Below are 115,343 nucleotides of genomic sequence, written 5' to 3' on the forward strand. Positions count from 1 at the left end.
AACTCTCCAGCGTAGCCTGCGACAAAAAATCAAACGGGCTGCGATGAACAATGACTATATGATGCAAATTCTCAAGTGCTTTTGTCAAGCATGATTGAGATGCTCTTACCCTGGTTCGCCAACTAGCTATCTAAATGCTGGCGGTCTTAATTTATACAAAGGAGAAAATGTTTCAAATAATAATCTCAAGAACAACGATCCAGTAACATGGCTTCAACTAGATCAACAAAACCCATTGGTATGGGAAAAATTAACTAAAATTTTCCAATTGGGAGTTGGAATGGTAAGTCCCGGAATCAGCGAACACGAATTTAACGTATACCTGGATAAACACAAAGATGTTGTCGATGATTATTTGAAAAATGTTTTCTATGAACTCCATCCTAAAGGATTCTATTTTCCTAAAGGTGAAGTCTCCACAAGTTCTACAGGTGATGATGACTGGATTCAAAAAGATGGCGATATTCAAGGGGGAGAACGCAACGATGTTCTACAAGGTGGAAATAACAATGATACATTAAGCGGTGACTCTGGCTTCGACTTTTTAGATGGTGGTGGAGGAACTGACACTGCTAGTTACTCCAGCAGCCCAATTGGAATTAAAGTTTGGGCAGATAAAGTTGCTGACAAATTTGATGTTTACACAGTTGAAGATGGCTTTGTTGTCAAAGGCGAAAAAACTGTAGACACTCTTGGCAACATCGAAATCATCAGCGGCTCAAATTTTGATGATGAAATGACTGGCGGTGACTACAGCGATATCTTCTACGGTCAAGGCGGAAACGACCTTTTTTGGGGACAAAAAGGAGACGATACATTCTACGGTGGCACTGGTAATGACACAGCTTACGGCCGCGATGACAATGATGACCTTCGAGGTGATGAAGGCAGCGACGATTTAAGAGGAGAAAACGGCAACGACTCTCTCTACGGCGGTCAAGATAACGACTTCCTCTACGGTGGCGATGGTGAAGACGAACTTCGCGGCGAACAAGGTGCCGATGACCTCCGAGGAGAAAATGGCAACGACTCTCTCTACGGCGGAACTGAAAATGATTCCTTGTACGGGGGCCAAGGTGAAGACAAACTCTACGGCGAAGAAGGAGACGATGACTTAAAAGGAGAAGAAAACAACGATTCTCTTTACGGCGGAACTGGCAAAGATACCCTCAATGGCGGCAGTGGAAATGACGACTTGCGAGGCGAAGAAGGCGATGATTTGTTACAAGGAGAAGCCGGAAACGACACTTTATATGGTGGCGACGACCAAGACCAACTTTATGGTGGATTAAATGCCGACTTACTCTACGGCGAAGCTGGCAACGACCAACTTTTTGGTGAAGATGGCGACGACATCCTAGACGGTGGTAGCGACAACGATATCCTCATCGGAGGCATCGGCGATGACAAACTCTACGGCCAAACTGGCAACGACATCATCCAAGGAAACATCGGCGAAGACTACGCCGAAGGTGGCAGCGGCCGCGACTTCATCCAAGGCAACGAAGGCAACGACATCCTCTACGGACAAGACGGCAGCGACACGGTAGAAGGCAACGCCGACGACGATTTCATCGATGGCGGCAACGGCCAAGACTTGCTTTTCGGCAATACCGGAGATGACGCAATTTACGGACAAGCCGGCAACGATGTCATCCAAGGCAACGAAAACAATGACTGGCTAGAAGGCGGCGACGGCCAAGACATCATTGATGGCGGGGCCGACGACGATGATATTTACGGACAAGCAGGGGAAGACAACCTTTTCGGCAGCCAAGGCCAAGACTACATTGATGGTGGTGACGGCAAAGATACCCTGTTTGGCGGCTTCGATGACGACGTACTTCTAGGCCAAGCCGGCGATGACACTCTCAACGGCAACGCTGGCAACGACGAATTATTTGGCGGTACTGGCAATGACTCGTTAATCGGAGAAATCGGCGATGATTTAATTGATGGGGGAGAAGGAGTCGATCTCGTTAATTACATCAATTCTCCCAGTGGCGTTATCGTTAATATTGACGAAAATAGCGACTACGACAACAACACCAACCAACGTTTCAAAGAATTCGTCACCGCAGTTAATCCCAGCGAATATTACACCGAACTCGAACGGGACTTTGAAATTGCGGCTGGTACTGGTAAAGACGGTTTTGGCACTACCGATGCTTTGAGAAACTTAGAAGACATCATCGGTACTCGCTTTGAAGATATCTTAATTGCCAACGAAAAAAATAACCGAATTTGGGCATTAGAAGGCAACGATTTATTAATTGGCAATGCCGGCAATGACTCATTTTACGGCGGAGAAGGCATCGACATTCTCAGCTACCGCCGCGACCCGAACGGCGTTACTGTGAATTTACAAACAGGCGATGCTATCGATGGTTGGGGAAATCAAGACAAAATTGCCGACATTGAAAACGTCGCCGGTTCTCGGCATGACGATAATATTACTGGCGACGATACCGTTAACGTTATCACTGGCGATGCTGGGAACGATCGCATTTACGGACTCGGTGGCCACGACCAACTCTACGGCGAATTCGGCAACGACCTAATCTACGGCGGCGAAGGCGGCGACAGCATCTACGGCAACCAAGACCGAGACACCCTATACGGTGAAGCCGGTCAAGACTACATCCGAGGTGGCGATGCCGACGACTTAATCTACGCCGGTAGCGATGACGACACCGTTGCCGGAGACGCCGGCTACGGCAACGACACAATTTTTGGCGAAACAGGCAAAGACTTACTCTACGGTGGCGCTGGCGACGACTTTGTGTACGGCGGCGAAGACCAAGACACCATGTACGGCGAAGGGGAAAACGACAAACTCTACGGACAAGGAGACACCGACCTAATCTACGGTGGCACAGGCGACGACGAACTCTCCGGCGGCGACGAGGCCGACACCCTAATCGGCGAAGCCGGCAACGACACTCTCGCAGGCGATGCAGGCGACGACACCCTAGACGCCGGAACAGGCAACGACTATCTCTACGGCGGTACCGGCAAAGACACCCTAAATGCCGGCCTCGGCAACGACCAACTTTACGGTGGCGACGATGCCGACATCCTCCTCGGCAAAGAAGGCGACGACAACCTGTTTGGCGAAGCGGGCGACGACACCCTCGATGCAGCAGAAGGCAACGATTCCCTCTACGGCGGCGATGGCAAAGATATTCTCGATGCCGGAATTGGCAATGACTATCTCTGGGGTGGTCAAGACGACGATACTTTATCAGCCCAAGCTGGCGATGACTACTTGTTTGGGGAAAACGGCGATGACATCCTTGATGCTGGCGAAGGCAACGATTCCCTCTACGGCGGCGACGGCAAAGATACCCTGTTCGGCGAAGCTGGCAACGATTTATTAGAAGGCGGTTTCGGCGACGACTCACTCTTAGCAGGCGAAGGCAACGATACCCTTCTCGGTCAAGCTGACAGCGACACTCTCTACGGCTTCGGTGGCGATGACATCCTGGAAGGCAACTCAGGAAAAGACCGACTTTTTGGGGAACTCGGCAACGATACTCTCAATGGCGGTACTGAAAACGATACCCTCGAAGGCGGCGACGGCAACGACATTCTCGACGGTGGCGAAAATAACGACAGTCTGTTCGGACAAGTCGGTGATGATACGGTTATCGGCAACCGTGGCGATGACATTGTTGACGGCGGTTCCGGCAATGATTTGCTTCAGGGTAATCAAGGGCGCGATCGAATTTTCGGTCAATCCGGCCTCGACACCCTCCTCGGTGGCGACGATAGCGACACTCTGTGGGGAGGCGATGACAGCGACAACTTGCTGGGAGAATCCGGCAGCGATAACCTGTTCGGCGGTTTCGGCAACGACCAACTCGACGGCGGCGAAGATAATGACAGTCTCTACGGGGAAGGTGGCGATGATACCCTAGCTGGCGGAACAGGCGACGATTTCGTAGATGGCGGCACCGAAAACGATACTCTCTCCGGCAACGACGGCCGTGACAAATTATACGGCCGCCAAGGCAACGACTTTTTAGAAGGCAATGCCGATAACGACCAACTGTGGGGTGGCGATAACGACGATACCCTGTTAGGACAAACTGGAGACGACCAACTGTGGGGTGAATCGGGCAATGACAGCCTTGATGGTGGCGAAGGGGTCGATCGACTTTTCGGTCAAATCGGCAAAGATACCCTCTCCGGTAACAATGGCGACGACTACCTAGAAGGTGGCGGAGACGATGATAGCTTGACAGGAGGTGAAGGAGTCGATCGCATTTACGGAAATGACGGCAACGACATCGCTGACGGCAACAGCGGCGACGACTACATCGACGGCGGCGCTAACAACGATACTTTAGCAGGGGGAGAAGGGCGCGATCGAATTTTAGGTCAATCTGGCAACGACAGCCTCGAAGGCAACGACGAGAACGACTTCATCGATGCAGGTACCGGAAATGACACCCTGTGGGGCAACGACGGCGACGACGAACTCTACGGCCGAGAAGACCAAGATTTCATTGATGGCGGCCGCGGCCGCGACCAAATCTACGGCGGAGATGCAGCCGACACCCTCCTCGGACAAACCGGAGAGGATAACATCGACGGTGGTTCCGGCGCCGACTCGATTCTCGGCGGCGACGGCAACGACAACATTTGGGCTCAAGCCGGCAACGACTTCATCAACGCCAACGCCGGCAACGACAACATTTGGGGCGACGAAGACGACGACCTGATTTTTGGAGAAGCAGGCGAAGACAAAATCGACGGCGGTTCCGGCTACGACACCATCGACGGCGGCGCAGGCAACGACGAACTGTTCGGCGGTACCGGCAACGACCAATTATTAGGAGGTGCCGGCAACGACAAAATTGACGGCAGCATCGACGACGACAAACTGTTCGGAGGTGCCGGCAACGACTTGATGTTTGGCAGTCAGGGGCAAGACACGATGTTAGGCGAAGTAGGGGAAGACACCCTCTACGGTGGCGACGAAACCGACATGATGGACGGCGGCGCCAGTAACGACATGGTTTTCGGGGACTCCGGCGATGACACCCTCACAGGCGATTCCGGCGACGACACCCTCACAGGTGGTGGTGGCAACGACTGGATGGGCGGAGGTAACGGCGACGACTTAATGTTCGGCGAATGCGAGGACGACACCATGCTGGGAGGTGCCGGTAAGGACACCCTTGACGGCGGTTGCGGCAACGACTTGCTAACCGGGGAAGCTGGCAGCGACTACCTGTTGGGCAACGAAGGCGATGACAGTCTCGACGGCGGCAGCAGCAATGACACCCTTGATGGCGGTAATGGCAACGACTTCTTAAATGGTGGCAGCGGCAACGACAGCCTTAACGGTAACGATGGCGATGACAGTCTCTACGGCGGCGAAGGTAACAACGTGCTCAAGGGCGGGAACGGCCAAGATTCGCTGATTGGAGGCAGTAGTTCCGACATATTTGTGCTAGCACCAAGTTCAGGACTTGATAACATTTTCTACTTCCAGGCCGATCGCGATTACTTCGGACTCTCACAAAACCTCACTTTTGACCAATTGCAAATCGTTCAAGGCGGCGAAAATTATACTAACGATGCTTTGATTAGCATCGCAGGCACCGGCGAACATTTAGCTTGGGTGAAAGATACTCAATTTAGTGCGATCGACAGTTCTCGGTTTATTTCCATTACCCCTGGAGCCCCGCTGCCTGGAGTTTTCAATACTCCCTCGGATATCGATCTTTTAACCGGCGAACCTGTTGATAGTGACGATGTTCTCAGTGCGATCGATAGCAGTTCTAACACTAGCTTATCCAGCACGACTACTGCATCAATTAGCCAGTCAAACAGCACGACTACCGCAGCAATTAGTCAGCCAAATACCACGACTACTGCACCAGCAAATATCACCTTGCAACCATTACCAACAGCGACTAATCCAGATAATTTGACAGTAACTTCTGCCAATACTATCCCCGACGATATCTTGTTGAATGGCGGTGCAATTCCCACCATGATTACCTTTAGTGAAACTGATGATGACATCCTCATCTACGACACTAACAGCTTGTTGGGTTCTCTAACCAGCGCTCAAACTCAGCCAATTATTCCTTTGAACGGCACGACTGTTAATAGTGCGATTTCCCCAATTGCTAATACTTCTGCCAATGACAACAGCCTCTTAATTACTCCGGCTGCAAGTCCCAGCAATCCACTAGCAAATAGCGATTTGACTGGCATTTCGACCTTGTAGTAATTGTAGGTTTGGTTGAGGGCGATCGAATACATTAAAAACCCGGTTTCTTGAAGAAACCGGGTTTTTATGGCTCTCCCGTAGTTATGGTGAGATGAAGTCTCCCTTTGCTTGTGGATGGTCGTAGCCTAAATTATGGAGTATTTCATGCACTAGGATTGTTAGACCACCGACTACGCGCTTATTACACACCTACATACGGTAGAGGTACTTGGTTATGCAATGAGCTGCACCAAGATTCGCCGCAAAGGGATGGAAATTTGGAAGCATTTCAACGCTGTATCCCAACGATTCCCAAATTTCTTTGTTTTTCTGGTCTGTTAGAGAAAGCTTTGACCATTGATCGTGTCCATAGGTTGGTAGCCAAACTTTTTTTGGTGTGTCTTGAATAATTACATTATTTCCAGTTGCAAAATACCAATAACGCACCTTATCAATATCATCATCGTCATATGCCATTGGCATTGGGTTCCGAATTACCTCAAACTCGATTTCGGACAAACTTGAGGCAATATCATCAAAAACATCTTGCATTGCACCCTCTGGCAGCGGTTCGCCAAGAATACTAGCAGCCATAGCCGGATCAGCAACTAAAACACGATATTTACCACTATCACTACGCCCTGCAAGACTAATAAACATATCAATGTGAAACAAAGGTTGGACAGTACCTTTGTTGTTACCAAAGTAAAGAATTTCTTGCCAAGACTCCCCATTTATTGTAATTGGTCTTACTCTTTGTGAAGGAACAGGAAGTCTAGAGCCAACAACAATCAGCTTTCTACTTTTATCAAGATAATTGCCGTATACACGAGCAATAGCCTTCGCGTCAGATTCTCCAGGTGCTGGAATGACAAATCCAAGATCAAGGGAGTTTTCAGGATAATCTGCACCGATGAACCAAAAATCATCACCGATTAGGATATTTCCCCCTTGAAAGTAAAGCTGAACTTGTGTGCTTTCAAGGTTGGTTTTTGTAGCAACACGATCGGCTATATAAGCATCGTCAGCACGGTTAAAGCTTGCAGGTTCGACAAAATATTTTTCATTATCCAGCTTGTCATCACAAACGCAGTAAGCATCCTGTGCCCAGACGGTGAACCTTGTAGTGTTGTCAGTTGTGACAATTTCAGTTCTCTCAGTAATCCCAAATTCCTCTGTCCATTGAGTCAGCCGATCTTGAGATATTTCGTTGATGAGAATTAAAAATTTCGTATTCGTAGGTAAAGTCTGAAGGATGCGACGAAATGCGTCAGCATATTTTTGTATGAGTGAGGTTTCGTCAGGAGAATTCTCTGGAAAGAAGACCCACGATGGAATTGTCAGTAAAATCTGCTCAATCTGACCATGAAGGCTCGATATGAGTCGAGGTTGGTCAAGCCGCTTCAATCGCTCTTCGGCTTCCAGCAAAGAAAAGAAACGTGCTCTAGATCGAAAAGCTTGAGTTACCGCAAAGTCATCCTTTTTGAAACGGGGTGGAACGAGCTTTGTTTTAGCGTAGCCATTGACAAGTAATGGAGGAACGGATGCCTTATTCATATTTGTATTTTCCCTCTCTGTCAACTGTAGTTGATTGCTGATCAATTAAATTCTCTAAAGCTATGGGTCTATCCGGAGAAATATGCACATTTGCTTGCGTCCTAACAAAGGATAAAGGTGGTCTAACTTATAATTGTCCCGCAATTACAGTACAATACTCTTTCCGATCGACTGATCCGGAGCATCTGCGGTTTAACTCTGAACAGTCTGAACTCCTTTTGCTCAGCCTTGACTCAAAAAATAAACCACCCCGATCGCCCTGCTGATGAGAAAAAGTGACATGATTTTGTAAACTTACGTAAATTACCTCTATCGATTTAAGCTTTGAGATTTGAGATTTTGGAATTAACCTCACCGATCGCCAAATCCTTACATAATTTCATCAAAAATTACCTCCTCTGAAAAATCTTATTGCTCGAATGGCTCTACCAGAATTGCCTCTAAAATATAACGTGTAAGGATGGTATATCTAGGGCTGTCGCTCGAAAATAATTTCCTCATATAATTGCTCGATCGGCAAACTTAGATTGATACTTTGAAACTCAACCCGTTCGCCCTCCCGATAGCTCAAAATCACCCATTCACCAGCATCATTTTTATGATAAATATCGATAGCCACCTCATCAGAACTTGCTAATACATAATCGATAAGATTGGGGTTGCGGCGATACTTTTCAAACTTCTTCCCTCGATCGTAAGCTTCGGTGCTATCCGATAAAACCTCCACAATTAAGCAGGGATAAGTAATATAGATAGCATTTTCTCGATCTCGATTATCGCAAGTAACACTCACATCTGGATACGTATAGTTAGGAGTATTAAGAATGTTAACCTTTAAGTCTGAGTTAAAAACATTACAATTACTTCCCCGCAGATGAGATCTAATCGATAACAAGAAATTTATAGCGATCGCACTATGATTTTGAGTGCCACCACTCATTGCATAAACCCGACCATCGATCAGTTCGTGTTTTTCTAGCTGCTTTTCTTCCCAACTAAAATACTCTTCCGGTGTAAAGTGCCGATCGTTATCTCGTGCTGCTATCATCACAATACTCCCTTAATCAAAAGTTAATAATACCAACTCACAACTCGATAAAAAGTGACACTATCTGGTAAACTTACGTAAGTTACCTCGATCGATTTGAGCTTGGAGATGTGAGATTTACGATCCTCTTTTATTTTCCTAGCAATTGTCGAACTTGTGCCAAGCCAACATCGCCTGGAATGGATTGGACTGTGCTACTATCTATCTCGGCAATGCGGTCTTGAGCTTTCTGTACGCCCTCGTTCAAAACATCTCGATCGATCTGTTATGTCATGCTTTCTAGGATCTTGTCGAGGAGGATAGCCTTGGCGGTATCAGGTAGGGCAGTTTCTTCGGAAATAAGCTGGTCTAGGGTTAGCATTGGATGATTTTGCTCCCAGGAAACGATCTGAATTATAACAATTTTTACGGGAAGATTTACCAGCAAATCGCTGTCAATCTCGTAATCACAAGTTTCAATGTCGATCGAAATAATTTTGCCAATATTTTCCTGAGTTTCTATTTTGGGACGAATTTGATTCTCGTAAATTGCTTTTCCGCGTTGGACAATTTCTCGATCGTCTAGATTAGCATGAGACATAAAGCACCATCCATCACCGACGTGTTTTAGAACAAACGGACTTTTATTTTACACCAATCCATCACGGCACCAAGAGAAGCTGCTACGTTGTAACCAATGCGAATTCCAAATAATCGAGCATTTGGATGTCTTTCATTGACACTATTTGATGCGTGCAAGCCATTTTTGTCAATTTCGTAATCACCAGTCTCAATATCGATGATTACCATCTTACCAATATTTTCTCATGAGTGCCCAGAAACCGAGTTTTTTGCGAATAGTGGTAGGGTGCGTCAGTTGCGAAATTATGAATCATCACCAAAAATATAATTCTGACGCACCTTGAGTTTTGTGTGGTGCGTCAGCTATTAGATTTTTAGTTTAAACCGAAAATAATCATAGCTGACACACCCTACTAATAACTTTTGTGGAACGGGCATCTTGCCCGTTTCTGAAAAATGTAAAATGTTGTTACAAGTAACTTGACACCAGTGACTAAATCCATTTCCCACTGACTATAATTGGAAAAAAATCATTTGTTAGGGGAAATTCCATGCAGAAACTAACTAGAATTTTATTCACTACAGCCTTAACCCTAAGTATCCTGTGTTCCCCCACAGCAGCTTTCGCTAAAGCCAAAATTCAGATAGCCATCCTGTTAGATTCTAGTAATAGCATGGATGGATTGATTGACCAGACTCGTACTCAACTTTGGCAAATTGTTAATTTTTTAACTAAAGTAACCAAAGATGGCGAAGTGCCAGAGTTAGAGGTTGCCCTTTACCATTATGGTAATGACACTTTACCTTCTTCGGAAGGTTTTGTCAGATTATTAACTGGGTTTACTTCTGAATTAGATTTAGTTTCCGAAAAACTATTTAGTATCAAAACCAACGGCGGTCAAGAATATGCTGGCTGGGTAATTCGTTCAGCAATGCAAGAATTAAACTGGAGTAAAAATCAGGAAGACTTTCGCGTGATTTTTATTGCGGGTAATGAACCATTCGATCAAGGCCCAATAGTTTGGAATCAATCGGTCAATCTCGCTGTCAAAGGAGATACTCTCGTTAATACAATTTACTGTGGTTCAGCCGAAAGTCAGGAGCGAAGACTTTGGGCATCAGGATCAGAGTTAGCAAAAGGCAGTAGCTTCAATATTAATCAAAACCAACAAATTGTGGTAATTAAGTCCCCTTACGACGACGAAATTTCTACTTGGAATACTAAACTCAATCAAACCTACATTCCCTACGGTAGAGAAGGAAGAATAGGACAACAACGTCAGGCTGTTGAAGATAGTAATTCTGGCACCAATTTTGCTTCGCGTAGTGCGTCCAAAGCTTCTGAATACTATGATAATGCTTCTTGGGACTTACTCGATGCTCTCGAAAACGGAACAGTTAAACTAGAGGCCATATCAGATGATAGTTTACCAGAAATCATGCGAGGGATGACGCTAACCGAAAAAAGAGCATATGTAGCTGGAAAGAAAACCGAAAGAGAGGCGATTAAAAAGACGATCCGCGACTTATCTCAAAAGCGTACAGCATATATTGAACAACAGCGCCAATCTAGTACCAATAGTGGTGAAAATACTCTCGATCGCGTGATGATTCAGAGTCTCCGCCAGCAATTAGCCGCTAAAGGATTTAAGCTTAATTAAAAGAACGCAGACGAAATTTCATCTGCGTTCATCTGTGTTTATCTGCTAATATCGGCGGTCAAAAAAACGCCCAATTAAACTACTTCGCAGCAGGTAAAGACAACTGAGGCGAAGTTTTAGGGTAGCTTCCATTCTCAGGAATTGCTGCCGGTTCCTGCGAAAGCAAAAACTCGCGAATTACCCTAGCAACTGCTCTTTGAGCTAAACCGCCGACTACTTTCTGCCCCATATTCTGCACTTCCGGTTTTACCAACAACTGCGGAAGTAGTTGCAATACTTTCATCGTGTCAAAACCGGGAGTTGATTGCAAAATATCCCAAATCCGCTTGATGTGTTCTAAGTTTTTTTGTTCAGTTGGTGAAACCACAGGTTGATTTGCCTTGACTCCAAACCATTCGCCGACGACTGCTTTGGCGTTAGCAAAAGCATTGCTGGAAAGTGTGTCAAGACTTTTGACTAATTCGAGGACAATACGATCGCGAATGAAATCTCCTCTTTCAGAAAATAAATATTCTAATGCTTGGTTCAAGAGTTTGCTGACATCGTAGTCCTCACTCTCGCGGGCATTGTTGAGCAAGTTTTCTAAGCGGTTCCAGCGGAATTCGCCTTGCTTGAACAGCAAATCTTGCAGAGATGCTCTCAATTCCGGTGCGGGGTCGCTCAACAGCCGTTTTGCTACGTAAGGATAAGCTTTGCTCAGCACTTTGAATTCGGGGTCAACGTTAATGGCAATCCCTTCTAACGTAACGAGCGATCGAATAATCAAAGCATAGTAAGCTGGAACTCGGAAAGGATATTCGTACATCACTGCCGAAAGTTCGTCAGTAATGCTTTTGAAATTTAGTTCGGCAACGCTAGCGCCCAAAGCATTGTTAAATACGCTGGCCAAAGCTGGAATAATTGGCGTCAAATCGGTGTCTGGTGTTAAAAATTCCAACTTGACATAATCTTTTGCTAAACCTTCAAAGTCGCGGTTCACCAAATGCACGACAGCTTCCAACAAGCCGTATCGCTGATAAGGTTTAACTTCGCTCATCATCCCGAAATCGAGATAAGCCAATTGACCGTCAGGAGTTGCCAAAAGGTTGCCGGGATGCGGGTCAGCGTGAAAGAAACCGTGTTCTAGGAGTTGTCTGAGAGAACACTGCACACCCACTTCAATTAAGTAAGGAGCATCGATTCCTTGAGCTTTAACGGCTTCTAAATTCGTAAGTTTGATGCCGGTGATCCACTCCATTGTTAAGACGCGGCGGCGGGTATATTCCCAGTAGATGCTGGGAACATAAATGTCTTTGATGTGGCCGTAGAGTTGGGCAAACCGTTCGGCATTTTGACCTTCCTGGGTGTAGTCCATTTCTTCGTAAATGCGCTCGCCCAACTCGTCCATAATGCTTGCGAGGTCACTGCGAATTATTTTGAAGTTGTTTTGTGCCCAAACTGCAAGACGCCGCAGGATGTAGATATCTAAGCCGATGTTTTCGGCTAAACCGGGTCGCTGGACTTTGATTGCGACTGTTTCTCCGGTTTTGAGTTTGCCTTTGTAGACTTGTCCGAGAGATGCTGCGGCGATCGGATCGGGGCTGATTTCTGCGTAGATGTCTTTGGGGTGGGCGCCCAATTCTTCTTGGATGAATTGATATGCTACTTCGTTTGGAAATGCTGGCAATTGGTCTTGCAGCGTTGTTAGTTCTTCTAAATATACTGGCGGTACTAAGTCGGGCCGTGTTGAGAGTGCTTGTCCGATTTTGATGAAAGCTGGGCCGAGTTGGGCCAGAATTTCTCGCAATCGGACGGCGCGACGCTTTTGGTTGGTGGCGGTACGACCTGTTTTGCCGTCGAACCACACACTGAAGGCAAAGCTAAAAAATGTCCAAACAACGCTCGACAGCCTTCCCCAGACTTGTAGAGGTCGATTTCGGTACAGCGCTGCGATCGCCACTGGATCGTACCGAACAGCATCTCCGGCCAACTCGAAAGCTATGTCTCTGGCTGATTTGAGCCGATCGCCCGTTACGACCTCGGTCTCTAGTGATACTGGTACTGCTTGCAGGGGAATTGTATTTGCATCTTGGAAATTGCCGAGTACAGCCTGAGTCCCTGAATTTACATAAGTTTGCGGGGAGGCTGGCGATACTGTCTTGACATTCATAAATCAGACCTAGTGTGAAGCATTGTAAATATATTGTAACAATTTAAGGAAGAAGACCCTTCTTCCTTCTTATATACTTACTCGCCGCTGCTGGATCTTTTGAGTCGATCGCGAATGCCTGATAGTTGCGCTTGGCTGCTGACGGGCGATCGAGGTTGGGGCATTTCGGTATCGGGCCAGTTCGGTAAGTCGTTACAGGGACAGAACTCCGGGGGCATTCCGGTTTGTTTGAACACTACGGGCATAGCGCAGCGGGCGCAGGCACTGATTTCCCAAGCTGGTGTCAGCAGTTGGGCAATTGTTTCGTTTGTGCCTTCGAGGTAACAGTCTCCGCTTTCGCGGGAGATGATTTTTTGCCAGCAGTCTTCAAATTCCTGGCTGTAGCGATCGCCCGCGTTTACCGATTTGGGCAGCAGCGCTTCGGAACCGTTGCGAATTAATACTTTTTTGCCTAACTGAAACCAGTAAGCAATATATTTTCTTACTTCACTATCTGATGCCATAACTTTTAGTCTACCCTTCAACTAATTGATTATTTTAGACTTTTAATTTGAAATTAGCGCTCTTTCTTAAGAGACATTTTAGCTTTTACATAATTTCAAAATTTGGCTATTCCTCATGTCAAATTGTTGGGCTGTTCCCCCTAGGAAGTAGGTTTTTTGACTAATTTATGTGACTCTTGACTTTTCAATCTTAGTTAAAATTATACCTGAGTTTCAGTTAAAATTGTCCATCGGGAAACCGAGATGTTTTCTCTCTTGTCGATCGCTACTCCGGCTGTTAATTTTTCGCTACAGGCGGCAGCGGGGTACCCAGAGCCCTTAGATCCAAGGCGTAACCTCCGGTGGCGAGATAAACATTATCGGCGATCGCCCCGATGTGGCGGACGAGATTGCCGAGGCGATCGCGAAACAGCCGCCCCGCCGGATAAGCAGGCACAACACCCCATCCGGTTTCTTCCCCTACCAAAATTACATCAGCCGCCGCCGACTTCAAACTAGCTAGCAAATCTTGCTGCGTAGTCGCCCAAACAGCAGCTTCTTGTTCCAAAAGATTTGCCGTCCAAGTTCCCAGGGAATCAATCAACAAGCAATCTGAGGGCTTGCTAGCCCGCACAACGGCCGATAATTCGATCGGCACTTCTAGAGTTGCCCAATCAACTGGACGGCGACTTCGGTGCTGATCGAGGCGACGAAGCCACTCCAAATCGGCTTCATCAACCTGGCCGGTAGCCACATATATTACTTGTTTTTCCGAACCCGCAGCCAGAGTTTCGGCCCATTCACTTTTGCCACTTCGGGCCGGTCCAGTTACTAAGATTAATTGTCTAGATGTGGTGGGTTCTGAGTTAGTCATTAGTTATTAGTCAGCAGTCATTAGTCAGATACAAAGGATTAAACACAATTACCAATAACCAATTACCCATTACCCATTACCCATTATGATTTAAACGGCCAACTACCAAATGCTTTTTAAGCGATAATAGCATTGATGAGACAATATCAGAGTAAGTCGATCGAGAACCCCCGTATTTCCCAAGCTGTTATTTATGCCAGATCATCCTCAGATATCAGCAATTATTTGCACCCACAATCGCGCCGCCTATTTAGGTGGGGCGATCGACAGCTTGCTGGTACAGGATTTTCCCGACAACTTTGAAGTAGTAGTAGTGGATAACGCTTCTAGCGATTATGCAAGCCCCGAAAGTTCGATTTCGCGCACCCGCGAGGTGGTAGAAGCAAGACAGGGCGACCGGCGCCTCAAGTACGTCTGGGAACCCGAAATCGGTCTGTCAGTAGCCCGGAACACCGGCGCTAAGCAAGCTCGCAGTGAAATATTAGCTTATCTCGACGACGACGCTATTGCTGAGCCGAATTGGCTCAGGGTGCTGCACAGCGCTTATCAAAGCAATCAAAAACTCGCCGTAGCTGGAGGCAAAGTCAATTTGCTGTGGCCTTCTGGAGTCAGCCCGCCCGAATGGCTGTCGCCGGGATTAGCCCAGAACTTGGGATCATACGATTTAGGCGACACTTGCCTGTACGTGACTGCTGCCGGTTTGACTCCCAGGGGAGTAAACTACTCAATCCGGCGCGCTTTTCTCGAACAAATTGGCGGCTTCGATGTCAAACTCGGTAGAGTCGGCAAAAAGTTGCTGTCAAATGAAGAGTTGCGGGCCACAGAATTAGCTTTAGAGTTAGGTTGGCAAGTAGTTTATCTACCGGAGGCCCTGGTGCTTCACAATGTCGCTGCAGAAAGGCTCAACAAAGCTTGGTTTCTACAGCGCGGGTGGTGGCAAGGCATCAGCGAGTGTTATCGCGAACAATTGTCCGATCGAGCCGGTATTGCTCAGCTTGGGCGGGGGGGTGAAAGAATATTGAGGGGTGTCTGGAAGTCTTTTAAATATATTAGAGATCCAGGGCTGCGCTTTGAAAATTTCGTTTTTGCCTGGGGTCAAATCGGTTATTTGAGCGCAGCCATCCGCGGCCTAATTTTTGCACCGAAATCGACCAGCAGGCATTAGGCTATAGGCAATATCCCTCGCTGCTCAAGTCGTCGGCGCGGCTGTGCCGATCGCACTTCATCCACCAAAACTCGACCGCATTTAGGTTCAAGCACTCGATTATGACATCTAGTTCATCCAAGATTCCGGTTTCAGTTCTCATTCCGGCAAAAGACGAAGAACTTAATCTACCTGCGTGTCTGGCCAGCATTGCCAGGGCGGATGAAGTTTTCATGGTTGATTCCCAAAGCAGCGATCGCACGGTAGAAATTGCTATCAGCACCGGCGCAAAAGTAGTGCAGTTTTACTTCGACAACCGCTGGCCGAAAAAGAAAAATTGGTCTTTGGACAATCTACCCTTTCGCAACGAATGGGTATTAATTGTCGATTGCGACGAGCGCATTCCGCCGGAACTTTGGGACGAAATCGCACAGGCGATCGAAGACCCCAATTTTGACGGCTACTACCTCAACCGCAAAGTCTTCTTTTTAGGTCAGTGGCTGCGTTACGGCGGCCGATATCCCGACTGGAATTTGCGTTTGTTCAAGCATCAAAAAGGACGTTACGAAAATCTCGGCACTGAATCCGTCCCCAATACTGGCGACAACGAAGTTCACGAACACGTCATTTTAGCTGGTCAAGTCGGCTACTTAAAAAATGACATGATCCACGAGGATTATCGCGATTTATTTCACTGGATAGAACGGCACAACCGCTATTCTAATTGGGAAGCTCGCGTTTATTACAATATTATTGAAGGGCGCGACGACAGCGGTACTATTGGCGCTCACTTATTTGGAGATGCAGTGCAGCGAAAACGCTTTCTCAAAAAAGTTTGGGTGCGGCTGCCTTTTAAACCAATGCTCAGATTTATGTTATTTTACTTTATTCAGCTCGGCTTTTTGGATGGAAAAGCTGGCTATATTTATGCAAGGTTATTGAGTCAATATGAGTATCAAATTAATGCCAAACTTTACGAGTTGCGTTGTTGTGGGGGTCAGTTGAATGTGGCAGAACCTGAGCCTACTCTGTCGCAGCCAGTAGTTATCACTCAGGAGACAGAAGTGAAATTGCCGTGAGAATATCTGTTAGTCCGCGCACCATCCGGATGAAAGTGTGTGCAGAAACGGTTTCAACCGGCGAGTCTCTCTTAGTCTGTTACTGAGGGACTTCGTTTGACAAGACGCGATTTTAACCGCCGGGTTTCTTGAGCTAATTAATACTTGAGTGAAGGCCACTTGCTAAGATACCTAAAATCTTACCTAAATCGTTGATAAAATATTCGACTAAATCAATTTCGATCGTCTGTTTTGTTAATTTCATAAATTTCCAGTTAGTGCCGGTGGTAACGGTACCGTAAATCACTGGAATTTCGTTGCCTTCCTTTTCATTAAAAATTTGCGCTGCCAACATTTCCGCTACGCATTGTCCCAAGCCAGCCAAAATATTTTCTTTTTTAGCTTCTACGACGGTAATAACGGGCGCAGTAACAAATAAAAGTTCAGGTGATTGACTGATGATAAAATCACAACTGCCGTTTAATCCTTTACTGGCATCCACACTAAAGTCAATGCCAGAAAACCAGCTAATTTGATAATTTAATTGTTTTCTGAGTTCGACGAGAATTGGAGCAATAATTAATTCCGATCGCGCTTTTTCTGTATTGCTACTAAGGGCTAAAGCTAGATTATCGCGCAGGGTTTCTTGGAGAAAATCGCTTGGTGTTAATTCGGGAATTTCTGTGAAAATATTAGAGCGCTCGGAAATCGTTAAATTAAAGTCTTTAGTTACTCGATTTAAAGTAAAATCACTGTAGGACATTAGTTATCTATTTCTATGGTTAAGGGAGATAAACAGATGTTATTTGATGAGTTCTTCTAGGGAGGGAAAAAGCAATTTTTCGGCGCTCACTTTTTCGCAATCACAAGGTTGTTGACTGGCTGATATTTCTGATACTTTTCCCAGCAGCAATTGGATGCTTTCGATTAGCAATGGTAGAGTTAATAAAATAATTGATGCTGATACCAGCAAGCTAATCAAGCCATCAGCCCAATTCCAGTGCAGCCACGCTACGGCGATCGCAGCTAAAATTACTCCAACCGACGAAAAAATGTCGGCGACTGCGTGCAGAAAGGCGCTTTTGAGATTTAAGTCGCCGTGACAGCAGGAATGCAAGCAACAAGCATTAATCGAGTTGATGCTTAAACCGACTACGGCGGTAATTAACATCGGCAGCCCTTCTACTTCGGGAGTTGGGGCCTGCAAACGCGCGATCGACTCAGCAGCAATCCAAAGGGCGATCGCCACTAAACTGATACTATTAATTAAAGCAGCAATGATTTCTCCTCGTTCAGGGATTGACGATTGTGCGATCGTACAATCTATGGATTTACTTTTGCGTTTGACTGAGGAGTACCAAGTCGCTGTCAAAGTTATTGCTAAAGCTGCTACATCTGAAAAAACGTGACCCGCATCTGCTAATAGGGACAAACTATGAGAATTAAGTGCAGCGATTAACTCTGCTACAAAAAAGCTGCTAAGCAATACCAATGCTGTTTGTAAAAGTCGCACTTTGCCAATTCTGGGATTTATATTCTCGCATTGTGCGGTATCCTTGGCGTTTTCAGAGTCAAAATTTTCCTTAACTAGAAATGTCATGCAGCAGCCCTTAAGGTTAAACTCGATTTTAAATTAAACATTAAATTAACTATCAATGACCGATTATATACCAAATCCGAACCAAGATCCGGAAAATTTTATCGCAAAGTCCCCAAATTCGGGAATAAACGATCGTGCAATTAGCTACAATCACGCAAATACTTTGACAGGCGAATCTTTAGTTGATTTGCGCCGCTACGATCAATCAAAGTTCGATCGAGGAAAGCCTACTTGGCTCATTTTGCTTTGGTGGTTCGTCCAGGCGATCGCATTTCCTCTCACTCCACACCCTTTTAATCGCATCAGAAGGGGGTTGCTGCGGTTATTTGGAGCGAAAATAGGTCGCGGTGTGATTATCCGCCCCACGGCTCGTTTTACCTATCCTTGGAAAATTGCCATCGGAGACTACAGTTGGATCGGAGATGATGTTGTATTGTACAGTCTCGATCGAATTGCGATCGGCAAACACTGCGTCATTTCTCAAAAAAGCTACCTCTGCACCGGCACTCATGACCCTCAAGACCCAGCCTTTCGCTTAATCACAGCACCTGTGATCATTAATAACGGCGTTTGGATTGCCGCCGACTGCTTCATTGGCCCTGGTGTAGAAATCGGTGCAAATGCTTTAATCGGAGCTCGCAGCAGCGTCTTTAAAAATATGCCTGCAGGCTTTATTTGCACAGGAACACCTTGTCGTCCCCGCTGTCAGCGAGAAATTAACCAAAGTTCGTAAGAGACATTGCACCGGGAAACTAAGCAGCTTTACAAGCTTGCTGCCGAATAGGAATTTCAATGACGAATTCTATTCCCTTTCCTAATCCAGGCTGGCAGTATAATCGTCCCCCATGCTTTTCCACGATAATTTGGTAACTGATAGATAACCCCAGCCCAGTTCCTTTACCGATAGGTTTGGTGGTAAAAAAAGGGTCAAATAGTTTCGGTTGTAAAGTTTCGCTAACTCCCCGACCGTTGTCACTAATATGAATAGCAACCCAATTCTCGTCAATTACTTTTGTACAGATTTGAATGCGGTTCGGGTGTTGTTTGATTTCTGCGAAGGAACGCTGCTGATTCGATTCATCTAAAGCATCAATGGCATTGGAAAGAATATTCATAAACACTTGATTTAATTGTCCGGCATGGCATTCTACTGGTGGAAGATGACCGTACTTTTTTATTAGTTCAATCTCAGGATGCTCTGGTTTGGCTTTTAAACGATGATGCAGAATGGTGAGTGTACTATCAATTCCTTCATGAATATTTACAGCTTTCACCTCTGCCTCATCTAGGCGAGAAAAGATTCGCATAGACTTGACAATCTCCTGGATGCGCTGCGTTCCTAAGTTGATTGAGTTAAGAACTTTGATAAAATCTTCCTCCACAAATTCCAGTTCTATTTCATCCATTGCTGCTTGAATCCGAGGGGTGGGATTTACATAATCTTCTTGATAGAGGTGTATAATTTTTAGTAAGTTATGAGCGTACTCTTTGGCATAACCCAGATTGCCAGATATGAAATTTATAGGGTTATTTATTTCATGAGCAATCCCAGCGGCCATTTGCCCTAAGCCGGACATTTTCTCGCTTTGGATTAACTTAAGTTGCATTTGTTTTAAATCATCATAGGCTTGGCTGACTTCTAAAACTTTTTGCTCCAATAAGGTATTTTTTTCTTCTAATTTATCAGCTAGAACATGAAGCTTTAAATGCAGCTTGACGCGAGCTAATACTTCCTCCTGTTGGAAGGGTTTGGTAATATAATCTACAGCCCCAAGCTTAAACCCCTCAACTTTATTAGCCGTATCCGAGAGAGCAGTCATAAATATAATGGGAATCTGTTTAGTTTCTGGATTAGCCTGTAATCGACGACAGGTTTCAAATCCATCAATTTCTGGCATCATGACATCTAGCAAGATTAGATCGGGGAGAGCATATTTGACTCGCTCTAGTGCCATTTTGCCAGATTTCGCAACCCGAACTTCAAATCCTTCTTGGCTTAAGGCATCAGATAAGACACCCAAGTTAGCTGAATTGTCATCAACTATAAGAATCGTACCATTTGCTTGAATTTCTGAATTCATAAACCTTACTTGTAGGACTGAATAAACGTTAAAAGCTCTTCGTCTTGAAAGTCCTTTGCCATTTGATGCAATCTTTTAGCAAAGGGAATGTATTGGGGATCTATTTCTTCCAGTAATACCGCCTGCTTAACTATTTCTAGGAAATTTCCTTTCATAGCTAGCTCATATAGCATTTCCATTTCTGTAGCAGGCGGGGCAATTAGCTCATCGGTGTCTGAGCCGATCACCAGTGGATCTTCATTAACTTCATAAAGCCATTCTAAATCAAGATACTGTTGTAATTTTTGTAGGAGTTCAGTTGCCTGAATAGGTTTTGGAATAAAGGCGTTGCCTCCTGCCTCTAAACTTCTGTATTGATCGGTTTCAAATACGCTGGCAGAAGAGACAATAATAACGGTGTCTTTGAAATTTTCCGATTCTCGAACCCGCTTAATCACCTCGAAGCCATCTAGCTCTGGCATTAATAGGTCGGTAACAATTAAATCTGGCTGCACCTCTATAATTTTTTCCCAGCCTTCAAGCCCATCGTTCGCTTCAAACACCTCAAAGCCGATCGGACTGAGCAAGTTGTTAATTACCGAACGGTTAGCCCATTTGTCATCAATAACCACAATCTTAGGTTGGCGGTCTTTGATGCCGATAATCTGCCCGTGATGGTCGATTTGAGACGTTTTCACCCATTCATCGGCTTGAGGCAGACTAACATCAAACCAGAAAATACTGCCAACATTCATCTCACTTTGAACCTGAATGGTACTGCCCATTAGTTCTACAATCCTTTGGCTAATTGCCAATCCCAGCCCGGTGCCCTCCGTCTGCCGTTTGCGATCTCCAACCTGCTCGAAGGGCTGAAAGATAGCTTGGAGTTGCTCTTGGGCAATGCCGGTACCTGTATCGCGTACTTCAAAGCGAATTTTTCCTTCTGTTGCAAAACTGACTATAAAAGTAACACTGCCCTCATCCGTAAATTTAATAGCGTTGCTCAAAAGATTAAATAACACTTGTCGCAAGCGTTTTTCATCCGCACGAATACCGATCGGGAGTTCGGGGCTGGATGGAAAATGAAAGTGAATTCCCTTAATTTCAGCTCGGATGCGACACATTTCTGCTACACCTTGCAGGAACGCCGGGAAATGAAAATCCGTGGGCATTAGTTCGACTTTCTGTGCTTCAATCTTCGACAAATCGAGAATATCATTGATTAACGTTAGTAAATGCGAACCGCACTGATAAATAACATCAATGCGCGATCGCTCTTCTTCATTCAAGACTTTGGAACGCTGAAGAATCTGCGCGTATCCCATGATGCCATTAAGGGGAGTTCGCAACTCGTGGCTCATGTTGGCAAGGAATTCACTTTTGGCCCGACTAGCTGCTTCTGCAGCTTCCCTGGCTTTTGCCTGTACGATTTCTGTTTGTTTGCGATCGTGGATATCGGTGCAAGTGCCAACCCACTCCCGGAGGCTGCCATCTTCATTCAGAATTGGCACCCCTTTAGCTTGAAAATAACGATAGTTTCCATCCGCTCCGCGGAGTCGATATTCTATGTCATACACGCTGTTCGTTTGCGCTGCTTCCATCCACACCTGATTCGCTCGTTCGAGATCGTCCGGGTGAATTGCCTCTAACCAGCCAGAACCAACCACCTCAGCTTCCGTTTGCCCGGTGTAAGCTCTCAGACTCGGTAGGTCTGGGCATCTTCCTTCAGCATCCGCTGTCCAGACAATTTGGGACGTAGCAGCGATTAGCGATCGATAGCGTTCTTCGCTTTGTTTGATCGCATCTTCGGCTTGTTTGCGATCGTGGATATCGCTACAAGTGCCAACCCACTCCCGGATGTTGCCATCTTCATCGAGAATTGGTACTCCCCTACCTTGAAAATAACGATAGTTTCCATCCGCTCCCCGGATTCGATATTCTATGTCGTACAGGGTTCTCGTTGTCACTGCTTCCATCCAGACCTGATTCGTTCGTTCGCGATCGTCCGGGTGAATTGCATCTAACCAGCCAAAACCAATTATCTCAGCTTCGGTTTGTCCGGTGTAAGCTCTCCAACTCGGTAGATCCGGGCATCTTCCTTCCACATCGGCTGTCCAGGCAATTTGGGATGTGGCAACTATTAGCGATCGATAGCGTTCTTCGCTTTGTTTTAGAGCATCTTCGGCTTGTTTGCGATCGTGGATATCGGTACAAGTGCCAATCCACTCCTGGATGCTGCCATCTTCATCCAGAATTGGTACCCCTCTAAGTTGAAAATAACGATAGTTTCCATCCGCTCCCCGGATTCGATATTGTATGTCATACAGAGTTTTCGTTTGCACTGCTTCCATCCACACCTGAGCCGTTCGTTCGCGATCGTCCGGGTGAATTGCATCTAACCAGCCAAAACCATCAGCCATCTCAGCTTCGGTTTGTCCGGTGTAAGCTCTCCAACTCGGTTGATCCACGCATCTTCCTTCAGCATCCGCTGTCCAGACAAGTTGGGACGTAGCAGCGATTAGCGAACGATAGCGTCCTTCGCTTTGTTTGATAGCATCTTCGGCTTGTTTGCGATCGCTAATGTCATTATTAATTTCCAGTTGGGCACAAGGCTTCCCTTCGCCGTCGCGCTGTAATGTCCAGCGACTTGCGACAATAATATGCCGACGATCGCGGGTGGTGTGCTGCAATTCTCCTTCCCAACTTCCGTGCTGGAAAAACTCTGCCCTTACGGTTTCTAACGGTGTAGGGAAGACGGTTTCCAAGAATGTGTGAATGTACTCCCCTACTACTTCCGCTTTTGTCCAACCATAGAGCTTTTCTGCACCTTGGTTCCAGTAGATGATGCGGTCATCCATATCCCGAATAATGATACTATCGCTGGCTAAGTCCAGTATTTCTAAGGTTTGACGGAGTGTTTGCTCGGCTTGTTTGCGCTCGGTAATATCTCGTGTTGTGGCGATGATGCCGAGGATATTACCATTAGCATCCCGCCAAGGAGCTTTTGTAGTGAAAAAGGTCACCGTGGTTTCACCCTGAGAGACATCTTCCTCGTAACTCTCAGTGATTCCTGCTGCCATGAGTTGGCGATCTTTCGCCATAATTGCACGGGCACTGTCAGGCGGCAGTAATTCCAAATCATCTTTGCCGATGATTTCCTCAATTGGCTTGCCTATGAAGTTTGCCAAATTGGAGTTAAGGGCAACATGACGCCCTTCCCGATCTTTAACAACAATGAAGTCTGGTGTACTTTCCAAAATCGAGTTTAGCAGTGCATTACGATCGCGCATCTGGGCTTCAGCTTGTTTGCGATCGTTAATGTTTCGTGCTATGGCGATAATACCGAGAATATTGCCTTGACCGTCCCGCCAAGGGGCTTTGGTGGTTAAAAAATAATTGCTGGTCTCACCATTAAAAATTTCTTCTTCGTAGGTTTCAGTAGTGCCTGCTGCCATAATCTCGCGGTCTTTTGCCATTATTGGAACGGCGGCCTCCGGGGGCATCAGTTCCGTATCATCTTTACCCACAATCTCCTCTATGGGTTTACCGTTAAAGAAGGAGTTTGCCACAAAGGAATTAAGGGCAACATATCGACCTTCCCGGTCTTTAACAACTATTATGTCTGGCGTACTTTCCAAAATAGAACTCAGCAAGACGTTGCGATCGCGCAACACAGCTTGCTGTTCGCGTAGAGCTTCTTCAGCTTGTTTGCGATCGGTAATATCTGTAATAGCCCCAACCCATTCCCCAATTGAACCATCCCCCTTCAGAATTGGTACACCACGACAACTCATGTAGCGATATTCCCCGTCATAGCGACGCATACGGAATTCAGATTCATAGAACGATCGATTGGCAACAGCAGTTAACCAGGCAGTGGCAATAGACGAGCGATCGTCTGGATGGATAGCGTTGCTCCCACCCCTTCCCTTGTAATCATCAAAGGTCTGTCCTGTAAATGCACTCCAAGTAGGTTGCTCGATCGCCATTTCGCCGTCCGCATTGCAGATCCAAATAATTTGAGCAGTGGCTTCGGTTAAAGAACGAAATCTTTCTTCACTTTGTTTCAGGACATCTTCTGCGGTTTTGCGATCGCGAATATCCCGCGTAATAGTGGCAATCCCTACGGGTTCATTAGTCTCTGGATGTTTAATCAGAAATAGGGTGTAATCTACCGCGATGGGTTGACCTGTCACGAAATTTCTGAAGCGGAAATCACTCCGCCAACTTCCCTCTTGCATCAGCGCAGGCAGGATATACTGCTGTACGAATTCCATATCTTCTGGCATGAAGAAATCGTTCATGTGTTTGGTTCTGGCTTCCTCCAAACTACTGAGTCCCACCAAATCCAGACCAGCCTGATTCACGAGTATAGGGCGACCATCCATTGAGGCAACGCCTATAAAGTCACGGCTATTCTCGATCGTGGTAGCAAGCAATTGCCGTTCTTCCTCTGCTTTTTTGCGATCGCGCAGTGCAGCTTGTTGTTCGCGAATATCCCGCACAATAGTGGAAATAAACTCGACTTCACCCGCTGCGGTTTTGTGGACGATCAAAACCTGGGAGACTGGAATTTCTTCCCCATCGCGTGACAAAAATAGGATTTCACCAGCCCACCTACCATCTCGCAAGGCGGTTGGAATTATTTCGTTGTGGAATTTTGCCTTTGCCGAGGGAGCTAATACAGAATCTATAGTAAACGGCGATCGTGCTTCTTCTGGGGAAATCCCCAGCATTTCCTGTCCGGCTTGGTTGAGATAGACGTTATGTCCACTGGCATCCGCAACTCCTACTAAGTCGGAAGTTGCTTCCAAAATTGCCGTCAGTCTTGCCTGCTTTTGTTCTGCCCGCTTGCGATCGCTAATTTCAATTACAATCCCACCAATACCAAAAATGATGCCATTTTCATCCCGCAAAGGATAGTAAGATGCTTCCCAGTAGCGGATGATGCCTGGTTCTTTCGCCGTTTCACCCACTACTTCACACTCAAGTATCGGCTGGCCCGTATCCAGAATGCCTTGCAGCATCGGTTCCAGAGTCGGAGCCAATTCTGGCAGCATTTCAGGCAGCGACCGACCAATATAGTCTGCCACACAAATGCCATCGATCTCTGCCAGAACTTCGTTTATTTGGACATACCGAAGTTGGCGGTCAAAAATCACCATTCCGGCGTTGGCACCCGCAAAAAAAGCGTCGAAGTGAGCCTGTCGCAATACCTGTGCTGTTGTGCTCTCTTGCCGTGGCGGTTGGGTTTTCTCTGGTGGGAATTTGCTCATGTTGGCTCGTGCATTTCAGCTATAATTCTAGAACTTCTTTCCAATTACGCGATCGCAAGGTTTTCCTTGGCTCCAATTTGGGTACTGAAGAAAACGTTCAGTAGGGCGACCATTAGGTTTTCAATCGGCTATATATGTATCCCTTGCGACACTATTTCCCTTAATTCTTCGGATGGATCGCCAAGTATTTCTATTTCTCATCAATTCTATTGCTAATCAATCCTGTCGGTAGAACATTGCTCACAACTTAACCTAGGGAAGCCTTTGTCAAGCAGCAATTATGCTCAGCATTTACTCAGGTTTTGGGTGGAGAACTTAGATTTGCGCGATCGAGCAATCATGCCTCGCACCATATTTATGCCCACTCACCCCCAACTCGCCAATTTTCTACTCCTAAACAAGCAGTATTTTAAGTAAAATTACGGATTGACAAATGCGATTAAGTTATAGTTAGTCCCCCATGTCGGTAGAATGCCAAGTATTCTTGGAACGTTATCAATTTTAGCTAAATCCCTTAAATTTTCACTTAGATATACACAAGACTGACGCAACTGGCAGAGTAATAGCAATATCTCTCCCACCAGTTAAAGTCATTGTAATACTTGGATATTTGACTTGTCCACTTAAATAGTCATTGAATAATCCCTGCTTCAGTTGATAACGGGACTTAAAAAAAATTAGTGGAGAGTATGATAAACTCGAATCGAGTTAATGTTGACTAAAGTTAGTAGAGTGAGCACTTTAATAATAGATGAGTCGGCTCTCGTATCGCGAAAAAGTGGCACACTAACCGCAGGCCTGCGAAGACCAGGTATCCTAAAAATTGGTAATAGGGAGAACTGCGTAGTATGAGGAACCACATCTCTATGTAACGACTTCACTTTTTTTACACTAAAAATAGGTTAAAATTTATGATAACGAGTTCGGTATTTTATTTTTACATTTGGTACTGAAGACTTTATTTTTTACTACTCCTTTAAAAAATGACAACACAAAAAACCTTATCACCTGAATTTAAATTGAATACAATACCAGAAGAAGTATTGACACAGATCTCGCAAATATTTACAGCTACCCTATTTACAATAGGTGAAAATCCTGTATCCCTGCAGTCACTGGTGGAACTACTCGTCTTGTTTATGGCTATCCTTGTGATAGCACGATTTTTTACCAATTTTCTTAAGGAAAGCTTGCTTGTCAGACTGGGAATTGACGAGGGAAATCGGGAAGCTATCGCAGTTATTGTTGGGTATTTAATAGTAGCTTTGGGGGTGATAGTCGCCATCCAAAGCATCGGCTTCAACCTCGCTTCTTTTGCAGTAGTAGCGGGGGGATTGGGAGTCGGCATTGGCTTCGGAATCCAAGATTTAACAACTAATTTCGTCAGCGGCTTAACGCTGCTTTTAGACAGACCTGTGAAAGTCGGAGACTTTGTGGAATTAGAAGGATTAATGGGAATCGTCAAAAAAATCTCGATTCGATCGACCATCATCGAAACAACTGAGGACTCCAGTGTCATAGTTCCCAACAGCAAAATGATTAGCAACAAAATTGTTAACTGGAGTTACGAAAACTCGCTACTCTGTCTGCGAGTTCCCGTAGAAGTAGCCGAGAATAGTAACCCGCTGTTAGTGACAGAAACTCTGTTAAATATTGCTTACGCGGAAGCGGGAGTTTTGTACGAACCGCATCCGAAAGTATTGTTTGTCGAGTTTGGTGATGATAGTTTTAAGTTTGAACTTTTAGTTTGGACAGACAGGCCGACTGAAAGAGAAGTAATTAAAAGTTCTTTGAATTTTGCGATTGAATACAATTTCAGACAGCAAAAAATCGAATTTCCGTTCAATGACAGAGAAATTTATTTGCAAAACCCCGAAGTTCTGTTGTCAATCTTCAACAAAAAAGAAACTGCAATTGAAATCCCCAACAGTTATTCTGAAAATGACCAAAAACAGCCAATTTGTGTAGATAAACTGAAAAAGCCATCGTCCCTTAGCTGTTTGCTACGAGAGGTGGAATACTTTGAAAACCTGACCGATCTTGAATTGCGGCAATTGATTGAAGTTGGATACCGCAAACGGCTGCGATCGCAAGAATATTTGTTTCACGAAAACGACCCCGGAGATGCTTTTTACATGATTCTTTCAGGTTCAGTAGAAGTTTTTGTGGAAGCTATTAACAAACATCTGAATAACCTCGGCACTGGTCAGTTTTTCGGGGAACTTTCTTTGATGTTGGGAATCCCCAGAACTGCTTCGGTGAGAGCTTTGGAAGAAACAATTTTGTTTGCGATTAATAAAGAAGGTTTCCAAAAAGTTTTAACTGAACAACCTGATTTATCTGAACTGATTATCAAAGAAATTGTCAAACATAAAGAAGAACTCAGCGAGAGACAGCAATTATTGCGTGAAATGGAATTGGTAGATGCAGCAGAAGAGGATGAAAATCCTGTAGAATGGGTGAGAAAACGGCTAAGAAATCTATTTAGTGTTTGAAATAATTTCTATGACGCGATTTATTCACGATCTTTTTGCCAAAGAATACCTGGAGGAATTGCTGCCGCCGATGGGAACGGTGAATATCGGTCGCGATGTGACTTCCGAAGTCCGAGAAATCGATGTTTACTTCACTCCCAGCACCGCAATTTCCGAATACTCAGAAACCCTGGGATTGTTGGGAAAAATGGCAAGCACAACTGCTATTTTTGAACCGTTTCGCAATCCGGCAAACGTCAGCGAAATTTGTAGCTGTCTGGGCAAGTTATTGAACGTGCGAGGTGAATTGGAGCGAAAACTTAGGAGAGAAAATACTCGCTATGATGATGCTCAGTTACTCAAACTGTGGATTTTGATGCCGACAGCATCGAAAGCATTGGTAGATAGCTTTAATGCGATACCAGACACAGAGAACTGGATGCAGGGAATTTATTTTTTGGGTGAATCTTTGCGAACTGCAATTGTGGCGATTCACCAGTTGCCAGAAACTCCAGAAACTATGTGGTTGAGGATTTTGGGCAAAGGGGGAGTGCAGCAAAGGGCTATTTCCCAATTAAGCGCTTTAGCTACAGACGATCCGTTGCGGATTATCGCGCTAGAATTGCTGTATCGGTTACAGTCAAATTTAGTAACCGATGTGCCACAAGAATTAGAGCCAGAAGAGCGGGAGTTAATTATGGCCATTGCACCACTTTTTCAACAACAAATACAAGCAGCACAGCAACAAGCTAGAGAAGAAGGACTAGAAGAAGGACTAGAACAAGGGCTAGAACAAGGGCTAGAACGAGGCAGACAAGAACAACAGCGCTTAATCTTAGAAAACTTTCTGCGAGTTAGATTTGGAGAATTAAGTCCAAAAATGACAGTATTTCTATCTCCAATATCCAAGTTGGCGGCGGCGGAATTTACAGTTTTGTTGCTGGCAATCTCGATGCTGACAGTCGATGAATCTGGGCGGGAAGCAGCGGTTAAATTGTTAGCTGAAAGTGCGTTGCAAATGCGATCGCCTGAATTGGGCGATCTTCTGCCTACAGCCGTTACTAATTTATTGGCATTGCCTGTGGCAGAATTGACCTTGTTTGTAGAACAACTGCCACAGTTATCGGCTGATGAATTGAGGGACAGGTTAGGAAAAACACCTGACTAAAACCTGCGATCGCAGCCATAAAGGGATCTCGCTCTTTATGGCTGTGATCGTTCTCAAATAAAATTCCTAAATTCTGTCGATCGCACTTAGGAATTGGACTGCGGGCCTAAAATCAAGTGCAGCAGACCGTCGATCAATCGATCGCGCTCCATTGGGATAATATCTTTGCCGTGCATCATATGCTGCGTTAACTGGAAATATACCAGCGATCCAATAAAAATCCGCGCCGTTGCCTCCGGATCTGGCAATTTTAACTCTGGATGCGATGCGAAATATTGAGTAAGCCGCTCAATTCCCGGTTTAGCTAAGTTTTTCACAAAAGTCTGCGCTAGCTGGGGAAAACGCCCCGACTCCGCAATCACTAACCTCACAAAATTGAGGAATTCAGGTTCCTGCGTCACCTGCTCTAATAGAGTTGTGGCAACGAATCGCAGCGCTACGGCCGGTTCTTCATCCAGAACTGTAAAATGGACTTTTTCTCGCGCCAGCCGCTGTACCAAGGCCACGAATAATCCTTCTTTATCTGCAAAATAGCTGTAAACCGTGGCTTTGGAAACTCCTCCCGTCTTCGCTACCTTGTCCATACTGGTGCCCGCGTAGCCGTGGGTTAAAAATTCTTGCATCGCACCTTGCAGGATTTGCTCGGTTTTGTCACCTCCTGCTGCGTCTGGTTCGATCGATTTTGTCCTGGCCATACCTTGCTTCTGTAATTTTTATTTAGGATCTTGACATTATTATACTGAACGGTTTAGTATTAAAACATATCAGAACTAAACGGTTTAGTTTTATTTATCAAAAAGAGGTATGTCATGGTACACCAACCAACAGCAGACAGCTTATCCTCCACTCCATCCCTAGTTAAACAACTCCTAGTTGTGGCAGCACTAGCAACCCTGGCGGCAGGGGGAACAACAGGCTACACGATCTGGCGATCGCGCATACCCGATCCCAACGCAGTAGCAGCAGCAGCAGCCGTCGCAGCATCCCAATTAACAACAGTTACAGCCTTGGGGCGACTCGAACCCAGAGGAGAAGTAATTAAAGTCTCCGCCTCCGGTGCGACGGAAGGAAACCGGATCGATCGACTTTTGGTAAAAGAGGGAGACAGGGTGAAAACAGGCCAGGCGATCGCAATTTTGGACAGTCGCGATCGCCTGCAAGCCGCCCTCGACCAAGCTCAACAACAAGTGCGCGTCGCCGAGGCAAATCTAGCAAAAGTGAAAGCTGGAGCCAAAAACGGCGAAATCCAAGCCCAAAAAGCAACTATTAGCCGTTTATCAGCCGATCGCAGCAACGAGATCGCAGCGCAACAGGCGATCGTTGCCCGTCTAGAAATCGATCGCAGCACCGAAATTGCAGCACAACAAGCCACAATTGCCCGCATCAGGGCCGAACAACAAGGAGAAATTCAAACCCAACAAGCCACAATTGCCCGTCTACAAGCCGAACTCCGCAACGCCATAAGCGAGGATCGGCGCTACTCCCAACTGTATGAACAGGGAGCAATGTCCGCTTCAACTAGCGAAAGCAAAAGCCTCGCCGCCGAAACAGCCCAACAGCAACTCAACCAAGGAAAGGCAAAACTGAATCAAATTCGCCAATCCCGCCAACAACAAATTAACGAAGCGCAAGCCAAACTAAATCAAATTCAACAATCCCGCCAACAGCAAATTAACGAAGCCCAAGCCAAACTCAGCCAAATTCAGGAATCTCGACAACAGCAGATTAATGAAGCCGTGGCAAATCTCGATCGCATCGCCGAAGTGCGTCCCGTTGACATAGCAGCAGCCGCCGCCGAAGTCGGTTCCGCCGCTTCTGCAGCCAAACAAGCCAAAGCCAATCTAGATCTAGCTTACATCCGTGCTCCCAGAGACGCCCAAGTCCTGAAAATTCATACGCATCCGGGGGAAAAAGTGGGAAACGACGGCATTGTCGAACTCGGACAAACTCGCGAGATGCTAGCTGTTGCGGAAATCTACGAAAGCGACGTGGACAAAGTACGCCTCGGACAAACCGCCAAAATTACTAGCGATGCTTTGACAGGCAAATTGCGGGGAACTGTCGAACATATTGGTTTGCAAGTGCAGCGGCAAAACATTGTTAACACCGATCCTTCTGCAAATATAGATGGTCGAATTGTCGAAGTAAAAGTACGTTTGGATGCAGCTTCCAGCCAGAAAGTAGCGGGATTAACCAATTTGCAAGTCAAAGTGGCGATCGGCGAAATTAAAGATTAACTAAAAAATGTTACTTTCTTCCCGGTAAAAAACTCTCTACTTCTTCCTCTCTCTTCCTTCGTGTTCTTCGCGTCTTCGCGGTTCAATAATCACATATTCTTTCAGTACGAAAAGAGTAAACTATCACTCCTATCTCTTCAATCCAAAATCCCAAATCTAAAATCCTATGATTGGACTAATAAAACCCTTACAACAATTAAGACGCAGAACTTCCCTCGGATGGCTGCAACTGAGTCACGACAAAGGGCGAATGCTCGTTGCAGTAGCAGGAATTGCCTTTGCTGACGTTTTGATGTTCATGCAGTTAGGCTTTCAAAATGCGCTTTACACCAGCAATACGCGCCTGCATCAAAGCTTGGAAACAGACTTAGTTTTGATTCACCCCCAAGCGCGAAATTTGATTAATTTGTCTTCCTTCCCCAGGCGCAGATTGTATCAAGCAATGAACGTACCGGGCGTGAAATCAGCCGAGCCACTTTACGTGAAAATTGCTAACTGGAAAAATCCCGAAACTCGGCGCGAAACGTCGCTGATGGTGGTCGGTTTCAATCCGAATCACCCCGCGTTTGCGCTTCCAGAAGTTAACCAAAATTTGAGCGCAATTAAATTGCCGGATACTGTGTTGTTCGATCGAGCTTCTAGGGGAGACTACCAAGGGACGATCGCACAAATCGATCGAGGCAAAACTGTTAAAGCTGAGGTCGAGCGACGCACGATTAACGTCAGCGGTTTATTCACAGTTGGGGCATCTTTTGCCGCCGACGGTATTTTGATGACTAGCGATCAAAATTACCTGCGCCTGTTTCCCAGACAAAACGCCGCGAGTGTTAATGCCGGATTAATTCAACTGCAACCGGGTGCTGACCCCGTGGAAGTTCAACAAGTTTTGAAACCATACTTGCCGCCGGATGTCAAGGTACTAACCAAACAAGAATTTATCGATTTTGAGAAAAACTATTGGGCTAAGAATACTGCGATCGGCTTTGTGTTTAATTTAGGCGTCGCGATGGGTTTTGTAGTAGGAGTAATTATCGTTTACCAAGTTCTCTCAACCGATGTCAGCGACCACATGGGAGAATACGCTACTTTTAAAGCGATGGGCTATCGCAATGTTTATTTACTCGGCATCGTTTTTGAAGAAGCTCTAATTCTTTCCGTCCTCGGTTTTTTGCCAGGAGTAGGAGTCTCTCTCGGACTCTACTCTTTAACTCGCCAAGCTACCAATTTACCCCTTTATATGACGCTGCTTAGAGCAGTTATAGTATTACTTTTGAACGTGATTATGTGCACAATTTCGGGAGCAATTGCCACTCGTAAACTGCAAGCAGCCGATCCGGCAGATATGTTTTAAGGGAAAATGAATCAGTTTATAAGATTCCGCTGTTGAAACCGCTACTACACAAACGAAGTCCCTCTCTAAGAGACTAAAGAATAAAGGGAATATTAAAGGCAGATTTTGTATAAACTCCTGACTACACACATATTTTTTGTAATCCTTCTCTGGTTTTTCATCTGCATTGTCGGCGACGAAAGCGATTGATTGTTTAATCTAAAACCTCAAGCCAAAAAGTTATGAACTCTACTACTCTCTACCCAAAAACCAACCCATTACAGATTGCTGCACCGATAATTTCCGCGCACCAACTAGACCACTACTTCGGTCAAGGTCAACTGCGAAAACAGGTACTTTTTGACATTAATCTCGACATTAATGCAGGTGAAATCGTGCTGATGACGGGACCTTCGGGTTCTGGAAAAACCACGCTTTTAACTTTGATTGGCGGATTGAGATCCGGTCAATCGGGAAGTCTCAAAATTCTAGGTCAAGAGATGTGCAAAGCGAGTTCAGACCAATTGGTAAAGGCGCGGCGCAAAATTGGCTATATTTTTCAGGCGCATAATTTACACCGCAGTTTGACGGCGCTGCAAAACGTGCAAATGGGTTTGGAAGTTCACGGGAATTTGTCGCGTTCCCAAATGCGCGATCGCTCTGCAAAAATGCTAGAGTTAGTAGGACTGGAACAGCGGATTAACTATTATCCAGATGATTTGTCAGGAGGACAGAAACAAAGAGTTGCGATCGCACGCGCTTTGGTCAGCCAACCGCAAATTGTTTTAGCTGACGAACCAACAGCCGCCCTGGACAGCAAATCCGGTCGCGAAGTGGTGAATTTGATGCAGCAACTTGCCAAAGAACAGGGTTGTACTATTTTGTTAGTAACCCACGATAACCGAATTTTGGATATTGCCGATCGCATCCTTCACATGGAAGATGGAAAATTAGCCTAATTTTTAAATTTCCAAAGAATCGATATCACCCCTAACTCCCTCATTTTCAATTTTGGAGGTCAAAATTTAATCCAAAATTGCCAAACCCGAATCTAAACTCCTCCTGGGACGGTTGACTAATTTCTAACAACCAATCCTTGCTGGTAAATCCCCAAATTTTGCAGGTACATTGCTTCGAGTTTGGGCATCGACGATTCTACAGAACCGCCATAACGCCGAAAAGAAGGCCAGATGTAAGCGAGTTTTCTGACTGCTGACTCCAATCGCCCCGCTTCTATATCTTCTAATGCACCTTTTTCTCGGATTAACTCTATAGCCATCAAATCTTGATTTTGGGGGCTGAAATCGCGGACGCCAAATTTTTTAGCAAATCTGTCCCAAGTTGTGCTGAGAAACTGATATCGCCCCGCTGCGTCGGAACAGAGTTTTTTGCCATAGCGGCGGCCGCACCTCATTTCCCTGGGATGATCTTGAAAGCTGACAAATTTGGTGCCGGTGTACTGGGTGCGGTAGCCGTCGGCGCTAGCGGTTCCTTCGGCGGCGGCAATTGTGTCGAGAAAGGCTTTCACTCGACGTTCGGGCCCGATGCTATCGAGTCTGCTATTCTGTCTGGGAGCTGGTGAATTCAGGGTTGCAGTTTCGGGTGATCGATCGCGCTCGATGTTATTCTCTCCTTTGTCTGGTGAATCGAGGGCCGCAACTTCCGGCTGGCGTTTCGGGGTGGGCGAGCTTCCTGCCGAGACCGATTGTCCCCACAGCAGTCTCGGCGTCATTCGACCTAAGAAAAAGCACAAACAGATTAAGAAACCCCAAGAGAGTTGAAAACGAAGGCGTTTGGAGCGGTTCCGGCGCAGAACCGGCCACCGGTGAAGGGGGAGTGTTGCAGGCAAAATTTTGGTTTGCTGGCCGAAGGCGAACAGCGATTTTAGCACTACCAAGGTTTGCTTGTAAAAACGCGGTGGAAGTTTCTGAGCTCTCATCGCTGCGGCGAAAGTCTCCACATCTGTCAGAGTAACTTGTGCCAGCGGTTTTGCGACAAACACTCGAAAATGGTTAGCCGCCTGCCAGCTAAAGCGCCGGTTGCGGGGAGATTTGCGGTTTACCCACAGGCGAATTAGCTCCATGTCTGACATAGGGAGCAGGTGGCGTCCCAGATGTTTTGATGCGTACAAAAGTACCTCCTGATATCACTTCTAGTTGAAGGTTCCCAGTGAGAACGGATGAGTGAAACAGGGATCAATGGAAACTGGCTTCAACCATACTAAGTGATACTACTAAGCGCTCACCGGGTCAAGCTCAAGGGCCGATTGTTCGAGCAGTTGAGTGTAAAGTTGACCCAGTTGGGAGGCGATACCATCCCAACTGAAATGGGTTTCGACGCGCTGGCGGCCTGTGTGTCCGAGTTGCTGACGCCATACTGAGTCCATTAACAAGCGATCGATCGCATCGGCAAAGGCTGCTTCATTTTTCGGCGGCGCAAGCAAACCTGTTTCTTCGGGCACTACAGTATATTTGAGCCCTCCCACGTCGGAGGCGATTACGGGGGTGCCGCAGGCCATCGCTTCAATGGCGACTAAACCAAAGGGTTCGTAGTGGCTGGGAACGACGCACACATCGGCGGCGGCGTAGTACCCAGGGAGAATGTCTCGGCTCAAGGCGCCGGGAAAACTGGTAATGTCGCTCAGGCCGAGTTCTTCAACGATGCTGCCGATACGATCGCGCTCTTTGCCATCACTTTCCCCGTCACGCCACCCGCCGCCAATTATGAGTTTTAAATCGGCTTTGGGCACCGCCGACAGACTGACGGCGCGGACTAAGGTTTCTATGCCCTTGCGGGGGTCGAAACGGCCGACGTACAACACGACTTTGGTTTCGGGGGCTATGCCCAAGTGGCGGCGGGCGGTCGATCGGGCGATCGAGCCGAACCGTTCAGTGTCGGTACCGCAGGGAATGATGTCAATATTGCCTTTTGAGGAAACCAGAGACCTCATGTGTTCTTTTTCTTGGGGACTGGTAGCCACTACGCGATCGGCTGTTTCCAAAAGTGTTTTTTCGACTTGCAGCCTGGTTTTGGCAATCATCGGAATGGTCGAAACCGACTTATATTTAATTGCTGCCAAAGAATGGTAAGTGTGAACTTGCAGCAGAGGTTGCGATTTTTTCAACTCCATTCCCACCCAAGAAGACAGCCAGTAATTAGTGTGAACTAAGGGATATTGAAAGCCTGACTCTAACTGAAACTTCTGAAATTCTTGAACAAAGATTGGTAAATATCCGTAGAGTTCGTCGCGGGGAATAAATTCTTGTGGCCCTGCTACTAGCCTAATTGTCCGGCAATTCGGACTGTGCTGTACAATTCTTGCTTGTTGGGGCTCGGATGAGCGGGTGAACATATCAACTTGCCACCCCTGTTTAGCCAAAGCTTCCCCTACTTGACGCACATAAACATTTTGCCCGCCCGCTTCTTCTTTGCCAATTTCCACAGCGGGATCGCCGTGTACCGAGATGAGGGCGATGCGTTTTTTAGTTAATGAAATCATGATTGTTCACTTCAAAAATTAAAAATATTTCAGGAGAAGATGGAAAGTGCAATTTTGGCTGCTGCGCCCGGACTTGCAATCTTCTAGCTAATTCGTATTAAAGTCAAAATGCGGGATCGAGAAATCATCCTGAAGGGATAAGTTGGAAGGAAAAATTTAAAGAGGAGTTCCTTCTGCTGACAGAGACGTGCAGCAGCTCAAACTCTAGATAATCTAAATAGAAATGAATGAGGGTGAAGGTAATTTCCTGGATTCTGGTCGGTGTAAAACTCGAACCTGCTTTCAGCTTGGTGTTCGAGAGGCAAGGTCAGTCGAAGGTATAATTTTTACTTCTCTGGATAAATAGGTAGGGATTTGGAGAAAGCAGAAGTAGGTCGCCCCGAAGACAGAATGTTAGAGGGTCAGAGAAAAAAAAGCCCAATTATTGCATGGAAAATTTTTCTTTCTTTCCGCCTTCCACCTTCTGCCTTTTTCCCTCTTCCTTCTGCGTTCTGCTTCTTGCTTCTTATCTCAAACTAGGGATTCTGGTTTAACATCAAATTTTCCGTTTGTCTAATGTTAAGAGTTCTTCCGAGGTTTGCGTGGGGAGGATTCACCGTTTTCGCTGTTGAGGATATTGTTTCGCGAACCTTGCATTCGGGAACCATATCTGTTAGCCCAAACTTGGGTAAACTCGGCACCTAAGAAGAGAATTTGAGCGGAATAATTAATCCACAGCAGGATAATCACGAACGATCCTGCAGCACCGTAGGTAGAGGCAATACCGCTACCTCCGAGGTAAACTCCAATTAGGGATTTGCCGATCGTAAACAGCACTGAGGTGATGGCGGCGCCGATCCAAACATCATTCCAGGCAAGATGGACATCGGGCAAAAGTTTGTAAATTAAGGCAAAAAGCAGCGTAACTACGCCAAAGGAGAGAGCAAAGTCCACAATCTGCCAAATGCCGACTGGTAATTGCAGCCTGTCGTTCAACCAATAGCTGACTGCGGCTAAAATGCCACTAATTACTAAAGATACTAGCAGTAGAAAGCCTATGCCTAAAATCATCGCAAAAGACAATACGCGGTCTTGCAGGAATCCCCAGATGCCCCGACCCGGAGGCGGTGAAACATTCCAAATAGTATTGAGGGCTTCTTTGAGATTAGTAAACACGTTGGAAGCGCCCCACAAAAGTGTAGCGATACCGACTATAGTAGCAATCATTCCCGACTTGGGTTCGGAGGCTTTGAGGATGAGTTCTTGGACTGTTTGGGCGCCATCTTTGCCGATTAAACTTTGGAGTTGGGCGACGATTTGACCTTGAGCTGCGTCTGCACCAAAGACTACACCGACGATCGCAATTACGATAATTAGTAACGGCGCGAGGGAGAAGACTGTGTAATAGGCTAGGGCGGCGGCTAAGGTTGGCGCTTTATCTTCTTGCCATTCAGTAAAAGTTTGTTTGAGCAGCGATATGACTGTTTTTAAGTTCACGGTCTTTGGTTTCCTTATACTTATCGTCCAAGGGATTGTAGTAGGTTAAGAGTTTTTTAGCCTCAGCCACAAGATAGATTTATCGATTAGCAAATTCGGAAGATTACTTTTATGTCAGATTCCCACACAACTGTTAACAACACCGATGTAAAATCGTCCAAAAAAACAATTTCTTGGGCAAAAATGAGTGCATTAGTAGCGGTGGTCAATTTCTTGCTGGTGCTTTTCCATTTCAGTTGCCTTCAGTTGCGGCCTGTTTATCAAAGCTATTTTCCGGGTTTAGTTAAAATTTATGACCCGATTAAAGGCATTGATTCGAGTTTAGCTAATCCCGAATATTTGAAAAGCGCGGATCAGTTTTGGCGAATTGATACGTTTTTTATTGTTTTTTTTGGGGCGGAATTTTTGATTAAAAGTCTGTTCCACACCCGCCGTAAACCGGGGGTAACTTGGTTTGATTTTGTGCTGAGGCGCTGGTACGAGGTGTTTCTGGTGATACCCATTTGGCAGGGATGGCGGATTCTGCCGGTATTGGTGCGGCTGCACAAGTCGGGTTTGGTGAATCTCGATCGCGTAGTTACTCAAGTTACCTACGAACCGGTGGCTTATTTAGCCAATACGATGTCGGAATACATGATGGTACGGTTTATCAATCAAGCTAAAAGTTCGATCAAACAGGGCGCCGCGGCACAGATGTTGCTGGCGCAGCAGCCGTACGTTCACGTCAATCAGGAAAATACGATCGAACAAATTACCAAGCGGATTTTGGATCTGACAATTTACAAAGTTTTGCCGCAGGTGCAACCGGATTTGGAAGAATTGCTGCACCACAATTTGGAGGCGACAATCAAACAGTCGGATTTTTATCAAATCCTGCAAAATTTCTCTCCGATTAACATTTTGCCGACGGAGATGACGGAACAGCTAGCGAATTATTTGGCTAAAACTGCTGTTGAGGTGGTAGCTACTACTTATCAAGATGATAAAAGCAGAAAAATTCTCGATAATTTCAGCCAAGAATTTAATCAAAGTTTGCGGCGGGAATTGCAAGATGAGAAAACTCTCGCGGAATTGCAGTCGCTGCTGTCGGATTTGTTAGAAGAAGTGAAGTTGAATTACATTCAAGGCGGGTTGAAGTCCGATCCGGTGCAGACTTTTACGGAAATTAACTCGCTCCGGGGAGTAAGGGAGAGTTGATACAGCAATGAGTTCGGGCTTTGTAAATTAGATTCTTTTTTTTTGCTCACATCTTGTACCATTGTCAAGAACAGGCTTTTCGGCCTGTTCCACAAGAGATGAATTTTATTGTGGAACAGGCCGAAAAGCCTGTTCCTAAACAAGTAATTGAGAATGGCGCAATATCTCAGTTAAAACGAACCACGAAGATGCCAAGGGCGCGTTCGGCGAAGCCGTTCCCGAAGGGTAGGAAGAGAAGAGAAAGAGTTCACAAGTTCTACGGGTAAGGTGCGCCGAGGCGCACCTACGAATAAGGGTAGTGGGGATATCCGAAATGTCGGGGGATAAACCTATCTGAATCGCCAGCTAAAATAAAAGAATTAACCTAAAACATCTATCATATTAGATATCTATCTTGAACAACCTTACTTGCCTAGAAATACAAGTAGCCCAAACAATGCTGAGAGTAGCAATGTTGCTGGGCTTAACACTTTTAATCGCCTTTTTTGTGGCGTCAGAACTAGCCTTAGTATCAGCCGATCGCCATCAAATCCGCCAACTCGCCCACTCGGACGATCGCCCAACCGCTAAAACTGCCAAACTCGTCCACCAAGCTCAAAACAACATACCGCATTACCTGTCTGTGACTCAAACTGGCACAACAGCAGGGAGTTTGCTGTTGGGTTGGTTGGGTGAGGGAGCGACTGTACACTGGATCGAACCGTGGATCGACAAATTGCCGATCGGTCATTTGCCGGCCGTGCTGACTGCTCATTCGATCGCAGTTCCCGCAGCTTTTATCTTAGTAACTTACGTAGAAATAGTCTTAGGAGAACTCATTCCCAAAGTATTAGCAACCCACGCCCCAGAACGCACCGCTTTGCTGCTGATGCCGGCCCTCGAACTCTGCTCAAAATTACTGTGGCCGCTGCTAGCAATTCTCAACGGTACCGTGCGGCTGCTGACAGGTTGGATTACCAGTAAAGAGTCTCAACCCCTGCTGTCACCTTCCGAGGCAACTCTCCTTCAAAAAGATGCTCATTCGGCACTAATTTCTGGCCTATGGGAAGTGACAGCAGTTAACGAAAAACTGGGATTAAACTTGCCAACTAACCAAGCTTACCAAACAATCGCCGGATTCGTAATCCACAATTTAGGTAAAATGCCAAATCAAGGCGATCGGCTATTGTGGGGCGAGTTGGAAATAGAAGCAGAAAATGTAGTAGAAGGCAGTTTAGAAACAGTGCTGCTGCGTCAGGTAACTCGCCCTTTGTTTGAGACTCAGCAGCTAGAATGTGTGTTGAATTGAATTAACCTTTTTTAACTTCCAGGCAGAGCCTGGAAGAAGCTACAGGAATCATTTAGGGTGGCTAGAGCGCACCTGCCAATTTCATCATATTTAATAACTCAGCAATATTGACTAAAATATCTTCAAATACGTAGTGAATTTGTTCCCCTTCCTCCTGCTGGCTGTGAGAGTCAATATCGAGAACCCTTTCGCCGATAAATTCCCAGTATTCGAGACCAACTTGACTGCTAAGTTTGCGGTAACAAGGGTTTACATAATCAGGTGCAAATATTTCTATAACTTTAGTACCTGGACTGCAAAACACTGTGTTAGTCAGAGCCGCACCGTGAACTCCGATTACAACTTCAGCAGCAGCAAACAGCGATACTTGTTCGGCAACAGAAAGTGATTCGGGCGCGATACTCTTAAAGCCAAACTTAGTTAAAACTGCGACTAATTCATCTTCATTAATCACTCTGCGTCTTTCTTTGCGAGAGATAAAAATTCGCTGTTTTTTCTGCAAGCCAATGATGGAATCATTCAAGAATTCTCTTCTAAGAAAATTGCAGGCCCATTTTGTACTTTCTCTGATGACACTGCTCACCAGTAATTGACGAGCTTGAATGTAATTATTATTATAGGTTTCTACCATTTTTTCTAACGGAATACCCAACAAGCTGACTGTTTCTCTCTGAAACGGGAAGCAACACTGATTGACGGCAAATTTATCGATACTACCTATATCTATACCCGATCGGCGGAGCAATTCAATCTGCGGCAAAAACTCAAACATCCAGTGATAATAATTGTAACAGTAGTTTTTCGCTAAAAAAGCTACTGTTCCTTCAATGGCAACCGGGGGAGGCAACCGATCTGAAGAGATAATCAAACTCGGACTACCTGTAGATATATCCTCTAACAGCCGATCGTCTGAAGTAATGACGGCCCGAGTAAATTTATCTCCCCAAGCACGTCCGTTAGGGATAACAGCTACAAATGGTTGTGCGTTTTCACCCTCACTGTCTAGGGAATTAGAGTCAAGGTTTTCGCTGGGTAGAAATTGCGGGGAGAGAACAGATATTTTCGCCTTTGATGTAGAGGTAACTAACTGACTATGGAGGCTTGAAGGACAAAATTCACGAATCAGGTGCAGAGGAATTGCGCTGTAGTAACAAGCCATCGCCTCATCTTTTCTACCTAAATTTGTGAATAATTTGAATAAATAGTAGTAAGCTTCATCCACAGACGGAAAAATTTGAAGAAGTTGAATGCAAGTAGCGATCGCTTCTGGGATTTTTCCTTGGTTCTTGAGGACAACTCCTAAGTTTAAATAACTAAACTTACAGTCGGGTTTCTGAGAAATCGACTGGCGGTAACAAGCGCTCGCCAGATCTAACTTACCTTGAGTAAAATGAAAATTACCTAACTCTAAGAATGACTGGGCACTAACGCTTGTCGGAGCGATTTGAGCAACCTTAAGCCAACAATCTAAAGCTTCCTCCCAGCGGTTTTGCTGGCTCAATACCTTACCCATTCTCAAATAAATATCCGCCCAATCCGGGTTTAACTGAAGGGCTTTTTGGTAAGTAGTTATTGCTTCATCCAGTCGCCCCTCTGCCACCAAACAATAGCCTAATTTGGCAAGGATTTGTGCTGAGTTAGGATTGATTGCTAGGGCTTGAGAAAACGAGCGAATAGCCGGAGCTGCTTTTTTCTGTGACATCAGAGCAGCACCCAGAATGTCGTAGGCTAAAGCGCAATCCGGTTTGATGATGATGACTTGATGGCAAAGTGCGATCGCTTCTGCAAACTTCCCCTGAGTAAAATATACAGCAGCTTGGCGGTTGAGCGCTGAAATATCCTTGGGGGCGATCGCTCCTGCATCCGAATTGCTGTTGGAATTGGAGGATTGATCGCTGGTGCTGTTCATCTGTAGAAAATGGAAATTTCGGTAGTAATTTTAGATATTATACCAGTGAATACTACCGATGTAAACTGCAGCGCGATCCTCTTCGAGGGCTTCGCTAACGCACTTTTTCACCCAACAGCCACCTTAACCGCACCCCCAACAAACTGCTCGTAATCCGCCAACAACCACTCCGGCAAACAAGTATTCGCATCCTGAACCCGCAACTGTCCAGGCCGACAATAGAGCATCGCCGCCAACAAATTATTCACAGCTTTAGGTGTTCCAAACCCTTTACTCAACTCACCAACCAACGAGTTAAAAAACTCGCGATCGCTCTCATTCAGCGGCTCGTTAATAAACCCGCTGCCCAGCATTGCTTTGTAACCCTTGCCAAAATCGCTCCGGTACAAAACTTCCAGTTTTTCGCCGGAAACGCTCAGCCACAAATCAGCAATTTGCTTGCGAATATGCCGCAAATCTGCTATTACCAATTCAGCCGTCGGGTCGATTTCATAAAGATTGACGGCAGCAGTTAATTGATTGAAAAACTGCGGCATATAATCTTGTTTGACAACTGTTTGTTCTGTTGTCGCAAATGCGCTTTCAAACACCTTTTCGTAATCTTCTACTAACCACTGCGGCAAGCGGGTGCGAGCATCGGGAACCCGCATTTTACCTGGTACAAAATACAGCATCGCCCCCAGCAGAGCATTGATAGCTTGAGGCTGCACCAACCCTTTACTAATGTCGGTCAATTTCTGCAAAAACTGCTGTTCGGCTTCAGTCATCGATTCTGCTTGCAAGCCACATCCGAGTATTGCTTGATATCCCTTGCGAACCTCTCCTCGGTAAAAAGTTTCTAGTTTCTCTGAAGGAACAGTCAGCCAAAAATCAGCCATTTGTTTTCTGATTTGGCGGAGTTCCAAAACTACCGATTCGTCAGACGGATCAATGCGGTAAAGATTGACGCATCCTAATAGTTGATTCGCAAATTGTGGCGATTGAATGTATTGAGCTAGCAAGTCAGAAGTAGAATCAGACTTGACAGCGGCTTCCGTCTCAAAAACTTGTTCGTAATCCCCAATTAACCAGTGCGGCAAACGATTGCGAGCGTCGGGAATTCGCATGGTTCCCGGCGGGAAATACAGCATCGCGGCAAGCAAGGCGTTGACTGCTTTGGGATGCACTAATCCTTTGCTAATCTGGGTTAATTGCTGCAAAAATATTTGTTCGCTTTCGATCATCGGTTGACGTTGGAAATCGCTCTTTAGCAGGATTTGATAGCTGTTACCTGAAGCGCTTTTGTAGGCGGTTTCGAGGTTTTCGGTGGGAACGTTCAGCCAAAAATCAGCGATTTGTTTGCGGATTTGACGGAGTTCGGATATTGCTGAGATGTTTGATGAGTTTCTGTGATAAAGGTTGACGGTGTTCGCGAGAATCTCGCCCAAATCTGCTTGCTGGGGAATGCTATCCTGTAAGCTGCGCGATGCTTCCAGGTGGCTGGTTTGCCATTGGCCAAAGAGTTCTTGGAATAATTTGCCGATCGCCCCAGAGTATGCCACACTGTCAAAACAGCGCGGATTGCCTTGCATTTTTTGCTGAATTTCCTGCCGTTTTTGCTGCCGCAATTGCGGGTTAGTGCCGAGGGTAACGGCTAGCTGAATGTAAGATGCTTCGTCATACGCAATTAAATCAGACATTTGCAGTTCCCGCAGCATCGCCGAACCTTGGCGGAACCGCAAAGCATTTCCTTCCACAACCACCGCCGGCAATCCTACTTGCAAAGGATCAATTAACGATGTTGCGCCAGCATAAGGATAGGAATCGAGATAAACATCTGCTAGCTGCAAAAATTCTTTCACATCCGCGCGACTAGGCAGTTGTTTTACGAACCGTAAGCGGTTGTTATTGACGCCGTATTTAGCGCAGACAGCGTTCAGATTGTTGACAAAAGGTGTGGCAGGATAGGTGCGAGTCCAAGCCGGCCCGAAGGGATATAAAATCAAGATTGAATCGGGTACAGCAGCTAGAATCTTTACCCAACTCTCCCTCAATTCAGGCAGAATTTTGTAGAAGTTGGCGCCGGAGATAAAAACGGTTGTATTGTCTGAAATTCCGAGACTTTGGCGCGTGGGTTTGACTGTAGCTACTTCCGACTCTGTTGCGTATTTGAAACAAAAACCGCTGCCTTGGAGAACAGCCAACTGTTCGCGATATTGTTCTTGATAACTAGCATCGGGCGCGGTAAATTGGCCTGCGATGTAGTAATCCATGTGGCGGATTCCGGTGGTAGTCGGGGAACAGAAAGATGTAGTTTGTACCCTCGCCAAACGGTGGATTGCTAGTGAAGTCAGCGGTTTGTTAATAGCTGTTAAATTCGTACCGAAAAACAGGATATCTAAGTCGTCGGCGCGGATTGTTTGGACTTGCGATGCAAAGTCTTTCGGGAGTGCAACCAGTTTGTCGGCGCGACTTTGGCAGTATTGTTCTAATTGGTGGCCGCTGGTGTTGAGCGCGTACAGGTATATCTCGAACTCGTTGCGGTTTAAATGCTCGAAAACCGGGATGGTGGCGAAGGTTTCGGTTTGCGGCGCGAAATGGTCGTTGATGATGCCGAGGCGGATTTTTGTCCGATTTGGCGATCGCGCCGGGAAGATACAATCAATTGAACTGCCGCGATTTTTGAGCGAAAACTCAATAATTTCCGCCCGTTTGGTGTAAATATCGCGTAGGTTAGCCGTGGTAAAGTACAGCGGGATAAAGTTCGCAACTTGCGCGAACAACAAAGCAATATTCTGCCACAGTGGCGAATCGGCATTTTTGAACAAATTAGTATGTAAGTAATCAATCCAGCCTTGGATGAATTGATAGTAAGTGTCTGCTTCTCCTCTGGTTTGAAATACGTTCGGACAAGTAAACATGAATTTGAGATATTCGTTGGCGAACCAATTAGGCACTGTAGCGCGATCGTACTTGATCTGCAATTGGTCTGCCCGTCGGTACAGCATGGCTGCGAGCAGGTAATTGATGGCTTTTGGCTCGTCAAATCCTTTCGCCACATTGGCGACTAATTCGCTCACCAAACTCTCTTCTGTATCCGTTAGCGGTTCATCTTTAATGCCGGTGTTTAGCAGTGCTTGATGCGCTTTTCCTATCTCGCCAGAATAAGCACTTGCAAGTTGATCGGCTAGTAAATTAAGCCATATGTCAGAAATTTGTTTTCTCGCTTGGCGCACATTTGCTAATGCTGATGAGTCTGACTGATTACTTTGATATTGTCCCACAATGCTGATTAGGGAAGTCATAGACGCGGGTGCAGCAACAGATTTTTTAGCCGAAAGCTGAGTAGCTGCTATCAAAGCTGAGCTAACTTTTGTAGCCATTTCAGACCAAGAGAACTTTTTAACTTGTGCCAGACCAGCAGCAATTAATGATTGACGGCTGTCAAAATTTTGAATTTCAATAAATGCCTTTGTCAGTTCATCAACATCCTCGCCGTTCACATATAAAGCTGCTTGACCCAATACTTCAGGAATGGAGCTATTTGGAGAGGTAATTACTGGGCAACCGCAGGCTATGGCTTCCAGCAATGGCAACCCGAAACCTTCATATTTTGAGGTCTGAACTAATGCTAAAGCGCCCGAGTAAGCGCTTCGCAATTCATCGTCGCTCAGTTTTAGCAGGTGAACTGTGATGTCGGAAGTGTATGCTTGCAACTCTGTTTCTAATGCCGAGTTCCCGCCGACGCAGACAATCTCAAATAGATGTTTACTGCCAAATTGAGAGAAGGCTTTGAAGAAGAAAACTGCATTTTTATAGCCGTTAAATCCGACGCGATCGCCAACCCAAAGAAAGTAAGGCTTTGAAATACCATATTTCGTCTTTAATTGGTTAACTTCTACCAATGTCGATGGTGAGAATTTCCTATCAATTCCGCAATGAGCAACTGTTACCGACTCCTGAGAAATATCTGGAAAGCATTTTACTAAATCGCGGGCTGTATGTTCTGAAATTGCAACGTATGCAGAAGCATGGCGGATACCCTGATGTTTCTCTTTCCACATCGGGTTAGCTAGATTCGCTCCCATGACTTCTGGAATCATGTCATAAGCCATGAATACAGAGGGTGTCGCTCGCGGTGTAGTGTAGTAAGTAGAAATAAACAAATCGGCTTGTTCTTCATCGCAGATTTGCTGCAACATTTCGCGATCGCTTTCAGTATTACTATAGTCATAAGCTGCGACTTGCCGATAATTTATTCCGGCAATTTTGGGAGCAGTTCCATTGCGATCGAGCACTAGGATGTGCTGGCTGAAACTCTGACTTGCCCATTCTGTAATTAATGAATGCCAGACGCGGGTAATTCCAGAGTTGTGTAGCTGAAACATTACGCCGTCTATGATAATTTTGGGCGATTGCTTTTGCGTTTCTGAAGTTGGCTGTTGTTCAGATTGGCTTGAGAGGAAAACAGCGGGCAGCCAACTAATTACTTTTGACGAATTGCTACATTTCAATCCTTCTCTAATCTGTGCGATCGCCGAATTTACATCCCCTCTAGCAATCATTGAATGCGCCATTTTTAGAGCTTCGATCGCATAGTGTTCTTTCGCCTGATTAGATAATTGCTCAGCGATATTTTTGGGAAGGTAAGATTGGGAAATTTTAATAGCCTTGTGAGCGTCGGCAATGTTCCCCCCAGACTGCATTAAGCGAGAAGTTTCTGAGGCTGAGTGCAGGCGGAAACACGCTAAAATCTGAGGTTCGTACCAAACTTTACAATGACATGCAATTCTTTTCCACATCTCCCAGTCAGCAGCAGAAGCAGCTTGCGCCGAAAACCCACCCAATGTTTGGTAAACGCTGCGCTTGACAACAATAGAAGCAAATTGAATCCTTTGCCGGACTGCAATTCGCTCTAAGAAGTTTTCTATAATCCCCGCTGTTTCCCGTTCAAGTTCCGATAAAAATTGCTGATTTCCACCTGCATCTATATAGTAGTGGCGGCAGAAAGCAGCTCCTACATTTTGAGCTTTTTCTAATGCTGTTTGCAGACTCTTGTAAAATCCTGGCAAGACAAGATCATCTTGATGCAGGATGTGAACCCAATTACCGCGAGCACGCTGGATGCAATCATTCCAGTTAGCAATTTGGCCCAGGTTTTGAGATTGCTTGTAGAAAGAAATTCTACCGTTGCCGACTTTCTTGACAATTTCCTCTACATCAGAATTTACGGAGCCATCATCGACTACCTCTATCTGCATTTCGCTGGAGTTTGGAGCTTGTTCCAGGACGCTTTTGAGGGTTTGTTCAAGATAGTGATTTTTTGGGTTGTAAGTCGGTATTATTACTGACCAAAAAGGTCTGTGAGTGCTTGCCGATTCAGGAGCGAGTGCGGAAACTGTAACTTTTTTACCCTCTTCCCAGTCCCCAACAAACTCTTGCAAAAACTTAGAATAATTTTCCGGGGTAATTTGCAAAGTTCTATTTACATCTATCTTAGGGATTAACTCCTTTTGTACAAAAGTTTTTAGCTGTGGATGCCAACCGTATCGCTCTGTAGTGTGCAAAACCGATCGCGCCGCTTTAAGAAACTGCCAGTTTTGCAGGAGAGCTTGACGAACCAGATTAAAATAGAAGTTAAAATTTAAGGGAATTTGCTGGTGAAATCGGCGTCGCGCTTCGGGAAATCCTTGCACAAGAGCAGTATAAGCACATTCAACGGCGTGTTCTACCGAGCAATCCGTCATTTCTAAAACTTGCTCTGATGACTGTTGCCAATATTCAAGATCGTGCGCGATCGAAGCATAGACTGATGTAGATGCCAGCAGCAACTGAATCATCGGTAACGGTTTAGCCCAATCTGTTAGTACTGTCTGCGTTACGCCGCTAGAACAGCCAATTAAAAGACTGCAATATTTTGTTAACTCCGCATTTTCTCGCAGAGTCAACACGCTACCATCAATAATTCGTGCATCTGCTACTGGAATTTTCAGGTTAGACGAAAGAATAATGCTGCAATCCGGTAAGCGAGACAGCAGCGATTGAGCAACAGACAAAGCATATTCTGGCTTAACAAAAGATTGACTGCTACTGCCCGTACATTCAAATAAAATAACATGACTGCGTTTCAGCAAGTTGTGCTGCTCAGCAAAATGGCGGACTCTTTCAATCTCATCTGTTCGCAGGCGCAGAATATTCTGGATGGGAACAGTAATCGGTTTTGGATAGCCGCGAAAAAGAGATGCTTTAGTAGTTCCATCATAATTTTGATAGTTATTTGGACTCACCTGCGTCAAAAATACTTCATCCAATTCACCGCGATTAAGACGCTGCTGTACTTGTTTTTCCAACTCATACCAAGCTGCTACTATTTGCTGCCAATTATTGGCGGAAAATTCCCAAATTTCATCGACAAATGGATTTTCTTCAATTACACTCCGGCACATAGATGAAATTGCCCAAGTTAAATGGCAATTTGGATAATCATGCTTAATTTGCCGAGCCAAAGTTGTTGCATGAAGGCAATCACCATTTAAGCCAAGTTGTCCTAGCAAGATTCGCTTGCCCGAAGACTGTTCAGAAGTAAAAAATCGTGACCAATAACGTTCTGACTGCAAGCGTGGTATCTCACTTTCTAGAGACTTCGCGCTTCCCTCCAGAACAATAAGTTGGTCAATGTAGGGATTGTTTTGCAGCGCCCTCTCACTTTCAGAAGTAGTGAACCATGTAATTATGCAGTTTGGTTCGCTGTTTTTTAGCTCTTGGGCTGTTTCCAGATATGGCGATATTTCCTGGGGCCCAAAAACCGCAAAACCGTAATGTTTGTGCATAGGTGTATAGGGGTAAGAAGCGGGCTGAGATAATTGTTTCATCATTCAAATACCTAAAGTTAGAGTGTAATTTTATGGGTCTCGATCATCATAACTGCGAGTTGTCGCAGGTCTATGTTTGGTTGCCAGTGCAGGCTGTGCATTAGCGCGGGATTGGATACTAATCGCTTATATTCAGTCTGAAAATTCTCAGCCGGCTCTACATAGCGCGTCCAATCTAAACCGAGGTGCGAAAAGCAGACTTCTATCCAATCTTTTATGGAATGAGTTTTGCCGGAACCGATGGCTGCTTCAAAAATATTATCCTGCTCAATCAATGTCATTATAGCCTGTGCTACATCACCCGCAAATGTCCATTCTTTCTCTACAGAGATATCACCTATTTGCAGTTTTTCATCAGCACCCCGTAGAATCTGCTTAGCGGCGAGTACAATCTTTTGGCTGACATGATTGGGTTTTCTGAGAGGGCTTTCGTGATGGAATAAATATCCTACATAGGCTTTGATACCGAGACTTCTGTAATATCTAGCTGCATAAACTGATTGAATGCGAGCAACTGCATAAGCACTGCTTGCTTCAAAAGCAGTATCCTCAGAAATAGGATTGCCATCATTATAGAATTGAACACCACTACCTGTAATAAAAACTTTGGAGGTAGGGCTGTGTTTGTACACAGCCTCTAAAATATTTAGTGTACCCGTCGAAATTGCTGCATGATTTTCAAACAGCGCGTCGTGTCGGGTTGTTGATTTTGCAGCTAAGTGAAATATATAGGTTGGTTTGTATTCTTTTACAAACTCCTCAACCTGCTCGCAGTCAGATACATCGCCACGAATCCAATCTCCAGAGCGCGATAAGCCTGTAGGTTTGATTCCTTTGGACTTGCACAACTCACTGAGATAATATCCGTCTTGTCCGTTAGCACCAAAAATAAGAGCGTTCACAGTTTATTTTTCTGAAAAACAAAGGTGGCAAATGTATAACGACATCCTTCATAGATAAAATCTGGATTCGGACAATCCCACTGCGGAACGTCAGGGAATACACAATTTTTCAATAAAGGAAGAAGTCGTTGTCGGAAGTCTTTCTGAGTGTAAAGGCGGAAGTCTACTGCCGGAATGCGATCGCCCGGTTTATACTGGTCATTGTAATCGCAGGTTAAAATTCCAGTACCTCCGGGTGCCAGAAGTTCAGCGATTTGCACCATAAACAGTTCATCATTTTGGACATGCTCGATCACAGATGTTGAAAAAATAATATCATAACTGCCCTTGATAGTAGACGGTTTCTGAAAATAGGTGTTGAGATCGCAATTGATCGCCGGATCGATTTCTTCCATAGGGTAGCCGAGCTTCTTCAATGCACCAGCAGCACTATCTTCATAGCTGCCAATACATAAAATTTTAGGAGCAGCAAACTTGGACGCAATTTTTTGCACAGTATCCAAAATAAAAGCTTGCTGAATATTAGCTTCCGGTATTTTACGAACCATCATCTCAGGAACCAGCGCAAATAACTGATTAATAATAGGTTGGTACTGCGATCGCGCAGCATCATCCAATATCCTATTCAATGATGTTACATTTGGAATACCAACATCTAAATACCTGTTGCTGTGCCACTTCTGTTGCTTCCCTAATACTTGAGCAAGCATACGTTCATAATCCAAAACGAAACTAGCTTCGCTCCACTCATTGTAAAACGGCACAAGCGGTGCAATACCGTTATCAACAATTTGTTTCAAACTTGAATCTTCAATACAAATTGAAGGCTTTGCCGAAATAATATGTCTGAACATATTGCTTTTTGTGATGGCAATAGGTCTCTTTACAGCCAGCGCGTGATCGATCGTGCTCGATATACCACGATTCTCATGTTTTTCATAGAAAAATGCGTTAACCGTATTTTGTGCAAGAAAATCAAGTAATTTTTCTTGACTGAGAAAGTCGTGAGTCAAACTGAGTTTAATACCGGGCTTAACGATCGACTGCTGACATCTTTGTGCTATAGCAATTGCTTGACTGCCGTCAGCATCGCCAAAAGTTGCAAAGGGAATATGCAGCCTAATCAGTGCCTCATCATACTCTTGCTGTACAGTGGCAATGACCTTCTCAAATCCTTTACCTTGCATTCCAAATCCAAAACTCCCAATAGTAGGGATCTCTGGTAATCTGTAATTATTCGTGTAGGGCTGTACAATTCTTCCCGTTTTAAAAACAATTGGATTCTTCAGTTGCAATGTAGGATCTGGGCCTATATGGTACTGAAAAAGTGTATTATTTGCTGCATCTGCTACTCGCTGGGTAACTTCGTGAATAATGCCAATATGTGGCACATTGATGGATTGAAGTATTTTCTTATTAACCCAAGGTAATGTGGAGGAATAATAGTTGTAAATAATTGCTGATGGTTTTACCTTGTTGACATTATCCAAAAACTCTTCATAACTGGAACATTCCGCATATATAAAAGAGTATTGAGTTGATTTTTTGAGCGCTTCAGCAATATTAACACCGTACTCATGCACGCCGCATTGTTTTTCCTTGTGGGAGACAATCAAAATTTTATCTAGCAAGTTATCGTTGTCTTTGCTTGCTAGTGGTTTGTGCACTTTTGACTCGCTCGGAGAAATAATATTTGCTGTCTTGGCTTCGCCTGTAGGTAAGCTCATATCTTCCGCAAGCTTCTCAAGCCATTTTTTGACTTCTTCATAATTTTTGGCATAAACCACCGGATTTTCCAAGTTATTCCAAAGCTTCGCTGGTAAATCCCAGCCAACAATACAGCGAGGTTTATATCGATTAATCTCCGTTTGGGATGCGGCATTTATAGCACTTCCTTTCATCAACAAACCAATACATTTGTCTCCAATTTTCGATAACTCTTTAAGGTTCATGTCGCTGCAATCAACAATATTCGCCGCAGCAAATTTAGGGGGAGCTGAACAGTAAAAATTGATGATAGGAAAATCCGATGCAATCTGCTTCAGATGTTCGTTTAAATAAAAATAGCTTTGATTCGAGAAAACTTCCCCGTTTTCTACCAAAATGCTGTTTTTTCTCACTTCTATTACCTTTTCGGGCTGCCCAAAGAAGGTAATCATGGGGCTGTGAATCGGGATAGGCAGCAGATATTTATGATTTATCTGCTGCTGATACATCTGACGATTAAAGGTATGAACGTTATTTTGGTAAGTCATACCGTAGAGTTTCAAAATATCATCAAAAACCCCAAACCACATATTGACAAATATGGCATCATGGGGGCAGTTGGGTGTTGGTTCTGTGCCTTTGTATTCGCTGCCTTGATATAGCGCAATCGGCAAATCTAAATCCTGCCAAAGATAAGTAGAGACTTCAGCGCACTCCAGGGTAATTTTCGCGCCAGGAAAACTAATTCTAACCGCCTGAATTACGGCTCTTGTCAAAATCACATCGCCGCTGTGAAAACTGTTATGAATGAAGAAATGTGTCATAGCTTGATCCTGTGGTTCGCTGTCTTGTTTCTTGACTTAGTATTTGATAATTTCCACGTTAGGCAAAGGGAAGATTAGACCAACACCCCTTTTCAGTATTTCTTCCTCGCGCTTGAGAAATTCTTCCTTAAAATGCCACGGCAAGACTAAATAATAATCCGGATTCATTGCCCTTGAATCCGCTTCGCTGACAATCGGAATGTCAGTACCGAGCGTATAAGCGCCGTATTTATCTGGGTTTCTCTCCGCCGCTACATCTATAATGCGATTGTCAATTCCGCACCACTGCAAAATTGTATTGCCTTTAGTCGATGCACCGTAAATGTGAATGCTCTTACCTTCTTTTTTCAACATTTTTAGCAGCGAAACTAACTGCTCTTTATGTACGTTGATCCTGTCTTGAAAATTTTTGTATGGTTTGTCGGTATCCAGCTCCATGTCAAATTCTGCCTGACGTAATAGCTTGATGCGCGTCACAGCTTCTTGTTTCTTGAAGGCAAAGTTGTCAAGATGCGTTGCATAACAGCGAATGCTACCGCCGTTGATGTCGTTAAGTACGGCATCTACTATTTTCAAGTCAGCTTGTTTCAGTATATATTCCAGCACTGCTAAACTGTAATATTCCAAATGCTCGTGACAAATTGTGTCGTAAGAATTCATCTTGAGCATGGATGGCATATAAGACATCTCAAAGACCCACAAACCACCAGGAGCAAGCGCTTTTTTGATTTCTTTGCAGAAGCTTACCGGATCTTCCAGGTCATAAAACATGGCGATTGACGTAATAATGTCAAATTTTTCGCCTTGTAAAACCTTGGTGAGTTCTTCTGAAGGAAAAATGTCTTGAATTGCAGTAATGTCTCCGGTTATTTCTTGAGCTACGTCTGACGGATCGACACCAAATTTGATGAAGTTTTGCGGATAGCACTTTAGTAAAGTGCCGTCATTACAGCCAATATCTAAAACACGAGCATTGCTTTTGCCAATCAGGGATGCTGCTTCTTCAGTAATTCCCTGCAAGTGATTTCGCATGGTTTGGTTCGTGCCGGAACGATACCAGTAGGCAGAATATAAAACTTCCGGCGGAACCGTATGTTCCATCTGTAATAAACCGCAGGCTTTCTCATCTTTTGTGGGATCGCAACGCACTAGAGAAAGGGAAATTTTTCTCAGGGGTGGTTCTTCTTTCCCTGGCTTGACAAAGGAACCTTGCAAATACTGTTCGCCTAAATTAATGACTGGGGTGAGGGCTGAAGAACCGCATACCCGACAAGTTTTACGATGACCTAAGTGCATTGTTTTACCTCTAAAATTAGTTAGTTATTTTTTTGAGAGCCTAGCTTTTCTACCAGTGCTTTGAAATTTCCATCTATTCCATCTATACACTTATTCCGTTCTAAGTTCAATATCGCTAGCTGTTTGACAACTTGATCTTTTTCTGATGCTGCCACTTTTTCAAACTCATAGACTTTTTCTTGTTCGTGCCACAAGTTGCAGTTAACGTGGGCGAGCTGCGAGAAGATTTCGCCTATGCTGCCAAGGACATCAGGCACATAATTGCCTTCTTGTTTATAAACTTTATTTGAGGCAAAAGTCAGGCGAGCGATCGGAATTTGACCCGATATAGCAGCGCTAATAAATTCGTTCATTTCCTGCTGAAGCTGTTTTTCTTGAACAGCAAGGCTCTTGAGTCTGATTTCGTCTTCGGAATGCCACTGTTTCAATTTAACAATTGTCAATTTGTCGCAGAGAGAGCCAAGTGTTTCTGCCATAGGTCAACTGTGATTGGTTTGAAAGAATCTAACTGAGGATGTTTGGCGATATCTTGCTCTGTCTAAAGGAAGTTCCCGCACCTCACCCTGTAACCCCCGCCGCTGCATTGCGGATCAGTCTTACACTCGATATTTTATCCAAATTGAGCGAACCAAGAGACTAAAGAGAGCGCTCCTTATCAGACGAACCTCGATTGCGGCTGTTCCCAGAATAGTATATAAGTAGGTAGGTGGAAATAAACTTTGCCCGCTCGTCACAGAATGAAAAGCTATCATAACCGCCAGCGCTTGCTTTCATAATATCTCGCTATCTTACGAGCGTTTCATTCGTAATGAGATACTTATGTATTTTATCGCTCATCTATTTACTATTTTATACAACGTCTCTACAGGCACACACGATGATCTTACATACAGCAGAGTGCAAGTTTATGAAGTACACCGATCGATCGCTCCCCGTAGGGACACGGCGGGAGTGCGGTATCCCTACAAGAGCTATGTACCTTACAAACAAGCACAAAAGAGCTGTATAAAGCAGGTACTGTAGCTAATTCTGATCGCTGTTTACTTCTGGGTTTCTACTAGATTAACTGAAAATTGCCCGCCGATCGCCGAAAACCTTGTGGGCAGGGGGGCGCCAAGTCTTGACAAAAATCCTTTAATATTGTATCGATAACAGCAAATTCACAGACCGATGAGAAGTCCCGTTCCCGCGACCTCAGACCGCCGCAGCATGGCCGGGATTCCTCACCCCACAAAAACAAGTTACAATTACGTTAAGATTGATGAACATAAATAAAAAATCCCAAATCACAGGGACTAAAAATTAGGAGGATCGACCTCGGTGAATAAACGCTGGAGAAACGCTGGCCTGTACGCACTGCTGGCTATTGTAGTCATTGCCTTAGCAACGGCATTTTTTGACAAACAGCCCCCAAGTAGGGAAGTTTGGAAGTACAGTCAATTCATTCAGGAAGTCGAAGGCAAGAGAGTAGACAAAATAAATATCAGTTCCGATCGCAGCAAAGCCCTGGTCACAGCCCAGGACGGCAACAAGGTACTCGTTAACCTGCCGAACGACCCCGAACTGATCAACATCCTGACCAAAAATAACGTAGATATTTCAGTTCTGCCCCAAAGCGACGAAGGCTTCTGGGTAAAAGCCCTCAGCAGCCTGTTCTTCCCGATTCTGCTTTTGGTGGGACTGTTTTTCCTGGTGCGGCGCGCCCAAAACGGGCCCGGCAACCAAGCCATGAACTTCGGCAAATCCAAAGCTAGAGTCCAAATGGAGCCGCAAACTCAGGTGACTTTTGGCGACGTGGCCGGCATCGAACAAGCCAAGCTAGAGCTCGCAGAAGTCGTGGACTTCCTGAAAAATGCAGACCGCTTCACCGCAGTCGGAGCAAAAATTCCCAAAGGCGTGCTGCTGGTCGGCCCTCCCGGAACTGGTAAAACCCTGCTGGCAAAAGCAGTGGCTGGAGAAGCAGGCGTTCCCTTCTTCTCGATTTCTGGTTCAGAATTTGTGGAAATGTTCGTGGGTGTCGGTGCTTCCCGCGTCCGCGACTTGTTTGAACAAGCTAAATCTAACGCTCCTTGTATCGTATTTATCGATGAAATTGACGCGGTAGGCCGCCAGCGGGGCGCTGGTTTGGGCGGTGGTAACGACGAACGGGAACAAACACTGAACCAGTTGCTGACCGAAATGGACGGCTTTGAGGGCAATACTGGCATCATTTTGATTGCGGCCACAAACCGCCCCGATGTACTCGATGCGGCGCTGCTGCGTCCGGGTCGCTTCGATCGCCAAGTTGTAGTCGATCGCCCCGACTTCGGAGGCCGCCTAGAAATTCTCAACGTTCACGCCCGCGGCAAAACTTTGTCAAAAGACGTGGACTTGGAAAAAATCGCCCGCCGGACACCCGGTTTCACCGGTGCGGATTTGTCCAACCTACTCAACGAAGCAGCAATTTTAGCCGCCCGTCGCAACTTGACCGAAGTCTCGATGGATGAAGTCAACGATGCGATCGACCGCGTGCTCGCCGGCCCGGAAAAGAAAGACCGCGTGATGAGCGAAAAGCGCAAAACTTTGGTAGCTTACCACGAAGCCGGTCACGCTTTAGTCGGCGCGCTGATGCCCGATTATGACCCCGTGCAGAAAATTAGCATTATCCCCCGCGGCCGTGCTGGCGGTTTGACTTGGTTCACACCCAGCGAAGATCGGATGGATTCTGGCTTATATTCTCGGTCTTACTTGCAAAATCAAATGGCGGTAGCTTTGGGCGGCCGCATTGCTGAAGAAATTGTCTTCGGCGAGGAAGAAGTAACGACAGGGGCGTCGAACGACTTGCAGCAAGTGGCAAGAGTAGCGCGGCAAATGGTGACTCGCTTCGGAATGAGCGATCGGCTAGGCCCTGTAGCTCTCGGTCGCCAACAAGGCAATATGTTCATGGGTCGCGATATCATGGCCGAACGCGATTTCTCCGAAGAAACCGCAGCGACGATCGATGATGAAGTGCGTTTGTTGGTAGAGCAAGCTTACCGCCGCGCTAAAGATGTACTCGTTGGCAACCGCCACGTCCTTAATGCTTTGGCAGATATGCTAGTTGAAAAGGAAACTGTGGATGCGGATGAATTGCAAAATTTGTTAGCTAATAGCGATGTGAAAATGGCGACGATCGCCTAATCAATTTTGGATTTGGGATTTCTGATTTTGGATGGAATCTAAAGTTTGAAATCAATAATTGGGGTGATTCTGGGATTGTCTGGAATCTCCCCGATTTTTTTATGAGTGCGATCGATCGATTTTAGATTTTAAATTTTGGATTTTAGATTAAATCTAAAGAATGACCAAGCAATCAGACATTCAACATACGCTTTCCCTCAAGCTGGGGCTTAAATTATTCCCATGGAAATCTTCTTTCATCTTTTCTATATTCAATAATCCGACAGTCCTCAACATCCTCCCAGATATCGTCTGGGTACTGGAAGTCAAGCAGCACCACGACTTTTTAGCCTTGAGACTCAACTAATATCAAATCCGTTGGCATCGGAATTATTCATCTCTCTCTTCCCTTTCTCTGTATCCTCTGTGTCCTCTGCGGTTTCATCATTCCGATACAACAGGAATTGATATAAAAACAGAAAGTCTGTCGGTTCGCCGCATTCAGCCAGCACGTCAGCTCAAAAATCTCTGTGGTTTTTGAGGTCAACAATTGCAGCGGTTTTGTTGCCTAGATTGTCCGTTAAAAATTGAACGCCGCACATATTGTAATTTGCCATATATCGAAGTTAGCAACCTGTATTAAAATTAGAGGCGAGTCAGAATGATATGAGTTTCAAATTTGGGATCTGCCCAATTTAAAATCCTTCGACTGAACACGCCGAATTCTAAAATCTAAAATCTAAAATCTAAAATTGTATGAATCATCAATCTTGGTTGACACTACTAAAAAAACACCGCGCGATCGCAGTCATCCGTTCCTCCGAAAAGCAACTTGCTTCACAGATGGCAAAAGCGGTAGCAGCAGGAGGAATCCAGTTTATTGAAATTACGTGGAATACCCACAAAGCGGCTGAATTAATTGCCGAACTCCGCTCCGAATTCCCAACTTTTACTATTGGAACCGGCACTTTATTAAACTTAGAACAGTTGCAACAAGCAATAGACTGCGGCGCTCAATTTCTATTTACGCCGCACACCGATTTAACTATGATTAAAACAGCAGTTGATGCCGGAGTGCCGATCGTCCCCGGTGCTTTTTCTCCCACGGAAATTGTGACCGCGTGGCAAGCAGGCGCTACCTGCGTTAAAGTGTTTCCGATATCGGCTTTGGGAGGCGCGGCCTACCTGAAAAGCCTGCAAGGCCCCCTGGGAAACATTCCTTTAATTCCCACTGGCGGGGTGACGCTGGAAAATGCGAAAGTATTTATTGACGCCGGGGCGATCGCAGTTGGTTTAGCCGGAGACTTATTTCCTAAACACTTAGTGGAAAATCGAGATTGGCGGGCGATCGTCCAAATTGCCCGAAATCTTACCCAAAACTTAACAACTTGTTAAGTCCCGTTTCCAAATCCAACATTTCAAATCTAAAATCTAAAGTAGGACAAGCCAATCTAAAATCTAAAATCTAAAATCTAAAATAGTACGAGGTGTGAGAAATGAACAGGATTATCAACTCAACTTACTTGCGTCGCGCTGGAACTTTCTGTGCCGGCTGCGCCCTCACTTTTGCTACATTCTGCGGCGGTTCAATGACCGCATTTGCCGGCGAACAGCACAACATAATTGCCAATAAAATTATGCTGTTGCAGCAATCCAGCGAACGCTGGATTGAAATAGATTTGTCAAGACAAAGGTTAATAGCTTGGGAAGGAAATACACCCGTTTACGCGGTGATTATTTCCAGTGGCAAATCATCGACTCCCACCCGCACGGGAACCTTTGCCGTTCAAACCAAACACCGCGTTACTAGAATGACTGGGCCGGACTACGATGTGCCCGACGTTCCCTATACAATGTATTACGACGGAGGCATGGCAATTCACGGCGCTTACTGGCACAATTTGTTTGGCAATCCCGTTACTCACGGCTGCACAAATGTAGCTGTCAATCACGCTAAATGGCTATTTGAATGGGCCTCGGTGGGAACACCCGTGGTGGTGCACAAATCTCAGGTTTAGGGAATTGGGAATTGGGCATCGGGCATCGGGCATAGTCGAACATTATTCAATCTGTTAGAACCCCCACTTCTTAAAGAAGTCGGGGTTCTGGGTACTATGTTTTTTTAGGTGTGCTTACTTAACTGCTGCCTTCAAGCACAATCCCAATTATATAAAACCTTACTAAAATCTAATTCTCTGAGTGCTGATTCATCAATAAAAAAGTTACCTACACCAGTGTCTCCCCACATGATATCTACTGTCTCATTGCCATCGGTATCCATTTGCAATAGAAGAATATCTAGTTTTTGTTTTTGCTCGGAGTTACTACTATATTTTCTTACGTCCTCTTGTGTAAAATCAGGATAACCACCTATTTTATGACCGACGGCTTGCGATATTTCTAGGTACTCATCCTCAATTTCAGGGTTCATAAATAACTCACCGACTTCCGAGCCTAAAAGTTCGGTAAATTGGTAGTCATTTGTACTAATCGGCGCATATTTTTTAGTAAATTGCAAGCCGCAACAGCCATTAACAGGAAAAGATTCTGGTTGCGGCAAAAAATCATAATTGGTAATGATGTTTTCAACTTGGAGGTCTGGCTGAGGAAAATAGATTATTTTGAATTTTTGCTCGACTGCGGGGTTATCTACATTCGCGTAATTGCCGAAGTCTAAACCATATAAGTCATCGTCGGCTATATAAAACTGCAAAATTCCCCGATCGGGAAAACCATCTAAAGGCGGTATTTCATCAAAGTTGAGTTGCGCTAGCAAAAATAAATATTTACCGTCAGGAGTTTTTGGATACTCAAAGCCTTTAGGTAAATAGGGCAATCCCCCAAATTTACTCGGCCACCAATTAACGTCATCATTATTCTGGGTTTGAATTTCGATGTAAGGTTTAATGGTAGCTTCGATTCTGTCGCGATACTTTTCTATTTCGGGAGAGAGTGGAAATTCTAGTTTATAATTCATCTGCTTTTAACAATTTGTTTTGAACGCAATCAGTAGGGTGCGCCGAAGCGCACCTTACCTGTAAAACCTATTCTTAACTTAGCTGCACCACGGGTTTATCCTCTAACAAAGTTTCATTTGTCAGTAAATCTTCCACGGTAATTCGCAAAAAGCGCTGTTCGTCAACGCGGAACAAAACTTTTATGCGATCGCTCCCCGGATACCCAGGCGGCGTCAATTGAGCGATGCTGCGTGCTCCTTCTTTATCATTTAAGGGCTGTACCGATGTTTGGCCTGCGAGTTGGCGAGTAATTAGCCTGTCGCCGTCAAAATATATCTCGGTGCCGCCAGTTTCCGCTCCCAATTCGCCGATAATTAATTCTATACTTGGCTGACTTTCTAAAGAAGCCCCCAAGACTAATTCTACCGGTTCGCTCATCGGATAAGACTGGCCGGATTTAATTAAACTGTGCCAACTGTGGCAATTTTCGCGGCGGTTCCAGTAGCGAATTCCGTAACTGTGATAGAGAAAATCTTTGATTTCTATGCCTTGACTCAGTTGCAGAGCACCTTGGGCGATCGCCTCAAATGGTTTGTCGCAGCGAATTTTTGCCGGATCAAAATATTGCTGAACCCAACGCCCGACAGCGGGAATTTGTACAGTACCGCCAACTAGCAAAACTGCGTCGATATCCCCAATTTCTAAGCCTTGGCGCCGCGCTTGCTGCAATACTTGATTCATGCACTCGTCTAGTTTGTCAAAAAACTTATGTTCCGCGAGGATAGATTCAAAACGAGTTCGGTCTAATTCTAATTCGTAACTCTCAAAATTTTCGTCATCAAAATAAACCTCAACTGCCTGATTTACTAAAGATAACTGAATCTTTAACCGTTCTGCCAATCTCGTTGTAAGCGGAGATTTTGCCAGCCCTTTTGTTTGAACAAAATAGTCAACCAGCCAATTATCAATATCAGAACCGCCTAAATTTTGTCCGGCTTTAGCCAAAACGCGCGCAACTTTGGTTTTTTGCGCTGAAGATTCAGCTAATAGCTTTTCGCCCCACTTAAGAATAAAACCGAGGGGCTTTTTGTCAGAGGAAGCGTCCAAACGCACCAAAGAAAGGTCTAGAGTTCCGCCGCCGAAATCAATGACTAACAGATTTTCGCGATCGGCTAAACCGTAACCCAAAGCAGCCGCCGTAGGTTCGTCCAACATCCGCACCTGTTCTACTTCGAGAGATTGAGACACTTTGCCCAACCAATGGCGGTAAGCTTCAAAACTATCTACCGGCACAGTAAAAATCAAAGAATCTACGGGCAAAGGCAGTTCGCGAATTGAGCTCACAATTTGGCTCAAATACCACTCACCTACTTGTTCAAAAGTAATAAGTTTTCCGTCAAGTTCCGGCACAAAACCCTGAACAGAAGTGCCAATTCCCCGCTTAAAATTGCGGAAAAACCGAGAATCTCCACTCAAATCCAGGCCTTTGTCGCGTACTTGCTGACCGAGTATGACTTTACTTTGAGCAGCGTCCTCAACGTAGAGTAAACTGGGAATTAGGGGCGGATTTTGAGCCGAGATTGCCGACAATCCCGGTAATTTTAAAGTTTCGGGCTGCTGGAGGGCTTGATTCCAGCGAGCGACGACGGTGTTGCTAGTTCCAAAATCAATTGCGATCGTCATTCAGCCAAAATACACAACTACTAGGGATTTAATCATATTATGGTATTTGGAGTCCCCAATGCCAACAGATTATCAAATTCTGCTGGAATAAAGACTTTGTTGCCACAAAAACTCCTTTAGGGCGGAGTCTTCAATTTTGTGCAACTGCATATTTTTCGACGCCACAAATAAGCACCACTTTGATAAGCGACAGAAAACTCATACCATTTTAGATTTTAAAATGGGGAATGAATTACTGCATAAAGGTTGGGATTACTGGTCTACAGTGACATTGTTTTTTGAAAGTGGTATCGCCTGTCCGCAGTGGCCCCGCTTTTACCTGTGATATCAATCCAATTTTCAAATGAAGCGTAAAAAATGTTAGATATGGGCGATCGCCAAACAGCACTATTGGCTTTAACATTGCTTGTCCCTGCGGCTAGTATTGGTATCATAGCAGGCTTGTATGTTGCCCCGGGAAGCTGGGGACAAAAACTGTCACTCTTGTGTCAAGTTTGGTTGCTGGTTTTTCCGATCGCGTGGTCTGTTTTTGTCGATCGCAAAAAGCTCTGTTTAGCCCTACCCAAGCGCCTAGAATTGCTGGCTGGATCTATTTGGGGAATATTCATGTTTGCGGTGATTGTGGGTATCTATAGCCTTTTTGGCCAGCAGTGGATCGATCCTGTAGTTGCTAAAGAAAAATCGCACCAATTAGGTATTAGCAGCCCTACTATTTACTTGATTGTAGAAGCATATTTTGTCCTGGTTAACTCGCTGATTGAAGAATTTACTTGGCGGTGGTTTGTCTGCAACAAGTGCCAGATTCTCATACCGGGAACAAAAGCAATATTTCTGAGTTCGCTATTTTTCACGATCCACCACATTTTTGTAATAGCAGCTTACAGCGACTGGCAGGCTGTGATCTTAGGTTCCTTAGCTGTCTTCGCCGCCGGGATAATTTGGTCTCAGTCTTATCTAACTTACCGTTCGCTTTGGCCTAGTTATATCAGCCACGCGATCGCAGATTTAGCCCTAGCAACTATTGGTTGGCACATCCTCTTTAACTAGCTGCTTTTTCAGCGACTATCGCAGGCAATTCTACAGTAAAAATTGACCTTTGGCCCAACTCACTCTCCTGATTAATCTCTCCCCCCATCATCCGGGCGGCGTGCCACTGCCACAGGCGATAATGTACCCTGATAAATTGTAAGCTTCCGCAAGGTATATGTGGCTGTAGCTGCTGTTGATGCCAACTAGCAGCGACAAGAGTTTGCTGGCATTGATGCTCATTGTACTGGGCTCTTGACTGATGCTGTGCAATAATCGAACGTTCATATCTTCCCACCGGCAGATGCTTTCCGTTAAGGCCTCTGCTTTTAATTATAGGTTTGGTTTTGCTTGCGATCGCATAATTTTAGCTGCATGAAAACTGGCCAACATATTGCTACAAGCATCGGCGGTTGGGCCCCAAGAATACACCGATTGTCATCCGCAATTGCCAACTTAGGAAAAATGATGCTTTCATAACATGAAATTTTTTGTACGCCAAATCGTTTGATACATACCACGAAGTTGCTGCTACTGCTTAGGAGTCAAGGTTTGCACGATATAGGCCGATCAACCTTGAGTATTCCTGTGATCTTTATAGGGTCATTTGATAATTTGCTGCCGCAGTTTTTTACGGTAATTACTTAGACACGAATTGGGCAGTAACGCTACATATACTCTGCCCCGCAGTGGCAGTCTCTTTTGGGAATTTTTTCAGGCGATCGCCTTTTATTAACAAATTTAAAACTCACGCAGCTAATTAAATTTATATCGGTGAAACTCTATGTTCTGTAGCACGATTGGGAAACCTATTTTTTCAAACAGTGGACGCATCAACCGGGTTTTTACACGAACATACGACCAGTGAGGGCGAGGGATATCGCTTGAAAAACAGGCTTTATTCCCTCATTCGCACGTCCACGACAGTGATTCGCGCGATCGCGGCCTGTAAGTATCTGATAAAACTACCATGTCTGAATCTTGACAAAATAGGGTATTGTGTCAAGCAATACCTAGAGGACTCTTACCAAAAAATCCCAGCTACCGATCAATGTTTAGATCTATGGCAGCGATGGAGGACTCAACATTCTCAAGGTAAGAATCTCCCTCTTTAATTCAGTATAAAATTTTGCCAAAGGCGATGTCTATCTACTGAATATTGTTGCAAATGCTACCTTTATCCCCACATTAAAAGTGGGCTGCTATTCGGTTTGCCGTACATACTTGTCTGTTGTATAGTAAATGATGTTATCTTTAACAGATACTGTTGTCTAGCTTGGTGTTTGTCGCGAACAAAGCTTTTTTTTGATGAGGTATCTATCTTCAGGATGAAATTTCGCTGACCTGCAAATTATCCCTATAGGAACTGTTTCGCGAGCACATCAATCCTTATTATCAATGCAATGACAGTGAAGTTTTGGCAGATAGATATTGGGGTGTTGCGAACAGTCGATCGGTTGGATTCTATGTAAACACCAGGAAAGCGGTAATTAATATTCACCCGCCCCTCTTTCCTTTTGAGCTCTAACATCAGCGCTGGTAGCAGTGCCGAAAGCGAGTCAAAGTCTTCAGCGGGACTTAAAAATGAAAATCACCTTTGTTCTTCCTACTCTGTCTCTGACTGGTGGAATACGAGTAATATCTATTTTCGCAGAACTTTTGAGAAAGCGAGGACACTCCGTGTTCGTCATCTCTTTACCCCGTCCCCAGCCGAGTATGCGCCAGCAAGTCAAGTCGCTGCTGCGGGGAGGGGGTTGGATTTCCCCACCTGAAAACGAACCCTCATTTTTCGATAACTTAGGTGTAGAACACAAAATTATTGATCGCTACCGCCCGGTAGAAGACAAAGATGTACCTGACGCTGACGTAGTAGTTGCCACTTGGTGGGAAACCGCCGAGTGGGTAGCCAAACTCTCTCCTCGCAAAGGAGCAAAAGCTTATTTTATCCAGCACCACGAAATTTTTGACTATCTACCTCAAGGAAGAGTAGAAGCAACTTGGATGCTGCCCATGCACAAAATTACGATTTCTGAGTGGTTAGTTGATTTAGCTAGGACTAAATATGGCGATCGCCAAGTTTCCTTAGCTCCTCCTACCGTGGACACGAAGCAATTTTACGCCTGTCCTCGCAACAAACAATCGGTTCCTACAGTTGGTCTAATGTACTCTACAGTCTACTGGAAAGGAACTGACATCGCCCTCAAAGCTTTTTCCCTAGCGGCAGAAAATATTCCCAACCTGCGTCTGGTTGCCTTCGGTACAGAGGCCCCCTCCCCGGAATTGCCGCTACCTGCAAATGCCGAGTATGTAATTCAACCCGACCAAGACAAAATCAAAGACTATTACAGCAAATGCGATGCTTGGCTGCTGGCGAGCCGCTCAGAAGGCTTCGGCTTGCCTATTATCGAAGCGATGGCGTGCCGCACTCCCGTCATCAGTACCCCCGCAGGCGCTGCTCCTGAAATTTTGAGCGGGGGTACTGGCATACTTGTAAGACCTGAAGATCCCCAAGAAATGGCAAAAGCCATAGAGTCTATCTGTCAGTTGCGAAATTCCAAGTGGCAAGCCATGTCTGAAGCGGCCTATGCCAAGGTGAACAATTATACGTGGGAAGATGCCACGGATCATTTTGAAGCGGGCTTGAAAGTTGCTATAGACAAATCTCAACAGCGCGACGTTAAGATAGTTTCGTTTTCTCCCTATGGAAAAATTCCGGTTGGCTAACTGCTGCAGCAATTTGAAATTCGGCGCTACCCGCGTTTTCGGCGCCGGATTTCTGGGCAGAAACTCAATATCGTTTGGTGGGGTGCTTGTGCCACAAGTAAAATAAATCGCCCCTGTCCTGTTTTCTACGCAGCAGTCTCGACACGAATTCTGACCGCTGCGACGAAGGAATACTGGTTATAAATTGAGCTGCCAAAATCTGAACTAGAGTGCAACGGAAGTTTTAAGGCTGGCTCCGTTACAGGTTAAACTTGTCTAGTGGTCAAAGATCTCCCGATTTGTAATTGGGAAAACTCCCTGACGACAAAGTAAGATCGGCTCGACTATCGAGTTACGATCGCCTCCAGCACAGATCCGCACCCCGCAGAAAAGCCAAACAGAGGCTGGTAAGTGCCAACTTGCTTTAAGGAGGAGTTTTAACCAGTATCAATCTTCAGCATTTATTCATGAAAATTACTTTTGTCCTGCCTACCCTTAGTCTTACAGGTGGCATGAGGGTTTTATCTATCTACACAGAACTGCTGCAAAAGAGAGGACACAAAATATTTATTGTCTCTATGCCCCTGCCGCAACCGACTTTAATCCAACAATTGCGATCGCTGCTGAGGGGTAGGGGTTGGCAGCCCGCTCCCAAGACACAAAAGTCTCACTTTGACAAGGTGGATGTCGAAAGTCGAGTTATCGAAACCAACCGTCCAATTACCGACCTTGACGTACCTGATGCCGATATTATCATGGCTACTTGGTGGGAAACTGCCGAGTGGGTGGCAAAACTCTCTCCCAGTAAAGGAACGAAAGTATATTTTCTCCAACACTACGAGGCTTTTGACTACGTACCAAAAGGTCGAGTAGAGGCAACTTGGCGGCTGCCGATGCACAAAATCGCTGTGGCCCAGTGGCTGGCAGACATAGCTCGGAATGAATACGGGGATTTGTCTGTATCTCTCGTCCCTCCTACGGTGGACACCAAACAGTTTTACGACCCTCAGTCGCGCTCGAAGCAGCCGCGAGGCAAGCAATTAGTTCCTACAGTCGGGATGTATTATACTACAACTCCTTGGAAAGGCTGCGATATTGCCCTGAAAGCTTTCTCTATAGCTGCTAAAAAAATTCCTAACCTTCGTTTAGTTGCATTTAGTGCCGGCCACGATAGTCCTCTTCCCCATTTGCTGCCTGATGGTACTGAGTATAATAAGGAACCTACTCAAGACCAATTAAAAGAATTTTACAGCAAATGCGATGCTTGGCTGTTTTCCAGCAGATCCGAAGGCTTCGGCTTGCCAATTTTAGAAGCTATGGCTTGTGGCACTCCGGTCATCGGCACTCCTGCTGGTGCGGCTCCGGAACTACTTGCTGGCGGGGGTGGCATACTTGTCAAGCCAGAAGACCCAGAGGATATGGCAAAAGCGATCGAACAGATTTGTCAGTTGTCTGATGCCGAATGGCGCGCCATGTCCGAGACTGCTTTGCAGACGGTGATAAATTATACTTGGGAGGATGCAACTAATCTCTTCGAGGCTGCCTTGTACACTGCTTTGGAACGTCAGGCACAATTAACGAACCAGACGTAAAATTGAGGTTGATTTAAAAGATTGGGGTTGGGCGATCGTTTAAGCGAGAATTTTTATCGGGCCATTTGAGCTGTCTTTCTACAATTTTACTGCCAAAAAAGACCTATGGTTGCATTAATCCCACTTGCTATGTTCGGCTTTATTCCAGTCGTTTGTTACCTGTTTGTGAGGTTTCCGCCTCTACGGGCGGTAATTATAAGTTTTGTTGCAGCGTGGCTGTTTTTGCCGCAAGCTTCTTATCCCATCCCCTCATTGCCACCGTATACCAAAATCTCCGCCGCTTGCTACGGCATTTTACTGGGGACTCTGATCTACGATACTGCGCGCCTCACCTCTTTTAAGCCCGGTTGGCTGGACGTGCCAATGGTAATTTACTGTTTGTGTCCAATTATTTCACAAGTTAGTAATGGCGGCAGCCCGATTTCTCCGACTGTGAACCAAATCGTTACTTGGGGTCTGCCTTATTTTTTAGGACGCTTGTATGTGGGAAGCTTAGAGGGGCTGCGACAATTGGCGATCGGGATTTTTGCAGGTGGGTTAGCCTACATTCCTTTTACTTTAGTTGAAGGGGTTAGGGGTCCAATTCTGCACCAAATGATTTACGGCGTCAATGCCTTTGAGGACTGGGGTCAAGCAAGGCGTTTGGGGGGGTGGAGACCAGTAGTGTTTATGCAGCACGGTTTGATGGTGGGCCTGTGGATGATGACAGCCGCCTTAATTGCCGTTTGGCTGTGGCAAACTGGGACGCTTAAAAAGTTTATGGGCCGTAACATCAAGACTTTAGCAATTATATTAACTATCGCTTTTTTCCTGTGCCGTTCTACTGGCGCCTACAGTTTATTTGGAATGGCGTTGCTCGTATTATTCTGTGCCAAGTTGTTTCGCACCTCTTTGCCCTTGCTCTTGATAATTGGATATATAGTGTTTTATCTGTACCTAGCTGCATCGGGTCAATTTTCGAGCAAAGAGGTGATTGACTTCATCACTCAAGTATTTGGCGAAGAACGAGCCGGCTCTTTGAAGTTTAGATTTGACAATGAAGAGATATTGGGGGAAAAGGCGCGGCAAAGATTTATGTTTGGCTGGGGAGATTCGGGCGGAAACCGCGTGTATAACGAATACGGCCAAGATATCTCGATCACCGACAGCTTATGGATTATTGCATTTGGCTTCCACGGTGCAGTCGGTTTAGTTAGTTTATTTTCTTCCTTGTTACTTCCTGTTATCGTCTTTTGCGTGTTCAAGTATCCCGCCCGAACCTGGTCTAATCCCAAAGTAGCACCTGCTGCCACCCTGGGAGTAGCCTTAACTATGTACGTGTTTGACTGTGTTTTGAATGCTATGACTAACCCGATTTTTGCGCTGATTGCTGGAGGAATATCAGGTCTGGTCTTAAAAGCTCCAGAAAGTCTTAAGGCCAAGAAAACCAGTTCGCCACCAAGAAGACAGTCGCTGGTTCACCAAAAATCAGGATGATTTTCAGGAATGCGATCGCTGCTTCACTTCAAGATTGAAACTATCTTGCCTTCCCTGGAGACAAAAACTAAAAAATCTACCACTTTTGGATGAAATCCCGTTCGGAAGTTGCGAGATATTTCTCACTAGGTTAAAATTTTAATCTCATAAACTCTTTTTTACATTCATTTGCAATGCTTCAACAAGTATGAGCACGGGATGGCTTTTTTCTTGAAACTGTGTTGCGAGTTATAAACTTAAAAAGGGGCTTTATACACTTTTTCTAAAACGAGCTGATTCTTTACATAATCTTTAAAAATCCTCACTAGACAGGCAGGGTGTAGGAGGATATACTGAGAAAAGTATGTTCACTGAAGCACCCAGGTAGTGAAAACACGAAACTGTATTGTGGGTTATAATAGTTTGAGTTGTAGTTGAATATAAAGCGGGAAGGGCATCATAAATGGAAACAGTTAATTTATTGAATGTCTCGATAGATAACTTGTCAATCACAGAGTTGTTTGAAAAACTCGACGGCGAAGGTGGTGTCGTATTTACACCCAATGTAGACCACTTGATTAAGTTGCAGTATGACCGCGACTTCTATGAAGCTTACAATACATCTACTTATAGAGTCTGCGACAGTCAAATATTGATGTATGCCTCTAAGTTTTTGGGTACTCCTCTCAAAGAAAAAATTTCTGGTTCTGATTTGTTCCCTGCATTTTATATGTATCACAAAGATAACGAGAAGATTAAAATATTTTTGCTAGGAGCTGCTGAAGGTATTGCTAAGAAAGCCCAGGAAAAAATTAACCAAAAAATTGGTAGAGAAATAGTGGTTGAAGCACTTTCTCCTTCTTTTGGCTTTGAAAAAAATGAGGAAGAATGTGAAACAATAATTGACGCGATTAATAAATCAGGAGCGACAGTTCTGGCTATAGGAGTGGGAGCGCCCAAGCAAGAGAAGTGGCTGGTTAAATACAGGAGCAAATTAACACACGTCAAAATTTTCTTAGCCGTAGGCGCAACCATTGATTTTGAAGCTGGTTGCAAAGCTAGAGCTCCCAAATGGATGAGCGAAGTCGGCATAGAATGGGCGTACAGACTGTTAAGTGAACCAAGAAGGTTGTGGAAAAGATATTTGATTGAAGGTCTGCCTTTTTTCCGATTAATCTTAGAACAAAAATTAGGGTTTTATAAAATGCCTTTCATGGAGAGCAAAACCAGCCAGCTAGAATGGAAAGGTGGTTCCTAAAAAGGTGAGCCACAAATCTCTAGCGTAAATTAAGCTGAGTATCGGAGAAAGTGGGTTTGACTTCAAGGTAAGACTGATCCAATCTGTGGATAGTCCGATCGCACTTGGGATCATCTCAATGAAAGCAGCCAAGCCCAAAATTGAAGTTTTGAGGCAGGAGGCAGAAGAAAGGAGCCAGAAGAAGTGTTTTTACAAATATCAGATGCTCCCTCGCACTTTCTCTCAAAAGTATTCATTTTTGCTTTCAAGTCCAGGTAAAATCGGAAAGAAACCTTTTGTGGAAAATCCTAATTAGGGATGCAACCGATGAATCTGCCTTCTTTCTTGTGGTTGTGGAAAATAGCGGCTTGGTCAATGGGTGTTTCCCTATTGGCTTACCTGTTGCTGGCCGTTACTGGAACGTGGATGTTTGCCATTAGGAGTACCAAACAACCGCGCCCAAAATGGCTGCGTTCCTTTCATTTAGCCACTGGTGTGGGGATGGCAACTTTGGTAATTTTACTGCTGGGAATTGGTGTAGTCGGTACGCTGGGATACTACGGCAATTTGGGTCACTCGGCTCATTTACCGGCAGGGTTAGCTGTTGTTGCTTTGGTGTTAGTTTCTGTTGGAAGCGGGCTGCAAATTGGCCCTAAACATCCTTGGGCGCGTCCCCTCCACATCACCACTAATTTGGCTTTATTTGGGGGATTTGTGACTGTGTTACTCACAGGATGGACGATAGTACAAAAGTATTTGCCGAAAGTTTGAAACCTGTTTATTTGACCTCAAACTATACCAAATGTGTCAGGGAAAACATATATGTAAGGTGCGCCGCAGCGCACCCTAGGTTTAATTTTTTTGCGTGAGTCCGCTTTTGGTAATGAATTCTAAAATATGCTGCGCGGTAATCTGTGGCTTTTCTAAGTGGGGAACGTGCCCGCAGTCGGGTATCCAAATTAGTTGAGAATTGGCGATCGCCTTTGCAAACTTTTCCGCATCCGCCGTCCCCAAAATCCGGTCTTGTTTTCCCCACAAAATCAGCGTCTGCTGCTGAATTTGCGATAATTTTTCCCCAAAACCTCCGTAACCGCCACTTTTGGTAAACGCAATTAAAGCTTGATTCCAGTTGGGCATTTCCAAGTGTAAAGCAGCACAAGTTTGAGCGTCTTGAGAAGCCAAATTTTTATCGAAATAAGCATTGACGCTAATTCGCTGGCGAATTTTGGGATTGCGTAAAAATGAAGTTGCCAGATATCCTAAAGGAGGAATTAAAAACTTCCCCTTATTAGAAGTGATGGCAAAACCTGCGCTATCTATTAACACTAATTGTTTTACAGCTTCGGGATAATTGAGAGTGAAATCAATTGCTGCAGCACCTCCCATTGAAGCACCGACTAAGATTACAGGCTGCGAAATTAGCGTTTTCCAAAAATAGTAAAGATGACTTTCAATTGCCCTCGCGCTGAATGCCAAACCAGGCGCTCTTTCTGTAAACCCGAAACCCAACAAATCAACCGCCCAAGTTTCATTTTCGGCAGCTAGCAGCGGCAACAGGCGGCGGAATTCAAACAAGGAACTGTCGAAGCCGTGAATTAGCAAAATTGGTGTGTTGCCGCTGCCTTGGCGTACGTAGGTTGTGGCAATTGGTCCAGAAGATAGGGGAGTAGTAATTGCCTCTCGTTGAATGCTTTGGGCTAAGGCAATTGAGGTAGATTCTGTGAGTTGTGCGATCGATTTTGGCAGAAAACTTGCTGGCATAATTCTTGATAAATTGTGAATCGGTAGGGGCGATGCCACTCTGTCCGCCCTAACATTTAAGTATATATGCTTGCTCGATCGCTATTTAAGGAGTTGGGGCGAGTCATTAAAATTCGATCGATACTCAGTATCATTCAGCCCAGTCTAAGGCTGAGTTTGTTAACCAGATGTTAAAATATTTTATAATCGTTGTCAATAATTCCTGTTTAATCTACCCTTACCTTCCTCTGCGTTAAGACCGTCTCTGCAGTTTATTCACAAAAACTAATTTACAAATCCAATAAAATTAGCCTACCATTTACTCAAACATCTGAAGATATTTTAAATATTTTTTACAATTATTCTAAAATATCAAAAAGAGATTGAGGATAACTCAAACTCCATACCTCAAAATCCTAGCCAATAAAATTGGCAGCATGGACGGTGACACCTGCGCCAAAAAAGTCGAAGCCTGTATGCAAAAATTGCCAGGAATTACGGAAATTAATCTAGTATTTGCCACATTAAGTTTCGGTAAATTGAACAACGAATAGCAAGCTTCACCTAAAACTTAAAATTTAAAATTGCTTGGTGGCTGTGTACAGATAGCCAAAAGTTCAGTATTTTTTCGCCCACTTGTTCTGGATAGAAGTGGTGAAAGAAATGTTTACCGTCTTGACATTCCCAAAGCCTATCGCCTTTTTTAAGAAATTTCGACCAGCGACGCATGACAACAGGAGATACCAGAAAATCTGTTTTGCTGCTGCATATTAACAAAGGTACTTCTACACCTTCATCGAGGGAATTACTAATCCTAAATAAGGAGTGAGGACAAGGAGAACAGGCTAAGTCATCCTCAAAATATGATATAAATTTTTGATTAATAATTTGATTGGGGCATCCCAGCATATCGCCTACTATTTGATTCAAAACTTGTTTGCGACTCCGGGGAAAAGCTGAAAGATACGTATAGTAATGTGCTTGCCAATTAATAGCAGATGGCAAACCCACAGATAAAAGTCCCAAAGAACGTACTTTGTGAGGATAGCGGCGCGCATACATTAAACCAACTAATCCGCTGGTACTGTGGCCAATGAGATGAGTTGGGCGATCGCGCAATGTTAAAAAATCGTGCAAAAGTTCAACAGCCATATCTAAAGAACAAGCTTCGTCTTGAGTTTGTTGGTATTCCCATATCTGCACTGGTACAGAATCATTTAAGTAGGAAAGCAGCGATCGATCGAAGAATTGCAAACTCGGGCTTACACTTAACCAAACTACGTCATTTGAACTAAACTTCATTTATTTTAAGTTGGATATCGAGTTATTCACAATTATAATTTATAACCTTTCTCAGAAAGATGAGGTACTATAGGGCATAGGGCATACCTCACTTTTTTGAGAACCGCTGTATTTGCTAGATTTTGGGGGCGGGTTGAGTGCGTAATTTGATTTTCGCACATCATCTAATTGCCAAACCCGCCCTACCGTGAAGTCTACAAGCTAAATTCTTTCTTGAGTTGAGATACCCAAGATTTGATGCGCGATTCCGTCAGATCGGATTGGTTGTCTTCATCAATAGCAAGACCCAAAAACTTGCCATCAACTACAGCTTTAGACTCATTAAAATCATAGCCATCTATCGGCCAATAACCAACTGTTTCACCGCCCTGTTCAGAAATCTTTTCAGCCAAAATCCCATTGCATCCATAAAATTATCCGGGTAGCCTTCTTGGTCGCCAGTTCCCACATAAGCTACTTTTTTGCCACTAAAATCAATATCATCAAGTTCATGCCAAAAGCCTTCCCAGTCGCTTTGCAGTTCGCCGATATTCCAAGTCGGACAAGCGATAATCAGACATTCGTATTCCGCAAAATCATCATTTTCAACGCTGCCGATATCGTGCAAGGTCACGATATCGCCACCAAATTCATCTCGAATCATTTCAGCTACCGACTCAGTTTTCCCAGTTGTCGTTCCGTAGAAAAGACCAATTGATTTCGACATTGTTACTCCGAAGGTGAAATTTGATAGTGCTTGAGGGTTGTTTTTTTTGAGTCAGGATTTGGCATTTCCTGCCTGCAATTCAGACAAAAACAGTAGACACGGTTGTGGCGAACCTGAGAAATTAGGGAGTCAAGGCAGCAAGGACACTGTTTTTTCATCTGCTTAAAGTTGAAAATTCATTAACCAAGCTGACTCACTCAAATCGGGGTCTGGTTCGCAGTCAATTAGTAACAAATTCAGCGTGGTTTGTACTTTTAGACTGCGCGGGATGCCGGCGGGTACAAACACAAATACTCCCGGTGTTAAAGTGACTTTTTGATCGCACACCGTGAGAGTTCCCACTCCTTCTAAGACGGCGATGGTTACATCTTTAAAGTTATCGAGGTCAGGTATTTCGGAATTTTTACCCAAACTCATCAGTTTTTGGCTGTCGGCTGGTTGTCCGTCGCTGATTGGCGAGGCTGACGCGGAAACTATTGCTGCTGTCACGGTGATTGACCTCCAGGTACTGTTAACTTCCGGCAGTTATTGCAATTAATATTCAATAAGCTACCATGCAATATAGATAAATTGTCAACAGTTAAACATTAAGTTTTGTTGCAGCAGGCTGTGTATCTGGGTTGAAAAGCAGCATTTGCAGCCGTAAATTGAGACAGGGCGGTCATTTGGGTCAAACAAACTGCGATTGGCGATTCGCTCCACGCCAAAATACTTGCTAATTATTATCATTTAATTTTAAAACACTCATCAGTCATCATAGGACTTACGCAGAAACCGGGTTGGATGGACGAAAATATTGCATCCCGGCCTTTGACACTGAGGAGAAACCCGGTTTCTTTAGTATTTATCCGTAAGTTCTACATCAGTCAACAGTTAACAAACAGCCCACCGCCAACAGTCAACAGCCAACAGTCAACAGTCAACACACTACTTCTTCGCCCCAACGCCAACATACATAATCGACTGATCCTCATTAATTTTGATTTTAAACAACCCAGACTTTTTGTAATCCATATAGTTAGCTAGATTAGATGTTAGAGTTTGAGATACTTGTTTGAAAATACCCGCCGAAGGAAACACCTGCTTTCCGCCTGTAAAATCTTCCCAAAACCCGTGCATTGCCGCTAACATAGCGCCAATTTCGCCAAACATATCAAAACCTTTAATTTGAATATTGCCAAAACCAATATCCTGCATTACCACAGATAGTTCCTCCGGGGTAATAAATTTTTCCCAATCGTGAACGCCCCGCTTAATCTCCTGCAAAATATTTTCCATCAGCCCAATCATCACAACTTGCGAGGAAAAAGTTCGGTTGATTGTATCAAAAAAGAACAGTCCCCCAGGCTTGAGAATCCTGTGAACCTCAGACACAACTTTTTTGTAATCGGCCACGTGTTCCAAAACATCCACGCAGATTACAACATCAAAGGTATTGTCGTCGTAGGGCATATTTTCGGCAAAACCTTGCCTGTAGTCAATCTCAAAACCGTTGGTAACTGCGTGATTTTGAGCTGCTACAATACATTTGTCCGATCGATCTATTCCAGAAACAATAGCCCCTCTCTCGGCCATAAACTCGCAAGAAAAGCCGCCGCCGCACCCGACATCTAAGGTTTTCAGCCCTTGCCAGTTAGTCGCGTGTCTGTCGAAAAACTCAAATCTCGGTTTGTTTAGATGGTATAAGGCATAAATTTTAGCATTTTTGTCCCACCAATTATCGGCACTTTCATCATAAAATTCTAAATCATTTTTTACTTCTATTTTCTGCACGATTTTCTCAGTCCTGATTAGTGGAAAATATAGATGGCGATTGCACTTTTGCGTGATTTTATAGGACTGACGCCAAAAAATCCAATTTCTGTAAAAAATCGGAGGTTTCGTGACGAGTTCACAGGCAGACACCGGGTTTTTGAATCTGTGCGCCTAAGTTCTATTTTCTCGTGAGTTGTGAATCGCCACAGTTGTTTATTATAATAGCTCTGGCAAAAATTTCAACAAGATGGATCGCGTTTCTATTATCATCCCAGCCCTTAACGAAGCGACTTGTCTGAAACGCACCCTCCGCCAACTCAGCATTCTTAATCCTCCCGCTTGGGAAGTGTTGGTGGTAGACGGTGGCAGTCAAGACGAAACAGTGGCGATCGCACTTTCCGCCGGCATCCGCGTTATTTCTAGCAGTACAGCCGGACGTTCCCTGCAAATGAACTTAGGTTCCCAAGTCGCCACCGGTGAAATTCTGTGCTTTCTCCACGCCGATACTTTAGTTCCCGATGACATTGTAGCAGTCATCCAGAAAACATTGTCCGATGCCGAAATTGTGGGCGGCGGGTTTATCTCCCTGATGGCTGGTTCGCAGCAAACAAGATGGGGTTTTTCCCTCCACAATTACCTGAAAACTTATTACGCGCCGCTGTTATTTCGACCTCATTTATTTTTCCAAGGATTGCGCCTGCTGTTTGGCGACCAAGTTATTTTTTGTCGCCGTACCGATTTTTGGGAATGCGAGGGTTTCGATGCTGCGCTGCCAATTATGGAGGAAGCGGATTTGTGTTTGAAGTTAGTGCGACGGGGGAGACTTAAGTTAGTCAATCGGGTAGTGGAAAGTAGCGATCGTAGAGTAGCGTATTGGGGCGAAGTTAAAGCTATTGCGATCTATCTTTCGATTGGTTTTTTGTGGGGTTTTGGCGTTTCCCCAAGGTATCTCAAGCAGTTTTATGAAGACATCCGCTGAAACCTAAAATTTGATTAAATTCCCAAAATGTACTGCCTGTAATTTTTGGGCAAAACTTTTTCCAACAGGTAAATAATTGCCCAACAACCTAACAAAGTCCCCGTAACTAAAAAGCCGAGCTTCAGCAGCGGATTTACCGGGTCAATAAACTTATAAAACACTAACAACACATATTTCACTACTGTCGAATCCAGGAGATATATAGGGAATGAGTAAGCAGCCAATATTTTGACTACCCCAGATACTTTACTGGGAAGTGCGATACTCTTAGAAAATGCGAGGATCGATAATACGAACAAAATTGCGTATCCTTGAGCAGATATTTTAAAAAACGATCGGAGAAACCATGCCTCCGAATCAACTCCACTTTTTAGGTAAAATTCCCAAATGCTAGCTAGATAAAAAAGGATAGTTGCCCCTAAAATTGGCATTTTCATCCGTTCGAGAACGGGTTGAATTCTGTCATACGAGCTGCCCAAAAATAGACCAGTTGAAAATGGCAAAATCCAACTGAAAATCCAGCGCTCCATCAAAGGTAGAGGTATTGATATGTATTGGAAAGCGGTTAAGTAGAAGAAGATTGTAAAAATTGTTTGAATTGTTAACCCCAAAGCCAAAACTTTTGTGGGTTCTAAAAATCTTAATTTCACGAGAAGCCACCACCAGGCGTAGCATTGAATAATCACAACGATGAAGTAATAGGGAGGCATCACTGAACCCGTCAAGATATCTCTGAGTAATGAAAGTAAATCGAATTTTTTGATTTCTCCCAAATTATTTAATATGTACACAGCTACTGACCAAAACAGATAAGGCGGTAGAATTTTTGACAGTCTTTTTTTGACTACCAGTGCGGGATTATTTTGATTTTCCAGTTTGTTGGTGAGAAAAAAACCGCTCAACAGTAAAAATGCAGGTACGCAAAATAGTTGAAATGTATCGATCGCCACAAATAAAATTCTGCGATCGCGAAATGTAAAGAACCCCGCATGAGTAATCACAACACTGACGATGGCTAAAGCTCGGATCAAATCAAATTCAGCGAACCGATTAGAAACTTTTTGCATGGTAAAAATTAGATTGTAAAACTTTGAATCCAATTAGGAATTTTTTGTAGAATGCCAAATCCCGGTTTGCGACCCCTTTCCTTTTATCATTCGGCGGTTGAAACCGCTGCATAGAGTCAAAGGAAGTCCGAACACAGGGGGACTAAGAGATCAACGGGGTCTTTAAGCCGGATTTCGTATGAGGAGTACCATAGCATAAAAGGTTATATTTGCTCCTATCTTCACAAAACTTATGTCTGCAAAAATAAGTCACCGAGTGCTGGGATTGAGGAATAAAGACTATAGAGACTATTGCGAAAAAAAATCTACCTAAATTAGGTAGACTTTTAGAAATGTTCAAGCAATGAGTTCACTGTGGGCTAACCGTTGTTGTGATGGATGTGCGAGGCAGAAACACTATCCAACTGATCGCGCCCGTTGCGGATCACGCGCAGCATATCGCTCAACTTTTGCTCGATATTATCGAGAACTTGGTCGGCATAATCATCGGCTCCGTTTTGAATTTCCTCGCATTCAGCCAGCGCCCTTACTCTCATCTCTTCCAATTCTTCTTGAGCCTGGTAGCGAATTTGTTCGACTTCCGCCAGCGTGGCCTGCTGAATTGCCTCGCAGTCGAGCAAAACTTGCTGCCGCAACTGATCTGCCTCTATCTTCGCCTGCTGAAGCAGGCCCATATCGTTTAAAATTTCTGCTGCTCTCTGTTCTGCTGCTTCTATCACTTCCTGAGCGTAAAGTTCCGCCTCTTGAAGCAAGTCGTCCTTGTGCCGGATGATTGTCTCGGCTTCCTGAAAGGCGATCGGCAAATTTAGCCTCACCAAGTCTAACTGATCGAGCAACTGTTCTTCATCCACCAGAGTGCGTCTGGTCATGGGAATTCGGGGGCTGTCGAGAACAATTTCCTCAAGCCTGTTCAATTCCCGCTGGATGTCTACTCCTGCGGTTCGGGTGGGGTCTCCGAAAGCGGCTGTGTTCTGAGGAGGTTCGTTCTCAGTGCCGAGGCCGGTACTGTCGGGTTCGATGCGAGTTGGTTCCTGCTGGCGTAACATTTGTAAATATCTAGGGCGACGTGTTTCGGAACAAGATGATCTACGGAGCCACCAAACTTGGCTATTTCTTTAACTACACTACTACTTAAAAAGCTGTACTCGTTAGAAGTTGCCAAAAAAACTGTTTCAATTTCACCCAGAAGGGTTTTATTGGTGTGGGCCATCTGGAGTTCCATTTCAAAATCTGTTAATACCCGGAGCCCCCGCAGCAGCACTTTGGCTTGTCGAATCTTAGCATAGTTTACTGTCAAACCTTCAAAACTGTCTACTTCTACATTTGGCAAGTGTTGGGTAGAGCGCAGGATCTGCTCGATCCGTTCCTCTACGGTGAAGAGAGGGGTTTTGCTGGGGTTTCTGACTACCGTAACAATTACCCGGTCAAACAGTTTAGATCCCCGCTCGATAATGTCTGCGTGACCGAAGGTAATGGGGTCAAAGCTGCCTGGATAGATTGCAATCACGAGTTTGGCTCAACGGAGTGGGGGAGTGGAGGAGTGGAGGAGTGGAAGAGTGGGTAGAGTGGGGCAGTGGGAGAGTGGGAGAGTGGCAAAGCCGGAGATGTGGAAAATCTTCCTTCTTCCTTCTTCCTTCTTCCTTCTTCCTTCTTGCCTCTACTTTTTCATGGAATGAGCTTTGTAGAAAGTTTCGAGGCTTTGCTTGTCGCCCACAAACCGCCAGTGCCAAGGCTCGTAACTGACGCCTTGGCGATTGTTTCTGGGAAATGACATTTCAAAGCTGAAGGCGACGGCGTTGGCTTCTAGCCACTTGAATGCTTGGGTATTTTCAAAACTGGGGCTGAGGTTGTGTTCCGGGGCAGTGCCGTCGCCGATGTCGATCGCGTAACCGGTGTGGTGTTCGCTGTAACCTGGAGGGGCGCTGACTTCGGCTCGCTTGCTGGCGTTTTGCCTGCGTTCGGCTTTCACGTCAAAAAATACGTGTTGTTGGTCTTGCAGGGAGCGAAAGCCGGATATGGGAGCGAAATAGATGCCTGATGCTGCGGCGGCGTTGACCATTTCCTGATATTTTGCTGCTGCTGAGGAGCGGAGTTTGACGCTACCGTCGGAGGTGACGCTTACCAAGTCTTTGGCTGGTGCTTCTGGGTAGGGCAAGTGGCCCAGCAGGTTTTCTGGGATTGCGGGGACTTTGGGGGTGGTAGCTGGACTTGGGACAGACGGAGACGCGGAACTTGTCGGCGCTGAGTCTTGTTGAGTTTGCTCGGCCTGACTGGTGGCTGGGAACAAGTTAAAGTTGAGGTGCAGCCAGATGCTGACCCCAAAGGCTAGTGCGGCCAACCCTAGCAGTTTCCAAATCAGCCCTTTTTTCTTAGACTGACTCTGCCCTGCTTCTGGGTATGGGTGGTCTCGCACTGCTTCTGGAATTTCGTCGGCGACAAGCTCCGAGGCTTGCGGGGGTTTTCTTGACAGACTAGCGTTATCCAAGCCAGCTCCACTCCTGCACTTCAATAAGGCTCAACGTTACAAATTGTAGACCGATATGGGCGATCGAACAGCTACAATTCGCGCTGAGAATATATCATCTCTTTCTGACCTCGCCCCGTCCCATCCGCCAACTCTCGCATCTGTTGCTTGGGCCCACAGTCGATCGTCCCTGCGAGGCCGAACTGGTTGGCGCTGGTAGCGCTGGTTTATTTTAAGTGTAATTTGTTACTGTTCCACAAAATCTAACAATTCTTCGATCAATACATCAAACGTCCGGGTCAATTTTAGCAGAGCACCGATGTCAGCCATTGCCATACCGGGCGATCGGGCATAACTTTTAACTTTTAACATTATTGTAGGATACCCCTGAGCGATCGCCTACTTCCTTTAGTGATCGGGGATCGACCGCCGTCAATGTCTAATTAGTAGCTTAAAGCTCGATCGCCCAAACTCAAACATTACCAACTTCCGCCAATTCAGCAGCACCAACAGAATCTTCCTCTTCCCCTTTATCCCCTTCATCAACCGCAACCGTTAACTTCAATCCCAAAGCCTTCAGCCAATTAGCCAAAGCATAAATTGTCGCGCTTCCATTCTGCGACAAGAAAAAATCTAATTTTTCCAGATGCAATGAGGCCTCCTCATCTGACATAATTGGTTCGCCCAGAGCCTCAAATACATCTTGAAGCGATTTTCGCATTATTCCCATCTCTAAATCGCCTTCTTCCTCTTCTTCAAAGATCAGTGAGAGGTAAGCAGCAGCATAATTTGGGTCTTTGAAATTGGAAATTTTAAAAGAATGATAACTATCACTCGTCGGCACTTTGGCGTCTTTCATAATCTCTCCAGTATTCCTGAGCTTTAACAATGTCTTGGTCTTGAGTGCTTTTATCTCCACCGCACAGGATAAGCACAATCGTAGCTCCCGCTTGTCCAAAGTAGATTCGGTAGCCCGGGCCATAGTCAATCCTTAATTCCCAGACTCCTGCGCCAACTGAGCGATAGTCTCCTAAGTTGCCACCGCTAACCCGCTGAAGCCTTTTATCAATCCTAATTTTAGCGTTAACATCCCGCAGGGTTGTAAACCATTCTGCAAAGGGAACTGTGCCATTTTGTCTGATATAACGCTGAATTTCCCTCGGTTGTACTTCCATAAAGTCGATCGAACTTGCACCCTCATCTTAATATCGGCGATCGCCCCCTATCCAACCTTCTTCACCTGGGCCAACTCAAAATCACCGATCGAAAAAAACTCTGCCGTCAGGCGTGGTGTAACGCTCCATTTCTCTCAGTTGCGCTTCCATAATCTTGATTTTAGCGACGATCGCACTCGAATCTTAAAGCCGCGCTCGATCGGCCCTTGACTCCATGCGCTACAATTATTAAGAAATCTTTAGTTAGATCCGTTTAACGTTCCAGACGCATTATGAGTCTTCCCATTCGCAACGTCGCCATCATTGCTCACGTCGATCACGGCAAAACCACCCTTGTGGACGCTCTCCTCAGACAGTCCGGGATCTTCCGCGAAGGGGAAGAAATCCCAGATTGCGTCATGGACTCCAACGACATCGAGCGCGAACGTGGCATTACCATCCTTTCCAAAAACACCGCCGTCAGGTACGGAGAAACCCTGATCAACATCGTCGATACCCCCGGACACGCGGACTTCGGCGGAGAAGTCGAACGAGTTCTCGGCATGGTTGACGGCTGTCTGCTGATCGTAGACGCCAACGAAGGCCCGATGCCGCAAACGCGGTTCGTGCTCAAAAAAGCCCTAGAAAAAGGACTGCGCCCGATCGTCTTTGTCAATAAGATCGATCGCGAGCGAGCCGACCCCCACAAAGCCGTCGATAAAGTTTTGGATCTGTTCCTCGAACTAGGTGCTGACGACGATCAGTGCGAATTTCCCTATCTCTTCGGTTCCGGCTTAAGCGGTTACGCCAAAAAACACCTCGAAGACGAAGGGGTAGATATGAAGCCCCTGTTTGAAGAAATCCTCGACCACGTACCGCCCCCCGTAGGCGACCCCAACAAGCCACTACAACTGCAAGTAACCACCTTAGATTACTCAGAATACGTCGGTCGCATCGTCATCGGCCGCATCCACAACGGCACGATTAGAATCGGCCAACAAGCAGTCTTAATCACAGAAAGCGGCGCGCTTGTCAAATCAAAAATTACCAAATTGATGGGCTTTGAAGGCCTGAAGCGGATTGATATCCCAGAATCTTCTGCTGGTAATCTTGTCGCCGTTGCCGGTTTTGCTGATGCGTATATTGGCGAGACAATTACCTGTCCGAACGACCCGCAAGCGCTGCCTTTAATCAAGGTAGATGAACCGACTTTGCAGATGACTTTCTCGGTGAACGATTCGCCGTTCTGCGGTCAAGAAGGAAGTTTGGTAACATCGCGACAAATTCGCGATCGGCTAATGCGAGAACTCCAAACCAACGTCGCCTTGCGCGTCGAAGAAACCGAATCTCCCGACAAATTCCTCGTATCCGGCCGTGGCGAACTCCACCTCGGAATCCTGATCGAAAATATGCGTCGCGAAGGATACGAATTTCAAGTATCCCAGCCGCAAGTAATCTTCCGCGAAGTCGGCGGTCGTCCCTGCGAACCTTTTGAATGTTTGGTGTTAGACGTACCCGAAGAAGCAGTCGGCGGCTGCATCGAACGCCTCGGTCAGCGGAAAGCAGAAATGCAAGATATGCACGTCAGCAGCACCGGTCGCACCCAAATCGAATTTTCAGTCCCCGCTCGCGGTTTGATTGGATTCCGAGGCGAGTTCATGCGCTTGACTCGCGGCGCTGGAATTATGAACCACAGCTTCCTCGACTATCGCCCCCTCGGTGGAGAAATTGTCGCCCGTCGCAACGGAGTATTGATTTCCTTTGAAGAAGGAGTTGCAACTACTTATTCACTGAAAAATGCTGAAGACCGCGGCGTATTTTTCATTACCCCCGGAACCAAGGTTTACAGAGGGATGATTATCGGAGAAAACAACCGAGATGACGACATGGAGCTGAATATTTGCAAGTCGAAGCAGTTGACAAACCACCGCGCATCTGGCGGTGAAGAATTGGCGCAATTGCAAGCACCAGTCGATATGAGTTTGGAGCGCGCTTTGGAGTACATCGGCCAGGATGAATTGGTGGAAGTAACACCGAAATCAATTCGCTTGCGGAAGGTTTCTAAGAAGTTGGTCAAACGCTAAAATAAATTAAGGGCTGGCAAAATTGCCAGCCCTTAGTGTCAACTTCAAACTACTGTATTTAAAGGCAATATTAATTTTTATCGAAATCAAAAATAGGTAAAAACGATGTCAACAGTTTATCGTTTAAAAGCCAGTGAACTAGATCGTAACTTTTTAGAACAAATTAAAGCGATTTTTGGAGATAAAGAGATTGAAATAATTGTCTCAGAATGCGATGAAACCGAATATCTTTTGAAATCGGAAGTCAATAAAACCAAACTGTTGAAAGCTATTGAAAATGTTAAAGACAGACAAAATTTAGTAGAAGTCGATTTACAGGATTTGTAATGAGTAGAAGAATTATTTTTGAATCTTCGGCTTTTGCAGATTTTAATGAATGGGCAAAATTAGACAAAAAGATTTATCGCAAAATTGTAGAATTGATTAAAGATATAGATCGATCCCCCTTTGAAGGATTGGGCAAACCTGAACCTCTGAAATACGAGTTAAGTGGTTTTTGGTCCAGGCGCATTGATAACGAACATCGTTTGGTTTACCAAGTTACTGATGAGGAAATTGCGATCGCAGCTTGTAAGAATCATTACAGTGAATGAAGCTTTAAGCAATGTACCTATCGCTTTTTTTCTCCCTTTACTAAAGGCGGTCGCTCTCAATCTTCTTGCTGAAGTTCTTCTATTAGATTAAGTACCTTTTGGTAATTTTCTTCTTTTCCCTGGACACGATATAAATTTTTAGCATTGTGAAAATCGACATTTGCTTTTTGGGAATAGCCCAATTCATAGTGGACAATGCCTCGGTTTAGATAAGCTTGGGCAAAGTCTCGTTCAAGCTGAATTGCCTTGGTAAAATCCTCAAGCGCTTTCTCTTTGTTCCCCAAACGAGAGTGAATAACTCCCAGGTTGTAGAATGTTGTAGCATTATTAGGATTCAGCCGAGCTGCCTTGATGTAATCTTCAAGCGCTCTTGGCAAATCGTCTAATTCCCATAAGTAGACATCACCTCGATTATTCCAAGCAAGGGCATCATTAGGATTTAGTTCAATTGCTTGGGTAAAATCTTTCAGTGCCCCTTGCAGATCGCCCAGGCGTAAACGAGCAAAACCTCGGCCATTGTAGGCTTGAGCATAGCGAGGATTTAGTTGAATTGCTCGGGTGTGATCTGCCTGCGCTCCTCGGTAATCACCTAATTTACAATAAATAATACCCCGGTTGTTGTGAACATATGGACAATTAGGCTTGAGCAATATCGCATTTGTGCAATCCTCAAATGCTCCGGCATCGTCTCCTAGTTCCTGGCGAACAGTAGCCCGGTTATTGTAGGCATCTGCATAATCAGGATTGATCTTAATTGCTCGATCGAAATTTTTAATTGCTCCTTCAAAATCTCTTTCCTTAGCCTTGTTTCTTCCCAGTTCATCGAAATCCGCAGCATAGATCGGAGAGTGCGATCGCACAGTCTCCACCAGATCATCAATATCACTGTCCGAGACAAAAGTTGTAATCTCTGCCTCGTTTTCATCTAACTTAGATGACCTGGTTTTGTATCCTGCTTGCTCAAGCCAATCGGGGATATCTCTCCAGTTGTTTAGCCTGATGTCTACTTTTCCCTGAGTAAGTTGTTTGACATACCGATACACAGTCTCACTTAGAGCGGCTTTCAATCCTCTCTCTTCTTTGTGAATCTTTTTAGCTAGGTCACTAGGACCACAACCACAAAGCAATCCTCGTAAATGCAGCTTCTCGACTTCTGTAAGTTCCCACATATGCGGTGCTACTTCTCGCTTGGCAACTGCCAAATCTTTGTACAACCTTTTTAAATCCCAGTCATTAGCCGCTAGGAGGAATTGTTCTTCTGGTGAATTCTGTGCCATTTCTAGGGTCTTATTCAGTTCCTAATAAACAATCCTAACAGACTTCCTAACACTTGTTTGGTAGCTGCCCTAGAAAGTTGCTAACACTTGTTTGGTAGCTGCCCTAGAAAGTTCTGCGAAGCTAGGGATGTAGTGATTCACTACTCAAAACTTAGCTGACGGAATTAATCATGTACAACAACAATCAGCACAACGAAGCCCAATTCTCCCAGCCACTACCCCCGCTTTCCCAAAAACAGGAATACGACTTCCAAACTCAAAAGAAAGTAGGAAAGACAGGAGAGGCGATCGTAGACAAGTGGTTGCAAATTCATGGCTATCGCATTGAGGATGTCTCAGATTTGCCACAGTATCAGAAAGCAGGTATTGACCGCGTACTAATTCGCCCAAACGGTTCAACTGCAACTGCTGAGTACAAGACTGATATAAAAGCCAAGCAAACTGGAAACTTGTTTTTTGAAGCTTGTGACGATCGCAACCGTCCATGTTGGGGATGGACTTCGCAAGCGGATCTCTGGATATTTTTCATTCCTCAACAGGAGATATTGGTCGTCGAACCGGGTAAATTCAGGTTGTTAGTTTCGCAGCAACAGCCAGAACTCCTGCAGAAAGTAGTACCAAATCGAGGCTACAGTGTCACTGGATTACCTGTTCCATTAGCAAAGGTACGGAATATTGCTAGTCACGTTTTCAAGTTTCCTGACCTTCTTTTCTAAAAAGAGACTCCCTGTTAATCTGGCGATCGCCTACTCAAGGCGATCGCCATTATTGGAGTAATAATACTTAGCAAACGCTAATTGGGCGATCGTTATGTTTTAATTTATATTTGAGCAAAATCCAAACAAAGCCAGCCATGAGTCCTAAATCAATAGCCGTAATCAACTTCAAAGGCGGTGTCGGGAAGACTACCGTAACTTGGAGTCTAGGAAATATTATATCCCAAGGAACCGACTTAGAAGTCTTGATGTTAGACTTAGATCCGCAAATGTCGCTCACAGAGGCGATCGGACTTAACGAAAATACAGGTCATTTAGATGACAAATTTGGTAAGTGGTACGAAAAATCTCTCAAGCATAGACTTACAATTTACGACGCTCTAGAAGTCTTTAAAAAAGCCGGACAGAATTTTAAATTTCCCGTTGGTTTCGACACCATTTATCAGATTGACGAACAGTTGCATTTTGTCCCTTCAGTTGAAGAATTGTATTGGTTAGATATCGATGGATTTGAGGGAAAAAGTGTTAAAGACTTCATCCGCAGATTCATCGGCAAAATCGCCAACTCTGCCAATCTCCCCAAATACGACTTGATGCTTTTTGACTGTTCGCCTTCCTTCAGTCTCCTCACCTACAGCGTACTCTCTTGCTGCGACTTAATATTAATTCCCGTCAATCCCGATTATTTTGGTTCTAGGGGATTGAGTTTAGTTTTAAACTCGCTCCAGAAACGGATTGAGCCTTATCCGTTTCCCAAGATAGCAGTCTTTATGAATAAAGCTAAAACCTATGGAGGATTGCTGACAAATGAAGTTCAGTTTTACATGAGAGAAGTAAAGAGACTTTGCGACGAGATATCAAAAGATAATAACATAGAAGTTAGATTTTTAGAATCGACGATTCGGGAAAGCGTCGGGCTAAAACGGGCGATTAATGAGGGAGAACTGCCGCGAGAATTAGTGAGAGAATTTGAAAAACTATGGCGCGAGTGTGAGGAGTATCTAAAATGAGTAAAAAAGAAATTTTGGCTGCTTCCGAACAAGAAAGCGGGGGGTTAGTTGAGGAAATTGGCGAACTTAAGGAGATCTTGCGGGACGTTGCTCGAAAATTAACCCGGCTTGAGACTCAAGTCAAGCGGGGAGTGGTTTCTGCTGGCTCAAAAACTTCGGATATTACCAGGGGTGCTGATGTTAATAAACCTGTTAATTTATCGGCTGCCAATGTTCTAGAAGTTTATGAAGAACTGCGTTTACAAGCTAAGAATGGTAATGAAGAAGAGGTGAGGCAAAAGTTGTTGGCCATGAGTGCAACTGACTTGAACTTGATGTGTTGCGAGTTAGGGATGCCGCCCAGCAGCAAGAATCCGTCCCGCAAAAAAATGTTCGAGCTAATTATTGGCAGAATTAAACAGAGTTTGAGGCTGTCGAGACATATAGACCGACAAACACTTTGAATGGGGCATGGGGAATGGGGCATGGGGAATGGGGCATTGCTGCCAAGTCGGCATTGGTAATAGTTTGGAGTTAGAATTTGCCATATCCCCCCAGCACTTTAAGAAGTCGGCGATATGAGGACTGAAGAGTGTGAAGATTTAAAAGTAAGGAGATGATATTGACAAAATGCGTTTTCATAAATTATTGCGAATTAGGCCGATCGCCCTTATCTCCCTAACACTCTCAATCACCTTGTTTTTGAGCCTTCACACCCCTCCCCCAACCGTAGCCCAAAAACCGAAGATACTAGCGTTTACCGCCCTCCAGAGGCGCGGCAGCGAGTTCAGAAACAGTTTATTTGCCCTCAATGCTACCAGTTCCGCTCGCCACGAACTTACACCTAATATAGATGTTAGCGCTCCCCTAGTGTGGTCGCCCAACGGCCAGCGACTGGCTTTCGTTAGCGGATACACCGAAATCTATACAGTCAATGCTGACGGTTCTCGACTAACTAAACAGTTTGCTGAGGGTGGTTGCAAAGCACCTAATTTTGAAATAGCTTGGTTTTCCAACAGCCAGAAACTTGTTTTTGCCCGTTCTTGCGACGGTTTTACCTCTGATGCTCCCGGCAGCCAATCACTTTATACAAGCACCACTTCGGGCATTAAAGGAACTAAATTAGTTAGGAATTGGGAGGTAGGAGGACAGCCGCCTAAAACAGAAATTTCATCGGAATTTTACATTTCACCCGACGGCCAACAGGTAGCATTTGTCAAGGATAAAAATATCTACAAAATGAATGCCGACGGTTCGGGAATGACCAAACTAACTAAAAGTCCCGTCGAATATATATCCGAGGGAATTCAACTTGTTTGGTCGCCCGAGCGCACAAAAATTGCTTTCCTGTTCGGCGCTTATCCGAAACAGCAAATTTACACAATTAATGCCGATGGAACCAACCTCAAAAATTTGACAAACGACCCGCAACATGAGGTTTACAACGGCAAACTCTTGTGGTCGCCCGACAGCAGTCGCATTGCTTACTATTACAATAAACCTGGCGATTCATCAGGCGAACAGCAAGATATTTACCTGCTCGACATTAACCGGGGGACAGCCAAGAACCTCACCCAAAAACCCAGAAACTACGACGAAATTTCGTGGTCGCCGGATGGCAAATTTATTGCTTTCGTCGCCGGAGAGTTCAACAATCAAAAACTCTACACAATCAATGCTGACGGGAAGCAGCTAAATCAACTAGCTACCAGGCTAAAACCGTCAGAAATTTCAGAATTAGCTTGGTCTCCTGACAGCCAGCAAATTGCTTTTATATATAATGAAACCGCAGGCGACAAAAGAAACTTGTATGTAATTAATCAGGACGGTTCGGCATTGACTAAATTGACAAACGACAAAGATTTGTATCCTGGCAATCCGGTTTGGCAACCGCAGTAAAGTTAAGAGCCAAAATATGCTGTAGGGGTGGGTTTTAGCACAGATAAACCCAGGAGGGCGGGCTATCTTTGCATCGCCTTGGAGGGAAAGCGGGTTACTAAACAAGAAAGAATCCACCAAACTGAACACTCAAAAATATTCTTAAATTGGGGAAGATGCAATAATTTTTTTCTCCTTTAATGGCTGGTGAACTTGCAATTCATTGGACTCAACTTCATGGTGTTTTTCATCCTGCACCTGTTTATCAATTTTGGGCAACTTTAAAATCGCCCCAGCTAAAACCCAATAATACACGGACACTGGATCTACATCCAGCGGATACCATTGAGTATTGATCGTAATAAATGCAACAAACACCCAAAAACTAGCTCCGTAACTCCGCAAACTTTTGTCCTTGACAGATCGGTAAGCTCTAAAAGTTAGAAAAGCTAAGTGTAAAAGCATGATCTGAAAACTAATCATTCCTGGATAACCGAGTTCGTAGATCAACTTAGGTTGGAAAGTTTCAATTAGCTGCGTGGTACCAAATATTCGCGTTGAATTAGTTGCTCGTCCCACACCTCTACCAAGAGGTTTATCAATGATAAAATTGTTGCTCTGCTCGAACTGATTAAAGAGAAACTGCTGGGGCGGTGCAGCATTCCAGCGACTAACAAAACTCTCCCACCGCTGCTCGATAATTCCCGGGTTAATAGCTGCACCGACGAACAGCAGAATCGCCAGTCCTGCACCGATGGGAATAAATCGTTTTAAATTAACTAATTGACCGGTGAGAACTAGCAGGATTGCTGTAGCAAGGGGAACCATAACTAAAGCAGCTCTTTGACCGGAAATAACTGCATTGGCAAATACTAATGCCATGCCAAATAAACCGATAACTCGCCACCAGAATGAAGGGTCGCAAAAGGCAGAGGCAAAGGTTAAAAAAGCATTAGAAATTAAAAACCACGCCCACTGCCAAGGCGCGACAAAAGTTCCCGGCAAGCGGACAAACTTGACTTCTGGACTGAACACCAAGGAACCGCCGACAAAACATCTAGCTTCCAGCGTTGCTTTATATAATTCTGCTCCGGTCATTCCTCTGGTTCCCGCACACTTTCCACTTTGCAGCAACAGGTACTGAATCAAACCGAGAAGGCAGCAAACGATCGCCAAAACGATGTGCATTCGACTAAAAAACACCAAATCCTTCTTAGTGCGGAGCAGATAATAGGTACAAGCAATCAGCGGTATGTAACCTATCAATACTTTTAAGCCGAGAATTCCTTGCAGGATTGGTTTGTCGCCCGCCCTAGGATTGAGCTGCATCTCCCCGTTGACAAAAATTAAAGTCAGCATTGCCATCATCAACAGGATGCTGAAGGTAGAAAGCATTTGTTTGGGAATGAACAGGGGCAACTGTTTCTTTTTGCAGCTTTGAATTAGGGCGATGAGCGCTGGTATGTAGAAAGCATCTTTGGCTACTTGAAATGCAGCATTCCCGCCGCCAATTGCGTAGGTAATTGTACCACTGAAAGGTAGGTAAATTAGAAAAGTCCACAAAGCTTGACGGGGGTATTTGTAGGAAAGCAGCAAGATGGCTGCGGCTGCGCCTCCTGCAATAGCAATCTTAGGGCCGGCTACGAACAACAGGGGAATGCTGAGAGCAACGGTGACTAAGCAGCTTATGGCGATCGCCTGCACCAATTCATTGCGCTTTTCTGAAATTTTGCGTTTTTGTGCAGCTACTTCTTTTTTGCTGAGCGCTGTTGTTTTTTCGCTGTGCTTGTGTTTGGATTTCTTGGATTTGCGCTTGGTTTTCAACATATAGCAGAAGCAAGAAGGAAGAGAGAAGAAGGAAGTTCGGCAACGGATTCGCTTTCGGAGGATGTAACGGATGTAACGGATGTAATGGATGTTAGTCCGATGCAAGATGGAAGAGGGAAGAAGGAAGAGGGATTTAGGAATGAAAAATAAATAAGTTGATGAGTTATCGGTTATAATGAAAAAAGTGCGCTTATTGCCATTTTCGCTCCTAGAGAGCTCAACTCACAACGGATTTTTCTACTTAACTATTCTAACTTACTTTTAAATCCATGTTTTATTCTAGTTCAATTGAGCCAGAAATGAAAAATTTTTATAAATACTTATCAGAAAATGATAAAAGAAGGTATGCAGAAGAAAGAATCTCAAAAATTAGGATGGGGTGGAATTAGCTATGTAATGCAACTTTTGGGCTGCCGCCGAAATACCATCATCAAGGGATTAGAAGATTTAGAAAAAATGGACTCAGAGACACTAAAGAGTTCCAGGATCAGAAAGAAAGGAGGGGGAAGAAAAAGTATTCTGTCTACTCAAATCTGCATTGATGCAGCATTTTTAGAATTTTTTTAAAATCAAACAGCCGGAACCCCAATGAATGAGTTAATCAAATGGACTAATCTGACGCATAAAGAAATAGCTTCTGGACTACCAGTGGCAGGTTTTACCATTAGTCTCCCCTTAGTGGCAAAACTGTTAAAAAAGCAGGGATATGTGATGTGAAACTAAAAGCAACAAAAAACACACAATAGGAATTAATGAAAATCGGGACGCTCACTTTAAAAATATTGCGAGACTTGATACAGAGTATAAAGAAGCCAACAATCCTATTATTAGTTTTGATACATAAAAAAATAAGTTTTAGGTAATTTGTATCGTCCGGGAAACCTCTATAAAAAAGAACCTGTCACTACTTTTGATCATGATTTTTGGAGTTTAGGTTCCGGAAAAATGCTCCCACATGGGATTTATGATTCTCAACAAAACCGAGGATATATAACATTAGGAAACAGTAAAGATACCAGTGAATTCGCCTGCCTGTGAGTCTTTAAAAAACTGGTGGAATAATTATGGAAAGGCTAGCTACCCTAACGCTAATTCTATCTTGGCTAAATATGAGGGTGGAGGTAGTAATAATGTTAATCCTTATATTTTCAAATAAGATTTCCAGAAATTAGTTTTAGTTAATGAAAGAGGAATTGACATCAGAATTGCTCATTACCATCCTTATAGATATAACTATAATCCCAGAGAACATCGACTTTTTCCTTATATTACTAGGGCCTGTCAAGGAGTAATTTTTACAGGTTTAGAATTAATAAAAGCTCGTAGAAAAAACTCAAACTAAAACGGGACTATCTGTAGCTGTAAATATCCTTAATAAAGTTTATAACAGTGGTCGAAAGGTAGCTAATAATTTCAAAGATGCTGTGCAAATTGTTTTTGATGAATATTTGCCCAAATGGAATTATCGAGCCGTACCTCAACCCGAGTAATTGATTAAGTTATTTATTTTTCATTCCTAAGTAGTGGTTTATAGTGTCATGGCTGCATTTTTTTTTATGGTCAGCTAGATTGGTCAGCGTATAATTAACCTGACTGCTCAGTAAATATTGGCAATAGTCTAGTTGGGTAAATTCCCTACAGTTCACCCTGTTTATTATGCCTCCACTATATAATAACTACTCTGAAAAATTAATTCATTCCTCCCCTAATGATATTAAAATTTATAATATCAAGAGGTCGGGAAGTTTATCAGGGTTTATAGCTCTATCCAATGGGTCTTTCTAAGCCGCGTACGCTATCTCTAGTGTTCGTGCGTAAGTCGTAAAAAAAAGAAAATTGAAAGTTTTGGTTTTGTTCCTCAACCTAACCTACACTATTAATAATTTGTGTAAGGGGAATGTTTATTACTAACTCTCATTATTCACGACACGGAAGTTACGGAAATACGGATAACTGTTGTTTTCCTGAGTCCTGATTCTTTCTTGCTTCTTCCTTCTTCTTTCAACGTCCCAATTCCTCGTTACTAATTCCCAAATGACTCGCTTAGCCACAACAATAGAAGCCATACTTTACTTAAAAGGTCAGCCAGTGTCGATCGCAGAAATTGCCGAGATTGCCAAGTGCGATCGAGCCGAAGCCGAAGACGCCATCATCGAACTCATGTCTGACTCGTCCCACCGCGACAGTGCATTAGAAGTCGTCGAAACTCCCACAGGATACAGCCTGCAACTCAGAGAAGAGTTTGCCAGTTTAATGCAAACTTTAATACCTCCAGAATTAGGTGTGGGAGCTTTGCGGACGCTGGCTGCGATCGCCCTCAAAGGCGGCATCGCTCAGCCAGATTTAGTTAACTTGCGAGGTTCAGGAGCTTACCAACAAGTGCAGGAACTTGTAGAAATGGGTTTCGTCCGCAAACGGCGATCGGCTGAGGGGCGGTCGTATTGGTTACAAGTTACCGAGAAATTTCATCGGTACTTTCAAGTAGACCAACTGCCAAAACAATTGCAAATTGACTTTCAGGCAAATTTGTACCCAAGCAATGATGAGTAGTTTGAAGTACAATGTAACCAGCCAGAAATTAAGAATCGCCAAATGGTTTTTCACCCTGACTTTGACACATCCAATGCCCAACAAACCGCAGTCAATCCACTGCTGAAGTACCTCCAACACCAATCGCCGGAGGTTCTAGCCCGCGTCGCCAAGTCCGTCAGCCCCGACATCAGAGAAATTATCTCTCATAACGTTCAAGGACTTGTCGGCGTTTTGCCTTCAGAAAATTTTAACGTCGAAATTACCACCGATCGCGAAAACTTAGCAGGTTTGCTAGCTTCAGCGATGATGACAGGCTATTTTTTGAGGCAAATGGAGCAAAGGATGCACCTAGAAGAAAATTTAGCAAGCACCAGCTCGATTCAACAAAACTCACCCAAAGACAAGTAAAAAGATCAACGGGTAGGGGAAGCCAGAAAGATGAAAGTTGTTCAGAAAAATCCATAATCCTGAATCGTGGAGGCACAGGGAATAAAGAAACCGGGCTGTTAACCGGGTATCCCTCGCGCTACACCGAGGATTTTGGTGAAAAAACCCGGTTCCTGCGTCCAGGACTATAAACCATCCGATTCATCTTCCATCCTCCACCCTTGCAACTAATACCAATTTCAAAAAAGAATGCAACTGTAAATAAGCTCCAAATCCTTATGCAGTAAATCATTCTTAATTCTTTAATCGAAAATCGAAAATCGAAAATCGAAAATCGAAAATGGTATTAGCCACCGGCGGAGCTACCCGATAGGGGAAAAGCACCCGGACGTACTTTAATTTTCTGAACTTGACCCAAACGGTTAATTTCCACTTCGAGTTCTTTGCCCACAGCAGTGTTTTCCACCCGTTCTTGCACGTCCCCAGGAGTGTTAACCGCAATTCCGTCAACTTTTTGAATGACATCTCCAGGGCGCAAGTCGGCTTTTTGAGCGGGGGAATTTTCCACGACTCGCGCCACGGCTACGCCTTGATCGAGGGTAATTTTATTATTATCGAGCTGTTTGTTGAGTTCTGCCTTGGTGGCGGCAGTTAAGCTGACCATTTGAATGCCGAGATAGGGATGTTCGGCTTTACCTTTGGCGAATAGCTGATCGGAAACTCGTTTGGCGGTTTCGATCGGAATTGCAAATCCCAAGCCCTGAGCGTCGGCGCGAATGGCGGTATTGATGCCAATTACTTCGCCTTGGTCATTGAGCAGGGGGCCACCAGAATTGCCGGGGTTGATGGCGGCGTCGGTTTGGATGAAGCGGACTCGCTTGTCGGGGATGCCGACTTGGGAACTAGATCGACCCGTAGCGCTGATAATGCCCACAGTCACGGTATTGTCCAGACCTAAAGGATTGCCGATCGCGATCGCCCACTGTCCCGGTACAATATTGTCCGATCGACCCAAAGCCACCTGCGGCAGTTCCTTAGCATTAATCTTAACCACAGCGACATCCGTCAGCGGATCGACTCCCTGCACCTTACCCTCAAACTCGCGGCCGTCTTTGAGCGTCACCTTGACAGTATCCGTCCCGGAGACAACGTGAGCATTAGTAACGATGCGGCCGTCCGAAGTGAGAATAAACCCGGAGCCCGTACCTCTCTTGACTCGTTCTTCCGGCTGCGGCAAATTCTCCCCAAAAAACCGACGAAACAAAGGATTTTTGAATGCTTCCGGCACTTGATTCGCCACCTTGCTTGATGCGTCAATCCGCACTACAGCCGGGCCGACTTTTTCGGCTGCTTCAGCAATAAAATTGGGATTGCTGCGATCGACTGCCCGATTTTCCTGAACTGGAGGAGAGGGATAGGGGGGGATTTGCTGGCGTACTACTGGCAAAACCAATCCGGTTTCCAGATTGTTTGAGCCTTGCAGATAGCGATTTCCCAACCATCCCATACCTCCGCCGATTGACAGCAGAGTCACATAAAGGGTCGCTTGCTTAAAAGATAAACTCATTTAATAACTCCCGCTAAATACCTCATCCCCGCAGACAGGTTCCGAATCAAGCTTTTTTGTCTTGGCGACGGGAAGGAAGCGGGGCGGGGCGTACCGCTTCCTCAAGAACATAGCTGTTAACAGGCAGGCGCCCATCGGCATCACAGGCAATTTTGCCGGATTTGCCAAGAGCGACTCAAACTAATAATTCTCATCCTAACTTGGCTTAGCCTGGGATTTACAGTCTGGGGGTGGCTAGAGCTTTCAAATATGCAATTTTACAGGATTTTAAAATTGTCAACTGTCCGAAAGGAATACTTTTTTATGTACATAATGACTTTGAAACGCTTATTTCCGCTGATTTTTGCATTAATTTGGTCGATCGCACCCGTTGAGAAAACGGCGGCAAATACCGAGATCCCACCTGCAAATCTTCCTTTAGGTACACCTGTGGAAAACCCCGACCCAGCCCGCGATTGCCCGAGTCCGGCTATGTCTCGGTTGCGCCGCCACACGGTGGCCCAAGGCGAAACAATAGAAAGCATCGCGCGGCAGTACAGTGTGATTCCTGCGGCGCTGATCGGGATAAATCCGATGTTGCGGGGCGGTGGAGTATCTGCTGGAAGTGCGATCGTCATTCCTCCGTACAGTGGCATCGAGGTAGAAGTGCCTGCGGGCTGGAATTGGCAAAAACTGGCAGAAGCTTACAAAGTGCCCGCAGATTTGCTATTTGAGGCGAATGGGTGCAGGCCTTTGGGGAAAACGGTGTTTGTGCCAGCGGTGAATAGGTCGATCGGGCCTTCTATCAATCCTGATGCAACGCCATCGGTGCAAGGATTTCCGCTGCCGGCCCCAGCAGTGGAAGCTTTGCGTTACGGGCGGCAATTGCATCCGGCGCGACGCGAATTTTTTTTCCACAGCGGGGTAGATTTTTTGGCCTCGGAGGGTACGCAGGTTTTGGCGGCGGGCGAGGGGACTGTCGCCTTTGCCGGGCCGCAGGGGGATTACGGGAATTTAGTGGTGGTGAACCATGAAGCGGGGAAGCAAACGCGCTACGCTCATTTGAAAGATATTGCAGTAAAAGTCGGTCAAAAAGTGCAGTCTGGAGAAGTTTTGGGAACTGTGGGGACGACGGGAAAACGGGACATTCCGCCATCTCATTTGCATTTTGAAGTTCGGTACAATTCGGGTTTGGGTTGGGTTGCTGAAGACCCGCTGCTTTATTTGCAAGCGACTATTAAAAAATAGGATTGTTAGTGTGCTGGGGGGGTAACAACCCGCCCCAAATTTAGGCGGGGTAAGGATTGAGCTGTGTTGTGGTTAAAAAAGATAGGCAGCAGAATTATTACACGATTGCCTATTCCCAAAAATATGTTACCAACATTTTACTAGACTCAGTTACAAAAACAACTGACGCAAAACCCGTTTATTTTCCTCACAATCTTTTTGAACCTGATAGAATCCGAGAAACAAGTAACGATCGCACTAATCGGGTTCCCATTAATCACTTATTTGTTAACAACTTATTGCCCGATCGCACATTTCTCTCAAATTCGATCGCCCGATCAACAAAAAACCCGATCGGCGGGGCCCCAGAAACCGGGTTTTTACCAAAATACTTCGTTACAACCCACAGATTCGGCCAAAAACCCGGTTTTTTTTGTGGGAGGCGAGGGCCCAGAAACCGGGTTTTTTACGAAGATACTTGATTGTAGTCCAGAAATTCGGTAAAAACCCGGTTTCTTTGTCGGAGTCGGTAAGTCCTGACACGCCCTCATCCCAACAACAACTCCTGAAACCGCACATCACCCCGAATCCCATCAAAATCCGCATCTGTTTTCGCTAACTCTCGATATGTTTCCGGTTCCAATTCAATCGCGCGCCGCAAATTTTCCAGCGCTAACTCAACATTACTTTGCAAGGCGTAAATGCAAGCTTTATTATAATAAACCTTAGCATAATCCGGGTTGATTCGTAAAGCCTTATCAAAATAATCTATCGCTGACTCATAGCGACCTAATTTCCTCAAAGCATAAGCTCTACTACCCAAAATATCGCAATCATTTGGGTTAATTTGTAAAGCCTTATCAAAATAATCTATCGCTGACTCATAGCGACCTAATTCCATCAAAGCATAAGCTCTACTACCCAAAATATCGCAATCATTTGGGTTGATTTGTAAAGCCTTATCAAAATAATCTATCGCTGACTCATAGCGACCTAATTTCATCAAAGCATAAGCTCTACTACCCAAAATATCGCAATCACTTGGCTCCAATTCCAAAGCTCTGTCATAGCTGGATATTGCCTCTTCATTACGTTCAGCCATTTCCAGCGCCATGCCGTGCCAATGCCATAAATAAGCTTTATTTGGTTGAATTTCTAGCGCTAAATCAAAACAGCAAATAGCTTGTTCGTAGCATTCCAAATTGAATAGCGCTTCGCCTCCTTGTTCGCTCCAAAAATCCCAGTCATCAGGCTCGATACTCATAGCTCGATCCCAGCTTTTGCGGGCTGCATTTTGATTGCCGCACTTCATCAACGCCAAGCCTTGGTAAAACCAAAAATCTCGATTTTCCCCCTCTATTTCTATAGCTTTGTCGAGACTGGCGACAGCTTCTTCACAGCGCTGCAAATTGTACAAAACCTTACCGAGTTCAAACCAAACAACAGCCGCATCCGACCTCACCTTCGCAACTTCAGTTAATTTTAGTAATGCTGCTTCATACTGCCCTGTTTTAGCCAGCAGAAAACCATCGTAGAACAAAGTAACGGGATTATTTAGCAGTGTTGAATCCGCACTGAGAGCGGAATCGGGAAACTCTTTCATTCCCTCCAATCGCAGGAAATGCACCCGGCCCGATCGATCGCCCGCTACAACTGTCACCCCATCAGGGGCGATCACACAGCAACTAAACTCAGCATCTCCGCTGAAACTAGCAATTTCTTTGCCACTAAGCAAATCCCAGATTTTGAGGGTTTTATCCGATGAAGCGGAAATCGCGGTTTTGCCGTCGGGTGCGATCGCTACTGCAGATACGGGTCTAGTATGACGGGTGAGGGTTCTAACTTCGGTACCTGTCTCGGTGTCCCAGATTTTCAGGGTTGTATCCATTGAAGCGGAAATCGCGGTTTTGCCGTCGGGTGCGATCGCTACTGCAGATACGGGTCTAGTATGGCCGGTGAGGGTTCTAACTTCGGTACCTGTCTCGGTGTCCCAGATTTTCAGGGTGCCCTCCCATGAAGCGCCAATCGCGGTTTTGCCGTCGGGTGCGATCGCGACTGCAGATACCCCCCAAGTATGACCGGTGAGGGTTGTTAATAGTTCGGTGCCTGTCTCGGTGTCCCAGATTTTCAGGGTTTCATCCTTGCCTGTCTCGGTGTCCCAGATTTTCAGGGTTTCATCCTTTGAAGCGGAAATCGCTGTTTTGCCGTCGGGTGCGATCGCCACTGCATTTACCCAGCTAGTATGACCGGTGAGGGTTCTAACTTCGGTACCTGTCTCGGTATCCCAGATTTTCAGGGTGTTATCGCCTGAAGCAGAAATCGCTGTTTTGCCGTCGGGTGCGATCGCCACTGCATTTACCCACCTAGTATGACCGATGAGGGTTCTAACTTCGGTACCTGTCTCGGTATCCCAGATTTTCAGGGTGTTATCCCATGAAGCGGAAATCGCGGTTTTGCCGTCTGGTGCGATCGCTACTGCTAGTACCCCGCCAGTATGATCGGTGAGGGTTCTGAGTGAGTTACTTGTCTCGGTGTCCCAGATTTTCAGGGTGCCATCCCCTGAAGCAGAAATCGCGGTTTTGCCGTCGAGTGCGATCGCTACTGCTAGTACCAAGCTAGTATGACCGGTGAGGGTTCTAACTTCGGTACCTGTCTCGGTGTCCCAGATTTTGAGAGTTTTATCCTCTGAAGCGGAAATCGCGGTTTTGCCGTCTGGTGCGATCGCCACTGCTAGTACCACCCTAGTATGACCGATGAGGGTTAATAGTTCGGTGCCGCTCTCGGTGTCCCAGATTTTGAGAGTTTTATCCCCTGAAGCCGAAATCACTGTTTTGCCGTCTGGTGCGATCGCTACTGCTGGTACCCCGCCAGTATGACCGGTGAGGGTTCTAACTTCGGTACCTGTCTCGGTGTCCCAGATTTTCAGGGTTGTATCCATTGAAGCGGAAATCGCGGTTTTGCCCTCGGGTGCGATCGCTACTGCTAGTACCTCCTCAGTATGACCGGTGAGGGTTAATAGTTCGGTGCCGCTCTCGGTGTCCCAGATTTTCAGGGTTGTATCCGCTGAAGCGGAAATCGCGGTTTGGCCGTCTGGTGCGATCGCTACTGCTAGTACCTCGTCAGTATGACCGGTGAGGGTTAATAGTTCGGTGCGGCTCTCGGTGTCCCAGATTTTCAGGGTGTTATCCTCTGAAGCGGAAATCGCGGTTTGGCCGTCTGGTGCGATCGCTACTGCTTTTACAGAGCTAGTATGACCGGTGAGGGTGAAAAGTTCGGTACCATTCTCGGTGTCCCAGATTTTCAGGGTTGTATCCCCTGAATCGGAAATCGCAGTTTTGCCGTCTGGTGCGATCGCCACTGCACTTACGAACTCAGTATGAGCTGTGAGGGTTCGCAGACATCCTTCTCCCGGCCGCTCTAAATTAGCCCTCAAAGGCCACAGGCAGGGACTATTTCTCGACTGCTTAGCTTGTTCCACGATCGCCTGAATCTGGGGCAGTTCAAAATCCACCAACCTCCCCCACAAATGACCTGCCAGTTGCGTTTTATCCTTTTCCAAAACGTGCGCCGACTTGCGAATTGCCCCTTGAATCAACCGCAAAGTTTCAGTTTGCCCCTCCGACAGCAAAACATCAGAAATTCTCGCCAAATCATAATCCTCAATTAACGCTTGAACCCCCAAGGCATCCAGCTTGGCCTCAATAAAATCAAAATCCGTCAACAACTGATGCAGTCGTTCCCCTTGAACACTCTCTGCCAAATGCCCCGGCAGAGTTTCCAAAGCATAAAGCCGCTTTTTCGGCGACAGTTTCCCCAACCGTTCTTTAAACTTACCCATCGCCGTACAAATCCCCCCACAAATTATCAGAAATCGCCGTTTCGATATCCCGCAGCGAAACCCCAGCTTTCTGCACTACATCCTTACGATGCAGAAATCTTTGGAAACTCGCGTGATAGATACTGTAATCTGGCGGAGTGTCGCTGCTACGGCGCAGAAACTGTTCCCAATCATCCAGAACTTCTTGCAAATCTAAAGCATCTTCTTCAGCAAAATCCGCCAAAAGATCGCAAGAAACCGGCTTGCGAGTTTTGGTCAACAAATAAATCACCTTCAACTTCCGGCGGCGCAATTCCTTATCTTTAACCGCCATTTCCATCCGCGCCCAATGCTTCTCATAATATCCTGACAACTCCCTCGGCAAATCTTGCAAACTCACATCGCTGTATTTGCCGCTGTCGATATCATTCAGCACATAGCGCAGGTACATAAAGTTATTCTGGCTTTTTTCCGCCACCGCCGCCACAAACTGTTCTCGCTGCAAATTTTGACGGTTAATCCAACTCTGAATTGACGCGCTGTTGCTGGTGCGTTTGTCAATATAAAGCTTGACATCCGCCAAACTTTCTGCACTGTACTGCATCAAATCAAAAACCTGATGATTTGGCAAAGGCAGAGATTCCGGTCGCTTCGAGACAATAAAATAAACATTATCCGGCAAAGCATCTGGCAAATAAAGGACATTGCTGCGCCCATGATCGCTCAGATCGACTTCATCGAGGGCATCCACAACACAAACTAACTTTTTTCCGCCCAGTTTAGCACTCACTTCCCCCAACAATCGACTGAGAAAATTGCCATCTGTAGTCGCATTTTCTGGCAATTTTGGGTAATCCAGTTTAAAGGCTTGAATTAACTGAGTGCAGGCATTTTCCAGAAATTGCTTTGCCTTAACAGTACCTTGAGATTGCGAGTTAAAATGGACAACACAGCGCCGCTGCATCAGCAGCACTAACTTTGCCATAATTGAAGTTTTCCCCACACCAGGATCGGCTTCTAAAACAAAATATCCTTTTGAATTTTTCTGCAAAAATTCAATTATTGCTTCAAACACAAATCGGCGGCCGGTAAAGTCTTGAGTGCGGTCTTGAATAATCGTTTCGCACTCGTAGGGAAGCGGCAATCGGGGCGCGGAAGTATCAACAAATCGTTCCAGCAAATTCTGAACTTGCGCCAAATCGGATCGGATGCCAATTTCTATGGATTCCAATTTCCCCATCACTTGACAAATCTGCTGCCCAGTTGCCACAGCCTCCAATTTGTGCATAATTTCCCCATTTTGCAGCCCCAAATCTCTCAGTTCCGCCAAAGCAATTTGGTGCAGATTCAACAGCATCGCCGCAAACTTTTCTCCTCCCTTCGCCGCATCCAGTTTCAGCACTTCGCGGTACGCTTTCGGGAAAGTTGTGTACAGCTTGGCCGCCACAAATTCCACAATTTCCGCATCGAAGGATTTGCCCTCGCTCGCCGCGAATTCGTTGAGGAAAGTTGCCCAATCTGCCGTTGTCAATCCGGTAACTCGATCGAACTCCTCGGCATCCGCAGAAAAAATCTTGGTTAACTGGTCTTCGGAAATATTTAAACCCCTTGACAAGTCGGCTGTATTCGTGTTAATATCCAGCCAGTATTCAGGAGTTTTCTCGGCTAATTGACTGAGTGCTGTTTCTGGATAAGGCAATTTTTTGGTTTCGGCGATCGCAATTAGGCGATCGGACTTCGCAACCTCTCTCAAAATATAGCCGATCGCCTCACCCGCCGCCTTAATCAAATCGTGATTATCGAGAATCCTCGGATTTTTGCTCAACCGTTCCGTCATCCGATTTGCCAGTTCATCAGCGGCCATAGTCTCAGCCATACTACCAGCAATCGCTGCTAAGATAGAAACTCCCCCAAGTGCGATCGGGCCGCCGATAATACCCGCTGCTGCTTGAGTTGCCGGATTGGCGATCGCATTTGAAATAACTTGTCCAATAGCCATCACCGCACTGCATCCAATTACCCTAGTTTTAAAATTAGCTAAGTCCATTAGTGGCATAAAATAAATATTCTTCTTTTCAAAAGTTAGTAGTAATTATATCTTGCCGGCTGCCCTTTAGTCCGTCGGGGGTTGAAATCCACATTATGCACCATTCTCACTAAGTCTTTCATGAACAGGCAAGATGCCTGTTCCACAAAGAGTAAATTTATTGTGGAACAGGCATCTTGCCTGTTGCTGACGCAAGATTCCTGTTCTACAAAGAGTAAATTTATTGTGGAACAGGCATCTTGCCTGTTGCTGACAATATTAATTATCTCGAACTTCTTTTTCTTGCAAAAGTTGGGTTGCCCAAACCCGATTTTCTTCCGATAGAGACGGTACGGGTTCTTGATTATAGTCGATCCGATAATCATAGCCAGCGCGATCGTAAATACCTGCAAATATTTCTGGTAAATTAACAATAGGTTCTACATCTTCCTCACGCAATGGAAGCGGAAATATAGGTAGAGAATCGCGGAGATTAAAAGCATAAAGTTCGGCAAACGGACGGCGATTACTGGGACTGACTAAAATCCGATAATCGCTTTGAATAGAATTATTAAGAATGGGCATAGATTCCCATTTTCGTAGTAAATCGATTTCCACTAAATTGGTTAAGCTGCCTAAAATACTCTGGCGTTTTTTGAGATAAGTAATTCTTCCTTCTCCACTACGTTTGTTCACGGGAGAAAGAATTTCAATTGCGGTGACAACTTGTTTGGTTGCCATTTCTCGCACTTCCAGGTAAGTCTGTTTAATTTTTTCAGGAGCAGGCACTTTAACGGTAGTCGGAAGTGTTATACTTACAGTGGCAACTGAACCTGTAGGAATATTCGGGTTATTAGATTGACGCTTAATCGCGACATCGGGGATACCTACTAAAAGGGAGTCGCTGTTACTGTCATTTGGATCGGTAATTTCATAGATGCGTTTGTCGATTGCAACCTCATATTTAGGGCGAATTTGAGGGACTAAGGATGCTGCGATCGCAGAAATTAACCAATGATGAGTTTCCTGCCAGAAATCGGGGTGTTCTAAGTAGGGGTCCATTCCAGGAAAAGGTGAAGGCATAGGACTGTTCTCCGATGTATTGACTTTCAAATCATTTTAGCATTTTTAATTTTGTAGGGTTCGTCGCTTTAAAGCGAGGCAGAGCCTCTGGATATAGGTTCCCAAGCTGGAGCCTGGGAACCAGTTAAAGCTTGTCAAAAACAGGCAGGATGCCTGTTCCAAAGTAATTATTGGAGATGTCTATTTGTAGATGAATTTAATCTGTTGTGGAACAGGCATCTTGCCTGTTGATTTTGGGCGGGCAAGATGCCCACCCCACAACAAATTTAATCTACTGTGGAACACGCATCTTGCCTGTTCATAAAATTATAGACACCCCAAATATCAACTACAAAACAGCAGCAACACTTGCCATCAACAACCCTTGAAACAATTTCACCCCATCAGTTTCGCCCAACATCGGATCGGATGCCCGTTCAGGATGCGGCATCATTCCTAATACATTGCCCGCCCGATTGCAAATACCGGCAATATTATTTAAAGAACCGTTGGGATTGCCAGCATCGCTAATTTTGCCCGCCTCTGTGCAGTAGCGAAACAGCACTTGTTCGTGGTCTTCTAACTCTGCTAAAGTATCCGCATCAGCATAATAGTTGCCTTCACCGTGGGCGATCGGCAAATCGATGATTTCACCCGAAGTATAAGCCGCAGTCCAACGAGTATTACCGCGTTCGACTTTCAAAGAAGCGCGATCGCAAATAAAATTCAATCCCGCATTCCGCACCAGAGCACCGGGCAACAAACCAGCTTCAGTCAACACCTGAAAACCGTTGCAAATACCCAGTACAAGTTTGCCCTGTTTCGCGTGTTCCGCAGTAGCCCGCATCGCTGGAGAAAAACGGGCGATCGCGCCGCACCGCAAATAATCTCCATAACTGAAACCACCGGGAATTACAATGATATCAATATCCGAAATATCGGTATCTTCGTGCCAAATCATCCGCGTCGGTTGGTGGAGTAACCCTTGAGTCACCCACACCACATCGCGATCGCAATTTGAACCCGGAAAAACAATAACTCCAAATTTCATAAGCTGCAGAAAGAAGGAAGAAGGAAGAAGGAAGAGGGAAGAAGGAAGAAGGAAGAGGTGTCAACATAAGACTAAAATCTTATGTTTTTCTCGCTTGTATGTAAGTCTCGATCCCCCTAAATCCCCCTTAAGAAGGGGAGTAGGGGTTGACTTTGAGTGCTCCGAGTTTTCGTGTTTTTAACGAAGACTTGGAACGCTCTTGTCCTCGCCTTTTTAAGAGAGACTTTGAACACTATTCTCCCCCCCTTATTAAGGGGGGTTAGGGGGGATCTCCGGGTTTCAAAACACCCTAGGGACGATCGCATTTATGCCGCCGCTGTCTCCACAGCAACAGGAATTTCAGTCAAATCAAAGCGATAATTTTCAATCACTGGATTGGCCAAAAGTTGGTCGCAAACGCGATCGAGTTGTTCGCGGGCCTCCGACTCACCAGCAGCAGTCAGCGTCAATTCAACATACTTCCCGATTCGCACACGCTCAACATTGTCGTATCCCATGTGTTGCAAACCAGACTGTACGGCTGTGCCGGCGGGATCTAAAACAGAAGGGCGGAGGGTAACATAGATTTGGGCAAGATATTTCTGAGTCACGGGAATGTTGCGGTAGGTGATGTGAAAGTTAGCCCCATTGTATTCTACAACCGAGCAGCGCGCCGATCGCCATTTGGTTAGCCCAAGTAAGATAGCCTAGAAATAGCGACAGATTTGATTCCAGCAGATTACACAAAAAAATTATGAGAACCAACCGCACCCGCAGTCAGGAGCGTATTTTACACTTGCTCAAGCACTTGAATCGATCGCTCTCAGCGCAAGATATCTACTTAGAACTGCGTAACAGCGACCAAAGCATGGGCCTAGCAACCGTTTACCGTTCCCTCGACGGTTTAAAGCGAGAGGGGTTCGTTCACGTCAGAACTCTCGCTAGTGGCGAGTCTCTCTACGGTGCCGCCCACCAAGACCAACACCACCTAACTTGTCTGGAATGTGGCACCTCCATTACGATCGACGAATGCCCCGTCCACCACTTAGAAAGCCAACTACAACAATCTCATTCTTTTAAGATTTATTATCACACTTTGGAGTTTTTCGGATTGTGCGATCGATGTACTCTCGCTCAAGAATCTTAGAGAAGTTATTAGTCATGAGTGATATCTATTCCGGTTGCACGAGCGAAATGATTATTGAGTGTTGACTGTTGACTGTTGACCGAAAGCCTCCAGGATAAAAGCCCCCGGATTCATCCGTCGAGAAATAAAAAACCTGTATCCGATGAAACTTGCCCCCCGAATTTATCCGTGGGGTCAATGCTTCAATTCTTTAATCTAAAATCTAAAATCTAAAATCGATTGACTCGGTGTCGAACCGCGCAGGCGGGTTTTGTTTGTGTAGCGACAGATTTCAACCTGTCGTTTTATTAACTAGCTCAAGGATGCAAAAACTCTAAATGGTCTCCTGGAATCGATCGCAATTTTGCAGCCGAGCCTTGCATTTTCAACCGGCCGCGTTCTAACATGATAATCCAATCGGCGCGATCGATCACTCGCGGCCTGTGACTGATAAAAATCGTCGTTTTCCCGTGCCGGTACATCAACAATTGTTCTAAAACTTCCGCTTCGCTTGCAGGGTCAAGCCCTGCGGTAGATTCGTCTAAAATCAATACGGGTGGGTTGTTGAGAATGGCGCGGGCGATCGCCAATCTTTGTCTTTGGCCGCCAGAAATATTCGCTCCAAACTCCCCTAAAACAGTTTGATATTTATCCGGCAATTGGCTGATAAATTCATCCGCCCCCGCAATTTTGCAAACTTTAACAATCTGTTCAAAGCTGATATCTGGACTGCCCAAACGAAAATTTTCGAGAATCGAACGGCTCCAAAAATGCGCTTCTTGAGGAACCAATACTACCTGCTGTCTGAGACTGTCAAGAGACAAATCCTGTAAGTTGTAACCGCCAATTCTAATATTACCGAATTGCAGCGGGTACAGACCAGCAATTACTTTTGCTAGCGTACTTTTTCCGCAGCCGGAATTGCCGATTAAAGCAATTGCTTGACCGCCCGGAAATGTGACAGAAAAATTTTCCAGCAAGTCAAGTCTGCCGGGGTAGTGAAAACTAACACCCTTGCAAACAATACCGTCGCGGTCTTCAATTGTTACGAAAGGTTTATTCGTATCGTCTTTAGTTTCCGGTTCAGCGTCGATGACTTCCGACAGCCGTTGAGTAGCTGTCTGCACGCGAGTCATCTCATCAGTAAATCCTACTAGCGAATTTACCCAAGTAGTGACGTTTTGATTCATGCTAATAAAGGCTAGCAACTGACCTATACTCAATACCTTGTCAATCACCAAACCGCTACCAAGCCACAGCAGAGTAATGCTGCCAGCAGAGGCAACAAAACCAGAAAATATATTGTTGAGAATGCCAATTTGTGTAGTGCGGAAAGTGAGCTTTGCTAAGCGACCGAAGCGGGTTTGAAATTCTTCCCAAAGTTGCTGTCCGCTGGTAGTAGTTTTGACAGTCAGCGCGCCTTTAAAAGTTTCTACTAAAACGCCTTGAGTTTCTGCTTCCAGCACAAATAAACTGCGCGTTTTTTGCTGCAACACGGGCAGAAATATCACTGTAGAGGCAGTCATTAACAGAGCTATAGCTGTAGCTGCTAAAGTCAGTTCTTTGCTGTAAAATAACATAAAAATAAAAGAAACTACAGCTATAAAAAATTGACTAGGCAAGCTGATAGCGACTTGAGAAACTAATTTATTTATTTCTTGGATATCTTGTAATCTACTGACAATTTCGCCACTGCGTCTGGTTTCGTAAAAGCTCAAAGGTAATCGCAGGAATTTGCGCGCAAATTCCATCACCAATCCCAATTCTAAACGCTGGGAAAACTGAGCAATTAAGTTCGACTCTACCAATCCTAAACTGCTGCTAAAAAGGTTCATAACTATAACTGCGATCGCCACACTCGCCAGGAGTTGTCTGTCGCCCCGCACCAGGATGTCGTCGGTGAGAATTTGAACTAAAAAAGGCGAAGAAATCGACAGCAAACCCAACACCACATTCAGCAAAAATGCTTCCATTAAAATCGGGCGATAAATCCCAATCCGGCGCATCCATTTTTCTAAGGAATTGGCGGGCGGTTGACCCTCTGCTGCGGCAAAAAACCGCTCAGCATCGGGTTCTACTAGCAAGCACAGCCAATCTGTCCAAGCTGCTGCTAATTCTGCTTTAGAAACATAGCGCATACCGACAGCCGGATCGCCGATCGCATATTTGTCGCCCTGCTTTCCGTACAAAACAACCCAGTGATAACCGCTCCAATGAATAATTGCCGGTAAAGGCGCTTCCTCAATTTGGTCTAAAATAGCAGCCGCGGCTCGCACGGATCGAGCATTAAAGCCGATCGCCTCAGCACCTTGTTTCAAACCCAGCAGAGTCGTCCCTTTTTGGCCGGTGCCCGCACATTCTCGCAAGCGGCTAATAGTAAAATTTTGTCCGTAAAACTTCGCGATCGAAGCCAAACAAGCCGCCCCGCAATCTTCTTCGCTCTGCTGGAGAACAACCTGGTATTTCTTAAACCTGTTAACTTGTCCGAATAATGGCATTTTGCCGATCAAAGGGATGTTCTTTAACATTTTGCAAAATGAATAATGGTAGAGCATAAAGAAGATTACTCATCACCAACTACCCAATCAGCAAAAAGCACCCATAAAGTTATGGGTGCTTTCTCGATTCCACAGTTATAGATCTGAATTGACTAGCACTAAACTTTAGTAGTAGGCGTAGCGGACTACTCTTCTGTATGAACCGTCGCAATTCCGGCGGTACACGACCCAACTGCGCCGCTGTCGGTGACAATTGTATCGATTGGCATAATAGTAACCGCCGTTGACGCTAGCTGATTCTTCAGGGGTGAGTTCAGCAAACAGTGAATTGTCCTTTGTTTCTTTCATGATTAGACTCCGTTTAACTTAATAAAATTGAAGGGAAACTAGAAATATTATTTAATTTCTAGTTTTTAGTGTAAATACTGAGTAATACTTCTTGTAGTCCTGTGCGACATCCGGAATACTACGGATAAATTTTCAAAATTTATTTTATCGCACAACTTGACTCAGCTATCTAAACCACTAGGGTTTTGTAAGGGATAGCGCGCCTCGGATCGTACAGATAAAGCTGGCTAGGCTGCGGCAGGAAAAACAGCATATTCAGGCGATAGCTGCTGCTGTTATCCGTCTCGCTGTTGCTTTTAGCACCGCTAACACCGCTGGTAATGCTGCCACCGTTGACAGTAGCAGATTCTCCATCGGTTACTTCGATGAAGAGTGAACCTTGTTGGTTTTCTGGCATAAATAACTCCTATTAATACCTATGTACTTACTTACTACCTACGCATACAGGAAAAACCCGGTAACAGCGCCAAATGTCATGGCGGAAACGCCGTATTTTCATGACAGTCGCCCGCTGGCTTCACTCCTCTTGATAATTGGGGAAGTTTGTGGGTGAGAACGGCAAAGCTGTGCGGATTTTTACCTTTACCCTGTGAATTTTGATTTAGACTTCTAAACCTATGCTTGGTTTCCGGAAAGCTGATCGTAAAAGTGACAAAACAAATCAGCGATCTCTCCCTCCCCCTAACTCAAAACTCCAAACTCCAAACTATTCCCCTCTCCCCCTTGCCGCCATGTCTCTCACTCCCGAAGCCACACCCGCTGAAACCTTTGATAACGACCAGTTTTTGCCCCCTGTCAGCCGCTGGACGACTTTGGGGGGCATTTTGATGGTGGCGACGTTTGGCGGGGCGATCGCCCTCGCTAGCGTCACCAAATACAGCGCTACAGTCAAAGCAGACGCGATCGTCCGTCCAGCCGGAGAAGTGCGCGTCGTGCAAGCCGCCACCGAAGGAACCGTCGAAAGCATTGCTGTCAGCGAGAATCAGACAGTAAAAGAAGGAGATGCGATCGCAGTTGTAGACGCTTCGCGTTTGGGCGCTCAAAAAAAGCAGTTACAAGAAATAATTAATCAGTCTCAAACAGCAGCACAGCAAATCAACCAGCAACTGCGCGACTTAGAAAATCAAATTTTGGCCAGCGCCCAATTTAAAACCATCCAAAGTGAAACTTCCGCCCAACAGGAATTAATCGAATCCGCTTTAATAAAATTCGCCACATCGCTGCCAGATGTCGCCGAAAGACTGGGCAGAAGTCGGCGGGTTTTGCTCGTCAAGCAATCGTCCCTTCAACAACAATTGATTCAAGCTAAAAAAGAACTAAATCAAATTGACTTAAAACTCGAAAATAGCGTGATTCGCGCGCCCGCTGATGGTACAATTCTCAGATTGGAAGTACGAAATACTGGTCAAAGCGTACAAGCCGGCAGCGCGATCGCCCAAATCGTCCCCAGCGACGTACCCCTGGTAGTAAAAGCCAAGGTGACATCCCAAGACATCGCCCGCATCCAAATCGGCCAACCCGTACAGATCAGGATTTCCGCTTTGCCTTTCCCCGATTACGGCACATTAAAAGGAACTGTCAGCGAAATCGCCCCAGATGCGATCGCCCCTCAAAATCCCACTAATAATTTAGGTACAGCTTATTACGAAGTGGCAATTAAGCCCGAACAAACTTATTTAACAAAACTCAAATCCGCCAACGGCCAATTCTTCGGAAACTCCCAGGCTAATGTCCCCCGCCAGTATTCGATTCAATCGGGAATGGAAGGCAGAGCCGATATTATTACCGGCGAAGAAACTGTTCTGACATTTGTTTTGCGGAAAGCAAGGTTGCTGACAGATTGGTAATGAGTCAACAGTCATTGGGCATTAGCCTGTATAGTGCGTCAGTCTTGAGGTTAGTCTGATAAATTTGGATTTTACCGACTGACGCACCTTACTTTATATTTGTTCTTTGTTTGACATTTGGCGATCGTAGGTATATTGTAGATTGTAGTAGATGCCACTGTCAACTATCTTAATCCACCAATCCAAAAGTTAATCTAACGTCCTAAGCTGGTAACTAACCACTAACCAACTCGCAACCAATGGGGAAGTACAGGCGACCTAGAATTAATTTCGTTTTGGATGAGGATATTAGAGACGACTTAACGGTATGGGCTAAGGAGGAAGGACGGACTATGAGCAATCTTGTAGAGCGAATTGTGACAGCCGCAGTTCAAGGAAAGCGGAACAGCCAGCCAAACCAAAACCCGCTCATCCAGCAAGATCGAGCCGGAAAAGGAGGCACTAGCAAATAGATAAACAGGTGTCTAGTATTTAAAACAGTGACCAACCTAGTAGAACCAGAACCGTCAGAACCAGAAAACATACACAGCGCTACTGACCCGGAGAAGTGCCGGGATATGGGGCGCAAGTACAGATGGAGGTTGAAGCGTATCGAACAAACAAGCGATCGCATTCTCAAGGTCAATTGCGTGTTTTATGGCGAACAAACCTCTTTTGAGGACAGTCGTTTTGGAGATACCGACGATGAATGAAACTTGGATAGTCTTTAAAGCTGAATCACTCTCAGCGCATGGCTGGGAAGAACGCAAGCTACTGCCCGTCGGTGGCTTGACCGATATTTTGGCAACAGAGTGGGACTTTTCGGGGAAATTGCCTCAAATCGGCGATCGCGTGCGAGAGTATGCAAACCTCGAAGATCCCGGCAACGGAATCACCCACGGTCGAGATGGAAACTGGATTGTTAAGAGTATCCACCAGTTCTCTTCGAGCGACACAAACCTGTGCATCGCGGTATGTTATTGCGCTTATGAACCCGTTGAGTCTAAATGGGTTGAATTAAAACGAGGAAAGCCTGTTAATGAGATTTTGCAACCCGCTGAAATTGGGTAGAAATCTCAGTATTTCTGATTAATTATCTTAAGTCCGCGAAGGCGGACTTTGTTTGATAATATGGGGTTTAAACCGCGCCCGTCATCAATGCGGTAACTGCAATTGCCAATCTCAAATCTCCCATCTCAAATTTCCAATCTGTATACCAGTATTCCAAGTAAAAAGAGCCGTTATTTGGCAGAATCGTCCCTGCGCCGAAGCGATAGAGATTCCCGAATTACCCGAATTTTTGGTAAATTTTAACGAATAGGCTCTGAAATTGAAATAACGTGTCAATATAGAAATGTGAGTTCAATTCTATTCTTTCCTCATGGGCAAACAGCGCGTTCTTTCAGGAGTTCAGCCAACCGGCAATCTTCACCTCGGCAATTATCTCGGTGCCATTCGCAACTGGGTAGAAGGTCAAAGTCAGTACGAAAATTACTTCTGCGTAGTCGATTTGCACGCAATTACCGCACCGCACAATCCAGCAACTCTAGCCTCCGACACTTACACGATCGCCGCACTGTATTTAGCTTGCGGCATCGATTTAGAATATTCTACTATTTTCGTGCAATCCCACGTCTCGGCGCACACAGAACTAGCATGGCTGCTCAACTGCATTACGCCGATTAACTGGCTCGAAGATATGATTCAGTTTAAAGAAAAAGCAGTTAAACAAGGTGAAAATGTCAATGCAGGTTTGCTAAATTATCCCGTGTTAATGGCAGCAGACATTTTGCTTTACGATGCCGACAAAGTGCCAGTGGGAGAAGACCAAAAACAGCATTTGGAACTCACCCGCGATATTGTAATCAGATTAAATCACCAATTCGGCACACCCGAAAAGCCAGTATTGAAACTTCCCGAACCGTTAATTCGGACTGACGGTGCGAGGGTGATGAGTTTGACAGATGGCACGCGCAAAATGTCAAAATCTGACCCTTCCGAACAAAGTCGAATTAATTTATTGGATTCGCCAGATGCGATCGCCAAAAAAATCAAGCGCTGCAAAACAGATGCCGTGAGGGGTTTGACGTTTGACGACCCCGATCGCCCCGAAGCTAGAAATTTGCTGACACTTTATCTCCTGCTTTCCGGCAAATCTAAGGAAGAAGTAGCAGCGGAGTGTGAAAACATGGGTTGGGGAGATTTTAAACCCTTGCTGACAGAGACAACAATTAATGCCCTCAAACCAATTCAGGATAAATACAAGGAAATAATGGACGATCCGGGATATTTAGAGTCTGTACTACGTCGCGGAAGAGAACAAGCAGAAGCTATTGCTAATCAAACTCTAACTAAGGTTAAGACAGCTTTCGGTTATTCTTTACCTGTTTAGTTGTTAGTTGTTAGTTGTTATTGGTTACTGGTTAAGAATAACAACTACCAACGGCCCACTAACAACTGCCAACTGCCAACTGTCAAATGTCAACTGCCAACTGTCAACTGTCAACTGCCAAATAACAAATAACCAATAACAGACAAATAATCATGAACCGTTTTCGCACAGCCTGCACCACCCCCGGAGAATTTATAATTACCGCCGAAGTTGCCCCACCAAAAGGTGGCGACATGACTCACACAATTCAAATGGCTGAACGCCTCAAAAACCGAGTGCACGCCATTAATATCACCGACGGGAGTCGCGCAGTGATGCGAATGTGCCCCCTAGCAGTTTCGGCGATTTTAGTGCAGCACGGAATTGAGCCAATTTGTCAAGTTGCTTGTCGCGATCGCAATCAAATTGGCCTGCAAGCGGATCTCATGGGAGCCCACGCTTTAGGCATTCGCAATGTATTAGCACTTACAGGCGATCCCGTCAAAGCGGGCGACCATCCTAAAGCAAAAAGTGTATTCGACTTTGAATCAGTACGACTGTTACAAGTCATTCAAAAAATGAATGGCGGCAAAGACTGGAATGACAAACCTTTAACAGACGGATTTACCGATTTATTTGTCGGTGCTGCCGTCGATCCGCAATGCCCCAGTTGGTCGGGTTTGCAAAGTCGATTTGAGAAAAAAGTAGAGGCTGGAGCACAGTTTTTTCAGAGTCAATTAATTACTGATTTTGAAGTTTTGGATAAGTTTATGCACCACGTTGCTGCGGGCTGCAACAAGCCAGTTTTAGCAGGAATATTTTTGTTTAAATCAGCTAAAAATGCTGAATTTATTAAAAAATACGTGCCGGGAGTTCACATCCCACAAGAGACGATCGATCGTTTAGCAAAAGCTCCCGAACCCTTGCAGGAAGGCATAAAAATTGCTGCCGAACAAGTCAAGCTAGCGCGGCAGATTTGTCAAGGAGTTCACATGATGGCCGTCAAACGAGAAGATTTAATTCCTCAAATTTTGGATTTGGCAGGAATCGAGCCACTAAGCTAAGATTAAACGTAGCGGCGGGTTTTACCAACTATCAATGCCTAAAATGAAGGATTTAGTAAACTCGTAAACCCGCCCACTCCCGCGCTACCATTTTGAACATCAATAAAACAATCATGCTTCAAACTGTAGACAATCCCACCACTTCTCCCGCAGTCGAACAACGTTTCACTTGCCGCGGTTTGACATGGCATCAATTCAAGGCTATTCAAGCTGGTTTGGAAGACGTGGCGAATGTACGCTTATTTTATTGTGAGGGAGTTTTAGAAATTGTAGGTACTGGAAGGTTGCAGGAAGCGATTAGGTGTTTGATGGGCTTGCTAATGGGACAGTATTTTCGGCAAAGAAGAATTGTATTTTTTCCCAGCGGTACTTATAGTCAGATGGTCGAATATCAAGTCGAGTATCAGGCAGATTTGTCTTATTGTTTTGGAACTATTAAAGATGTTCCAGATTTATGTATTGAGAGTGTTATCACTAGCGGTAGTCCGATTAAACTTCAGAAATACCGACGGATGGGAGTCCCGGAAGTCTGGTTTTGGGAAGATGGCACTCTAGAGCTTTACCATCTGCGAGAGGAAGGTTACGATCGCATTACTAGCAGCGAAGTGCTGCCTGAGTTAGACTTGTCTTTGCTTAAACGCTGCATTTTGTTTGCTTCACCTTTGGATGCGCTTGAGGAGTTTGCTAGAGGCATGGGCGATCGGGAAAATTGACAAATAAACTATTTTTGAAATAGCTCGATCGACTAAACGGTTATTAAATAGGAGCCACTGGCAATGACTGACTCAGAAATACTTAATTCTGATACCATTAAAACACTAAATACTAGCATATCAGAAGTTACAGTTTATACCGATCGCGCTTTGGTGACTCGGCGCGGTACAGTCGCTTTGACGGGAAACGAGCGAGAATTGGCGATCGCCTCTGTTCCCGCAACCCTCGAAACAGAGTCAGTCAGGGCCACGGGTGCGGGTACAGTTGCAGTGCGATTGCTGGGAGTGCGAACCGAAACAGTGTTTAGCAGCGAACCAGTGGGCGATCGCACTGCCGAATTAACCCAACAAATTCAGGAGTTACAAACCCAAAGACGGGGAATTAACGACAAAATAACCGCCCGAAAAATTCAGCTCAAATTTGTGGAAGGTTTGAGCGAAAAAAGCGTCGGTTTCTTTTCCAGCAGCATCGCCAAACAGCAGGTAGGTTTAAACGAAACTGGCGAATTGCTCAACTTTTTAGGAACTAATTACCTAAAATATGTAAGTGCGATCGCCCAGCACGAAAAACAGCAGCGCGAATTAGACAAGCAAATAGAAGCTTTGCTGCAGCAGTTGCGGCAAGTACAAACTCCCCATTCTCAGCAAAGTTTTAACATCATTGTTGCCATAGAACCCAGTGGCACCGGCAATTTTGAACTAGAAGTTTCCTATGTAGTCATGGGAGCCCGCTGGACTCCCCTTTACGACTTGCGAGTCAACACTACCAACAACCAAATTAATCTCAATTACTTAGCCGAAGTCAATCAAAATACAGGCGAAGATTGGACGGGAGTAGGGCTAACTTTATCCACAGCAAAACCGGGAATGGGAACTTTGCCACCAAAACTGGAACCTTGGTTTATCGATACTGTTTACCCAAAATCTGCTCAACACCGAGACTTTTCGATGAAGCGCAGCCGACAGACTGAGGCAGCAGAAATGGCAACATACTATGAATTAGATATGGCAGAGGCGGCACCATTAGCAATGATGGCTATGCCCCCTGCTGCTGCCGCACCCGAACCCATAGACGCTACAACAGCCACAGCCAAAGTATCAAGAGAAGGAGGCACTGTCTCATTTCAAGTAGGCGGAAATACCAAGATTCCCAGCGACGGTACACCGCACAAAGTGACGATTTTTAGCGAAAATTATCCGTTTAAACCAGAATATATAGCCGTCCCGCGATTAGTCAGTTTTGCCTATTTACAAGCAGTTGTTGTAAATCCGCTGACAGGTGCAACTCTTCTACCCGGTAAAGCAAATATCTTTCGCGACAACACTTTTGTTGGTACCGTAAAATTGGATAATGTTTCGCCTGGTGAGGAATTTAAACTGAATTTAGGAATAGATGAAGGGTTGAAAATAGAGCGGGAATTAGTGGAAAGACAAGTAGATAAAAAACTGATCGGCCAGCAGCGGCGCATGAGTTACGCTTATCGCTTAAATGTGACAAACTTGCATCAGGTGCAGGTACACCTGACACTAAAAGAGCAATTGCCAGTCAGCCGTAATGAACAAATTAAAGTGCGATCGACTCTCACTAATC

At 45.1% G+C, this 115,343-nt stretch carries 95 protein-coding genes and 3 pseudogenes (1 of these 98 running past the window's edge); 50 read left to right on the top strand and 48 right to left on the bottom strand.

The window, feature by feature from the left end; all coding sequences use genetic code 11:
- Positions 1-280 precede the first annotated feature (280 nt).
- Positions 281-6,247 carry a calcium-binding protein gene (locus NDI35_RS18065; protein ID WP_445313943.1) on the top strand — a complete coding sequence of 1,989 codons (5,967 nt, stop codon included), beginning with the start codon at positions 281-283 and terminating at the stop codon, positions 6,245-6,247.
- A gap of 192 nt (positions 6,248-6,439) precedes the next feature.
- Here NDI35_RS18065 and NDI35_RS18070 read toward each other — a convergent pair whose 3' ends face one another.
- The 4 genes from NDI35_RS18070 to NDI35_RS18085 form a co-directional block, all read right to left on the bottom strand.
- Positions 6,440-7,786: a hypothetical protein gene (locus NDI35_RS18070; protein ID WP_445313944.1), complete on the bottom strand. Its 1,347-nt coding sequence runs from the start codon at positions 7,784-7,786 to the stop codon at positions 6,440-6,442.
- Between the two features lie 469 nt (positions 7,787-8,255).
- Positions 8,256-8,834, bottom strand: a complete 579-nt coding sequence (locus NDI35_RS18075; RefSeq protein WP_445313945.1) for a Uma2 family endonuclease — start codon at positions 8,832-8,834, stop codon at positions 8,256-8,258.
- A gap of 265 nt (positions 8,835-9,099) precedes the next feature.
- Positions 9,100-9,414, bottom strand: coding sequence for a hypothetical protein (locus NDI35_RS18080; RefSeq protein ID WP_445313946.1), 315 nt, complete (start codon positions 9,412-9,414; stop codon positions 9,100-9,102).
- 26 nt (positions 9,415-9,440) lie between these two features.
- Positions 9,441-9,623: a hypothetical protein gene (locus tag NDI35_RS18085; protein WP_445313947.1), complete on the bottom strand. Its 183-nt coding sequence runs from the start codon at positions 9,621-9,623 to the stop codon at positions 9,441-9,443.
- A 446-nt stretch (positions 9,624-10,069) separates the two neighbouring features.
- Between NDI35_RS18085 and NDI35_RS18090 the strand changes: the two genes are divergently transcribed.
- The gene (locus tag NDI35_RS18090) at positions 10,070-11,056 is read left to right on the top strand and encodes a hypothetical protein (RefSeq protein WP_445313948.1); all 987 of its coding nucleotides are present in this window, start codon (positions 10,070-10,072) and stop codon (positions 11,054-11,056) included.
- A 79-nt stretch (positions 11,057-11,135) separates the two neighbouring features.
- On the opposite strand, the gene NDI35_RS18095 is transcribed toward NDI35_RS18090, so the two are convergent.
- The 3 genes from NDI35_RS18095 to cobU all read right to left on the bottom strand — a co-directional run bounded on the left by NDI35_RS18095 (position 11,136) and on the right by cobU (position 14,561).
- The gene (locus NDI35_RS18095) at positions 11,136-13,205 is read right to left on the bottom strand and encodes an ABC1 kinase family protein (RefSeq protein ID WP_445313949.1); all 2,070 of its coding nucleotides are present in this window, start codon (positions 13,203-13,205) and stop codon (positions 11,136-11,138) included.
- Between the two features lie 77 nt (positions 13,206-13,282).
- A complete protein-coding gene (locus NDI35_RS18100; protein ID WP_445313950.1) occupies positions 13,283-13,708 on the bottom strand; it encodes a hypothetical protein in 426 nt (141 codons plus the stop codon).
- Between the two features lie 277 nt (positions 13,709-13,985).
- Entirely contained in the window at positions 13,986-14,561 is a 576-nt protein-coding gene (gene cobU / locus NDI35_RS18105; RefSeq protein ID WP_445313951.1) for a bifunctional adenosylcobinamide kinase/adenosylcobinamide-phosphate guanylyltransferase, read from the bottom strand.
- A 193-nt stretch (positions 14,562-14,754) separates the two neighbouring features.
- Between cobU and NDI35_RS18110 the strand changes: the two genes are divergently transcribed.
- On the top strand, positions 14,755-15,726 hold the full coding sequence (locus tag NDI35_RS18110) for a glycosyltransferase family 2 protein (protein WP_445313952.1): 972 nt from the start codon (positions 14,755-14,757) through the stop codon (positions 15,724-15,726).
- 1 nt (position 15,727) lies between these two features.
- Here the strand turns inward: NDI35_RS18110 and NDI35_RS18115 are convergent, their stop codons facing one another.
- Entirely contained in the window at positions 15,728-15,940 is a 213-nt protein-coding gene (locus NDI35_RS18115; RefSeq protein ID WP_223300923.1) for a hypothetical protein, read from the bottom strand.
- On the opposite strand from NDI35_RS18115, the gene NDI35_RS18120 reads away from it, so the two are divergent.
- The gene (locus tag NDI35_RS18120) at positions 15,867-16,784 is read left to right on the top strand and encodes a glycosyltransferase family 2 protein (protein WP_445314032.1); all 918 of its coding nucleotides are present in this window, start codon (positions 15,867-15,869) and stop codon (positions 16,782-16,784) included. The two genes, NDI35_RS18115 and NDI35_RS18120, sit on opposite strands and share 74 nt — an antisense overlap.
- A 133-nt stretch (positions 16,785-16,917) precedes the next feature.
- On the opposite strand, the gene NDI35_RS18125 is transcribed toward NDI35_RS18120, so the two are convergent.
- Both NDI35_RS18125 and NDI35_RS18130 read right to left on the bottom strand, forming a co-directional pair.
- The gene (locus tag NDI35_RS18125) at positions 16,918-17,526 is read right to left on the bottom strand and encodes a hypothetical protein (protein WP_445313953.1); all 609 of its coding nucleotides are present in this window, start codon (positions 17,524-17,526) and stop codon (positions 16,918-16,920) included.
- 39 nt (positions 17,527-17,565) lie between these two features.
- Positions 17,566-18,363, bottom strand: a complete 798-nt coding sequence (locus NDI35_RS18130; RefSeq protein WP_445313954.1) for a cation diffusion facilitator family transporter — start codon at positions 18,361-18,363, stop codon at positions 17,566-17,568.
- 55 nt (positions 18,364-18,418) lie between these two features.
- Here NDI35_RS18130 and hpsU point away from each other — a divergent pair, with 55 nt between their 5' ends.
- Positions 18,419-19,096 carry a hormogonium polysaccharide biosynthesis acetyltransferase HpsU gene (gene hpsU / locus NDI35_RS18135; RefSeq protein WP_445313955.1) on the top strand — a complete coding sequence of 226 codons (678 nt, stop codon included), beginning with the start codon at positions 18,419-18,421 and terminating at the stop codon, positions 19,094-19,096.
- Between the two features lie 19 nt (positions 19,097-19,115).
- On the opposite strand, the gene NDI35_RS18140 is transcribed toward hpsU, so the two are convergent.
- Positions 19,116-20,444, bottom strand: coding sequence for a hybrid sensor histidine kinase/response regulator (locus NDI35_RS18140; RefSeq protein ID WP_445313956.1), 1,329 nt, complete (start codon positions 20,442-20,444; stop codon positions 19,116-19,118).
- Positions 20,445-20,449: 5 nt separating this feature from the next.
- Entirely contained in the window at positions 20,450-25,699 is a 5,250-nt protein-coding gene (locus NDI35_RS18145) for a PAS domain-containing hybrid sensor histidine kinase/response regulator (protein ID WP_445313957.1), read from the bottom strand.
- 983 nt (positions 25,700-26,682) lie between these two features.
- Between NDI35_RS18145 and NDI35_RS18150 the strand changes: the two genes are divergently transcribed.
- Together NDI35_RS18150 and NDI35_RS18155 are read left to right on the top strand one after the other, a co-directional pair.
- Positions 26,683-28,194, top strand: coding sequence for a mechanosensitive ion channel domain-containing protein (locus tag NDI35_RS18150; RefSeq protein WP_445313958.1), 1,512 nt, complete (start codon positions 26,683-26,685; stop codon positions 28,192-28,194).
- 10 nt (positions 28,195-28,204) lie between these two features.
- Positions 28,205-29,341, top strand: coding sequence for a flagellar assembly protein H (locus NDI35_RS18155; RefSeq protein WP_445313959.1), 1,137 nt, complete (start codon positions 28,205-28,207; stop codon positions 29,339-29,341).
- 86 nt (positions 29,342-29,427) lie between these two features.
- On the opposite strand, the gene NDI35_RS18160 is transcribed toward NDI35_RS18155, so the two are convergent.
- Positions 29,428-30,036, bottom strand: coding sequence for a TetR/AcrR family transcriptional regulator (locus NDI35_RS18160; protein ID WP_445313960.1), 609 nt, complete (start codon positions 30,034-30,036; stop codon positions 29,428-29,430).
- Between the two features lie 114 nt (positions 30,037-30,150).
- Between NDI35_RS18160 and NDI35_RS18165 the strand changes: the two genes are divergently transcribed.
- From NDI35_RS18165 to NDI35_RS18175, 3 genes are all read left to right on the top strand, one after another.
- The gene (locus tag NDI35_RS18165; protein ID WP_445313961.1) at positions 30,151-31,578 is read left to right on the top strand and encodes an HlyD family efflux transporter periplasmic adaptor subunit; all 1,428 of its coding nucleotides are present in this window, start codon (positions 30,151-30,153) and stop codon (positions 31,576-31,578) included.
- A 166-nt stretch (positions 31,579-31,744) separates the two neighbouring features.
- Complete coding sequence (gene devC, locus NDI35_RS18170; RefSeq protein WP_445313962.1) at positions 31,745-32,929, top strand: ABC transporter permease DevC; 1,185 nt, start codon at positions 31,745-31,747, stop codon at positions 32,927-32,929.
- A 221-nt stretch (positions 32,930-33,150) separates the two neighbouring features.
- Positions 33,151-33,867 carry a DevA family ABC transporter ATP-binding protein gene (locus NDI35_RS18175; protein ID WP_445313963.1) on the top strand — a complete coding sequence of 239 codons (717 nt, stop codon included), beginning with the start codon at positions 33,151-33,153 and terminating at the stop codon, positions 33,865-33,867.
- Between the two features lie 116 nt (positions 33,868-33,983).
- Here NDI35_RS18175 and NDI35_RS18180 read toward each other — a convergent pair whose 3' ends face one another.
- From NDI35_RS18180 to NDI35_RS18190, 3 genes are all read right to left on the bottom strand, one after another.
- Positions 33,984-35,039: a glycoside hydrolase family 24 protein gene (locus NDI35_RS18180; protein ID WP_445313964.1), complete on the bottom strand. Its 1,056-nt coding sequence runs from the start codon at positions 35,037-35,039 to the stop codon at positions 33,984-33,986.
- 102 nt (positions 35,040-35,141) lie between these two features.
- Entirely contained in the window at positions 35,142-36,407 is a 1,266-nt protein-coding gene (locus NDI35_RS18185; RefSeq protein WP_445313965.1) for a glycosyltransferase family 4 protein, read from the bottom strand.
- A 558-nt stretch (positions 36,408-36,965) separates the two neighbouring features.
- The gene (locus tag NDI35_RS18190; protein ID WP_445313966.1) at positions 36,966-37,883 is read right to left on the bottom strand and encodes a YihY/virulence factor BrkB family protein; all 918 of its coding nucleotides are present in this window, start codon (positions 37,881-37,883) and stop codon (positions 36,966-36,968) included.
- Between the two features lie 111 nt (positions 37,884-37,994).
- Between NDI35_RS18190 and NDI35_RS18195 the strand changes: the two genes are divergently transcribed.
- Both NDI35_RS18195 and NDI35_RS18200 read left to right on the top strand, forming a co-directional pair.
- Entirely contained in the window at positions 37,995-39,080 is a 1,086-nt protein-coding gene (locus NDI35_RS18195) for a hypothetical protein (protein ID WP_445313967.1), read from the top strand.
- A 394-nt stretch (positions 39,081-39,474) separates the two neighbouring features.
- Positions 39,475-40,368: a CNNM domain-containing protein gene (locus tag NDI35_RS18200; protein WP_445313968.1), complete on the top strand. Its 894-nt coding sequence runs from the start codon at positions 39,475-39,477 to the stop codon at positions 40,366-40,368.
- A 61-nt stretch (positions 40,369-40,429) separates the two neighbouring features.
- On the opposite strand, the gene NDI35_RS18205 is transcribed toward NDI35_RS18200, so the two are convergent.
- From NDI35_RS18205 to NDI35_RS18230, 6 genes are all read right to left on the bottom strand, one after another.
- Positions 40,430-42,277 carry a tetratricopeptide repeat protein gene (locus NDI35_RS18205; RefSeq protein ID WP_445313969.1) on the bottom strand — a complete coding sequence of 616 codons (1,848 nt, stop codon included), beginning with the start codon at positions 42,275-42,277 and terminating at the stop codon, positions 40,430-40,432.
- Between the two features lie 107 nt (positions 42,278-42,384).
- The gene (locus NDI35_RS18210; RefSeq protein WP_445313970.1) at positions 42,385-49,128 is read right to left on the bottom strand and encodes an O-linked N-acetylglucosamine transferase family protein; all 6,744 of its coding nucleotides are present in this window, start codon (positions 49,126-49,128) and stop codon (positions 42,385-42,387) included.
- Between the two features lie 17 nt (positions 49,129-49,145).
- Complete coding sequence (locus NDI35_RS18215) at positions 49,146-50,030, bottom strand: GDP-mannose 4,6-dehydratase (RefSeq protein ID WP_445313971.1); 885 nt, start codon at positions 50,028-50,030, stop codon at positions 49,146-49,148.
- Complete coding sequence (locus NDI35_RS18220) at positions 50,027-52,561, bottom strand: class I SAM-dependent methyltransferase (protein ID WP_445313972.1); 2,535 nt, start codon at positions 52,559-52,561, stop codon at positions 50,027-50,029. The genes NDI35_RS18215 and NDI35_RS18220 overlap by 4 nt, the downstream gene beginning before the upstream one ends.
- A 36-nt stretch (positions 52,562-52,597) precedes the next feature.
- Positions 52,598-53,857 (bottom strand): class I SAM-dependent methyltransferase, encoded by a 1,260-nt coding sequence (locus NDI35_RS18225; RefSeq protein WP_190741235.1) that lies wholly within the window; start codon positions 53,855-53,857, stop codon positions 52,598-52,600.
- 20 nt (positions 53,858-53,877) lie between these two features.
- Positions 53,878-54,333, bottom strand: coding sequence for a hypothetical protein (locus NDI35_RS18230; RefSeq protein ID WP_445313973.1), 456 nt, complete (start codon positions 54,331-54,333; stop codon positions 53,878-53,880).
- Positions 54,334-55,177: 844 nt separating this feature from the next.
- Here NDI35_RS18230 and ftsH3 point away from each other — a divergent pair.
- From ftsH3 to NDI35_RS18250, 4 genes are all read left to right on the top strand, one after another.
- Entirely contained in the window at positions 55,178-57,016 is a 1,839-nt protein-coding gene (gene ftsH3, locus NDI35_RS18235; RefSeq protein ID WP_006633639.1) for an ATP-dependent zinc metalloprotease FtsH3, read from the top strand.
- 160 nt (positions 57,017-57,176) lie between these two features.
- Positions 57,177-57,362, top strand: coding sequence for a hypothetical protein (locus NDI35_RS18240; RefSeq protein ID WP_445313974.1), 186 nt, complete (start codon positions 57,177-57,179; stop codon positions 57,360-57,362).
- Between the two features lie 389 nt (positions 57,363-57,751).
- Entirely contained in the window at positions 57,752-58,390 is a 639-nt protein-coding gene (locus tag NDI35_RS18245; RefSeq protein WP_445313975.1) for a bifunctional 4-hydroxy-2-oxoglutarate aldolase/2-dehydro-3-deoxy-phosphogluconate aldolase, read from the top strand.
- 101 nt (positions 58,391-58,491) lie between these two features.
- Positions 58,492-59,013 (top strand): L,D-transpeptidase, encoded by a 522-nt coding sequence (locus tag NDI35_RS18250; protein WP_445313976.1) that lies wholly within the window; start codon positions 58,492-58,494, stop codon positions 59,011-59,013.
- 131 nt (positions 59,014-59,144) lie between these two features.
- On the opposite strand, the gene NDI35_RS18255 is transcribed toward NDI35_RS18250, so the two are convergent.
- Both NDI35_RS18255 and NDI35_RS18260 read right to left on the bottom strand, forming a co-directional pair.
- Positions 59,145-59,972: a YwqG family protein gene (locus tag NDI35_RS18255; RefSeq protein ID WP_445313977.1), complete on the bottom strand. Its 828-nt coding sequence runs from the start codon at positions 59,970-59,972 to the stop codon at positions 59,145-59,147.
- Between the two features lie 73 nt (positions 59,973-60,045).
- Positions 60,046-61,635, bottom strand: a complete 1,590-nt coding sequence (locus tag NDI35_RS18260) for an Hsp70 family protein (protein WP_445313978.1) — start codon at positions 61,633-61,635, stop codon at positions 60,046-60,048.
- A 357-nt stretch (positions 61,636-61,992) separates the two neighbouring features.
- Here NDI35_RS18260 and NDI35_RS18265 point away from each other — a divergent pair, with 357 nt between their 5' ends.
- Positions 61,993-62,682: a CPBP family intramembrane glutamic endopeptidase gene (locus NDI35_RS18265; protein ID WP_445313979.1), complete on the top strand. Its 690-nt coding sequence runs from the start codon at positions 61,993-61,995 to the stop codon at positions 62,680-62,682.
- A gap of 87 nt (positions 62,683-62,769) precedes the next feature.
- Here NDI35_RS18265 and NDI35_RS18270 read toward each other — a convergent pair whose 3' ends face one another.
- Entirely contained in the window at positions 62,770-62,949 is a 180-nt protein-coding gene (locus NDI35_RS18270) for a hypothetical protein (protein ID WP_445313980.1), read from the bottom strand.
- A gap of 1,296 nt (positions 62,950-64,245) precedes the next feature.
- Between NDI35_RS18270 and NDI35_RS18275 the strand changes: the two genes are divergently transcribed.
- The 5 genes from NDI35_RS18275 (at position 64,246) to NDI35_RS18295 (ending at position 70,419) form a co-directional block, all read left to right on the top strand.
- Positions 64,246-65,385 (top strand): glycosyltransferase family 4 protein, encoded by a 1,140-nt coding sequence (locus NDI35_RS18275; RefSeq protein WP_445313981.1) that lies wholly within the window; start codon positions 64,246-64,248, stop codon positions 65,383-65,385.
- A 446-nt stretch (positions 65,386-65,831) separates the two neighbouring features.
- Positions 65,832-66,956 carry a glycosyltransferase family 4 protein gene (locus NDI35_RS18280; RefSeq protein WP_445313982.1) on the top strand — a complete coding sequence of 375 codons (1,125 nt, stop codon included), beginning with the start codon at positions 65,832-65,834 and terminating at the stop codon, positions 66,954-66,956.
- 105 nt (positions 66,957-67,061) lie between these two features.
- A complete protein-coding gene (locus NDI35_RS18285; protein ID WP_445313983.1) occupies positions 67,062-68,432 on the top strand; it encodes an O-antigen ligase domain-containing protein in 1,371 nt (456 codons plus the stop codon).
- Positions 68,433-68,874: 442 nt separating this feature from the next.
- Entirely contained in the window at positions 68,875-69,669 is a 795-nt protein-coding gene (locus NDI35_RS18290; protein WP_445313984.1) for a WecB/TagA/CpsF family glycosyltransferase, read from the top strand.
- Positions 69,670-69,975: 306 nt separating this feature from the next.
- Positions 69,976-70,419: a DUF4079 domain-containing protein gene (locus NDI35_RS18295; RefSeq protein ID WP_445313985.1), complete on the top strand. Its 444-nt coding sequence runs from the start codon at positions 69,976-69,978 to the stop codon at positions 70,417-70,419.
- Positions 70,420-70,500: 81 nt separating this feature from the next.
- On the opposite strand, the gene NDI35_RS18300 is transcribed toward NDI35_RS18295, so the two are convergent.
- The gene (locus tag NDI35_RS18300) at positions 70,501-71,409 is read right to left on the bottom strand and encodes an alpha/beta fold hydrolase (protein WP_445313986.1); all 909 of its coding nucleotides are present in this window, start codon (positions 71,407-71,409) and stop codon (positions 70,501-70,503) included.
- A 362-nt stretch (positions 71,410-71,771) separates the two neighbouring features.
- On the opposite strand from NDI35_RS18300, the gene NDI35_RS18305 reads away from it, so the two are divergent.
- A complete protein-coding gene (locus tag NDI35_RS18305; RefSeq protein ID WP_445313987.1) occupies positions 71,772-71,942 on the top strand; it encodes a hypothetical protein in 171 nt (56 codons plus the stop codon).
- A 10-nt stretch (positions 71,943-71,952) separates the two neighbouring features.
- Here NDI35_RS18305 and NDI35_RS18310 read toward each other — a convergent pair whose 3' ends face one another.
- The 4 genes from NDI35_RS18310 to ubiG form a co-directional block, all read right to left on the bottom strand.
- Positions 71,953-72,690, bottom strand: a complete 738-nt coding sequence (locus NDI35_RS18310; protein WP_445313988.1) for an alpha/beta fold hydrolase — start codon at positions 72,688-72,690, stop codon at positions 71,953-71,955.
- Between the two features lie 337 nt (positions 72,691-73,027).
- Complete coding sequence (locus NDI35_RS18315; protein WP_445313989.1) at positions 73,028-73,396, bottom strand: flavodoxin domain-containing protein; 369 nt, start codon at positions 73,394-73,396, stop codon at positions 73,028-73,030.
- Positions 73,397-73,558: 162 nt separating this feature from the next.
- The gene (locus NDI35_RS18320) at positions 73,559-73,885 is read right to left on the bottom strand and encodes a cupin domain-containing protein (RefSeq protein WP_445313990.1); all 327 of its coding nucleotides are present in this window, start codon (positions 73,883-73,885) and stop codon (positions 73,559-73,561) included.
- A 438-nt stretch (positions 73,886-74,323) separates the two neighbouring features.
- The gene (gene ubiG, locus NDI35_RS18325) at positions 74,324-75,169 is read right to left on the bottom strand and encodes a bifunctional 2-polyprenyl-6-hydroxyphenol methylase/3-demethylubiquinol 3-O-methyltransferase UbiG (RefSeq protein WP_445313991.1); all 846 of its coding nucleotides are present in this window, start codon (positions 75,167-75,169) and stop codon (positions 74,324-74,326) included.
- 229 nt (positions 75,170-75,398) lie between these two features.
- Between ubiG and NDI35_RS18330 the strand changes: the two genes are divergently transcribed.
- Complete coding sequence (locus tag NDI35_RS18330; RefSeq protein ID WP_445313992.1) at positions 75,399-76,130, top strand: TIGR04283 family arsenosugar biosynthesis glycosyltransferase; 732 nt, start codon at positions 75,399-75,401, stop codon at positions 76,128-76,130.
- A 14-nt stretch (positions 76,131-76,144) separates the two neighbouring features.
- On the opposite strand, the gene NDI35_RS18335 is transcribed toward NDI35_RS18330, so the two are convergent.
- The 4 genes from NDI35_RS18335 to NDI35_RS18350 form a co-directional block, all read right to left on the bottom strand.
- Complete coding sequence (locus NDI35_RS18335; RefSeq protein ID WP_445313993.1) at positions 76,145-77,197, bottom strand: acyltransferase; 1,053 nt, start codon at positions 77,195-77,197, stop codon at positions 76,145-76,147.
- A 359-nt stretch (positions 77,198-77,556) separates the two neighbouring features.
- Positions 77,557-78,243: a DivIVA domain-containing protein gene (locus tag NDI35_RS18340; RefSeq protein WP_445313994.1), complete on the bottom strand. Its 687-nt coding sequence runs from the start codon at positions 78,241-78,243 to the stop codon at positions 77,557-77,559.
- Positions 78,126-78,704: a pantetheine-phosphate adenylyltransferase gene (gene coaD, locus NDI35_RS18345; RefSeq protein WP_445313995.1), complete on the bottom strand. Its 579-nt coding sequence runs from the start codon at positions 78,702-78,704 to the stop codon at positions 78,126-78,128. Before coaD ends, NDI35_RS18340 begins: the two co-directional genes overlap by 118 nt.
- A 150-nt stretch (positions 78,705-78,854) precedes the next feature.
- Positions 78,855-79,682, bottom strand: coding sequence for a M15 family metallopeptidase (locus tag NDI35_RS18350; RefSeq protein ID WP_445313996.1), 828 nt, complete (start codon positions 79,680-79,682; stop codon positions 78,855-78,857).
- A gap of 55 nt (positions 79,683-79,737) precedes the next feature.
- On the opposite strand from NDI35_RS18350, the gene NDI35_RS18355 reads away from it, so the two are divergent.
- A complete protein-coding gene (locus NDI35_RS18355) occupies positions 79,738-79,881 on the top strand; it encodes a hypothetical protein (protein ID WP_445313997.1) in 144 nt (47 codons plus the stop codon).
- Positions 79,882-79,907: 26 nt separating this feature from the next.
- Here NDI35_RS18355 and NDI35_RS18360 read toward each other — a convergent pair whose 3' ends face one another.
- From NDI35_RS18360 to NDI35_RS18370, 3 genes are all read right to left on the bottom strand, one after another.
- Positions 79,908-80,033, bottom strand: a complete 126-nt coding sequence (locus tag NDI35_RS18360) for an XRE family transcriptional regulator (protein ID WP_445313998.1) — start codon at positions 80,031-80,033, stop codon at positions 79,908-79,910.
- A 100-nt stretch (positions 80,034-80,133) separates the two neighbouring features.
- Complete coding sequence (locus tag NDI35_RS18365; protein ID WP_445313999.1) at positions 80,134-80,520, bottom strand: helix-turn-helix domain-containing transcriptional regulator; 387 nt, start codon at positions 80,518-80,520, stop codon at positions 80,134-80,136.
- A complete protein-coding gene (locus NDI35_RS18370) occupies positions 80,492-80,836 on the bottom strand; it encodes a type II toxin-antitoxin system RelE/ParE family toxin (protein WP_333300231.1) in 345 nt (114 codons plus the stop codon). Before NDI35_RS18370 ends, NDI35_RS18365 begins: the two co-directional genes overlap by 29 nt.
- Before the next feature lie 272 nt (positions 80,837-81,108).
- On the opposite strand from NDI35_RS18370, the gene typA reads away from it, so the two are divergent.
- The 3 genes from typA to NDI35_RS18385 all read left to right on the top strand — a co-directional run bounded on the left by typA (position 81,109) and on the right by NDI35_RS18385 (position 83,492).
- On the top strand, positions 81,109-82,899 hold the full coding sequence (typA, locus tag NDI35_RS18375; RefSeq protein ID WP_445314000.1) for a translational GTPase TypA: 1,791 nt from the start codon (positions 81,109-81,111) through the stop codon (positions 82,897-82,899).
- Between the two features lie 105 nt (positions 82,900-83,004).
- Positions 83,005-83,226: a hypothetical protein gene (locus NDI35_RS18380; protein ID WP_333238302.1), complete on the top strand. Its 222-nt coding sequence runs from the start codon at positions 83,005-83,007 to the stop codon at positions 83,224-83,226.
- Complete coding sequence (locus NDI35_RS18385) at positions 83,226-83,492, top strand: Txe/YoeB family addiction module toxin (RefSeq protein WP_333093428.1); 267 nt, start codon at positions 83,226-83,228, stop codon at positions 83,490-83,492. The genes NDI35_RS18380 and NDI35_RS18385 overlap by 1 nt, the downstream gene beginning before the upstream one ends.
- Before the next feature lie 56 nt (positions 83,493-83,548).
- On the opposite strand, the gene NDI35_RS18390 is transcribed toward NDI35_RS18385, so the two are convergent.
- Positions 83,549-84,694, bottom strand: coding sequence for a tetratricopeptide repeat protein (locus NDI35_RS18390; protein WP_445314001.1), 1,146 nt, complete (start codon positions 84,692-84,694; stop codon positions 83,549-83,551).
- A 245-nt stretch (positions 84,695-84,939) separates the two neighbouring features.
- Between NDI35_RS18390 and NDI35_RS18395 the strand changes: the two genes are divergently transcribed.
- From NDI35_RS18395 to NDI35_RS18410, 4 genes are all read left to right on the top strand, one after another.
- Positions 84,940-85,485 carry a hypothetical protein gene (locus NDI35_RS18395; protein WP_445314002.1) on the top strand — a complete coding sequence of 182 codons (546 nt, stop codon included), beginning with the start codon at positions 84,940-84,942 and terminating at the stop codon, positions 85,483-85,485.
- A gap of 137 nt (positions 85,486-85,622) precedes the next feature.
- Positions 85,623-86,495 carry a ParA family protein gene (locus NDI35_RS18400; RefSeq protein ID WP_333029965.1) on the top strand — a complete coding sequence of 291 codons (873 nt, stop codon included), beginning with the start codon at positions 85,623-85,625 and terminating at the stop codon, positions 86,493-86,495.
- Positions 86,492-86,938, top strand: coding sequence for a hypothetical protein (locus tag NDI35_RS18405; RefSeq protein WP_333328982.1), 447 nt, complete (start codon positions 86,492-86,494; stop codon positions 86,936-86,938). Before NDI35_RS18400 ends, NDI35_RS18405 begins: the two co-directional genes overlap by 4 nt.
- 238 nt (positions 86,939-87,176) lie before the next feature.
- A complete protein-coding gene (locus tag NDI35_RS18410; protein WP_445314003.1) occupies positions 87,177-88,373 on the top strand; it encodes a TolB family protein in 1,197 nt (398 codons plus the stop codon).
- A 141-nt stretch (positions 88,374-88,514) separates the two neighbouring features.
- On the opposite strand, the gene hpsL is transcribed toward NDI35_RS18410, so the two are convergent.
- Positions 88,515-90,179, bottom strand: coding sequence for a hormogonium polysaccharide biosynthesis protein HpsL (gene hpsL / locus NDI35_RS18415; RefSeq protein ID WP_445314004.1), 1,665 nt, complete (start codon positions 90,177-90,179; stop codon positions 88,515-88,517).
- Between hpsL and NDI35_RS18420 the strand changes: the two genes are divergently transcribed.
- The 7 genes and pseudogenes from NDI35_RS18420 to NDI35_RS18450 all read left to right on the top strand — a co-directional run bounded on the left by NDI35_RS18420 (position 90,141) and on the right by NDI35_RS18450 (position 93,119).
- Complete coding sequence (locus NDI35_RS18420; protein ID WP_445314005.1) at positions 90,141-90,329, top strand: hypothetical protein; 189 nt, start codon at positions 90,141-90,143, stop codon at positions 90,327-90,329. The two genes, hpsL and NDI35_RS18420, sit on opposite strands and share 39 nt — an antisense overlap.
- A gap of 180 nt (positions 90,330-90,509) precedes the next feature.
- A complete protein-coding gene (locus tag NDI35_RS18425) occupies positions 90,510-90,746 on the top strand; it encodes a hypothetical protein (protein WP_445314006.1) in 237 nt (78 codons plus the stop codon).
- 21 nt (positions 90,747-90,767) lie between these two features.
- Positions 90,768-91,217, top strand: a pseudogene (locus tag NDI35_RS18430) (ISAzo13-like element transposase-related protein).
- Positions 91,198-91,521: pseudogene (locus NDI35_RS18435) on the top strand (ISAzo13-like element transposase-related protein). The pseudogenes NDI35_RS18430 and NDI35_RS18435 overlap by 20 nt, the downstream one beginning before the upstream one ends.
- Positions 91,511-91,669: pseudogene (locus NDI35_RS18440) on the top strand (ISAzo13-like element transposase-related protein); the annotation flags it as partial. The pseudogenes NDI35_RS18435 and NDI35_RS18440, both read left to right, overlap by 11 nt.
- A 544-nt stretch (positions 91,670-92,213) precedes the next feature.
- Positions 92,214-92,729, top strand: coding sequence for an SMC-Scp complex subunit ScpB (gene scpB / locus NDI35_RS18445; protein WP_333065039.1), 516 nt, complete (start codon positions 92,214-92,216; stop codon positions 92,727-92,729).
- Between the two features lie 42 nt (positions 92,730-92,771).
- Positions 92,772-93,119 carry a DUF760 domain-containing protein gene (locus NDI35_RS18450; protein WP_445314007.1) on the top strand — a complete coding sequence of 116 codons (348 nt, stop codon included), beginning with the start codon at positions 92,772-92,774 and terminating at the stop codon, positions 93,117-93,119.
- A gap of 325 nt (positions 93,120-93,444) precedes the next feature.
- Here the strand turns inward: NDI35_RS18450 and NDI35_RS18455 are convergent, their stop codons facing one another.
- Complete coding sequence (locus NDI35_RS18455) at positions 93,445-94,665, bottom strand: HhoA/HhoB/HtrA family serine endopeptidase (RefSeq protein WP_445314008.1); 1,221 nt, start codon at positions 94,663-94,665, stop codon at positions 93,445-93,447.
- A 312-nt stretch (positions 94,666-94,977) separates the two neighbouring features.
- Between NDI35_RS18455 and NDI35_RS18460 the strand changes: the two genes are divergently transcribed.
- Both NDI35_RS18460 and NDI35_RS18465 read left to right on the top strand, forming a co-directional pair.
- Positions 94,978-95,892, top strand: a complete 915-nt coding sequence (locus NDI35_RS18460) for a peptidoglycan DD-metalloendopeptidase family protein (RefSeq protein WP_445314033.1) — start codon at positions 94,978-94,980, stop codon at positions 95,890-95,892.
- A gap of 198 nt (positions 95,893-96,090) precedes the next feature.
- Entirely contained in the window at positions 96,091-96,375 is a 285-nt protein-coding gene (locus tag NDI35_RS18465; RefSeq protein WP_445314009.1) for a hypothetical protein, read from the top strand.
- A 43-nt stretch (positions 96,376-96,418) separates the two neighbouring features.
- Here NDI35_RS18465 and NDI35_RS18470 read toward each other — a convergent pair whose 3' ends face one another.
- The 5 genes from NDI35_RS18470 to purS form a co-directional block, all read right to left on the bottom strand.
- Complete coding sequence (locus tag NDI35_RS18470; RefSeq protein WP_445314010.1) at positions 96,419-99,709, bottom strand: tetratricopeptide repeat protein; 3,291 nt, start codon at positions 99,707-99,709, stop codon at positions 96,419-96,421.
- On the bottom strand, positions 99,702-101,744 hold the full coding sequence (locus NDI35_RS18475) for a P-loop domain-containing protein (protein ID WP_445314011.1): 2,043 nt from the start codon (positions 101,742-101,744) through the stop codon (positions 99,702-99,704). The genes NDI35_RS18470 and NDI35_RS18475 overlap by 8 nt, the downstream gene beginning before the upstream one ends.
- 249 nt (positions 101,745-101,993) lie before the next feature.
- Positions 101,994-102,797 (bottom strand): DUF4058 family protein, encoded by an 804-nt coding sequence (locus NDI35_RS18480; protein ID WP_445314012.1) that lies wholly within the window; start codon positions 102,795-102,797, stop codon positions 101,994-101,996.
- 328 nt (positions 102,798-103,125) lie between these two features.
- Positions 103,126-103,827 (bottom strand): phosphoribosylformylglycinamidine synthase subunit PurQ, encoded by a 702-nt coding sequence (purQ, locus tag NDI35_RS18485; RefSeq protein WP_445314013.1) that lies wholly within the window; start codon positions 103,825-103,827, stop codon positions 103,126-103,128.
- 305 nt (positions 103,828-104,132) lie between these two features.
- A complete protein-coding gene (gene purS / locus NDI35_RS18490; RefSeq protein WP_333042010.1) occupies positions 104,133-104,417 on the bottom strand; it encodes a phosphoribosylformylglycinamidine synthase subunit PurS in 285 nt (94 codons plus the stop codon).
- A gap of 143 nt (positions 104,418-104,560) precedes the next feature.
- On the opposite strand from purS, the gene NDI35_RS18495 reads away from it, so the two are divergent.
- Positions 104,561-104,953: a Fur family transcriptional regulator gene (locus NDI35_RS18495; RefSeq protein ID WP_333152368.1), complete on the top strand. Its 393-nt coding sequence runs from the start codon at positions 104,561-104,563 to the stop codon at positions 104,951-104,953.
- Positions 104,954-105,249: 296 nt separating this feature from the next.
- On the opposite strand, the gene NDI35_RS18500 is transcribed toward NDI35_RS18495, so the two are convergent.
- The 3 genes from NDI35_RS18500 to NDI35_RS18510 form a co-directional block, all read right to left on the bottom strand.
- Entirely contained in the window at positions 105,250-107,460 is a 2,211-nt protein-coding gene (locus NDI35_RS18500; protein ID WP_445314014.1) for a peptidase domain-containing ABC transporter, read from the bottom strand.
- Between the two features lie 135 nt (positions 107,461-107,595).
- Positions 107,596-107,778 (bottom strand): hypothetical protein, encoded by a 183-nt coding sequence (locus tag NDI35_RS18505; protein ID WP_445314015.1) that lies wholly within the window; start codon positions 107,776-107,778, stop codon positions 107,596-107,598.
- Positions 107,779-107,947: 169 nt separating this feature from the next.
- Entirely contained in the window at positions 107,948-108,175 is a 228-nt protein-coding gene (locus tag NDI35_RS18510; RefSeq protein WP_445314016.1) for a secretion protein HlyD, read from the bottom strand.
- Between the two features lie 334 nt (positions 108,176-108,509).
- On the opposite strand from NDI35_RS18510, the gene NDI35_RS18515 reads away from it, so the two are divergent.
- The 8 genes from NDI35_RS18515 to NDI35_RS18550 all read left to right on the top strand — a co-directional run.
- Complete coding sequence (locus NDI35_RS18515; protein WP_445314017.1) at positions 108,510-109,625, top strand: HlyD family secretion protein; 1,116 nt, start codon at positions 108,510-108,512, stop codon at positions 109,623-109,625.
- Positions 109,626-109,864: 239 nt separating this feature from the next.
- Positions 109,865-110,077 (top strand): ribbon-helix-helix domain-containing protein, encoded by a 213-nt coding sequence (locus NDI35_RS18520; RefSeq protein ID WP_445314018.1) that lies wholly within the window; start codon positions 109,865-109,867, stop codon positions 110,075-110,077.
- Between the two features lie 27 nt (positions 110,078-110,104).
- Positions 110,105-110,317, top strand: coding sequence for a hypothetical protein (locus tag NDI35_RS18525; protein WP_445314019.1), 213 nt, complete (start codon positions 110,105-110,107; stop codon positions 110,315-110,317).
- Positions 110,310-110,675 (top strand): hypothetical protein, encoded by a 366-nt coding sequence (locus NDI35_RS18530; protein WP_445314020.1) that lies wholly within the window; start codon positions 110,310-110,312, stop codon positions 110,673-110,675. The genes NDI35_RS18525 and NDI35_RS18530 overlap by 8 nt, the downstream gene beginning before the upstream one ends.
- 310 nt (positions 110,676-110,985) lie before the next feature.
- Positions 110,986-111,996, top strand: coding sequence for a tryptophan--tRNA ligase (gene trpS, locus NDI35_RS18535; protein WP_445314021.1), 1,011 nt, complete (start codon positions 110,986-110,988; stop codon positions 111,994-111,996).
- 152 nt (positions 111,997-112,148) lie between these two features.
- Entirely contained in the window at positions 112,149-113,039 is an 891-nt protein-coding gene (locus NDI35_RS18540) for a methylenetetrahydrofolate reductase (protein ID WP_333370730.1), read from the top strand.
- A 113-nt stretch (positions 113,040-113,152) separates the two neighbouring features.
- Positions 113,153-113,752 carry a Uma2 family endonuclease gene (locus tag NDI35_RS18545; RefSeq protein WP_445314022.1) on the top strand — a complete coding sequence of 200 codons (600 nt, stop codon included), beginning with the start codon at positions 113,153-113,155 and terminating at the stop codon, positions 113,750-113,752.
- 63 nt (positions 113,753-113,815) lie between these two features.
- Positions 113,816-115,343, top strand: partial view of a mucoidy inhibitor MuiA family protein gene (locus NDI35_RS18550; protein ID WP_445314023.1) — the 5' portion only. It continues 134 nt past the right edge of the window; only the first 1,528 of its 1,662 coding nucleotides appear in the window; it begins with the start codon at positions 113,816-113,818; the stop codon falls past the right edge of the window.

Source organism: Microcoleus vaginatus FACHB-2002, assembly GCF_040004035.1.
Taxonomy (GTDB): Bacteria; Cyanobacteriota; Cyanobacteriia; order Cyanobacteriales; family Microcoleaceae; genus Microcoleus; species Microcoleus vaginatus_C.

Excerpts from the sequence above, each read along its gene's own strand:
- NDI35_RS18065 (WP_445313943.1), top strand. The coding sequence starts at position 281 with ATGGTAAGTCCCGGAATCAGCGAACACGAATTTAACGTATACCTGGAT.
- NDI35_RS18070 (WP_445313944.1), bottom strand. The coding sequence starts at position 7,786 with ATGAATAAGGCATCCGTTCCTCCATTACTTGTCAATGGCTACGCTAAA.
- NDI35_RS18075 (WP_445313945.1), bottom strand. The coding sequence starts at position 8,834 with ATGATAGCAGCACGAGATAACGATCGGCACTTTACACCGGAAGAGTAT.
- NDI35_RS18080 (WP_445313946.1), bottom strand. The coding sequence starts at position 9,414 with ATGTCTCATGCTAATCTAGACGATCGAGAAATTGTCCAACGCGGAAAA.
- NDI35_RS18085 (WP_445313947.1), bottom strand. The coding sequence starts at position 9,623 with ATGGTAATCATCGATATTGAGACTGGTGATTACGAAATTGACAAAAAT.
- NDI35_RS18090 (WP_445313948.1), top strand. The coding sequence starts at position 10,070 with ATGGATGGATTGATTGACCAGACTCGTACTCAACTTTGGCAAATTGTT.
- NDI35_RS18095 (WP_445313949.1), bottom strand. The coding sequence starts at position 13,205 with ATGAATGTCAAGACAGTATCGCCAGCCTCCCCGCAAACTTATGTAAAT.
- NDI35_RS18100 (WP_445313950.1), bottom strand. The coding sequence starts at position 13,708 with ATGGCATCAGATAGTGAAGTAAGAAAATATATTGCTTACTGGTTTCAG.
- cobU (WP_445313951.1), bottom strand. The coding sequence starts at position 14,561 with ATGACTAACTCAGAACCCACCACATCTAGACAATTAATCTTAGTAACT.
- NDI35_RS18110 (WP_445313952.1), top strand. The coding sequence starts at position 14,755 with ATGCCAGATCATCCTCAGATATCAGCAATTATTTGCACCCACAATCGC.
- NDI35_RS18115 (WP_223300923.1), bottom strand. The coding sequence starts at position 15,940 with ATGAAAACTTCATCCGCCCTGGCAATGCTGGCCAGACACGCAGGTAGA.
- NDI35_RS18125 (WP_445313953.1), bottom strand. The coding sequence starts at position 17,526 with ATGTCCTACAGTGATTTTACTTTAAATCGAGTAACTAAAGACTTTAAT.
- NDI35_RS18130 (WP_445313954.1), bottom strand. The coding sequence starts at position 18,363 with ATGACATTTCTAGTTAAGGAAAATTTTGACTCTGAAAACGCCAAGGAT.
- hpsU (WP_445313955.1), top strand. The coding sequence starts at position 18,419 with ATGACCGATTATATACCAAATCCGAACCAAGATCCGGAAAATTTTATC.
- NDI35_RS18140 (WP_445313956.1), bottom strand. The coding sequence starts at position 20,444 with ATGAATTCAGAAATTCAAGCAAATGGTACGATTCTTATAGTTGATGAC.
- NDI35_RS18145 (WP_445313957.1), bottom strand. The coding sequence starts at position 25,699 with ATGAGCAAATTCCCACCAGAGAAAACCCAACCGCCACGGCAAGAGAGC.
- NDI35_RS18150 (WP_445313958.1), top strand. The coding sequence starts at position 26,683 with ATGACAACACAAAAAACCTTATCACCTGAATTTAAATTGAATACAATA.
- NDI35_RS18155 (WP_445313959.1), top strand. The coding sequence starts at position 28,205 with ATGACGCGATTTATTCACGATCTTTTTGCCAAAGAATACCTGGAGGAA.
- NDI35_RS18160 (WP_445313960.1), bottom strand. The coding sequence starts at position 30,036 with ATGGCCAGGACAAAATCGATCGAACCAGACGCAGCAGGAGGTGACAAA.
- NDI35_RS18165 (WP_445313961.1), top strand. The coding sequence starts at position 30,151 with ATGGTACACCAACCAACAGCAGACAGCTTATCCTCCACTCCATCCCTA.
- devC (WP_445313962.1), top strand. The coding sequence starts at position 31,745 with ATGATTGGACTAATAAAACCCTTACAACAATTAAGACGCAGAACTTCC.
- NDI35_RS18175 (WP_445313963.1), top strand. The coding sequence starts at position 33,151 with ATGAACTCTACTACTCTCTACCCAAAAACCAACCCATTACAGATTGCT.
- NDI35_RS18185 (WP_445313965.1), bottom strand. The coding sequence starts at position 36,407 with ATGATTTCATTAACTAAAAAACGCATCGCCCTCATCTCGGTACACGGC.
- NDI35_RS18195 (WP_445313967.1), top strand. The coding sequence starts at position 37,995 with ATGTCAGATTCCCACACAACTGTTAACAACACCGATGTAAAATCGTCC.
- NDI35_RS18205 (WP_445313969.1), bottom strand. The coding sequence starts at position 42,277 with ATGAACAGCACCAGCGATCAATCCTCCAATTCCAACAGCAATTCGGAT.
- NDI35_RS18210 (WP_445313970.1), bottom strand. The coding sequence starts at position 49,128 with ATGAAACAATTATCTCAGCCCGCTTCTTACCCCTATACACCTATGCAC.
- NDI35_RS18220 (WP_445313972.1), bottom strand. The coding sequence starts at position 52,561 with ATGACACATTTCTTCATTCATAACAGTTTTCACAGCGGCGATGTGATT.
- NDI35_RS18225 (WP_190741235.1), bottom strand. The coding sequence starts at position 53,857 with ATGCACTTAGGTCATCGTAAAACTTGTCGGGTATGCGGTTCTTCAGCC.
- NDI35_RS18230 (WP_445313973.1), bottom strand. The coding sequence starts at position 54,333 with ATGGCAGAAACACTTGGCTCTCTCTGCGACAAATTGACAATTGTTAAA.
- NDI35_RS18240 (WP_445313974.1), top strand. The coding sequence starts at position 57,177 with ATGACCAAGCAATCAGACATTCAACATACGCTTTCCCTCAAGCTGGGG.
- NDI35_RS18245 (WP_445313975.1), top strand. The coding sequence starts at position 57,752 with ATGAATCATCAATCTTGGTTGACACTACTAAAAAAACACCGCGCGATC.
- NDI35_RS18250 (WP_445313976.1), top strand. The coding sequence starts at position 58,492 with ATGAACAGGATTATCAACTCAACTTACTTGCGTCGCGCTGGAACTTTC.
- NDI35_RS18255 (WP_445313977.1), bottom strand. The coding sequence starts at position 59,972 with ATGAATTATAAACTAGAATTTCCACTCTCTCCCGAAATAGAAAAGTAT.
- NDI35_RS18260 (WP_445313978.1), bottom strand. The coding sequence starts at position 61,635 with ATGACGATCGCAATTGATTTTGGAACTAGCAACACCGTCGTCGCTCGC.
- NDI35_RS18265 (WP_445313979.1), top strand. The coding sequence starts at position 61,993 with ATGTTAGATATGGGCGATCGCCAAACAGCACTATTGGCTTTAACATTG.
- NDI35_RS18270 (WP_445313980.1), bottom strand. The coding sequence starts at position 62,949 with ATGAACGTTCGATTATTGCACAGCATCAGTCAAGAGCCCAGTACAATG.
- NDI35_RS18275 (WP_445313981.1), top strand. The coding sequence starts at position 64,246 with ATGAAAATCACCTTTGTTCTTCCTACTCTGTCTCTGACTGGTGGAATA.
- NDI35_RS18280 (WP_445313982.1), top strand. The coding sequence starts at position 65,832 with ATGAAAATTACTTTTGTCCTGCCTACCCTTAGTCTTACAGGTGGCATG.
- NDI35_RS18285 (WP_445313983.1), top strand. The coding sequence starts at position 67,062 with ATGGTTGCATTAATCCCACTTGCTATGTTCGGCTTTATTCCAGTCGTT.
- NDI35_RS18290 (WP_445313984.1), top strand. The coding sequence starts at position 68,875 with ATGGAAACAGTTAATTTATTGAATGTCTCGATAGATAACTTGTCAATC.
- NDI35_RS18295 (WP_445313985.1), top strand. The coding sequence starts at position 69,976 with ATGAATCTGCCTTCTTTCTTGTGGTTGTGGAAAATAGCGGCTTGGTCA.
- NDI35_RS18300 (WP_445313986.1), bottom strand. The coding sequence starts at position 71,409 with ATGCCAGCAAGTTTTCTGCCAAAATCGATCGCACAACTCACAGAATCT.
- NDI35_RS18310 (WP_445313988.1), bottom strand. The coding sequence starts at position 72,690 with ATGAAGTTTAGTTCAAATGACGTAGTTTGGTTAAGTGTAAGCCCGAGT.
- NDI35_RS18315 (WP_445313989.1), bottom strand. The coding sequence starts at position 73,396 with ATGTCGAAATCAATTGGTCTTTTCTACGGAACGACAACTGGGAAAACT.
- NDI35_RS18330 (WP_445313992.1), top strand. The coding sequence starts at position 75,399 with ATGGATCGCGTTTCTATTATCATCCCAGCCCTTAACGAAGCGACTTGT.
- NDI35_RS18335 (WP_445313993.1), bottom strand. The coding sequence starts at position 77,197 with ATGCAAAAAGTTTCTAATCGGTTCGCTGAATTTGATTTGATCCGAGCT.
- NDI35_RS18340 (WP_445313994.1), bottom strand. The coding sequence starts at position 78,243 with ATGTTACGCCAGCAGGAACCAACTCGCATCGAACCCGACAGTACCGGC.
- NDI35_RS18355 (WP_445313997.1), top strand. The coding sequence starts at position 79,738 with ATGGGCGATCGAACAGCTACAATTCGCGCTGAGAATATATCATCTCTT.
- NDI35_RS18360 (WP_445313998.1), bottom strand. The coding sequence starts at position 80,033 with ATGTTAAAAGTTAAAAGTTATGCCCGATCGCCCGGTATGGCAATGGCT.
- NDI35_RS18365 (WP_445313999.1), bottom strand. The coding sequence starts at position 80,520 with ATGAAAGACGCCAAAGTGCCGACGAGTGATAGTTATCATTCTTTTAAA.
- NDI35_RS18370 (WP_333300231.1), bottom strand. The coding sequence starts at position 80,836 with ATGGAAGTACAACCGAGGGAAATTCAGCGTTATATCAGACAAAATGGC.
- typA (WP_445314000.1), top strand. The coding sequence starts at position 81,109 with ATGAGTCTTCCCATTCGCAACGTCGCCATCATTGCTCACGTCGATCAC.
- NDI35_RS18380 (WP_333238302.1), top strand. The coding sequence starts at position 83,005 with ATGTCAACAGTTTATCGTTTAAAAGCCAGTGAACTAGATCGTAACTTT.
- NDI35_RS18385 (WP_333093428.1), top strand. The coding sequence starts at position 83,226 with ATGAGTAGAAGAATTATTTTTGAATCTTCGGCTTTTGCAGATTTTAAT.
- NDI35_RS18395 (WP_445314002.1), top strand. The coding sequence starts at position 84,940 with ATGTACAACAACAATCAGCACAACGAAGCCCAATTCTCCCAGCCACTA.
- NDI35_RS18400 (WP_333029965.1), top strand. The coding sequence starts at position 85,623 with ATGAGTCCTAAATCAATAGCCGTAATCAACTTCAAAGGCGGTGTCGGG.
- NDI35_RS18405 (WP_333328982.1), top strand. The coding sequence starts at position 86,492 with ATGAGTAAAAAAGAAATTTTGGCTGCTTCCGAACAAGAAAGCGGGGGG.
- hpsL (WP_445314004.1), bottom strand. The coding sequence starts at position 90,179 with ATGTTGAAAACCAAGCGCAAATCCAAGAAATCCAAACACAAGCACAGC.
- NDI35_RS18425 (WP_445314006.1), top strand. The coding sequence starts at position 90,510 with ATGATAAAAGAAGGTATGCAGAAGAAAGAATCTCAAAAATTAGGATGG.
- scpB (WP_333065039.1), top strand. The coding sequence starts at position 92,214 with ATGACTCGCTTAGCCACAACAATAGAAGCCATACTTTACTTAAAAGGT.
- NDI35_RS18450 (WP_445314007.1), top strand. The coding sequence starts at position 92,772 with ATGGTTTTTCACCCTGACTTTGACACATCCAATGCCCAACAAACCGCA.
- NDI35_RS18455 (WP_445314008.1), bottom strand. The coding sequence starts at position 94,665 with ATGAGTTTATCTTTTAAGCAAGCGACCCTTTATGTGACTCTGCTGTCA.
- NDI35_RS18460 (WP_445314033.1), top strand. The coding sequence starts at position 94,978 with ATGACTTTGAAACGCTTATTTCCGCTGATTTTTGCATTAATTTGGTCG.
- NDI35_RS18470 (WP_445314010.1), bottom strand. The coding sequence starts at position 99,709 with ATGGGTAAGTTTAAAGAACGGTTGGGGAAACTGTCGCCGAAAAAGCGG.
- NDI35_RS18475 (WP_445314011.1), bottom strand. The coding sequence starts at position 101,744 with ATGCCACTAATGGACTTAGCTAATTTTAAAACTAGGGTAATTGGATGC.
- NDI35_RS18480 (WP_445314012.1), bottom strand. The coding sequence starts at position 102,797 with ATGCCTTCACCTTTTCCTGGAATGGACCCCTACTTAGAACACCCCGAT.
- purQ (WP_445314013.1), bottom strand. The coding sequence starts at position 103,827 with ATGAAATTTGGAGTTATTGTTTTTCCGGGTTCAAATTGCGATCGCGAT.
- NDI35_RS18495 (WP_333152368.1), top strand. The coding sequence starts at position 104,561 with ATGAGAACCAACCGCACCCGCAGTCAGGAGCGTATTTTACACTTGCTC.
- NDI35_RS18500 (WP_445314014.1), bottom strand. The coding sequence starts at position 107,460 with ATGTTAAAGAACATCCCTTTGATCGGCAAAATGCCATTATTCGGACAA.
- NDI35_RS18505 (WP_445314015.1), bottom strand. The coding sequence starts at position 107,778 with ATGAAAGAAACAAAGGACAATTCACTGTTTGCTGAACTCACCCCTGAA.
- NDI35_RS18510 (WP_445314016.1), bottom strand. The coding sequence starts at position 108,175 with ATGCCAGAAAACCAACAAGGTTCACTCTTCATCGAAGTAACCGATGGA.
- NDI35_RS18515 (WP_445314017.1), top strand. The coding sequence starts at position 108,510 with ATGTCTCTCACTCCCGAAGCCACACCCGCTGAAACCTTTGATAACGAC.
- NDI35_RS18520 (WP_445314018.1), top strand. The coding sequence starts at position 109,865 with ATGGGGAAGTACAGGCGACCTAGAATTAATTTCGTTTTGGATGAGGAT.
- NDI35_RS18530 (WP_445314020.1), top strand. The coding sequence starts at position 110,310 with ATGAATGAAACTTGGATAGTCTTTAAAGCTGAATCACTCTCAGCGCAT.
- trpS (WP_445314021.1), top strand. The coding sequence starts at position 110,986 with ATGGGCAAACAGCGCGTTCTTTCAGGAGTTCAGCCAACCGGCAATCTT.
- NDI35_RS18540 (WP_333370730.1), top strand. The coding sequence starts at position 112,149 with ATGAACCGTTTTCGCACAGCCTGCACCACCCCCGGAGAATTTATAATT.
- NDI35_RS18545 (WP_445314022.1), top strand. The coding sequence starts at position 113,153 with ATGCTTCAAACTGTAGACAATCCCACCACTTCTCCCGCAGTCGAACAA.